106 protein-coding genes, 3 tRNA genes and 1 riboswitch are annotated in these 114,671 nt (G+C 58.8%); of the genes, 51 read left to right on the forward strand and 58 right to left on the reverse strand.

What is annotated here, in order from left to right; genetic code table 11:
• Nucleotides 1–499 precede the first annotated feature (499 nt).
• Nucleotides 500–2,557 (reverse strand): ribonucleoside triphosphate reductase, encoded by a 2,058-nt coding sequence (locus B5D49_RS02280; protein WP_144019062.1) that lies wholly within the window; start codon nt 2,555–2,557, stop codon nt 500–502.
• Complete coding sequence (locus B5D49_RS02285) at nt 2,505–3,182, reverse strand: anaerobic ribonucleoside-triphosphate reductase activating protein (RefSeq protein ID WP_144019063.1); 678 nt, start codon at nt 3,180–3,182, stop codon at nt 2,505–2,507. The genes B5D49_RS02280 and B5D49_RS02285 overlap by 53 nt, the downstream gene beginning before the upstream one ends.
• 693 nt (nt 3,183–3,875) lie before the next feature.
• On the opposite strand from B5D49_RS02285, the gene B5D49_RS02290 reads away from it, so the two are divergent.
• Both B5D49_RS02290 and B5D49_RS02295 read left to right on the forward strand, forming a co-directional pair.
• Complete coding sequence (locus tag B5D49_RS02290; RefSeq protein ID WP_078716399.1) at nt 3,876–4,076, forward strand: DNA-binding protein; 201 nt, start codon at nt 3,876–3,878, stop codon at nt 4,074–4,076.
• Complete coding sequence (locus tag B5D49_RS02295) at nt 4,073–4,654, forward strand: hypothetical protein (protein ID WP_144019064.1); 582 nt, start codon at nt 4,073–4,075, stop codon at nt 4,652–4,654. The genes B5D49_RS02290 and B5D49_RS02295 overlap by 4 nt, the downstream gene beginning before the upstream one ends.
• 83 nt (nt 4,655–4,737) lie before the next feature.
• On the opposite strand, the gene B5D49_RS02300 is transcribed toward B5D49_RS02295, so the two are convergent.
• Nucleotides 4,738–5,064, reverse strand: a complete 327-nt coding sequence (locus B5D49_RS02300; RefSeq protein WP_159447107.1) for a zinc ribbon domain-containing protein — start codon at nt 5,062–5,064, stop codon at nt 4,738–4,740.
• 127 nt (nt 5,065–5,191) lie between these two features.
• Here B5D49_RS02300 and B5D49_RS02305 point away from each other — a divergent pair, with 127 nt between their 5' ends.
• The gene (locus B5D49_RS02305; RefSeq protein ID WP_078716054.1) at nt 5,192–6,976 is read left to right on the forward strand and encodes a hypothetical protein; all 1,785 of its coding nucleotides are present in this window, start codon (nt 5,192–5,194) and stop codon (nt 6,974–6,976) included.
• Nucleotides 6,977–7,041: 65 nt separating this feature from the next.
• Here the strand turns inward: B5D49_RS02305 and purU are convergent, their stop codons facing one another.
• The 4 genes from purU to B5D49_RS02325 all read right to left on the reverse strand — a co-directional run bounded on the left by purU (nt 7,042) and on the right by B5D49_RS02325 (nt 13,205).
• Nucleotides 7,042–7,911 carry a formyltetrahydrofolate deformylase gene (gene purU / locus B5D49_RS02310; protein ID WP_078716400.1) on the reverse strand — a complete coding sequence of 290 codons (870 nt, stop codon included), beginning with the start codon at nt 7,909–7,911 and terminating at the stop codon, nt 7,042–7,044.
• 235 nt (nt 7,912–8,146) lie between these two features.
• Nucleotides 8,147–9,217: an endolytic transglycosylase MltG gene (gene mltG / locus B5D49_RS02315; RefSeq protein WP_234990605.1), complete on the reverse strand. Its 1,071-nt coding sequence runs from the start codon at nt 9,215–9,217 to the stop codon at nt 8,147–8,149.
• The gene (gene ruvX / locus B5D49_RS02320) at nt 9,184–9,606 is read right to left on the reverse strand and encodes a Holliday junction resolvase RuvX (protein WP_078716055.1); all 423 of its coding nucleotides are present in this window, start codon (nt 9,604–9,606) and stop codon (nt 9,184–9,186) included. Before ruvX ends, mltG begins: the two co-directional genes overlap by 34 nt.
• A 50-nt stretch (nt 9,607–9,656) precedes the next feature.
• The gene (locus B5D49_RS02325; RefSeq protein WP_078716056.1) at nt 9,657–13,205 is read right to left on the reverse strand and encodes an FAD-binding and (Fe-S)-binding domain-containing protein; all 3,549 of its coding nucleotides are present in this window, start codon (nt 13,203–13,205) and stop codon (nt 9,657–9,659) included.
• Between the two features lie 326 nt (nt 13,206–13,531).
• Here B5D49_RS02325 and B5D49_RS02330 point away from each other — a divergent pair, with 326 nt between their 5' ends.
• The gene (locus B5D49_RS02330) at nt 13,532–14,668 is read left to right on the forward strand and encodes a pyridoxal-phosphate-dependent aminotransferase family protein (protein WP_078716057.1); all 1,137 of its coding nucleotides are present in this window, start codon (nt 13,532–13,534) and stop codon (nt 14,666–14,668) included.
• 93 nt (nt 14,669–14,761) lie between these two features.
• Here B5D49_RS02330 and B5D49_RS02335 read toward each other — a convergent pair whose 3' ends face one another.
• From B5D49_RS02335 to fdhD, 6 genes are all read right to left on the reverse strand, one after another.
• Nucleotides 14,762–15,157: a hypothetical protein gene (locus B5D49_RS02335; protein WP_078716058.1), complete on the reverse strand. Its 396-nt coding sequence runs from the start codon at nt 15,155–15,157 to the stop codon at nt 14,762–14,764.
• Nucleotides 15,158–15,214: 57 nt separating this feature from the next.
• Nucleotides 15,215–17,686 (reverse strand): carbamoyltransferase HypF, encoded by a 2,472-nt coding sequence (gene hypF, locus B5D49_RS02340; RefSeq protein ID WP_078716402.1) that lies wholly within the window; start codon nt 17,684–17,686, stop codon nt 15,215–15,217.
• A gap of 51 nt (nt 17,687–17,737) precedes the next feature.
• Nucleotides 17,738–18,646: a transposase gene (locus B5D49_RS02345; RefSeq protein ID WP_078716403.1), complete on the reverse strand. Its 909-nt coding sequence runs from the start codon at nt 18,644–18,646 to the stop codon at nt 17,738–17,740.
• Between the two features lie 104 nt (nt 18,647–18,750).
• A complete protein-coding gene (locus B5D49_RS02350) occupies nt 18,751–19,647 on the reverse strand; it encodes a formate dehydrogenase accessory protein FdhE (RefSeq protein ID WP_078716059.1) in 897 nt (298 codons plus the stop codon).
• Nucleotides 19,648–19,884: 237 nt separating this feature from the next.
• On the reverse strand, nt 19,885–21,183 hold the full coding sequence (locus tag B5D49_RS02355; protein WP_078716060.1) for a molybdopterin molybdotransferase MoeA: 1,299 nt from the start codon (nt 21,181–21,183) through the stop codon (nt 19,885–19,887).
• A gap of 5 nt (nt 21,184–21,188) precedes the next feature.
• The gene (gene fdhD / locus B5D49_RS02360) at nt 21,189–21,971 is read right to left on the reverse strand and encodes a formate dehydrogenase accessory sulfurtransferase FdhD (protein WP_078716061.1); all 783 of its coding nucleotides are present in this window, start codon (nt 21,969–21,971) and stop codon (nt 21,189–21,191) included.
• Between the two features lie 119 nt (nt 21,972–22,090).
• On the opposite strand from fdhD, the gene mobB reads away from it, so the two are divergent.
• A complete protein-coding gene (gene mobB / locus B5D49_RS02365) occupies nt 22,091–22,600 on the forward strand; it encodes a molybdopterin-guanine dinucleotide biosynthesis protein B (RefSeq protein WP_078716062.1) in 510 nt (169 codons plus the stop codon).
• Here mobB and mobA read toward each other — a convergent pair.
• Nucleotides 22,575–23,195 (reverse strand): molybdenum cofactor guanylyltransferase, encoded by a 621-nt coding sequence (gene mobA / locus B5D49_RS02370; RefSeq protein WP_078716063.1) that lies wholly within the window; start codon nt 23,193–23,195, stop codon nt 22,575–22,577. The genes mobB and mobA overlap by 26 nt on opposite strands.
• Before the next feature lie 125 nt (nt 23,196–23,320).
• The gene (locus tag B5D49_RS02375) at nt 23,321–24,712 is read right to left on the reverse strand and encodes a sigma-54-dependent transcriptional regulator (RefSeq protein WP_078716064.1); all 1,392 of its coding nucleotides are present in this window, start codon (nt 24,710–24,712) and stop codon (nt 23,321–23,323) included.
• 653 nt (nt 24,713–25,365) lie between these two features.
• On the opposite strand from B5D49_RS02375, the gene B5D49_RS02380 reads away from it, so the two are divergent.
• The 15 genes from B5D49_RS02380 (at nt 25,366) to B5D49_RS14825 (ending at nt 43,091) form a co-directional block, all read left to right on the forward strand.
• On the forward strand, nt 25,366–25,635 hold the full coding sequence (locus B5D49_RS02380) for a transposase (protein ID WP_234990607.1): 270 nt from the start codon (nt 25,366–25,368) through the stop codon (nt 25,633–25,635).
• A 50-nt stretch (nt 25,636–25,685) separates the two neighbouring features.
• A complete protein-coding gene (locus B5D49_RS02385) occupies nt 25,686–27,728 on the forward strand; it encodes a CoB--CoM heterodisulfide reductase iron-sulfur subunit A family protein (RefSeq protein WP_078716065.1) in 2,043 nt (680 codons plus the stop codon).
• 16 nt (nt 27,729–27,744) lie between these two features.
• A complete protein-coding gene (locus tag B5D49_RS02390) occupies nt 27,745–28,227 on the forward strand; it encodes a hydrogenase iron-sulfur subunit (RefSeq protein WP_078716066.1) in 483 nt (160 codons plus the stop codon).
• 16 nt (nt 28,228–28,243) lie between these two features.
• Nucleotides 28,244–29,389, forward strand: a complete 1,146-nt coding sequence (locus tag B5D49_RS02395; protein WP_078716067.1) for a 4Fe-4S dicluster domain-containing protein — start codon at nt 28,244–28,246, stop codon at nt 29,387–29,389.
• Between the two features lie 66 nt (nt 29,390–29,455).
• Nucleotides 29,456–32,944 carry an FAD-dependent oxidoreductase gene (locus tag B5D49_RS02400; protein WP_078716068.1) on the forward strand — a complete coding sequence of 1,163 codons (3,489 nt, stop codon included), beginning with the start codon at nt 29,456–29,458 and terminating at the stop codon, nt 32,942–32,944.
• Nucleotides 32,941–33,480, forward strand: coding sequence for a 4Fe-4S dicluster domain-containing protein (locus B5D49_RS02405; protein ID WP_078716069.1), 540 nt, complete (start codon nt 32,941–32,943; stop codon nt 33,478–33,480). The genes B5D49_RS02400 and B5D49_RS02405 overlap by 4 nt, the downstream gene beginning before the upstream one ends.
• Nucleotides 33,477–34,433, forward strand: coding sequence for a CoB--CoM heterodisulfide reductase iron-sulfur subunit B family protein (locus B5D49_RS02410; protein WP_078716070.1), 957 nt, complete (start codon nt 33,477–33,479; stop codon nt 34,431–34,433). Before B5D49_RS02405 ends, B5D49_RS02410 begins: the two co-directional genes overlap by 4 nt.
• A gap of 4 nt (nt 34,434–34,437) precedes the next feature.
• The gene (locus B5D49_RS02415; protein ID WP_078716071.1) at nt 34,438–35,382 is read left to right on the forward strand and encodes a universal stress protein; all 945 of its coding nucleotides are present in this window, start codon (nt 34,438–34,440) and stop codon (nt 35,380–35,382) included.
• A 91-nt stretch (nt 35,383–35,473) separates the two neighbouring features.
• Nucleotides 35,474–36,811 carry a (Fe-S)-binding protein gene (locus tag B5D49_RS02420; RefSeq protein WP_144019130.1) on the forward strand — a complete coding sequence of 446 codons (1,338 nt, stop codon included), beginning with the start codon at nt 35,474–35,476 and terminating at the stop codon, nt 36,809–36,811.
• 8 nt (nt 36,812–36,819) lie between these two features.
• Entirely contained in the window at nt 36,820–38,124 is a 1,305-nt protein-coding gene (locus B5D49_RS02425; protein WP_078716405.1) for a (Fe-S)-binding protein, read from the forward strand.
• Between the two features lie 290 nt (nt 38,125–38,414).
• Nucleotides 38,415–39,311 carry a substrate-binding periplasmic protein gene (locus B5D49_RS02430; RefSeq protein WP_159447108.1) on the forward strand — a complete coding sequence of 299 codons (897 nt, stop codon included), beginning with the start codon at nt 38,415–38,417 and terminating at the stop codon, nt 39,309–39,311.
• A 330-nt stretch (nt 39,312–39,641) separates the two neighbouring features.
• A riboswitch (cobalamin riboswitch) is annotated at nt 39,642–39,811 on the forward strand.
• Between the two features lie 106 nt (nt 39,812–39,917).
• Nucleotides 39,918–42,188 (forward strand): 5-methyltetrahydropteroyltriglutamate--homocysteine S-methyltransferase, encoded by a 2,271-nt coding sequence (gene metE / locus B5D49_RS02435; RefSeq protein ID WP_078716074.1) that lies wholly within the window; start codon nt 39,918–39,920, stop codon nt 42,186–42,188.
• Between the two features lie 174 nt (nt 42,189–42,362).
• Complete coding sequence (locus tag B5D49_RS02440; RefSeq protein WP_268802023.1) at nt 42,363–42,548, forward strand: type II toxin-antitoxin system HicA family toxin; 186 nt, start codon at nt 42,363–42,365, stop codon at nt 42,546–42,548.
• Entirely contained in the window at nt 42,545–42,883 is a 339-nt protein-coding gene (locus tag B5D49_RS02445) for a type II toxin-antitoxin system HicB family antitoxin (RefSeq protein ID WP_078716076.1), read from the forward strand. Before B5D49_RS02440 ends, B5D49_RS02445 begins: the two co-directional genes overlap by 4 nt.
• A gap of 55 nt (nt 42,884–42,938) precedes the next feature.
• Nucleotides 42,939–43,091 carry a hypothetical protein gene (locus B5D49_RS14825; RefSeq protein WP_159447109.1) on the forward strand — a complete coding sequence of 51 codons (153 nt, stop codon included), beginning with the start codon at nt 42,939–42,941 and terminating at the stop codon, nt 43,089–43,091.
• Here B5D49_RS14825 and B5D49_RS02450 read toward each other — a convergent pair.
• The 4 genes from B5D49_RS02450 to B5D49_RS02465 form a co-directional block, all read right to left on the reverse strand.
• Nucleotides 43,070–43,147: transfer RNA gene (locus tag B5D49_RS02450), tRNA-Glu, on the reverse strand. The genes B5D49_RS14825 and B5D49_RS02450 overlap by 22 nt on opposite strands.
• Nucleotides 43,148–43,159: 12 nt before the next feature.
• Nucleotides 43,160–43,234, reverse strand: a tRNA-Gln gene (locus tag B5D49_RS02455).
• Between the two features lie 76 nt (nt 43,235–43,310).
• Nucleotides 43,311–43,682: a hypothetical protein gene (locus tag B5D49_RS02460; protein ID WP_144019065.1), complete on the reverse strand. Its 372-nt coding sequence runs from the start codon at nt 43,680–43,682 to the stop codon at nt 43,311–43,313.
• Between the two features lie 41 nt (nt 43,683–43,723).
• Entirely contained in the window at nt 43,724–44,194 is a 471-nt protein-coding gene (locus B5D49_RS02465; protein WP_078716077.1) for a DciA family protein, read from the reverse strand.
• Between the two features lie 197 nt (nt 44,195–44,391).
• On the opposite strand from B5D49_RS02465, the gene B5D49_RS02470 reads away from it, so the two are divergent.
• The 3 genes from B5D49_RS02470 (at nt 44,392) to B5D49_RS02480 (ending at nt 48,223) form a co-directional block, all read left to right on the forward strand.
• Nucleotides 44,392–45,303, forward strand: coding sequence for an ArsR/SmtB family transcription factor (locus tag B5D49_RS02470; RefSeq protein WP_078716078.1), 912 nt, complete (start codon nt 44,392–44,394; stop codon nt 45,301–45,303).
• An 82-nt stretch (nt 45,304–45,385) separates the two neighbouring features.
• Entirely contained in the window at nt 45,386–46,804 is a 1,419-nt protein-coding gene (gene ahcY / locus B5D49_RS02475) for an adenosylhomocysteinase (protein ID WP_200806766.1), read from the forward strand.
• A 135-nt stretch (nt 46,805–46,939) separates the two neighbouring features.
• A complete protein-coding gene (locus tag B5D49_RS02480) occupies nt 46,940–48,223 on the forward strand; it encodes an NADase-type glycan-binding domain-containing protein (RefSeq protein WP_144019066.1) in 1,284 nt (427 codons plus the stop codon).
• 143 nt (nt 48,224–48,366) lie between these two features.
• On the opposite strand, the gene B5D49_RS02485 is transcribed toward B5D49_RS02480, so the two are convergent.
• Together B5D49_RS02485 and argB are read right to left on the reverse strand one after the other, a co-directional pair.
• Nucleotides 48,367–49,086: a molybdopterin-guanine dinucleotide biosynthesis protein MobB gene (locus B5D49_RS02485; protein ID WP_078716081.1), complete on the reverse strand. Its 720-nt coding sequence runs from the start codon at nt 49,084–49,086 to the stop codon at nt 48,367–48,369.
• The gene (argB, locus tag B5D49_RS02490) at nt 49,083–50,060 is read right to left on the reverse strand and encodes an acetylglutamate kinase (protein ID WP_078716082.1); all 978 of its coding nucleotides are present in this window, start codon (nt 50,058–50,060) and stop codon (nt 49,083–49,085) included. The genes B5D49_RS02485 and argB overlap by 4 nt, the downstream gene beginning before the upstream one ends.
• A 190-nt stretch (nt 50,061–50,250) precedes the next feature.
• Here argB and B5D49_RS02495 point away from each other — a divergent pair, with 190 nt between their 5' ends.
• Nucleotides 50,251–51,468: a putative sulfate/molybdate transporter gene (locus tag B5D49_RS02495; protein WP_078716407.1), complete on the forward strand. Its 1,218-nt coding sequence runs from the start codon at nt 50,251–50,253 to the stop codon at nt 51,466–51,468.
• Between the two features lie 10 nt (nt 51,469–51,478).
• Here the strand turns inward: B5D49_RS02495 and B5D49_RS02500 are convergent, their stop codons facing one another.
• From B5D49_RS02500 to B5D49_RS02575, 16 genes are all read right to left on the reverse strand, one after another.
• Complete coding sequence (locus tag B5D49_RS02500; RefSeq protein ID WP_078716083.1) at nt 51,479–52,471, reverse strand: Lcl C-terminal domain-containing protein; 993 nt, start codon at nt 52,469–52,471, stop codon at nt 51,479–51,481.
• Nucleotides 52,468–53,631, reverse strand: a complete 1,164-nt coding sequence (locus B5D49_RS02505; RefSeq protein WP_200806759.1) for an MFS transporter — start codon at nt 53,629–53,631, stop codon at nt 52,468–52,470. The genes B5D49_RS02500 and B5D49_RS02505 overlap by 4 nt, the downstream gene beginning before the upstream one ends.
• A 282-nt stretch (nt 53,632–53,913) precedes the next feature.
• Nucleotides 53,914–56,085, reverse strand: coding sequence for an ATP-binding protein (locus B5D49_RS02510; RefSeq protein WP_078716084.1), 2,172 nt, complete (start codon nt 56,083–56,085; stop codon nt 53,914–53,916).
• Nucleotides 56,069–57,238, reverse strand: coding sequence for an alcohol dehydrogenase-like regulatory protein ErcA (gene ercA, locus B5D49_RS02515; RefSeq protein ID WP_078716085.1), 1,170 nt, complete (start codon nt 57,236–57,238; stop codon nt 56,069–56,071). The genes B5D49_RS02510 and ercA overlap by 17 nt, the downstream gene beginning before the upstream one ends.
• 217 nt (nt 57,239–57,455) lie before the next feature.
• Entirely contained in the window at nt 57,456–57,830 is a 375-nt protein-coding gene (locus tag B5D49_RS02520) for a CGGC domain-containing protein (RefSeq protein WP_078716086.1), read from the reverse strand.
• Nucleotides 57,831–57,845: 15 nt separating this feature from the next.
• A complete protein-coding gene (locus tag B5D49_RS02525) occupies nt 57,846–58,142 on the reverse strand; it encodes a DUF5320 domain-containing protein (protein WP_078716087.1) in 297 nt (98 codons plus the stop codon).
• Nucleotides 58,143–58,547: 405 nt separating this feature from the next.
• Nucleotides 58,548–59,495, reverse strand: coding sequence for a cation diffusion facilitator family transporter (locus B5D49_RS02530; RefSeq protein WP_078716088.1), 948 nt, complete (start codon nt 59,493–59,495; stop codon nt 58,548–58,550).
• A gap of 72 nt (nt 59,496–59,567) precedes the next feature.
• Complete coding sequence (gene proB, locus B5D49_RS02535; RefSeq protein WP_078716089.1) at nt 59,568–60,719, reverse strand: glutamate 5-kinase; 1,152 nt, start codon at nt 60,717–60,719, stop codon at nt 59,568–59,570.
• Between the two features lie 10 nt (nt 60,720–60,729).
• Entirely contained in the window at nt 60,730–61,836 is a 1,107-nt protein-coding gene (obgE, locus tag B5D49_RS02540) for a GTPase ObgE (RefSeq protein ID WP_078716090.1), read from the reverse strand.
• Between the two features lie 176 nt (nt 61,837–62,012).
• Nucleotides 62,013–62,282 (reverse strand): 50S ribosomal protein L27, encoded by a 270-nt coding sequence (gene rpmA / locus B5D49_RS02545; protein ID WP_078716091.1) that lies wholly within the window; start codon nt 62,280–62,282, stop codon nt 62,013–62,015.
• A gap of 18 nt (nt 62,283–62,300) precedes the next feature.
• A complete protein-coding gene (gene rplU / locus B5D49_RS02550) occupies nt 62,301–62,612 on the reverse strand; it encodes a 50S ribosomal protein L21 (protein ID WP_078716092.1) in 312 nt (103 codons plus the stop codon).
• A gap of 342 nt (nt 62,613–62,954) precedes the next feature.
• Nucleotides 62,955–63,761 carry a ComF family protein gene (locus B5D49_RS02555; RefSeq protein ID WP_078716093.1) on the reverse strand — a complete coding sequence of 269 codons (807 nt, stop codon included), beginning with the start codon at nt 63,759–63,761 and terminating at the stop codon, nt 62,955–62,957.
• A gap of 6 nt (nt 63,762–63,767) precedes the next feature.
• A complete protein-coding gene (locus B5D49_RS02560) occupies nt 63,768–64,364 on the reverse strand; it encodes a flavodoxin family protein (RefSeq protein ID WP_078716094.1) in 597 nt (198 codons plus the stop codon).
• A gap of 27 nt (nt 64,365–64,391) precedes the next feature.
• Nucleotides 64,392–64,571, reverse strand: a complete 180-nt coding sequence (locus B5D49_RS02565) for a hypothetical protein (RefSeq protein ID WP_078716095.1) — start codon at nt 64,569–64,571, stop codon at nt 64,392–64,394.
• Between the two features lie 60 nt (nt 64,572–64,631).
• Nucleotides 64,632–65,252, reverse strand: coding sequence for an MBL fold metallo-hydrolase (locus B5D49_RS02570; protein ID WP_078716096.1), 621 nt, complete (start codon nt 65,250–65,252; stop codon nt 64,632–64,634).
• Nucleotides 65,249–65,785 carry a nitroreductase family protein gene (locus B5D49_RS02575; RefSeq protein WP_078716097.1) on the reverse strand — a complete coding sequence of 179 codons (537 nt, stop codon included), beginning with the start codon at nt 65,783–65,785 and terminating at the stop codon, nt 65,249–65,251. The genes B5D49_RS02570 and B5D49_RS02575 overlap by 4 nt, the downstream gene beginning before the upstream one ends.
• Nucleotides 65,786–65,911: 126 nt before the next feature.
• Here B5D49_RS02575 and B5D49_RS02580 point away from each other — a divergent pair, with 126 nt between their 5' ends.
• A complete protein-coding gene (locus B5D49_RS02580) occupies nt 65,912–68,767 on the forward strand; it encodes a translocation/assembly module TamB domain-containing protein (protein ID WP_144019069.1) in 2,856 nt (951 codons plus the stop codon).
• Between the two features lie 56 nt (nt 68,768–68,823).
• Entirely contained in the window at nt 68,824–69,390 is a 567-nt protein-coding gene (locus B5D49_RS02585) for a DUF1318 domain-containing protein (protein ID WP_078716099.1), read from the forward strand.
• 177 nt (nt 69,391–69,567) lie between these two features.
• On the opposite strand, the gene B5D49_RS02590 is transcribed toward B5D49_RS02585, so the two are convergent.
• From B5D49_RS02590 to B5D49_RS02605, 4 genes are all read right to left on the reverse strand, one after another.
• Nucleotides 69,568–69,990: a GNAT family N-acetyltransferase gene (locus B5D49_RS02590; protein ID WP_078716100.1), complete on the reverse strand. Its 423-nt coding sequence runs from the start codon at nt 69,988–69,990 to the stop codon at nt 69,568–69,570.
• 19 nt (nt 69,991–70,009) lie between these two features.
• A complete protein-coding gene (locus B5D49_RS02595; protein ID WP_234990609.1) occupies nt 70,010–70,591 on the reverse strand; it encodes a MarC family protein in 582 nt (193 codons plus the stop codon).
• 16 nt (nt 70,592–70,607) lie between these two features.
• Nucleotides 70,608–70,973 (reverse strand): hypothetical protein, encoded by a 366-nt coding sequence (locus B5D49_RS02600; protein WP_078716102.1) that lies wholly within the window; start codon nt 70,971–70,973, stop codon nt 70,608–70,610.
• Between the two features lie 316 nt (nt 70,974–71,289).
• Nucleotides 71,290–72,885, reverse strand: a complete 1,596-nt coding sequence (locus B5D49_RS02605) for a DNA repair protein RecN (protein WP_078716103.1) — start codon at nt 72,883–72,885, stop codon at nt 71,290–71,292.
• A gap of 172 nt (nt 72,886–73,057) precedes the next feature.
• On the opposite strand from B5D49_RS02605, the gene B5D49_RS02610 reads away from it, so the two are divergent.
• The 3 genes from B5D49_RS02610 (at nt 73,058) to B5D49_RS02620 (ending at nt 78,924) form a co-directional block, all read left to right on the forward strand.
• A complete protein-coding gene (locus B5D49_RS02610; protein WP_078716104.1) occupies nt 73,058–75,460 on the forward strand; it encodes a methyl-accepting chemotaxis protein in 2,403 nt (800 codons plus the stop codon).
• A 233-nt stretch (nt 75,461–75,693) separates the two neighbouring features.
• Nucleotides 75,694–78,078 (forward strand): methyl-accepting chemotaxis protein, encoded by a 2,385-nt coding sequence (locus tag B5D49_RS02615; RefSeq protein ID WP_078716105.1) that lies wholly within the window; start codon nt 75,694–75,696, stop codon nt 78,076–78,078.
• Nucleotides 78,079–78,333: 255 nt separating this feature from the next.
• The gene (locus tag B5D49_RS02620; RefSeq protein WP_078716106.1) at nt 78,334–78,924 is read left to right on the forward strand and encodes a YqiA/YcfP family alpha/beta fold hydrolase; all 591 of its coding nucleotides are present in this window, start codon (nt 78,334–78,336) and stop codon (nt 78,922–78,924) included.
• Here the strand turns inward: B5D49_RS02620 and B5D49_RS02625 are convergent, their stop codons facing one another.
• From B5D49_RS02625 to B5D49_RS02645, 5 genes are all read right to left on the reverse strand, one after another.
• Nucleotides 78,925–79,347, reverse strand: coding sequence for a MarR family winged helix-turn-helix transcriptional regulator (locus tag B5D49_RS02625; RefSeq protein ID WP_078716107.1), 423 nt, complete (start codon nt 79,345–79,347; stop codon nt 78,925–78,927).
• A gap of 60 nt (nt 79,348–79,407) precedes the next feature.
• On the reverse strand, nt 79,408–80,130 hold the full coding sequence (locus B5D49_RS02630) for an urease accessory protein UreH domain-containing protein (protein ID WP_078716108.1): 723 nt from the start codon (nt 80,128–80,130) through the stop codon (nt 79,408–79,410).
• 131 nt (nt 80,131–80,261) lie between these two features.
• Entirely contained in the window at nt 80,262–81,101 is an 840-nt protein-coding gene (locus B5D49_RS02635; RefSeq protein WP_078716109.1) for an ABC transporter permease, read from the reverse strand.
• Nucleotides 81,098–82,090: an ABC transporter permease gene (locus B5D49_RS02640; RefSeq protein WP_078716110.1), complete on the reverse strand. Its 993-nt coding sequence runs from the start codon at nt 82,088–82,090 to the stop codon at nt 81,098–81,100. The genes B5D49_RS02635 and B5D49_RS02640 overlap by 4 nt, the downstream gene beginning before the upstream one ends.
• Nucleotides 82,091–82,462: 372 nt before the next feature.
• Complete coding sequence (locus B5D49_RS02645; protein ID WP_078716111.1) at nt 82,463–83,611, reverse strand: iron-containing alcohol dehydrogenase; 1,149 nt, start codon at nt 83,609–83,611, stop codon at nt 82,463–82,465.
• Between the two features lie 180 nt (nt 83,612–83,791).
• On the opposite strand from B5D49_RS02645, the gene B5D49_RS02650 reads away from it, so the two are divergent.
• The 9 genes from B5D49_RS02650 to B5D49_RS02690 all read left to right on the forward strand — a co-directional run bounded on the left by B5D49_RS02650 (nt 83,792) and on the right by B5D49_RS02690 (nt 89,701).
• Nucleotides 83,792–83,867 (forward strand) — tRNA-Ala (locus tag B5D49_RS02650).
• Nucleotides 83,868–84,117: 250 nt separating this feature from the next.
• Nucleotides 84,118–85,032 carry a hypothetical protein gene (locus B5D49_RS02655; RefSeq protein ID WP_144019075.1) on the forward strand — a complete coding sequence of 305 codons (915 nt, stop codon included), beginning with the start codon at nt 84,118–84,120 and terminating at the stop codon, nt 85,030–85,032.
• Between the two features lie 61 nt (nt 85,033–85,093).
• Nucleotides 85,094–85,324: a type II toxin-antitoxin system ParD family antitoxin gene (locus B5D49_RS02660; protein ID WP_078716113.1), complete on the forward strand. Its 231-nt coding sequence runs from the start codon at nt 85,094–85,096 to the stop codon at nt 85,322–85,324.
• Complete coding sequence (locus tag B5D49_RS02665) at nt 85,325–85,612, forward strand: type II toxin-antitoxin system RelE/ParE family toxin (RefSeq protein ID WP_078716114.1); 288 nt, start codon at nt 85,325–85,327, stop codon at nt 85,610–85,612.
• Between the two features lie 454 nt (nt 85,613–86,066).
• A complete protein-coding gene (locus B5D49_RS02670) occupies nt 86,067–86,303 on the forward strand; it encodes a CopG family ribbon-helix-helix protein (RefSeq protein WP_078716115.1) in 237 nt (78 codons plus the stop codon).
• Between the two features lie 3 nt (nt 86,304–86,306).
• Nucleotides 86,307–86,603 carry a type II toxin-antitoxin system RelE/ParE family toxin gene (locus B5D49_RS15130; RefSeq protein WP_078716116.1) on the forward strand — a complete coding sequence of 99 codons (297 nt, stop codon included), beginning with the start codon at nt 86,307–86,309 and terminating at the stop codon, nt 86,601–86,603.
• A gap of 503 nt (nt 86,604–87,106) precedes the next feature.
• Entirely contained in the window at nt 87,107–88,207 is a 1,101-nt protein-coding gene (locus tag B5D49_RS02680) for a radical SAM/SPASM domain-containing protein (RefSeq protein WP_159447110.1), read from the forward strand.
• 135 nt (nt 88,208–88,342) lie between these two features.
• The gene (locus tag B5D49_RS02685) at nt 88,343–88,657 is read left to right on the forward strand and encodes a hypothetical protein (RefSeq protein WP_144019078.1); all 315 of its coding nucleotides are present in this window, start codon (nt 88,343–88,345) and stop codon (nt 88,655–88,657) included.
• Between the two features lie 249 nt (nt 88,658–88,906).
• Nucleotides 88,907–89,701 (forward strand): YkgJ family cysteine cluster protein, encoded by a 795-nt coding sequence (locus B5D49_RS02690; RefSeq protein WP_159447111.1) that lies wholly within the window; start codon nt 88,907–88,909, stop codon nt 89,699–89,701.
• Between the two features lie 139 nt (nt 89,702–89,840).
• Here the strand turns inward: B5D49_RS02690 and B5D49_RS02695 are convergent, their stop codons facing one another.
• From B5D49_RS02695 to B5D49_RS02715, 5 genes are all read right to left on the reverse strand, one after another.
• On the reverse strand, nt 89,841–90,572 hold the full coding sequence (locus B5D49_RS02695; RefSeq protein ID WP_078716120.1) for an amino acid ABC transporter ATP-binding protein: 732 nt from the start codon (nt 90,570–90,572) through the stop codon (nt 89,841–89,843).
• A 32-nt stretch (nt 90,573–90,604) separates the two neighbouring features.
• Nucleotides 90,605–91,273, reverse strand: coding sequence for an amino acid ABC transporter permease (locus B5D49_RS02700; RefSeq protein ID WP_078716121.1), 669 nt, complete (start codon nt 91,271–91,273; stop codon nt 90,605–90,607).
• 81 nt (nt 91,274–91,354) lie between these two features.
• The gene (gene glnH, locus B5D49_RS02705; RefSeq protein WP_078716122.1) at nt 91,355–92,101 is read right to left on the reverse strand and encodes a glutamine ABC transporter substrate-binding protein GlnH; all 747 of its coding nucleotides are present in this window, start codon (nt 92,099–92,101) and stop codon (nt 91,355–91,357) included.
• A 289-nt stretch (nt 92,102–92,390) separates the two neighbouring features.
• Complete coding sequence (locus B5D49_RS02710) at nt 92,391–93,218, reverse strand: nitroreductase family protein (RefSeq protein WP_078716123.1); 828 nt, start codon at nt 93,216–93,218, stop codon at nt 92,391–92,393.
• Nucleotides 93,219–93,281: 63 nt separating this feature from the next.
• Entirely contained in the window at nt 93,282–93,638 is a 357-nt protein-coding gene (locus tag B5D49_RS02715) for a hypothetical protein (RefSeq protein WP_078716124.1), read from the reverse strand.
• Nucleotides 93,639–93,764: 126 nt separating this feature from the next.
• Here B5D49_RS02715 and B5D49_RS02720 point away from each other — a divergent pair, with 126 nt between their 5' ends.
• From B5D49_RS02720 to B5D49_RS02730, 3 genes are all read left to right on the forward strand, one after another.
• Nucleotides 93,765–94,232, forward strand: a complete 468-nt coding sequence (locus B5D49_RS02720) for a DUF3124 domain-containing protein (protein ID WP_078716125.1) — start codon at nt 93,765–93,767, stop codon at nt 94,230–94,232.
• Nucleotides 94,233–94,949: 717 nt separating this feature from the next.
• Entirely contained in the window at nt 94,950–95,690 is a 741-nt protein-coding gene (locus B5D49_RS02725; protein ID WP_078716126.1) for a FadR/GntR family transcriptional regulator, read from the forward strand.
• A gap of 5 nt (nt 95,691–95,695) precedes the next feature.
• Complete coding sequence (locus tag B5D49_RS02730) at nt 95,696–96,502, forward strand: sulfite exporter TauE/SafE family protein (protein ID WP_078716127.1); 807 nt, start codon at nt 95,696–95,698, stop codon at nt 96,500–96,502.
• Between the two features lie 204 nt (nt 96,503–96,706).
• Here the strand turns inward: B5D49_RS02730 and B5D49_RS02735 are convergent, their stop codons facing one another.
• The gene (locus tag B5D49_RS02735; RefSeq protein ID WP_078716128.1) at nt 96,707–97,168 is read right to left on the reverse strand and encodes a hypothetical protein; all 462 of its coding nucleotides are present in this window, start codon (nt 97,166–97,168) and stop codon (nt 96,707–96,709) included.
• Between the two features lie 251 nt (nt 97,169–97,419).
• The gene (locus B5D49_RS02740; RefSeq protein WP_078716129.1) at nt 97,420–97,746 is read right to left on the reverse strand and encodes a DUF5684 domain-containing protein; all 327 of its coding nucleotides are present in this window, start codon (nt 97,744–97,746) and stop codon (nt 97,420–97,422) included.
• A gap of 362 nt (nt 97,747–98,108) precedes the next feature.
• On the opposite strand from B5D49_RS02740, the gene B5D49_RS02745 reads away from it, so the two are divergent.
• Genes B5D49_RS02745 through B5D49_RS02780 form a run of 8 tightly spaced genes read left to right on the forward strand, consistent with a single transcriptional unit; the run spans nt 98,109 to nt 105,817 of the window.
• Nucleotides 98,109–99,188: a Gfo/Idh/MocA family protein gene (locus B5D49_RS02745; RefSeq protein WP_078716130.1), complete on the forward strand. Its 1,080-nt coding sequence runs from the start codon at nt 98,109–98,111 to the stop codon at nt 99,186–99,188.
• Between the two features lie 11 nt (nt 99,189–99,199).
• Nucleotides 99,200–99,994, forward strand: coding sequence for a formyltransferase family protein (locus B5D49_RS02750; RefSeq protein WP_234990618.1), 795 nt, complete (start codon nt 99,200–99,202; stop codon nt 99,992–99,994).
• Nucleotides 99,991–101,094 (forward strand): DegT/DnrJ/EryC1/StrS family aminotransferase, encoded by a 1,104-nt coding sequence (locus B5D49_RS02755; RefSeq protein ID WP_078716132.1) that lies wholly within the window; start codon nt 99,991–99,993, stop codon nt 101,092–101,094. Before B5D49_RS02750 ends, B5D49_RS02755 begins: the two co-directional genes overlap by 4 nt.
• Before the next feature lie 6 nt (nt 101,095–101,100).
• A complete protein-coding gene (locus tag B5D49_RS02760) occupies nt 101,101–102,258 on the forward strand; it encodes a glycosyltransferase (protein ID WP_078716133.1) in 1,158 nt (385 codons plus the stop codon).
• Between the two features lie 2 nt (nt 102,259–102,260).
• Nucleotides 102,261–103,502, forward strand: coding sequence for a glycosyltransferase (locus B5D49_RS02765; protein ID WP_078716134.1), 1,242 nt, complete (start codon nt 102,261–102,263; stop codon nt 103,500–103,502).
• The gene (locus B5D49_RS02770; RefSeq protein WP_078716135.1) at nt 103,495–104,466 is read left to right on the forward strand and encodes a glycosyltransferase family 2 protein; all 972 of its coding nucleotides are present in this window, start codon (nt 103,495–103,497) and stop codon (nt 104,464–104,466) included. The genes B5D49_RS02765 and B5D49_RS02770 overlap by 8 nt, the downstream gene beginning before the upstream one ends.
• The gene (locus B5D49_RS02775; RefSeq protein ID WP_159447113.1) at nt 104,459–105,121 is read left to right on the forward strand and encodes an FkbM family methyltransferase; all 663 of its coding nucleotides are present in this window, start codon (nt 104,459–104,461) and stop codon (nt 105,119–105,121) included. The genes B5D49_RS02770 and B5D49_RS02775 overlap by 8 nt, the downstream gene beginning before the upstream one ends.
• Before the next feature lie 42 nt (nt 105,122–105,163).
• Entirely contained in the window at nt 105,164–105,817 is a 654-nt protein-coding gene (locus tag B5D49_RS02780; RefSeq protein WP_078716137.1) for a class I SAM-dependent methyltransferase, read from the forward strand.
• Between the two features lie 61 nt (nt 105,818–105,878).
• Here B5D49_RS02780 and B5D49_RS02785 read toward each other — a convergent pair whose 3' ends face one another.
• Nucleotides 105,879–107,033 carry a hypothetical protein gene (locus B5D49_RS02785; RefSeq protein ID WP_078716138.1) on the reverse strand — a complete coding sequence of 385 codons (1,155 nt, stop codon included), beginning with the start codon at nt 107,031–107,033 and terminating at the stop codon, nt 105,879–105,881.
• Between the two features lie 260 nt (nt 107,034–107,293).
• Between B5D49_RS02785 and B5D49_RS02790 the strand changes: the two genes are divergently transcribed.
• Nucleotides 107,294–108,478, forward strand: a complete 1,185-nt coding sequence (locus tag B5D49_RS02790) for a class I SAM-dependent methyltransferase (protein ID WP_078716139.1) — start codon at nt 107,294–107,296, stop codon at nt 108,476–108,478.
• A gap of 24 nt (nt 108,479–108,502) precedes the next feature.
• A complete protein-coding gene (locus B5D49_RS02795; RefSeq protein ID WP_078716140.1) occupies nt 108,503–110,275 on the forward strand; it encodes a B12-binding domain-containing radical SAM protein in 1,773 nt (590 codons plus the stop codon).
• A gap of 50 nt (nt 110,276–110,325) precedes the next feature.
• Here B5D49_RS02795 and B5D49_RS14695 read toward each other — a convergent pair whose 3' ends face one another.
• The 4 genes from B5D49_RS14695 to wecB are packed head-to-tail and all read right to left on the reverse strand — an operon-like array spanning nt 110,326 to nt 114,078.
• Entirely contained in the window at nt 110,326–111,129 is an 804-nt protein-coding gene (locus B5D49_RS14695) for a hypothetical protein (RefSeq protein ID WP_144019081.1), read from the reverse strand.
• Nucleotides 111,123–111,887 carry an acylneuraminate cytidylyltransferase family protein gene (locus tag B5D49_RS02805; RefSeq protein ID WP_078716142.1) on the reverse strand — a complete coding sequence of 255 codons (765 nt, stop codon included), beginning with the start codon at nt 111,885–111,887 and terminating at the stop codon, nt 111,123–111,125. The genes B5D49_RS14695 and B5D49_RS02805 overlap by 7 nt, the downstream gene beginning before the upstream one ends.
• A gap of 3 nt (nt 111,888–111,890) precedes the next feature.
• Nucleotides 111,891–112,949: a glycosyltransferase gene (locus B5D49_RS02810; RefSeq protein ID WP_078716143.1), complete on the reverse strand. Its 1,059-nt coding sequence runs from the start codon at nt 112,947–112,949 to the stop codon at nt 111,891–111,893.
• Between the two features lie 22 nt (nt 112,950–112,971).
• Entirely contained in the window at nt 112,972–114,078 is a 1,107-nt protein-coding gene (gene wecB, locus B5D49_RS02815; RefSeq protein ID WP_078716144.1) for a non-hydrolyzing UDP-N-acetylglucosamine 2-epimerase, read from the reverse strand.
• Between the last annotated feature and the right edge of the window lie 593 nt (nt 114,079–114,671).

Below are 114,671 nucleotides of genomic sequence, written 5' to 3' on the forward strand. Positions count from 1 at the left end.
CTGGACCACCTGGCCGCCGTGGTGCGTGAACACCTGGACATGCCCGCAATATACCGTTCCCTTGGATTCGCCGAACAGGCCAGCCTGCTGCGCTGAAGGCGAGGGAAGAGCAATGCCTTCGGCGACCAAGGGGAAAACCTTTCTGAAGAAAGGTTCTTCCCCCTGGACCCCCTTTCCAAAGACTTTCCCTTGCTCCAGGCCTGCGGCCTGTCGCGGGTATCGGTTTTTTGTTTTGTTTCATCCCCCCATTTCCCCCTCCCCAAAAGCAAAGGAACGGCTCCGGCCGTTCCTTTGCTTTTGGGGGCGCACCGTTGCCGCGAGTTTCGGGAGGGCGGAGCCATCCCGGAAATCGCGGCAACATGAGATCGCGCTGCCGCACGACTCCGCCTGCCCACGCCCAGACGTCCTCCCGCCGCCTGCCCCCGGCCGCGCGAAAGCGCGAGACCGGTAAATGGGGGTCCAGGGGGCCGCGGGCCTCCTGGCCGCCGGAGGCATGCTTTTACGCTTGCGGTTCGTAGCCGGAGAACACGACGCGGTCGGTGTACTCGGCCTGTTTTCCTTTGTTCCAGCGTGACACGGGCCGATAGTATCCCACGATGCGGGTATAGACTTCGGCTTCCTTGCCACAGGTGGGGCATTCAAAGTGTTCGCCCTGGATGTATCCATGTTCTTTGCACACCGAGAAGGTGGGCGTGATGGAGAGGTAGGGCAGTTTGGTTTTGGAAAACGCCGTGATGATGAAGCTTTTAAGCGCCTGGGTATCGGCCACGGCCTCGCCCAGGAAGGTGTGGAACACGGAGCCGCCGGTGTAGAGCGGCTGGAGCTGGTCCTGGTGTTCCAGGGCGAAGAGCACATCATCGGAGATGCCCACGGGCAGGGCGGTGGAGTTGGTGTAGTACGGTGTGCCGTTGCCCTGGGTGATGATGTCGGCGTAGAGTTTACGGTCGATTTTTGCGAGCCGGTAGCTGGTGCCTTCGGCCGGGGTGGCTTCCAGGTTGTAGAGGTGGCCGGTTTCTTCCTGAAAGTCCGAGGTGACGCGCTGCAGGTGTTCGAGAACGCGTCGCATGAGGCGCACGCCGGATTCGGTTTCAATACCTTTGCCGATGAGGTTCAGGCAGGCTTCGTTTCCCCCGAGCAGTCCGATGGTGGAGAAATGGCCGTTGTAGCCATTTTTCAGGTAGCGGTGGGACCAGGGGAACATGCCGTTTTTCAGGTTGTCCTCGATGAATTTGCGTTTGTATTCGAGGCTGTCCTTGGCGAGGCTGGCGTATTCGGTGATCAGGTCGAGGAATTCGTCTTCGCTTTGCGAGAGGTAGGCCAGTTTCGGCAGGTTGAGGGTGACCACGCCGATGGAGCCGGTGAGGTCGCCCGCGCCGAAGAGGCCGCCGGTTTTTTTACGCAGCTCGCGGATGTCCATTTTGAGTCGGCAGCACATGGAGCGCACGTCTTCGGGGTTGAGGTCGGAATTGATGAAGTTCTGGAAGTACGGCACGCCGTACTTGGCGGTGAGCTTGAGCAGCAGTTCGCCGATTTCCGATTCCCAGGGGAAGTCGTCCGTGATGTTGTAGGTGGGGATAGGGAAGGAGAAGATGCGCCCGTGGTGGTCGCCGTCGAGCATGACTTCCAGGAAGGCCCGGTTGATCCACTCCATTTCCTCGAGGTAATCGCCATAGGTTGCGTCTTGCAGTTTGCCGCCGATGATCACGGCTTCCTTGGCGATGTGTTTGGGGGGTACCAGGTCGAAGGTCAGGTTGGTAAAGGGGCTTTGTCCTCCCCATCGGGAGGTGGTGTTCAGGTTGAACACGAATTTCTGCATGGCCTGCCGGACTTGTTCGTAGGTCAGTCCGTCCTCGCGGATGAAGGGGGCGAGGTAGGTGTCCACGTTATTGAAGGCCTGTGCGCCGGCCCACTCATTTTGGAGCGTGCCGAGAAAGTTGACCATTTGTCCGAGAACGGAGTCGAAATGCTTGGCGGGTCCGGCCGAGGAGCGGCCTTCGAGGTTGAAGCCTTCCAGGAGCAGGTCACGCAGGCTCCATCCCGCACAATATCCGGCCAATCCAAAGGAAAGGTCATGGATGTGGAAGTAGCCGTGCTCGTGGGCGAGGCGTACTTCCTCGGGGTATTTTTCCAGGGCGTAGCGGGCCTGCACCGTACCGGAGAGGTGGAGCATGAGTCCCTGAAAGGAGTGGGTCATGTTGGCGTTTTCACTCACGCGCCAATCGGCTTTTCCAAGATATTCGTCGATGGTTTCGCGAATATCAAGGTAGGCCTGTTTTTGCTCGCGCAGTTGCCGCCGTTTTTCACGGTAGAGCACGTACCGCCGGGCCACGTCGTATTGGCGCGACTCCATGAGTACGCGTTCGACCATGTCCTGCACATGTTCCTGTTCGGGAATGGTCACGCCGTGAAGCTTGGTCTCGACTTTTCGGGCGAGGCGTTTGGAGAGAATGGGATCCTTGATTCCGCTGGCGCTCAGCGCCTTGAAGATGGCGTGGGCGATGCGGTCAGTTGACCACGTTTCCAACCGTCCGTCTCTCTTCATTATCTGCGACGGCATGCTTCCTCCTGGGGGGCACGAATTCTTGCACTTTGAGTTCGAAGCCGCGCGGCAGGAGCGTGCGGACTTCATCCATGTCCATGTTGTTGAGGGCGGGCACGCGGGTAGTGCGGAAGTAGAAGGCTTCCGGATTTTGCGCGGCCAGTTGGAAGATGGATTCCACGTTGTTCTGGGCCGTCTCCGCGTCCACGGCGTTGCCGGTGAGTTGCGGATATTTGGCGTACGGGCCTTTCACGTCCACGGCGAACACGTCCACCAGGTCTTCGTGGAGCAGGTCGCGGACCACGTCGGGGCGCATGGCGTTGGTATCGAGCTTGACGCGCATGCCGCGTTGCTTGATTTCCAGGAGCAGTTCGGCCAGCCCGGGTACGTGGGTGGGTTCGCCGCCGGTGACGGTGACGCCGTCGAGCCATTTTTTCCGCTGGTCGAGATAGGCGCGTATCGCCCATTGGGGAATGAGGGGGACGCGCTCCATGTTCCAGGCCAGTTCAAAGTTGTGGCAGGTGGGACAGAGCAGGTTGCATCCGCCCAGGAAGATCACGCAACAAGGCACGCCGGGCCAGTCGCATAGGCTGAAGCGTTCCAGGCCGCGAACGTGATTCCAAACTCCGGTAGGTTTTTGCATGTCTCTCATTGGTCTTTGGGTTTGATTCGGTTTGCCGATGGTTGTTCCGCGCCTGGCGCGAAGTCGTTGTGCCGTGTTTCCGGAATGGTTCCGGTCGGTGCCGAATTCGTGTTCGACAGCGGAAAAATCAAGCGCGGCAAACGTGCTGTGCGGCGTGTGCGCCGCTCGGAAGAGTCATAGCGCAACGTCGATTTTCTGTACAGGGGGGCGGGTTGATTTTTTGGAATACTTTGTCGCGTATACCCGTTTTAAGATGATTATACGCTGTTAGAAAAAGTCTAGAAAAGTTTTCCACAATACTGTGATCAATTCGGATGTGAAAATACAGCATCTTTTCTAGAAAGAGTTTAGAAGTTTTTTTTCACATTGAAAAAGGGGCGCCCGGCAGGCTGGGTGGGGAGCGGAAGGAACCGGCGAATGCCGGAATCCCGATGATATCAAAGGTGTTTTTGAAACGCGAGAACTGTTTTCCCATACGTGCTGTTTTTGTTTATAATATATTTATATAGTTAGTTTTTGTTGTTTGGCTGGCTGTGGACATCTGCCTCGGATAGATGTTGAAAAAAAATTCCTACTGAACAGATTGTACATAACCGCGTGTTCCCCCCGATCCCCTTTGCAAATCCGCCAAAAGCAGGTATTTCGGAGCTGGAGCGCGTTTTTGCCGAAAAGACGTGCGCAGGAGGTTTGATTTTGACTGAAGAGGAACTCAAGGAAAAAGGGTACACCCGGTTTCTGGGTACGGTCCACGCCGTGGTGTACGACTATTTTCAATGCGCGACCCCGCGCAAGGCCCGCTGGTATCACAAGGACGGCGTTTATGTGTGCCGTGGGTGCTCCCTGGGCTGTGAAACCGATGACCCCGAAGGCTTTCAGGCCTTTCTCCTTTCATGATTATGAAGCCGATGCCCCTGGTTCCCCCTGCTGTTGTTGCCTGGCCGCTGCTCGGCGTGCTGGTTTTGGTGTTTGCCTTTTTCCAGCCTGCGCCGGCCCTGGCCCAGGATCGTCAGACACGCGACATCTGTCTTTGTCGCCAGGTCATCGCCCGCACCCTGTGCAAGCGGCCCGACGAGGTGGAGTTCATCGACCGGTACATGGATGATGCCACCTACTCCTTTACCGTGTTTTACGCCAAAAAACCGGAACGCTTCATCTGCAACGTGTCCGGTAACGAAGTGCGCATCAAGGGCAAGGCCTGGTCGCCGCTGTTGCGGACCGTGCGGGTCACCCCGTCCACACAGGGGGAAGGGGACTGCATGGATCTTGATTATTTTGTGCCGGAATGCCCCAGAGGACCGGTGCGCTGCTGCGAACCGCGTCGGGCTGAGGATGTGGAGCGCGAAAAGGAACTGGATTTCTGGAATCGGCCCATACCGGATTTGCTGGAGGACGAGTTGAGCGAAGGCATTGCCGCGGAGGAAGACGAAGCCGCACCCCAGGAGGGGGAACCGGAAGCCACGCAACAACCGTGACCCTTTGGGCCGGGGAAAAATGCCGACTTCCGCTTTGGGCAGGGGGGCGGCTTTTTTTTGTGCTGTATCCCGGGCAACGCGGCTCAGCCGCGCCAGCGTAGCCAGGCTGCGCCCAGGGCCAGCGCTCCCACCCCGATCCACCAGGAGGTTTGCCCCGGCTCTGCGGGAAGACCCCAAAAGGACAGCCCCGCCACAAGAGCGGCCACGGTCCAGACCTCGGCGCACCGCGCCAGCAGAGTACGGAATTCTGTTCCTCCGGCCGAGGGCTGCATGGGCCGCAGGCGTTGGGAACGTCGTGTCGGCCCGGCTTCGACCCCGGCCCGACGCAGGGACTGAAGCTTGCGGTTGCAGTGGATGCAGAAAGGAGCATCATCAAGGTTTTCCGTCCCGCAACGGGTACAGATGATCATGTTGTTTCCTTGGCCTTTGCCGGGCGTCATGTCAACGGGCCGGGGATTTTTTCATGTTTTTTCCCTCCAGCTTTGACACCGGGCGTTATTTTTGCATAATGGAACGTCAGGGATCCCCGGAGGAATCATGAGCGAATCCGAAACAACGCCGAAGCTGGATAAAGATCAGCGTCTCAAAGCCTACCTGGACGTTCTGGAGCGGTTGCGACAGGAACGAACCAGCCTGCGCGAGGTGCTGGAGCGGGAGATATTGCTGTCCTTCATTCGCATCAACAGGGCAAATCTCAACGAATTTCCCTTGTTGGAAACCCAGCAGCGTACGGTCATCAACCTGCTCTGCCAGCGGTCCGACCATCCAGCCTATGACTATATCCATAAATTGACCGGCAATTTTCTTGTGTTGCTGAACCGGCTCTCCAAGGCCGGACCGGGCGAAGAGGATGAAAAAGGCCAGTCCACGCGTTCCAGGCTGCTGAACACCGAAACCCTGCTGATCAAGTGCATGCAGGGGATTATCTACGCCAACGGGTTGATAACGGACAACTTTGAGGAACTGGTGCTGCGCAATTTCGGCGAAGCCGCCCTGCCGGAATACAACCAGATGCTCAAGGAACATGAACTGGACCGCAATTTTTGGCAGACGTTCCTGGAACGTTTTGTGGGCGGTCCCGTGGGGCAGGCCCACCAGGAAATTCTTGCCAACAACCGCTTTCATATGAACAAGGAAGGCAATTCGCTGGTGGTGCGTTTTTCCATGGACGACGTGCTCCGGCATCTTTCGCCTTCGGAAAAGGACATCGACAAGACACGCATCCAGACCGCGTTTGAACAGCGCAGTCGGGGGTATGAGGGGCGGCGGACCTTGCGGTTGGTGACCAACTGTCTTGCCCGCGGCCTTTCGTTCATTCCGCGGGAGGCCATCACGAGTTCGGACGTGGAAAGCCTGGCGCGCATCGCCTGTGTGGACGACGTGAGCCAGCAGTTCCGCATCGCCTATCAGGAGCGGATGCAGCGCCGGGAACAAGCGGATCTGGATCCTGATGATGAGACCGAGCATAAGCTGAACTTTAATTTTTTGATGGAACAGGTGGTGGCCACGGGCGTGGGCGCGCTCATCGGTGTGTCCCAGACCCGGTCGGAATTTTCCGCCGCGCTCACCAATTTTATCCATGAACAGGCCGGCACCATGCAGCTGCTGGGCAAGGATCTGAGCCTGACGAATCTACAGCGGGTGCTTTCCGGCGTGTTGGAGGATCACTTTCTGCAACGGGTTCGCCTCCAGGTGGAGAACGAAGGGGGCATCCAGGTACTCAAGTCCAGGGTGCGCCGCTCTTCCCTGACCCAGGTCCGGGCCTTGAAGGACAAGGGACTTACCCGCATCCGAAAAAACAAGCTCTGGCGAAAGGATCCGGCCAATCCGGAGATGCTGCTCTTCCGGGTGCGCAACGCCGCGGAACTGGCCAAGCTCTGCCGCATGTTGCAATTGGAACCCGAGCTGCTCGCCGACGTAACCCGGCTTTGGCAGGCCGAGTCTTTCAAGGTGGGCATCATGTTGGTGGTGGACCTGGCGGCCATGTCCCGGCGGACCACCAATCTGGCTTTGCGGCTCAAGGAATTGCTGACCCGGCTTGGATTGGTCAAGCCGGAACCGGTCCGCAAGGAGGGTGAGGAAACCCCTGAAGCGGACGGGACGGCGGAAAACGAGGATGCGCCGTCTCCAGCGCCGACCACGGAGCAGGACGAAGCTGCCGGGGGCGCAGAAGAAAATTCAAAGAGCGCGCCGCAGGAAGGGAACACGGAATCCGAGGAACCTTCGGATGCCGCTCTGGAGGAAGGCGCGGCCTGGCCCGCATCCCCAGATGCGGACCCCGGGGGCGCGGAAGCTGCCGAACCCGAGAAATCAACGGGTTGATGGGCCAAAAAAAACCGCCTCTGTCGCCAATACGGACAGGGGCGGTTTTTTTGCGTCAGCGCGGATCAGACAAAAACAATGGTTTTATTTCCATCCACGAGCACGCGGTCTTCCAGGTGCCATTTGACGGCGCGGGACAAGACCTGCCGTTCAATATCCTGACCGAGTACCTTGAGTTCCTCAAGGTTTTGGCGGTGGGAAACCCGGATCACGTCCTGTTCGATGATCGGACCCTGGTCCAGTTCTTCCGTAACGTAGTGCGCCGTGGCGCCGATGAGCTTGACGCCGCGTTCCGCGGCCCGGCGGTACGGATCCGCGCCCACGAACGCAGGCAGGAACGAATGGTGGATGTTGATGACGCGGTTGGGGTAGCGCTGCACGAATTCCGGTTGGAGAATTTGCATGTAGCGGGCCAGCACCACCAGGTCGGCGTTGCCGTCCAACAGTTCCAGCATCCGCGCCGTGGCGTCCTCGCGGTGGTCCTTGTCCACGGGGACATGGAAAAACGGCACGCCAAAGGTGCGTACCGCATTGCCCAGGTCCGTGTGGTTGGAGATGACCATGGTCACGTTCATGGGCAGTTCGCCCCGTTGGGCGCGCCAGAGCAGGTCCATGAGACCATGGTCCAGGCGGGAAACCAGCATGGCCACCTGTTTTTTGATCCAGGCGGGTTGCAGGGTCCATTCCATGCCGAACGGTTCGGCCACTTCATGGGCGAATTCCTTGGCCAGTTCGTCCAGTTTTCCTTCCAGTCCCTGCATGTAGAATTCCTGGCGCAGGAAAAAACGGCCCCCTTCCGGGTCCGTGGAGTGCTGGTCCGAGTGGATGATATTGGCGCCGCGGTCGAACAAAAATCTGGAGGTGCGGGCCACGATGCCCGGCTGGTCGTCGCAGGTGGCGAGGAGCCGGGCCGTGCTGCGGGCTATGGCAGGCATGGCTATTTCCAAAATAACAGCGTCCCGCGCGGGGAACGCCGGTTGCAGGTAGGGAACATGGGCGCTGGGCGCCGCCTCAAACCGAGCCGACATACAAGCACAAGCCGTCAACGCCGTCCAGTGTTATGCTGGCCGGCGTTTCGGGCGGATGAGCCTGGCCTTGTGCGGGCAGTGCGATGCGCTCCTATGCTTCGTGTCCGTGGGGCCGCGAAACCGGATATCCCCGAGGATCGGGCTATTCTTCCCGCTTGCGCGAGGTGTAGTCCTTGCGGTTGCGTCCCCATTTTTGGTAGCGACCCACGGCGTCGTTATGCTCGCGCAACGTCTTGGAAAAATGGTGCGTGCCGTCGCCTTTGGCCACGAAGAAGAGATAGTCGTGGTCCTGCGGGTCGGCAGCGGCCTGGAGCGCGGCCTTGCCGGGCGAACAGATGGGACCGGGCGGCAGCCCGTCGTGCTGGTAGGTGTTGTACGGGTTTTCGCCGTCCAATAGATGCTTTTGCCGTAGATTGCCGTTAAAGGACGGTCCCAGCCCGTAGATGATGGTGGGGTCGGCCTGCAGGCGCATGGGGCGGCGCAACCGGTTGGCGTAGACCCCGGCGATGGCGGGGCGTTCCGAGGGATCGCCGGTTTCCTTTTCCACAATGGAAGCCAGGGTGACCAGTTCGTGGAGTTTGTCGGGTTCCGGTAGTTCGCCCAGGGCTTGCTTGGCGTTTTTGAAGAATTCGCGGATCATCATTTCCACAACGCTGCGGGCCGAGCTTTCCCTGGCACGGGTGAGCATGTAGGTTTCGGGAAAGAGATAGCCCTCGGCGGAGTCCGCGGGGATGTGGAACCGGGCCAGCAGCTCGGGATCGTGGACGGCTTCGTCGAATTCCGCATAGGAACCCAGTTCGGCCTGTTCCACCAGCTTGGCCACCTGCCACCAGGGCAGGCCTTCGCGCACGGTGAAGCGGTGCAGGATGCCCGGGGTGGAGGTGATGGTGGTGAGAATTTTTTCCGGGAGCCAGCCGGTATGGAGCAGGAATTCTCCGGCCTTGGCCGATCCTGTGAGTCCGCGATCCTCGGCCAGAGCCAGGAATTGTTTGACGTCGGTGATGAGGTTTTCCTTGCGCAGGTCGCGGGCAATACCCAGGAAGCCGCTGCCCGGTTCGATGACGAAGCGTACTTCCTGTCCCGGATCCTCGGGCGGGATGTTCAGAAAGGTCCACGCCCTGTAGAGAAACCAGGAGCCGACGGCCATCATGCCCAAACAGAGCACGATGCCCGCGAAGCCTATGTAGCGCAGGGCCGGTTTGTTGCCAGCCACGTCTCCAGGATGATCACCGCCGCCTGGCTGTCCAGCCGGGCCTTTCGTTTCTTGCCGCACAGTCCGGCCTCCTTGAGTCGCTCCTCGGCTTCGGCCGAGGTCAGGCGTTCGTCCACGAGTTCAATGGGCAGGGGGGTCCGTCGCCCCAATCGCTGGGCAAAGTTGCGCGCCTGTCGCGTTGTTTCCGTATCCGACCCGTCCAGCGCCAGGGGCAGCCCCACCACGATGTGCTCCACGCCTTCGCCGTCGATGACGTCGAGAAGTTCCTTGAAAAACTTGTCTTTCGTTGTGCGGACAATGGCGGATCGGGGAAAGGCCATGGTTCCTTCCGGGTTGCTTATGGCCAGGCCCACCCGTTTCAGCCCGAAGTCGATGCCCAATGCGCGCATGCTGCTCCTTATTTGGATTTTCCCGTGAAATCGGTCCGTTGTCAAGTCGGTCAGGGACGAACCGTCAGGCTGCGGCCTTTTGTGGAACCTTGTTCCAGCAGGGTTTTGAGTTCTCGCTTCCAGCGAGGACCGCCCGCAAGCAGGGCCAGATATTCCACAGTGTGCAGCACGGGATTGGACCGGCCCATGAGCAGAAGCGAACGCTTGATGCCGCTTCGGCAGGAGGGGCAGCCCACGACCACGGGCCGTTCCCGGTCGCTCTGCATCAGATCCTGTTCCAATCGTTGCGTCTTGCGGTGACGCACGCGGTTGAAGATTTCCGGGCTGGTCACTGCGCCGGTGCCGGACTCGCCGCAACAACCCGGCGAGAGGTCGGGCTTGGTGCCGATCATTTCGGCCAGTGCCGAGCGGTAGACCTCGGGTGCCTTGTTTTTGACCTGTCCCACCCATTCGGCGTGGCAGGCCGCGTGGTAGAGCGGGGATTGGGGCGCGGGCGAAAGATCCTCCATGCCCAGCTCATGCAGATATTGCATGGCATCCAGGTGGCGGAGCGGATCCACCAGTTCTGCGGACAGGTCGTAGCTTTCCAGGGATTCCCGGCAGGTTCCGCAGGCCGTGAGCAGCGTCGTGGCCTTGAGTCCGGCGCGTCCCGTGGTGATCAGCGTGTCGATGAGCGCCTGCCGGGTGCGGTGCCTGTTGGTCTTGAAGGCTTCGGCGGCCCCAGCCGCGAGCAAGGGATAGCCGCAGCACAGATGCTGCTCGGGCAGCACCACGTTGACCTTGGCGCGCAGCAGCAGATACAGGGTCGCCAGACCAATGGAACGGGAAAAAAGACCGCCGCCGCAGCCCGGGAAATAGATCACGGTGCGGTCTGTGGGCGCGTCTTCGCATTTGAACACGTTGCGCCGTTCCAGGGAAAGCTCCTGGGCCAGACTGGTGAAGTCCAGGGCCGGTCCTGGTCCCTGGAGCACCGGAGAAGTCATGCGCCGCCGCCAGATGCCCGGAACCAGGCCGATGGTCCGGTTGGCGAGGGACTGGCCCAGGGAAAAGGTCTTGGCCGCCATGGGCAGCCGTTTGGCCGGATCCTTGGCCAGGTAGTGCAGCACCTTTTCCTTGACCGCGTGACCGCCCATGCCCTTGTAATCCAGGAAGGCGCGCACGCTCAGGGCGGCTCCGGCGGAGTCGATCTTCACCGGGCAGACCGCGGTGCACTTGCCGCAGGCCGTGCAATGTTCCATCAGCTCGCGCAGCTGGGCGAGGAGTTCGGGCGCGGGTTGGCCCAGTTGGAGCTGGGAATAGTAGACCGCCTCAATGAGTGCGCCCAGGGCGATGTTTTTATTGCGCGGATGCGCTTCCAGCCCCTGTTGCGGGTAGTACATGGGGCAGACCTGTTTGCATTTGCCGCAGCGGGTGCAGGTTTGCACGTTTTTCAGCAGTTCCGTGAGGTGCTCGCGGTCCTTGAGTGCGGTCTGGTCCAGATCCTGAATAAGCCTGTTGAAGGAGAAGGTGTAGGGTTTGCCCGGCAGTTCCCGGCGGGTGAGTTTGCCCGGATTGAGCACGCCCTTGGGGTCCACCTGTTCCTTGTAATGGCGCAGGGCATCGATCTTTTCCCGGCTCTGGAAGGCGATCTTGGTGATGCCGATGCCGTGTTCGCCGCTGACTTCCCCGCCGATCTTGAGCACATAGCCAAAGACCTCTTCGGCGGCCTGATGCGCTTCGGCCAGCATGTCCGCGTCGTTGGAGTTCACCGGGATGTTCACATGGCAGTTGCCGTCCCCGGCATGCATGTGGTTGGCGATGACGATGCGCGTTGCCAGCAGGTTTTGAAAGATGTCCTTCAGGGCGCGGTCCTGTTTGGGGTAGGCCTCGCGCAGTGCCTGGAACAGATAACGGGTCTGGGCCTCCTGCTCCACATCGGAGATATCCGCGGCGGTGATGCGTTCGTTGAGAATGCCCTGAACGCGCTGTTTGGCCTCCACAATGCGCGGATCCTCGTATTGTACGCCGTGCAGGGTTGTGGCCTTGGACAGGGCGCGGCGGTAGGCCCGGGCCAGATACTGAAGGTTCAGGTTTTCCAGAAAATCGGAAAAATCCGGGATGGCCTGCAACGGGATGACCACGTCCTCGTTGACTTTGAATCCCGACGTGCGTTTGGCGATGGCCGAGAGTTTGTGCCGGTCTTCCCAAAAGAGTTCGGCTTCGCGGTCGTCCCGGGCCGCAAAGATGTCCACCCCGTCATAGGGCTGGGCCAGGGAGACCACCGTGTCCACGGCCTCGTCCAGGGCTTGCTTGTGATCCGAATCCAGTTGCAGCAGGATCACGCTGATGGGGTCGCCTTCGTATTGCTCGGATTTGTTGGCGTATTCGATGGCCTGCACGTATTTGGAGTCGAAGTGTTCCAGGGCGGAAACCTTGACCAGGTCGCCCTGCTCCCGGATGCGGTTGCGCAGGCCCACCACGTCGTTGATCACCAGCACGGCGTTGCGCATGGACCGGCCGTAGAACTCCAAGCAGAGCGTGCGGGAATAGGCGGGCTTGGGATAGAGCACAAAGCAGGCTTCAGTGATAACGCCGTCCACCCCTTCCTTTTGTACGCCGGGCAGACCGCCCAGGAACTTATTGGAAACGTCCTTGCCCAGTCCGGGTTTGCGCAGTTCGTCCCCGCGCAGGGAAACGGTGTGCAGCAGGGCGCCGGTTGCATCGTGGATTTCAAAAACAGCCCGGCCGTCCTCGAAGATTTTGTGTCGGGGGTGGTCCTTGCGGGAAACCTGGATGATTTCGCCCGTGGGCGTGACCATACGGTAGGAGAACAGGTTGTCGATGGTGGTGCCGTATTCAAAGGCAAAGGGACCGCCCGCGTTTTCCGCCACGTTGCCGCCCAGGCTGGACGCGGCTTTGGAGGCGGGGTCCACGGTGAGGATCAGACCGTGCTCAGCCACGGCGCGGATGGCGTCCAGGGTGATGACCCCGGTCTGGGCGCACAGCAGCCGGTTTTCGGTGTCGATGTCCAGAATGCGTTTCATGCGGGAAAGGGAGAGGATGGCGGTGCGTCCGTGCAGGGGGACGGCCCCGCCCGTGAGTCCTGTACCGCCGCCGCGGGGAATCAGGGAAAAGCCCATTTCCCCGGCCAGCCGCACGATGCCCTGGACTTCCTTTTCCGAGGAAGGGAAGAGCACCAGCATGGGCAGCTCCAGCCGCAGGTCCGTGGCGTCCGTGGCCGAGGCCACCAGCTGATGGGGCGAGGAACCAACGGCCTCCTTGGGCAGCACCGTGTGCAGTTTCTGGATCACGTCCTCGCGGAAGCGCTGGTCCGCCTTGTAGCGGTTCCAGAATTCCTGGACCGCTGCCTCAAGAATTTTGGGGTATTCGCCCGAGAGCATGGGGCGGGACATGTCCAAACGGCGGGACACGCTTTTTTTGACCTGGTCGGAATCCACAAACGGATTGTAGCGCACCAGGAACAGTTCGGCCGCCAGATTGGCGGCCAGTTGACGCACGGCTTCGGGCCAGTGGGCCACCTGTTCCAGGTCGGTGACGCCGAGAATCTTGGTGAGCAGATCCTCGTCGGGAATGGAAATATGGGGTCCAAGTTCGGGCATGGTTCGTTATCCTCCGGGGCGGGAATGCGTCGGCGCAAGGCGGGCCGAAACGGCCGGGAAAGGGTGTTTGAAAAAAGGAGCCGACGGCAAAGGAGGAATATAGGGACCGCGGGGGCGATTGGCAAGGCCGGAAAAAACCATGTTTACGGCGGGGGCTTGGAGCAGGCCGGACGAATCGGGGCATAGCTGTGCTTCTGGACAGCCGGGAACGCAGGCGCTACAAGGAAAGGCTTCACGGCTTCGGAGCGAGCGGAGCCGGTTTGTTCGTCAATCATGGCGTCCCGGGAACAGGGACGCTTCCGTCAACATGGCCGAGGTTTTGACCCATGAGCACCCAGGATTTTGCCGCGCTAAAGTTGTTCATCACCGGTCCCACGTTGCTGCGTCCGGAGGTTCGTCAGGCCGGGACGTTGCCCGAGTTCGGGCATCGGGATTCGGAAAACCTCAAGCGTCTGGAACCGGCCATGCACTGGCTGGCCGAGCTGGCCGACGCCGGGGACCAATATACGCCGGTTCTTTTTTTGGGATCCGGTTCCACGGGGTTGGAAGCGGCGGTGCGTTCCCTGGTGGCCGAGGACGAGACCGTGCTCAATGTCTCCGTGGGCGCGTTCGGTGATTTGTTCCATTCCATGGCCGTCGCCAACGGCAAACGGGCGGTCCAGCTGAAATTCGACATGGGCCGGGCCATTGACCTGGACGAGCTGGACCGCGCCCTGACCGAGCACCGGCCCGGGGTGGTCACCTTCACGCACAATGAAACGTCCACGGGCGTGATCAACGACATCCACGCCGTGACCGAATTGGTGCGGCGACGCGGCGCGTTGTCCGTGGTGGACGGGGTATCCATCTTCGGCGGCACGGAACTGGGGCTGAAGGATTCGGGCATTGCCATGTATTGTTCGGCCACGCAGAAAAGCCTGGCCCTGCCTGCGGGGTTCGGCATCGGTTTGATCCATGCCGAGGCCGCGGAAAAGGCTGCCCGTGTAACCAATAAAGGCCACGGATCCGACATTCTCAAGCATTTGGACAAGGCCCGCAAATTCCAGACGCTCAGCACGCCCAATACCACGCTGGCCAACCAGCTGTATGTACAATTGCGGTACATCATGGAGGAAGAGGGCATGGCCCGGCGGTTTGCCCGGCATCGGGCCATGCGGGAAATGGTGGCCCGATGGGTGGACGGCCTGGAAGGGTTCCGGCTTTTTGCCCAGGAGGGCTTCCGCTCTCCGGCCCTGACCACGGTGCAGGTGCCGGACGGCGTGAGCGTGCAACAGCTCAAACAAGTGAAGGAAACCATGCGTGCTCGGGGCTACCTCTTTGATCCCGGGTACGGCAAGTTGAACACCGAGCTGGAAGCCTCGGGCCGCGCCCCGATTTTTCGCGTGGGACACATGGGCGACATTACTCCTGCCATGCTGGAAGAATACCTTGGGGAACTGGGCGAGGTGCTTGCCGCGCTGTAATCCGGCCGCACGCCGCAGCATGCATGCAAACCCCGGGCAAACGGATGCTCGGGGTTTTTGTTTTGCCGCGTGTCCGTTTTCCGGCTGGGAGCGTTAGTCCGCGTCCAATTCGTCCAAAATGGCGGTGAGCGCTTTCTCCACCCCGGTGGCCTGTTCATAGGCGTGGTCGTACAGCTCGGCGATAACGTCCTTTTGCCGGGCCAGGGGGGAGACCCCGGAGATAACGGCCTTATCCACCATCTCTCCGGTGGATTCAGAGCTGATGACCAGATGGTAGTTGGCCTGAGGTGCTGGAATGGACCCGTCGGCCTCGGGCAGGGGCGGGGTTTCCTGACAGCGGAGCTTGACGACATAGCCCGCCAGGGAAGTGCGCACATCGCTCCGATCCGGTCCGGTCGTCCAGGTCAGACGGTCGGCAAGAGTTCTGCGGTGCAGTTTGCCGATCAATTCCCCCATCATCATGCTGCGACGTTCCAACTTGGTGGACATTCGTTTCCTCCAGGATCAACGGTTCGATATCGATGTAGCCTTGGGCGCGTGTGACCGTCAACCACGCTCAGGCCCGGTGTGGCCTTCGTCGGCTTTGGTCCCAGTGAGTGCGTTGTCGCGGCGTTGCAGCAGCCTTCGGCCCCAGGCCGCCTGTCCCAGTGATATGCAGGCGTCACCGGGCGGCACAAGTCGGTGGGTCAGGGGGGAAAGTCCGCGTTTCTTTAAGGCGTGGGGCAGTTCCCGTGCCAGGGTCAGGTTTTGCATCACCCCGCCGGAAAGGGCCACATGGTCCAGGCCTTCGGTGGTTGCGAAGTGAGAGGCCATGTCCGCCAGGCCCGTGATCAGCCCCAGGTGGAAGCGGCGGGCCACCACGCCGGGGGAGGCTCCGTTGCGCAGGTCGTCCCGGCAGGCGCGGAACAGACGCAGGGTATCCAACACAGTGGGCGCGTCCGGTTTCAGCGCGGGGAGCAGGGGGCAGGCGTACCCCGTGGACTCGCGCATGTCCTGGGCCGCTTCCAGCAGGATGGCTGCCTGTCCTTCGTAGGTGATGGCGTGGGTCAGCCCCAGCAGGGCGGCCACAGCGTCGAACAGCCGTCCACAGCTGGTTGTCTGGGGACAATTCAGGCCGCGTTCCAGCATTTGAGGGAGAAAGCGGCAGGCTTGGGCGTGGTCCGCATACCAGGACCACTGCTCGGGGAGCGGTTCCCGTTCATCCAGGTTCCAAAGCATGGCCTGGGCCACGCGCCAAGGCTCGCGCACGGCAGCCTCGCCCCCGGGCAGGGCGCAGGGCGAAAAATGGGCCAGCCGCCGCGACTCCAGGGTATCGGAATCCACGAACAGGCATTCCCCGCCCCAGATGGTGCCGTCCTCGCCGTAGCCCGTGCCGTCCAGGGCCAGACCGATGACCGGACCCTGGTGGCGGTGTTCGGCCAGTACCGCGTGGATGTGGGCCATGTGGTGTTGCAGGCCGCGGAGCGGCAACGGATCTCGTCCCTGCTCGCGTCCCAGGGATTCAGCCAGTTCCCTGGCTTCCCGGGTGGTCATGTAGTCCGGGTGCAGGTCGTGCACGATGAGTTCGGGATCCACCTGTAACACGCCCCGCAGGTGGACCGCGATTTCCCGGTAAAATTCCAGTACGGAAAGGTGGTTCATGTTGCCGATGTGCTGGGACGGGAAGGCTTGGTCGCCCTTGGTGAGGCAGAGGGTGGCCTTGAGTTCCGGCCCGGTCCCCAACACGCAGGGCGCTGCGTTGCCTCGTGCGGGCGGCAGGAACACCGGGGAGGGGGTGAAGCCCCTGGCCCGGCGCATGAACAGCAGGCCGCGTTCCTCCAACGGACTGTTCTGATCCGGGAGACGTTCTTCCGAGGCAAGCGGCGCGGGTCGCAGCACGGAGTCATCCGTGCGGATGAGGATGTCGCGGTCGTGCAGCAGAAAGCGGTCCGCCACGCCCGCAAGCCGTTTAACGGCCTCGCGGTTGCCCAGGCAGATGGGGTCGCCGCCATGATTGCCCGAGGTCATGACCAGGGCCGGGGTGCCGCCCTGTTCGGCAAAGAGTTCCAGAAGCACGTGATGCAGCGGGGTGTAGGGCAGCATCAGGCCCACATAGGGCGTGTCCGGGGAAATGTTCGGGACCAGGGGGGTGTCTGGGCGTGCGCGCACCAAAGTGATGGGACGTTCCCGGCATTGCAGCAGCGCGGCCGCGTGCTCGTCGATTTCGGCCAGGGCGCGGGCGGTGTTGAGGTCTGGAACCATGACCGCCAGAGGCTTGTGGGGCCGGTTTTTGCGTTCGCGGAGCAGGGCAACGGCTTGGGCGGATGTGGCGTCGCAGACCAGATGAAAGCCACCCAATCCCTTGACCGCTGCGATGATGCCGGATCCGTGGGCCAGTTCTTTGGCCAGGACGTCCAGGGCTGCCGGGCCTTCTTCCAGGGTGTTGCCCTGGGCGTCGGTGAACCAGACCTTGGGTCCGCAGACCGGGCAGGCGTTGGGCTGGGCATGGAAGCGCCGGTCCAGGGGGTCGTCGTATTCGGCCTGGCAGTCCGGACACATGGGAAAACAGGCCATGGAGGTGACGGGCCGGTCGTAGGGGATGGAACGGGTGATGGTCCAGCGGGGACCGCAATTGGTGCAATTGGTGAAGGGATAGCGGTAGCGCCGGTTGGCGGGATCGCGCATTTCCGCGAGGCAGTCGTCGCAGGTCGCCATGTCTGGGCTGATCAGCACGCTGTGGCCTTTGCCGGCGCTGCTGGCGCGGATGCGGAATTCGCTTTCGCCGTTTTCTTCGGGCAGCTCGCGCACGTCCAGGTCCACAATGCGGGCCAGTGGCGGTAGGGTGTGCACCAGATCGTTACCAAAGCCGTCCACGGCCGCGGCCGGTCCTTGCACTTCGATGATCACGCCTTCGGAACCGTTGCGTACCGAGCCGGTGAGCGCGTTGTTCAGGGCGGTGCGGTAGACGAAGGGGCGAAAGCCCACGCCCTGGACCTGGCCGTTGACCACGTAGCGGCGGCGAATGATTGTGTTGGGCATGGACCTGGTCATAAACCCGCGTCAGCGCGGTGACAAGGGGGCGGATGCACCTTAGCCGGAGCCGGGGGCGTCCAGTGCGGGTACCACGGCACAGAGACCGGCCAGCACCGGCTCGAAAATGGAGCGGTGTTGATTGTTGAAGCGGAATTCCAACTCCTTGAGATATAGAGCAAAGCGTTGACAAGAGATGCCTCGGAAGCTGCGCAGGCGGTCCTTGGCCATGAGCCAGAAGTCATCCTTGATCTCGTCGATGTGTGGCGGGGAGTCGGAGCGCCGAATCACGCCATAGGGCAGGGTGTCGTTGCCGCAAAAAATCAAGGCAGCATAGTCCCGGTATTTGTCGGTATACACCAGATTGCCGGAACGCTGGAGCTTGAGGTGGAAGTTCAGATGAAAATGGAACACGGTTTCGGCTTGAAAACCGGGCATGAGGTCCACAAAGGCCAGATCGCCCTGCCGGAGCAGGCCGAATACGGGAATGGTATCCTGGCGCATGCGTTTGGGACCGCCTGTGAGCCGATTGCCCTTGAGATAGTGGCTCAGGCCGGTTTCCGGTCCCAGGAGTTGGGGCGCGTCCGCGGAGTGGGCCAGAATGGCGAAGCGGATGGCCGTGAGTGCTTTGTAGACCGTGTTGTAGGACAGGTTCAGGGCGTCCTTGATGCGGTGGGGGGAATCCTCGCGCACGAACATGGCCGTGAGTTGCAGCCATTGCACGGCGGTGAGGGCACCGTTGTTGATCCAGCGCCCGCTGAAGGGCTGAAAGGTGTACTTGCATCCGGAACAGCGCAGCCGTCCCCCGGAAAGGGTGTAGATGCGGTCTTCCCCGCAGCGGGGGCAGACCGGGTATCCGTCGGGCTGGCAAAAGCGCAGCAGATATTCTCTGGCCGCGTCTTCGTCGTTAAGGAGCCGTTCCAAATCGGACGGTGCATCGGCGGTCGTGTCGCGATCCTGCCGGAGCATGGGAGTCCTCCCGGTGAGGGCGTGGCCCGCAGCCACGCCCGTCATTGTGTTTCCGTACATGGCGGCAAAGGACATGCCGTTTTTGGGGTTGTCGCCATGGAGCACTAAAACCCCCAGGCACAATACGTGGGACGGGAATAGCCCTGCTCCCGGGCCAGGTAGTCCAGCACCAGGGAGCCGAGATCATCGTATTCCGGCACGGGAACACGGTCCAGTTCCCGAAAGTCCAATGTCTTGGTGTAGTGGTTGCAGTCCGTACACACGTCCACGCGCACGCCGGAAACTTCCGGGGCAGTGAAGAACTTGAGCCGTTCCTGTTCGTCGGTTCCGCAGACCGGGCAGGCCAGACGGCGGATGCGGAATTCATGACGGCAGAAGGAGCACAGCGCGTGCCGGAAGCCTTGCTTTTCTCGCAGGACGGAAACCAGGGGCAGGCCGCCGCAGATGGGGCAGGTGCCGTTGGTCCAGGTCTTGACGTCGGGCAGCCGCTGGGCCAGGGCGCGGGAGGCCGCACGAATGCCTGGCAGCAGGGCGTTGTAGGCCACGAAGTAGGCGGTTCGGGGCGATTCGGGCCACTGCTCGGCCCAGTGTTGGAAAAAGGCGTTGTCCTCGAACACGTACCCGAGCAGTTCGGCGGGGGAAGGGGCGTTGTTGTCCAGGCTTTGGCGCAAGGCCCGGGCTGACTCTCCCAGGGGATCCTTGGCGCGGCAGGCCAGATCCAGCACCTTGGGCAGCAGGGCCAGGGCATGGTCCATGTTCAGGGGAAATTGGGAGCGCTCCAGCAGGGGGCGGCCTTTGAGTACTTCCTCTGCGGAGGCGAGTTGTTCCGCCGTGGGCAGGAGGATTTCCGGGCCGTCGTGGGCCTCGGCCTGGAGGGCGTCGACGTTGGTGAGCAGTTCCAGCAGGTCTTCGGGGATGTAGCCCTGTTGCCGGATGCGACGGACCGCGGATTCACGGTGTGGACCGGAAGAAGGCGTGGATTGCGTGGAAATGCCGTTCATGTTGCCTCGCTTGGCCGCCCTGATGGACGGCGCTTGGCTTGGGCGTCCCGGCAGGTCGCGACCGGATCAAAGAGTTTGATCGGGTGCTTTAGGAACGCAAGGATGGTGTAAAACTATGGGGAAGAAAGCTGTCTGCCCATTATTATACCATTGCTCAAGGTTTGACACCAATGGAATCAAAAGAAAAGGATTATGGGCGCTTATTATGTCTAAATGGACATGATTTAGCCGTGGGGGCTAGCCTTGGAATATCTCCACTTCGGTTCCGGCGGGCAGGTGCGCGTCGGGGGGCAGGGCGAGTACCGCATCGGCCCGGGCCAGGGCGAGATAGGAAGGCATCCGCGGACCGAGGAGTGGATGGGCCACGCGTACGGCTCCTTCATGCCTGAGTGTGCAAGGGACCAGCCATTCGGGACCGGGCCGGGTGGTGATTTCCCGGTCCAGGGCGGCGTATCGGCCGGACGGCGCAAGCCCGCAAAGGGCGTGGATCAGGGGCAGGGCCAGGGCGTGCAGCAGGGCGAATACTGCGGGGGGCGGACCGGGCAGTCCCAAAAGGGTCAAGTCGTGTCCGTCCTGACGGGAGAGACGGGCCGCGAACGCGCTTTTGCCCGGCCGGGCGTTCAGCCCGTGGAACAGGAAGGTGAATCCGGCATCCCGGGCAGCCTGCCGGATGTGGTCCCGTTCGCTTTTTCCTGTGCCGCCTGTGGAGACGACCAAGCGAAGTTGGCTGTTCTGATGTGCCAGCATTGCAAGGTGTTTTGTGATGGCTGGAAGGGAGTCTTTGAAAATCCCTTGAGATTCAATAGGCATGCCCCAGGAGCGCAGCAAATGCGGCACCAGCACGGTATTGTCCGCGGGGATGCCGTCCGGTTGGGGCTGGTCGGAGTGTAATCCGTCAAACCGTTCAGGCGGTTGGAGTTCGTCACCCAGGGCAAACATGGCACCAAGGGGCTGGTCATGGATGGATACCTCGGGGACTTTGGCCCGGGTAAGCAGAGCGGCGCAGGCCGGTGTAATCGTTTCTCCGAATCGGCCTGCCCGGGAATCAACGGGCAGGTCCGCGCCCGGAGGCAGGACGTGGAGGCCGGGAACCACGGGATCCGTGATATGAATGGCTTTGCAGGCGTCGTTGCCCGGCGGCAGGTCGACCCGGTGTACGTTTTCTTCGGGAATGACCGCGTCCGCCCCCGGGGGCAGGGGCGCGCCCGTGAGCACGCGTATGGTCCGGTGCTCGCCCAGTGGGGCATGGGCCTGGGCATCTGCGGTGAGCCGTCCCTGGATGGGGAGCGTCACGGGATGATCCGCCGAGGCGGATTGCGTATCCCGGGCAAGCACGGCATAGCCGTCGCGCAGGGAAACCGCGTGTTCGGGCAATGGTGTCCGGGTGACCACCTCGTGGGCCAGAACACCTCCCACGGCCATTCGGGGCAGGCGATCCACAGACCGGGCAGGAGCGAGATCGTGCAGGAGACGACGCACGGCCTCGGCGCGGTCGGGTCGGGAGAGCCGTTGGGACGGACTGGAGGGGTGGGGCATGATGGTCAGGAATCTACAATGCGGCCTGCGTCGTTGTAAACCCAGAATCGGCCGTGCCGCACGTTGCCCACCAGGGTGATGCCGATTTGCCGGGCCAACTGCACGGTGAAGCTGGTGGCCACGGCCGTGGAAATCAGCACCGGCACGCCGATGCGCGCCACCTTGAGCAGGATTTCCGAGGCCACGCGGCCCGTGGTGACGATGAGCTTGTCGTCCACGGACACGTCGTTGAGGAAGCATTCGCCGCAGAGCATGTCGATGGCGTTGTGTCGGCCGATGTCTTCCCGAAAGAGCAGCATTTCCCCGGGGGTGCAGAGCGAGGAGTTGTGGCAGCCGCGTGTGGCGTCGTAGAGGCGGGAACGCTGGTGCAGCTCGTCCACCAAGGTGAGAATCTGGTCCGGGCCGATACGCACCTCGCCGTTGAGCCGCCGCTTGGAGATGGTGCGGACATTGCGGCCGAAGTTGGTCCCCTTACCGCATCCCGAGGTGATGGACCGTTCCATGAGCCGGTTTTCCCAGGGGTCGTGGCAGGTGCGTACGTCCACGACGATGCGTTCCGGGGCGTGGCGTACTTCCAGCTCCACGATTTGCTCCGGGCTGGTGAGGAATGCGTCGGACTTGAGGAATCCCACGGCCAGTTGTTCCGGGTATTTTCCCGTGCAAAGCAGGGTGACCACTTCCCGTTCGTTCAGACGGATGGTCAGGGGCGTTTCACGGATGGATTCCACGGGAGCGTTTTGGAATTTGCCGTGGGCGTATTCCTTGATCCGGTGCTGTTGGGATTCCATGATCGCCTCCTGGGTATGAGGATGGATCAACGATGCTGTTTCCTATATATGGGATTTTTGCGGGGCGTGACAATGCGGACGCATATGCCCCTGGTTTCACACCAACGCGCGGGAGAACCATGCACACCAAGATTGTTTGCATTGTGGGCAAGAAGAAGTCCGGCAAGACCACGTTTCTGGAAAAACTGGTTCCGGCCTTGACCGGAATGGGGTTGTCCGTGGGGACGGTCAAGCACGATGCCCACGAATTCGATATGGATCACGAGGGCAAGGATTCCTGGCGGCATGCCCGGGCCGGAGCCGCGAGTGTGGTGGTTTCCTCCCCCTCCCGGCTGGCGCTGATCAAGCGGGTGGAGCGGGAGACGCCGTTGACCGAGATCGTGTCCCAGTTCATGAAGGATCGGCAGATCATTCTGGCCGAGGGGTACTATCGTTCCGATCTTCCCAAGCTGGAGGTCCACCGTTCCGAAGCCCATGAGCAACCGCTGACCACGCCGGAAAATGCGGCGGATAAGCGGGTGTTGGCCGTGGTCACGGAAGATCCGTTGGATTTGGGGGTGCCGATTTTGGGACTGGACGACGCCGAGGACGCGGCGCGTCTGATCATGACCCGGGTGTTGGGATTGTAGCGGCCCGCTGCCGGGCCAGCTCCAGCTCTTCGGGAGTGTTCAGATTGCGGAAGGAGAGCAGCCCGGGATCGTGCCGTTGCAGCCGCGCCACAGGGACGTCGTGGACGCGGACCTTGGGAAAGAAGCTGATGATTTTATATTCCTTCCGCTCCAGCTGGGCCGCGATGTGCGGCAGGCAGCGCCGGGAATACACCGCACAGAGCGGCTCATGGTAGCCGTCCTGCTTGCGGGGCAGAACCACGTCCGAGTCGGGCCGTACATGGGCCAGCAGCTCGCGCACCAGTCCGGGGTGCAGAAACGGGACGTCGCAGGCCGTGAAAAAGGCATGGTCCGCACGGATCGCCGCAAGCCCGGCGTGGATGCCCGTGAGGGAACTGCGCGCCTCCATTTTGTCGAGTACGACCCGCTCACCGAACGCCGCGTACGGTTCAATCTCGCGGGCCGCGATCACGATTTCCCCAAAGATTTGACGATACACGTCTAGAAGCCGTTCCAGCAGGGATACGCCCCCCACCTGGAGCAGGGCTTTGCGTGTGCCGCCCATGCGTTTTCCCTGGCCTCCGGCAAGGATGACTCCGGCGATGTGTTGCTGCATGGCATTCCAGAATAGTCTGTGGGTTTTGCGAATCTGTCGGTTTGCAGCATAGCCCGGCCAGGCGGGAATGAAAAGGCGTTCTCCCGACCGGACGTGTGCGCAGCGGGTTTTTTCGTGGCGGGTGATTACCGCTGCACGTCCCGCTCCTTGAGCAGGGCGTAGAGCCGTGCGCGGGACAGGCCGGAAACGCGGCAGGCCTGGCGGATGTCCCCGTCGGTTTGCAGCAACAGGGCGCGCAGATAGCCGCGTTCGAAGTCGTAAATGGCTTTGGCCCGGGCATCGCGCAGGGGCGGAAGTTTTTCCTGGCTTATGGCGGTGGGCGGGTCCGTGGTTTTTTGATCCGGTCCCATGTCCTGGCCGGCCATCTGGGCACGGATGTGCATGGGCAGGTGGCGTGGATAGAGCAGCGGTTCGCGTCCGGCCATGGAAACGGAGCGTTCCAGAGCATGGAATAGCTCCCGGATATTGCCGGGCCAGTCGTAGTTCATGAGCGTGTCCAGAAAATCCGCGGAAAAGCCCTTGCGCGAGAGGTCCAGCCGCTTGCACACGCGGCTGACGTGGTGGCAGGACAGTTCGTTGATGTCCTCGGCAATCTGGCGCAGGGGCGGCAGTTCAATGCCCATGCCCTGGAGTCGGAAGAGCAGGTCGCTCCGGAAATCTTCGCTGCGGGCCATGGTTTGCAGGTTGCGGTTGGTGGCGGCCACGAGCCGGAAATCCGAGGATTCTTCGCGGGTGGCACCCACGGGTCGGAAACGGCGGGTTTCCAGAACCCGGAGAAAGACTTTTTGCACGGACAGGGGCAGTTCGCCCACCTCATCCAAAAACAGCGTGCCGCCGTGGGCCTGCTTGACCAGCCCGGGGGCGCGCATGTCCGCACTGGTGAACGCGCCGCGTTCGTGGCCGAACAAAACGGATTCGGCCAGGGTGGAGGGCAGTGCCGCGCAATCCACCACAATGAAGGCCTGGGCAGCTCGGCGGCTGTTTTCATGCACGGCCCGGGCGAACAATTCCTTTCCCGTGCCGGTTTCTCCGGTGATGAGGACGTTTACCTCGCTGGCCGAGGCTTGGGCTACCTGGTCCAGGGCGGAGAGCAGCGGTGGGGCATTGCCGAGAATCTCCCGGCGTTTGAGGGCCATGGCCGTGCCGCGGCGGGACCGGCGAAAGCCTGTGATGCGGTTGGCCACCACGAGCAGGCGTTCCAGGCTGGGCGGTTTGGCAAAGACGTTCCACGCGCCGGAGCGGATGGCTTCCTGGGCGATGTCGTGGTCGCGGTTGCCCGCCAGGATGACCACCTCGGGGGCGTCTTCGCTTCGGCGCAGCAGGGAAAGCGTGGAGAGCACTTCGGCATCGGGCAGATTGTCGGCCAGGAACACGGCGTCATACTCGTTGAGCTGCACCAGGCGGAGTCCCTCGGTGCGGCTGGTGGCGTGGTCCACCCGCATTCCGCCGTGCCGAAGCGACGCGGCAATGCGTTGAACGCAGGCCGTATCCGTGTCCATGATCAAAATATTGGCCAAGGCTGCCTCCCCCCGGCGTGGCAAGCCGACCTGTTGCGCGGGAAATCCGTTGCGGAGCGTCTCTCCCTGGCGGCAAGTCCCGTGCAAAAGGAATAGAGCGTATTATATGCGCACAACGTGCGGAAATGTCAATGTGTCTTTCGAACAAACCGATATGGTGCTTGGGAGGCCCGGTTAGTGAAGCCGTGGTGAGGGTCTTATGGGGCAAGACAGGGGGCGCTCGCTCGCCGGGAGGCTGCGAAGTGATGTTGCCGATGATCCTTGCCTTGCTGGCCGGACCTCTCCCGGTGGCGCATTCTCCTGGTTTTCCCCTGGTGTCTCGTACAACTGGACAAGTCTCCCTCCACAAGATGAATCTACCGTAAAATAGCCCTTTTCCTACCAAGAGAGGTCTGGTTTTTCAACAGCCATACCCCTGTCTCGCCGGTGTTTTTTCCACAAGGCACGCTTCTTGTCTAAGAGAGTTGGAGAGCGACATGGAACCATGGGGTGGTTGGGTAGCTTTCCCCTGGTCTGGACAAAGCGCGGCGTATCGAAGGGATACGCCCGGAATTTCCGAAAACGGAAGGTCCGAGTTGCCGCGGGAGGTCGTTCTCCATGTCACTATCGGGGCTTTCGGCAGGATGGTGACCAGCCAAGGGGGAGGCGGAGCCGTGAAACGCAGGAAATGGGATTCCGAGACCAAGGCCAGGGTGGTGCTGGACGGCTTGCTCAACGGCCAGGTCAGCGACGTGTGTCGTCAGTACGACATTCGGCCCGGGCAGTATTACAAGTGGCGGGATTATTTTCTGAAGCATAGTGCCCGGGTGTTTGAGGGACCGCCGCGCAGCCCGGACATGGCCGCATTGGCGGCGGAAAATGAAAAACTCAAACGGCTGGTGGGGGAGCTGACCCTGGAACTCAATCAAAAGGGCAACACATAGGCCGGAGCCGTTCGCGGTCGATCCGGCAACACGTCAGGAGGATGTGGAACATGTCCAATCGAATCGGGGTGTATGTCTGCCATTGCGGGACGAATATCGCCAAAAAGGTGGATTGCGCGGCCGTTGCCCAATTCGCCGGGGGGCTGCGCGATGTGGTGGTGGCGCGGGATTATCAATTCATGTGTTCGGACCCGGGGCAGGATTTGATCATCAACGACATCCGCAACATGGGGTTGAACCGGGTGGTGGTGGCGTCCTGTTCGCCCAGGCTCCATGAAAAAACATTCCAAAAGGCGTTGGCGCGGGCCGGGCTGAATCCCTACCTTTTGCAGCATACCTGCATCCGTGAGCATTGTTCGTGGGTCACCAAGGATGGAGCCGAGGCCACGGCCAAGGCCAAGATGCTGGTGGCTGCGGCCGTGGACCGGGTGGGGCGGCACGGGGAGCTGTTTTCCCGCGAGGTGGACGTGCTGCCGGACGTCATGGTCGTGGGGGCGGGCATTGCCGGAATCCAGGCCGCCCTGGACATCGCCAAGTCCGGCCACCGGGTGCATCTGGTGGAAAAGGGACCGTCCATCGGCGGACACATGGCCCAGTTCGACAAGACCTTCCCCACCCTGGACTGTGCGGCCTGCATTTCCACGCCAAAAATGGTGGCCGTGGCTCAGGAACCCAACATCAACCTGATGACCTGCGCCGAAGTGACGGAGGTTTCCGGGTTTGTGGGCAACTATCAGGTGCGCGTGCGTTTGAACCCGCGTTACGTGGATACGGACAAGTGCACGGGTTGCGGCACCTGCCTGGAAAAGTGTCCCACCAAGGTGTCCAGCGAATTTGAGGAAGGATTGGGAACGCGCAAGGCCATCTACCGCAATTCGCCCCAGGCCGTGCCCAATACCCCGGTCATCGACCCGCTGCACTGTAAGAAGATCACCAAGGGCAAGTGCGGCGCCTGCGAGAAGTTCTGCCCCACCGGGGCCATCGATTACAACCAGGTGGAGCGGTACGCGGATTTGGAAGTGGGCAGCATCGTGCTGGCCACCGGATACGACACGCTGGATCCGGCTCCGCTCACGGAATACGGATTCGGCAGGTATCCCGAGGTATACACCGCGCTGCAGTTCGAGCGGCTGAACAACGCCACCGGTCCCACCCAGGGAAGTATTGTCATGAAGGACGGGCGCGCTCCCGAATCCGTGGCTGTGATCCATTGCGTGGGATCGCGGGACAAGAATTATCACGAATACTGCTCCCGTACCTGCTGCATGTATGCCCTCAAGTATGACCATTTGCTCAAGGACAAGGTGGGTCACCATGTGCGGGTGACCAATTTCTACATTGACATGCGCTGCTTCGGAAAGGGGTACGAGGAGTTTTACGAGCGCGTGCAAAAGGAAGGCGTGACCTTTATTCGCGGCCGCCCGGCCGAGGTCACGGATCGTGCCGAAACCCCGGAGGAGCAGGGCAAGCTCATCGTTGTGGCCGAGGACACGCTTTCCGGACTGCCCGTGCGCGTACCCGTGGATATGGTCATCCTCTGCACCGCCATGGAGGCGCGCAAGGACGCGCCCGAGGTGGCCCGGGTGTTCGGCATCGCCCAGGGGCAGGACGGCTTTTTCCTGGAAGAGCATCCCAAGCTCGGGCCGGTTTCCACGGCCACGGACGGGGTGTTTCTCGCCGGAACCTGCCAGGGACCAAAAGATATTCCCGACGCCGTGGCCCATGCCTCGGGCGGGGCGGCCCAGGCGTTGGCTCTGGCGGCGCGGGGCCGGGTGTCCATTTCTCCCACCACGAGCTGGATCAATCCGGAAATCTGCGTGGGCTGCCGCGTGTGCGTGGGGCTGTGCGCCTACTCGGCCATCGAGTTCGACGAGCGGCGCAAGGTTGCCGTGGTCAACGAGGCCATGTGCAAGGGGTGCGGCTCCTGCGCGGGCTACTGCCCGTCCGGTGCGGCACAGATCAAGCATTTCAATGAACCACAAGTGTTTGCGGAGCTGGAGGGGCTGCTCTTCGATGTGGCCGATCCGCAGAGGGCGGCGGTGCGCGTGGATGTCGAGGACGGGGACGCGGCCCGGGAGACCATGACCAACTGATCAACGGGAGGAAGATATGGAAGCTCAAGCGGCGCAGGCCGAAACAAAGATCGCCCGGGAGGCGCAGACCGCCCCTTCCGGAGAGTTCGAACCCACCATCGTGGCGTTTGTCTGCAACTGGTGCACCTACACGGCCGCGGACCTGGCCGGAACTTCGCGCATGATCCAAAAGCCCAATCTCCGGCTGGTGCGCATGATGTGTACGGGCATGGTGGATCCCAAGTACGTGATCAAGGCCTTGCTTTCCGGTGCGGACGGCGTGCTCATCAGCGGCTGTCACCCCGGGGACTGCCACTACATCAACGGCAACTACAAGGCCCGGCGGCGGGTCAAGTTGCTCAAGGATATTCTGCCCCTCTTCGGGGTGGATACACGCCGTGTCCGGCTGACCTGGGTGGGCGCCAGCGAAGGCAATGAATTCGCGGCCACAGTGAACGCCCTGGTGGAGGAGATCCGGGAACTCGGTCCCATTGAAACCCGCAACCTCAAGGCCATCTGAGGGGGAGGAAGGCATCATGACCACCACGGCAAAGCTGGATGTACCGGATAAGAATCCCGTGGCCGCGTTGCAGGAGCTGATGCGGCGTATTTTGGAGCGGGGCGATGTGGGCGGCGTGCTCACCCCCTTGCACCTGGGCGGTGGAACGCCCATGCCTACGCTGGTGACCGACCCGGGCGAACTGGGCAGGGCCGATCCGCTGGCTCCGGCATTCCCCATGAACGGAGCCAAGATGCTGGCACGGCTCACCAAGGGACACAGCGGTGAACGCATTGCCGCGGTGATGCGCCCCTGCGAGATCCGGGCTTTTGTGGAATTGGCCAAGCTGAATCAGGGCAGTCTGGACGACGTGTTGCTGGTGTCGGTGGATTGCCTCGGCGCCTATGACAACACCCATTATCTGCGTTTCAAGGGGCAGGATGATCCCATTCAGACCACGCTCGGTTTTTTGGGCAAGACCGGCGGCGCCAAGGACACGGCCCGGGACGGATACGACCTGGCCGGTGCGTGTCTGGCGTGTGAATACCCGGTGGCCGTTGCCGCGGACGTGAGCGTGGGCCTGGTGGGGCTGGACTTGACCAATGCCCTGCCCGTCATGGCCGAGACAGCCAAGGGCGAGGCGCTGCTTGCCTCGTTGGGGCTGGAGGACTGGGAACCGCAGGCCGCACGCGACGAAGCGCTCAAGACATTGGTGGAACGGCGCACCCAGGAGCGGGACGCCATGTTTGAACGCACGGCCCAGGCCACGGGCAGTCTGGAATCGTTGGCCGAATACCTTTCCGGCTGTGTGAACTGTCTGAACTGCCGGGTGGCCTGCCCGGTCTGTTATTGCCGGGAGTGCGTGTTTTCCACGGACGTATTTGACCATAAGCCCTGGCAATATCTGAGCTGGGCGCGGCAAAAGGGCATGCTCAAGATGCCCACGGATACGGTGTTTTACCACCTTACGCGCATGGCCCATATGAGTACGGCCTGCGTGGGGTGCGGCCAGTGTTCCAACGCCTGTCCCAACGACGTGCCCGTGATGGAGCTGTTCCGCACGGTGGCGGCGCGGACCCAGGAGGGCTTTTCCTACGAGCCGGGCCGGAGCATGGACGATCCGCCGCCGCTGTCCGTGTTCAAGGAAAAGGAATTCGAGGACGTGGTCTCGCACATTGCCTAGCAGTCCGCTTCGGGACCGGAACCGGACCGCAGGGTCCGTGGACGGTTTCAGGCAAGGGAGGACAAGATGCGGAAGGAATATGGAGCATTGGTGGTCGGAGCCGGAATCGCCGGCATTCGGGCGGCCCTGGATCTGGCCGTGACCGGCCACAAGGTCGCCCTGGTGGATCGACGGCCCCACCATGGCGGACTGCTGACCCAGCTGGACCATCAGTTCCCGAGCGATAATTGCGGCATGTGCAAGATGCTGCCGCTCATGGCCCGGGATTCGTCCAGCCAGTACTGTCTGCGCAAGGGGCTGTACCATGACAACATCGACATTTGGCTGAACACGGAGCTGACCGGATTGGAAGGCGATCCCGGGCAGTTTCAGGCGTCTTTGACGCGGCGGTCATCCCTGGTGGATCCGTCCAAGTGCATCAGCTGCGGCGAGTGTGCCGCGGTCTGCCCGGTGCGGGTTCCCAATGAATTCAACGCGGGGCTTTCCGAGCGCGGGGCCGTGTACCTGCCCGTGCCGCACGCCATACCGAATCATTATGTCGTGGACCTGGAAAACTGCGCCCGCTGCTGGAAGTGTTTTGAGGCCTGCCCCACCGGAGCCATCGACTTCAAGCTGGATCAGCGTGGGGAGTTCCGGGTGCTCTGCGTGGTGCCGGACGCCACGGAGTCCCAGGAATTGATGGGGCTGTTGGACACGGCTGGATTCCCGGCCATGTTTGCCCAGGATCAGGAAAAGGCCTTGGATCTGCTGGCCGACGGCGAACCTGCCGGGTTGCTGCTGCTGGATATGGCCATGGGCGCGAGCGGGGTGGAGCGGATCGTCAACCGGGCCGGGGAGCTTCGGCCCGAGCTGCCCGTGGTGCTTCTGGCCGGTCCGGACGAGGCGGAAGCCGCGGAAGAATTGGTCGCGCAGCAAGAGGAGCAGACCGGGAGCGGTGCGCCGCGGGGTGTGCGGGAATGGATCGCCAAGCCGTTGCAGGAGACCGCATTTATTCCCTGGCTGGATAAGCTCTATGTGCGGCTGGCATCGGACGAGCATCTCACCTTTGATGTGGGGGCCGTGGTTCTGGCGGGCGGTTTTGACTGCTTTGATCCCGGACCAGTGGACGACGTGCTTGGATACGGACGGTATCCCGGCGTGGTCACGGCCGTGGAATTTGAACGCATGCTCTCCTCCTCCGGGCCGACGGCCGGAAAGCTGACCCGTGCCGACGGCAAGCCTGTACGACGCATCGCCTGGATCCAATGCGTTGGATCCCGCGACCTGCAAAAGGGGGCCAACTATTGCAGCTCCATCTGCTGCATGTTTTCGGTCAAGGAAGCGCTTCTGGCCAAGAAGCAGCTGGGAGACAAGGTGGAAGGCACCATCTTCTTTATGGACATGCGTACCTTTGGCAAGGATTTTCAGCGGTATCGGGATCGGGCCGAAAACGAGGAGGGCGTCCGATTCATCCGCAGCCGTCCCCATTCCGTGATCACGGATTGGAAGGGCGGACTGAACGTGGGCTGGTTCGGCGACGACGGCCGCCAGCACGAAGAGTCCTTTGACATGGTGGTGCTGGCCGTGGGTGCGCGGCCACCCAAGGGGGTGGACAAGCTGGCCCGGGCCGCCGGGGTGGAATTGAACGAACATGGATTCGTGGCCACCCGGCCCCTGGCTCCGGCGCGCACCACTCGGCACGGCGTGTTTGCGGCAGGAGCGTTTGCAGCTCCACGGGACATTGCCGAATCCGTGATCATGGCCGGGGCCGCGGCCCAAGGCGCGGCCAGGCTGATCAAAATTCATGACGTGCTCGCGGGCATGAGCCGGGAGGAGGAGCCGGAATATCCGGATGTATCGCGGGAGGAACCGCGCATCCTGGTGGCGGTGTGCTCCTCATGTCCCACCCTGGAACAGCGCCTGGACCTGGAAGAGGTCTTCGGCAGACTGGAGCAGCTGCATTCCGTGGTCAGCGTGGCCCGCGTGGGGTCGGCCTGCACCTCGGAAGGGTGGGGCGAAGTGGAACGCCTGGCCCAGGAAATGAAGCCCAACCGCATCCTCATCGGGGCATGCATGCCCTATGCCTACGTTCCCCGGCTCAAGGAGCTGGGGCGGGCCGTGGGCCTGAATCCCGCGCTCATGGACGTGGTGGACGTCTACACGCCCACCTTCCCTGGCGGGGAAGAACTGGACAAGGAACAGCTGGAACGGGACGTGTACGCTTCTCTGGCCACGGCTGTGGCGCGTCTGGAAGGGGCGGACCCGGTACCGCCGCCCGTGACCGTGAATGTGGCCAAGGCCGCGTTGGTGGTCGGCGGCGGGGTGGCGGGCATGACCGCGGCTACGGCCATAGCGGATCATGGCTACGAAGTCTGCCTTGTGGAAAAGGAAGAGGAACTGGGCGGCATGTCCATGCGGCTGTACTCCACTCTGGAGGGCGCGGATCCGCGCAAGCACATGGAAGACCTGATCACCCAGGTGGAAAAGCATCCCAACATCACGGTGTTCAAGGATTCGCGGGTGGTGCTTTCCGAGGGTACGGCCGGGCGGTTCCGCACAGCCATGTATACGCCCAAGGGAGCCATCCGCTACGAGCACGGGGTTACGATCCTGGCGTCGGGCGGCAAGGAATCCAAGGTCTACGACTATGGATTCAAGGTGCATAAGTCGGTCATGACCCAGCTGCGGCTGGAAGAAGCCTTGGCCACCGGAACCCTGGACGTCTCGGAGCTGGAGCGCGTGGTCATGATCCAGTGCTGGCGTTCGCGCAACGAGGAACGCAACTATTGCAGCCGGGTCTGCTGCTCCCAGGCGCTGAAGAACATCCTGGCGCTCAAGGCTCGTAATCCCAAGCTGGAGGTCGTGGTCTTTTACCGCGACATCATGGCCTACGGGTTTAAGGAGGCGTTTTATACCGAGGCGCGCAAGGCCGGAGCGCTGTTCGTCCGCTACGAGCCGGAACGCAAGCCCCAGGTAGGGTTTGACGGCGGCAAGCCCGTGGTTACGGGACGGGATCCGGTGCTGGGCCGGGACGTGCAGGTGCGTGCTGATCTGCTGGTGCTCTCCAGCGGAGTGGAACCCGAAGAAACCGACGAACTGGTGGAAATCTTCGGCGTGGAGACCAACCAGGACGGATTCTTCCAGGAGGCGGAATCCAAGTGGCGACCCGTGGATTTCCTCAAGCAGGGCATCTACCTCTGCGGGCTGGCCCATTCTCCCATGGACATGGGCGAGGCTGTCGCCTCGGCACAGGCCGCGGCCCAACGCGCCCTTCGGATTCTCAGCGCCGAAACCATTGCCCGGGAAACCGTGGTGGCCCAGGTGCGCCACTCCCTGTGCTCCCTTTGCCAGAAGTGCGTGGCGGCCTGCCCCTACGGGGCGCGCCAAGTGGATATGGAGCAGGGGCGCATCGTGGTGGATGAGATCCTCTGCCAGGGCTGCGGCTCCTGCGCCGCGGTCTGCCCCAACTCCGCCACCGTGCTCAGCGGATATCACGACGGGCCGGTCATGGCGCTCATCGACGCGGCATTGGAAGAACCCATGCCCCGGCAAACGCCAAAGGAGCGTGAGCAATGAACGGGACACTCAAGGATCCAGCGGCGGAGATCCGCGAGCATATGGCCGCCTGCATGCAGTGCGGCACCTGCTCCGCCTCCTGCCCCAACGCGGCGTTTATGGACATCAGCCCGCGCAAGCTCTGGCGGTTGGCCCAGCTGGACCGCATGGACGACGTGGTGGCCAGCCGGACGTTCTGGATGTGCAGCTCCTGCTACAATTGCATGCTGCGTTGCCCGCGGGGGCTGCCCACCACCAGAATCATGCAGGCGCTCAAGCGGTTGGCTGCGGAGCGGGGCGCTCCCGGTTCGCGGCGGCGGCAGGCCTTTTACCGCGCCTTTACCGAAAATGTGGAACGCTATGGCCGGGTGCAGGAAAGCGCGCTCATGAACACCTATCTGCGTCGCCGGGCCAATCCTGTGTTGGCGCTGAGCTACGCGCCGTTAGGGTGGAAACTGTTGCGGCGGGGCAAGCTGCATCTGCTTCCGGAATCCGGCCATAAGGGACGGCTCGCACCACTCGTGAACAAGGTGCGTGAAATGGAGGGCCGGTCATGAAGTATGCCTATTATCCCGGTTGTTCTCTGACCAGCAGCGCCGTGGAATACGATGTGAGCACCAGGGCCATGCTTTCGGCTCTGGGGGCAAAGGTGCATGAGATACCGGACTGGACCTGTTGCGGCGCCAGCTCCGTGGAGAATGTGGGCGAACTGCTCTCCCTGGCCTTGCCTGCGCGTAACCTGGCCCTGGCCGAGCGCGATTTACCGGGCATGGACGTGCTTGCGCCGTGCAGCGCCTGTTACCTGAACCTGCGCCATGCCAGAGAGGAGGCCCGCGCCGACAGGGACGTGGCCGCCCGTCTGGGCGAAGCGCTGGACGCGGAAGGGTTGACCCTGGCGGCCGAAGCCCCGGTACGGCACCTGCTGGACGTGCTGGTGAACGACATCGGACCCCAGCGGATCCAGGAGGCCTGCGTTCGTGACCTCACGGGACTGGCCATTGCTCCGTATTACGGTTGTCAGGCGCTACGGCCCTATACCGACTTCGACGATCCCAACCGGCCCCGCAGTATGGACGCCCTGATTCGGGCCGTGGGTGCGGAGCCGGTGGACTGGGACATGGGGGCGAGGTGCTGCGGCGCGTCGCTCATGGTGACGCACAAGGAGGCGGCCCTGGACGCGGTGAGCACCATACTTGGTGCGGTGCGCGGCGCCCATGCCGTGGTCACGGTCTGCCCCATGTGCCAGATGAATCTGGAAGCCTATCAAGGCGAGGCCTTGGCCCGGATGGGCGGCGGGGAGCGTGTGAGCGTGCTCTACCTGCCCCAGCTTCTCGGACTGGGCCTGGGTCTCGATCAAAAGGATGTGGGACTGCATCGGAACATGACCGTGACGAACCGGCTGCGCGCCAAATTGCGGCGCATCGACATGCCAATAGCGCGGCCCATGGCGGATGCGGACCAAGGGGAAGGGAACGAGGAAACGACCCAACCACCCGGAACAGGAGGGTGAGAGTATGTTTAAGGACATCGTTGTCGGCGTGACCCCGAGCGGGTTGGATGAGTGCGCGGTGGATGCGGCCATCGGTTTTGCCCAGCGTTTTGAGGCCAAGCTGTACATGGTCCATGTGGCGGGCATGGGACACAGCTGGGGCGACATGCGCCACCTGGAGCCTTCGGGCGAAACGGATCAGATTAAGGAGCAGATCCTTGAGCGCTACGAGGAAAAGGTCAAGGGCGTGGAACAATTGCAGGTGCACGTAGTGCCCGGCATTCCGCATGCCGAGGTGTTGCGCCTGGCACGCAAGGTCAATTCCGACCTGATCATCATGGGACCGCATACCAAGGAGTACGCGGAAAAGCGTTCCTCCATGTGGGGCATGGCGGGCAGCACGTTGGAACGCGTGAGCCAGAAGGCCCGATGCCCGGTCATGATCGTGACCCAGGCCACGCCCTACGGCGAGCACAAGTTTGAGAACATTCTCGTGGCCACGGACTTTTCCGAGCAGGCCGAGTGCGCCGTGAACTACGGCGGTCAGCTTGTGCGGCAATACAAGGCGGCCATGACCCTGCTGCATGTGGTGGATACGGACGGCCTGGCCGGACAGATGAACGACGACGAACTCAAGCGGTTGTTGGCCCAGAATCGTGAGCGCATGGAAGAGGAATACGCGGCCCGACTCAAGGGCGTGGAACCCTGCACCTTTGAATGCGTGGCCGGAAAGCCTGCCATGGATATCCTCAAGACGGCGCGTCTGGTGAATGCCGACCTGATTCTCATGGCGCACCATTCCAAGGAAATTGATCCGGAAAAGGCCTTCCTCGGCTCCACCGTGACCCAGGTGGCCCTGAACGCGAAGTGTCCCACCATGAGCGTGAACCGGCACTTCGATCTGCGCTGCGGCCTGATGTACGACCAGGACGGCTCCGTGACCGAGGAAAAGGCCTCGGCTCCGGTCTAGCCGGGAGTGAAGAGCGTGCGCCGTCGGGGTCGTTGCGACTCCGGCGGACGCACGCAACACGGGCGGACCACGAACGGGGAGAGGAATGATGATGGAAACCGTGACGGAAACCGCGCGGCATGCCGTGCCGCTGCTGCCCGGCGGGACAACGTTTTTGGACCGCGTCCAGGAGGCGTTGCCCGAGGGAGCGAATCTGTCCATGTGTCTGACCTGCGGGCTGTGCTCCTCGGGCTGTCCGGCGTCCGGGCTGCATGACATGGACCCGCGCAAATTCCTACGGCTGTGCGCCTGGGGGCAGGAGGAGGAAGTCACCTCCACGCCCTGGGTCTGGATGTGTACCATGTGTTTTCGCTGCAAGGTCGTTTGTCCGATGGATGTGAATATCCCTATGCTTGTGTACGAGGCCAGGGCTTCCTGGGCCAGGGATGCCAAGCCAAAGGGAATCATTGGATCCTGCGACCAGGGATTGCGGACCATGGGTGCCAGCGCCGTGGGCATTTCCAGTGAGGACTTCCGATTTGTGGTGGAGGATGTCCTGGAGGAAGTGCATGAAACGCAGCCCGGCTGGGAGGAGTTGCGTGCTCCCATCGACAGGAAGGGAGCGACCTTCTGCGTGAACCAGAATTCGCGGGAACCCGTGCAGGAACCTGAGGAGATGGTGCCGCTTTGGAAGATACTGCATCTTGCCGGGGTGGACTGGACGTATGGAAGCCATGGTTGGGGAGCCGAAAATTACTGCATGTTTGCCGCCGAGGACGAGCATTGGCGCGCCGTGCTCCAAAAGCAGGTGGACGGCGTCCGCGAGTTGGATTGCACCTCCTGGGTAAACATCGAATGCGGCCATTCGTTTTATTCCATTTGGGCCGGGCTGCAACGCTTCGGCATCAATCCCGGCGTGGATTTCGATCACATCGTGCGTTGGTACGCCCGTTGGATTCGTTCCGGGCGGCTTGCTCCCTCAAGTGATTGGAATCGTGATCTCGGGGTGAAGTTTACGGTGCAGGATCCCTGCATGGCGGTTCGTAAATCCCAGGGGACGGCCTTTGCCGACGACTTGCGCTACGTAGTGCGCCGGTGCGTGGGAGACGACAACTTTGTGGATATGGTCCCCAACGGGGTGAACAATTATTGCTGTGGCGGAGGAGGTGGGTTCCTGCAATCCGGGTACAAAGATGCCCGCCGGAAATATGGCGAGTTCAAGGCCCGCCAGATACTGGGAACCGGAGCCGACTACGTGATTACGCCCTGCCATAATTGCCATGCCCAGATTGAGGATTTGTCCGCCGAACGGAACCATGCCTGGAACACCGTGCATCTGTGGACCATTCTTTGCCTCAGTCTCGGGGTGCTGGCGGCGTCGGAACGAACCTATCTCGGACCGGATTTGGCAGAGGTCGCTCTGCCGGGAAGCAACGGAGGAGAATCATGACGGAAACCATGACGGAAACCACGCGGGATGCCGCGCCGCTGCTGCCCGGCGGGGGCGCGTTTCTGGATCGTGTGGAGGGGGTGCTGCCCGAGGGGGCGAATCTGTCCATGTGCCTGACCTGCGGGTTGTGCGCTTCGGGTTGCCCGGCATCCGGGCTGCATGACATGGACCCGCGCAAATTCCTGCGGCTGTGCGCCTGGGGGCAGGAGGAGGAAGTCACCTCCACGCCCTGGGTATGGATGTGCACGATGTGTCAGCGCTGTGTGTACGCCTGTCCCATGCATATCGACATCCCGAGGCTGATTTACGAGGTGCGGTCCACATGGCCGCGTGATACCCGGCCCAAGGGGATTCTCGGCTCCTGCGAACAGGCTTTGAGCACGGAGGGTAACTCCGCCATGGGTGCGCGGAGCGAGGATTTCAAGTTCGTGGTGGAGGATATCCTGGAGGAAGTGCATGAAGACCAGCCGGACTGGAAGGATCTGGCGGTGTACTTCAATCGCGAGGGGGCGAAATATTGCCTGAACCAAAACTCCCGCGAACCCGTGACCGAGCCGGACGAAATGGTGCCGCTTTGGAAGATTCTGCACACCGTGGGCGCGGACTGGACCTATTCCACCAAGGGCTGGGCCGCTGAGAACTATTGCATGTTCCTGGCGGACGACGAAGCCTGGGAAACCGTGGTGCGTAACAAGGTGGCCGCTGTGGAGGCGCTGGGCTGCCAATACTGGCTGAACACGGAGTGAGGACACGAAATGTACGCGGTCCGGGCCGGACTGCAAAAATTCGGGATCACTCCCAAGTTCGAGATCGAGAGCATCATTCGGCTGTATGCCCGCTGGATTCGCGAGGGTCGGCTGCCGGTCAGTTCGGATTGGAACAAGGATCTGGGCGTGACCTTCACGGTCCAGGATCCCTGCCAGTTGGTGCGTAAGTCCTTCCTGGACCCCGTGGCCGAGGACTTGCGGTTCGTGGTTCGCTCCGTGGTGGGCGAGGAACATTTCATCGACATGGTGCCGAACCGTTCCAACAATTATTGTTGCGGTGGCGGCGGCGGGTACCTCCAGTCCGGATACACGGACGAGCGGCGCAAGTATGGGGATCGCAAGTTGCGGCAGATTCTGGAAACCGGAGCAGACTACTGCATCGCGCCTTGCCACAACTGTCATTCCCAGATTCATGACCTTTCCGAAACATCTGGCCGCCATTTTCCGGTGGTGCATCTGTGGACCCTGATTTGTTTGTCCATGGGCTGCCTGGGCGAAAATGAGCGAGGATATCTCGGGGAGGATTTGGCGGAACTTGGGTTATAGCTCCGGATTGTCGGGGCATGGAACATCTATCGGGCCGGTCCTGCGGGATCGGCCCGCGTTGTTGTTTGATGCGTGGGGGGATGTGCGTCAATATCGAATCTTGTGTTTTCGTGCCAAGACAGGTGGCACACCGTGCCGAGCTTGCCGCACGCTGCTATCTTGTTTGAATCGGTTGCATTATGCGTAAAAATACAGCAAACTGTTCTTTCTTGTGGATAGTTGTTGTACACCTTCTCGCCGTCTGGTTCGCTTTTTGAAATGGAGTTGGAGCACTCGGTATCGGAGCAGCATTGAAGCGCCTTGTCGTCATACTCTGCGTGTTGTTGTTGCAGTTTGCCCTGGGGGGATCCGGGCAATGCCGCGGCACGTTGCGTGTGGCAGCGAGCGAGTTTCCACCGTCGGTTATTTTTGACGATGACGGCACGGTCCGCGGGTACGATGCTCTGTTTCTTGGGCGGTTGGCCGAGGGGTTGAACCTTCGGTTGAAAATTGAACATTATCCTTTTCAGCGCGCCCTGCGTCTGCTCCAGACCGGGGAGGTGGACGCCATGCTCGGCGTACAATACCGTCCCGAACGCGAACAGTTCGCCTACTATCTCGACCCTCCGTATGTGACCGAAGCGACCACCGCCTTCTATGTGCTCACCGGTAAGGAAAATTTGATCCGAAAATATGAGGATCTGTACGGACTTACCGTGGGAACGAGTATCGGTGTCAAATATTTTCCCCGGTTCGATAATGACCCGCGCCTGCGCAAGGAGCCGGTGCGCGGCGGAAAGATGAACTTCCTGCGGCTGCTGGCCGGGCGTGTGGACGCCGTGGCCATGGACGATGTGGGCGGGGATTACCGGGTCTGGGAGTTCGGGTTGACCGACAAGGTCTGCAAGGCCAAATATATGTCCAGTGAACCGCAGAATGTATATTTGGTGCTTTCGCGCCGGTCCCGGTTCATGCCGCAGAGAGAGGAAATCCAAGAGGTGCTGGCGCAATTGTTGCGAACAGGCGTTCGCGAGCAGTGCATGCTTGAACACATCGACCAGGAAGCCGCCCTGGCGGGGAGAATGCCCCCGAATTTAATCAGGGCGGGCAATCGGCACCTCAAGACCGGCATTGTTCCGCCACCGGATGAGCCGGAAGGCCGCGGCCACAAGGCTCCGCCCCTTTCCCTGCCGCCCGTGTGTCCCTAATCCCGGGCGCAGAGTCTTTGTTTTTTTGCCGCAATAACAAATCCTGAAAATGATTGCGTTCGTTGGCGCACAGCGGAATATCCCGAGCCGATATTTTCTTTTGGCACGCGCACGGGCCAAAATGGTTGGCTTTGGGTGACGATATCGTTTTTCGAAACGGATTGTCGGGCTATTTATGGAACCGGGTGTTCCGATTGTTTCTTCACGTTTGGTATGAACGAGAGAATCCCCTCCTTGAAGGCACGAGGGCGCCAATACCTTTGGCTGTGGAAGAGGGGCAAAGTGCAATGTGTTGGTGATGGTATTCCCCCTTGTCAAAAGACATTCAATTCTATATTCTTAAATCTTGATATACTAATGTTGGCAAGAAACGGAAAGCGGTGAAAAGCCGCTGCGGACGCGCCGCTGTAACCGGCACAACCCGTTGATGACCACCGAAAGGGAAGGGAATCAACATCTTGGGGCCGGGAGCCAGAAGACGTCTTGCCGGAGTGCAAAACCCCCGGGCACTGTTTTGCGGTGGTTGCTTTGGGGCAACGCAGGGTTCTCCTCTGTTGTCTTTGGGGTTTTGCTCTTTGTCGTCAACCCATGAAACATGGAGCAGACATGAACGCGCACGTACTGGGATTCCCGAGGATCGGACTCGGGCGGGAACTCAAATGGACTCTTGAATCCTATTGGCGGGGAGAGGCTTCCCTTGAAGAGCTTTTGTCAACGGCCGAGAGACTCAAGAGGCGGCATTGGCAAGTGCAGATGCAGGCCGGGCTTGACCTTCTCCCGGTGGGAGATTTCTCGCTGTATGACCATGTGTTGGATACCGTTGCCATGGTCGGGGCGGTGCCGGAACGGTTTTGCCGAAACTCCGCCGAGACGGGATGCGCTGCGTATTTCGCCATGGCGCGTGGAGAGGCCCGTTCTTCGATTCCGGCCATGGAGATGACCAAATGGTTCGACACCAATTATCATTATATTGTCCCGGAATTCACCAATGACCTGAGGTTTCGCAAGGACGCATCGAGACTCCTCCAGGACGTGCGGACCGTTAAGGAACTCGGTGGCACGGCAAAGCCCGTGCTGGTTGGTCCGATTACCTTCCTGCTGTTGGGAAAGTCCATGGATGGAAGCAGTCCCTGGATCCATTTGGAACGCTTGGTGGACGTATATTCCGATATCCTGAAGGACATCTCCGGGGAGTGTCCGTGGATTCAAATCGACGAGCCGGTTCTGTGCAGTGATTTGTCTCCAAAGGCGCACCAGGAATTTCGATACGCCTACGAAAGCTTTGCCGGTGCCAAGGGCCATGCCCGTATCCTGCTCACCTCGTATTTCGGTCCGCTGGGGGACAATTTGCCGCTTGCAGCGAGTCTGCCCGTTGACGGGCTGCATCTGGACCTTGTCAGGGGGGCGGAGCAGCTGCCTGCCGCGCTTGAAGCCATGCCTTCCGAACAGGTTGTGTCGCTTGGTCTGGTGGACGGCAGGAACATCTGGCGCGCCGATCTTGATGCGGCCGCTGAATGCATCAATGCCGCTAAGCAGCGGGGCAGTGAATCGAAGATCATGCTAGGGACGAGTTGTTCCCTGCTGCATTGCCCGGTGGATGTGGCTCTGGAAACGGATATGGACCCCTCCATACGCGAGTGGATGGCCTTTGCGGTGCAAAAATGCGACGAGGTGGCGGCATTGGCGCATTTTGCGGAAACGGGCGAACGCAATTCTCTTTTTGCGAAAAATCGTAAGGCATTGCAGGCACGAGCGGCAAATCCATGCGCCGTTGATAAGAGCGTTCGTGCTCGTGTCGATTCACTCACTCCAAAGCACTACGAACGCGGGTCCGTTTTTGCGGAGCGAACGAAAGTGCAATCCGTCCGCCGGCAATTGCCGCTCTTCCCCACAACAACGATCGGGTCGTTCCCCCAAACCCCGGAAATCCGATCCATCAGGCTTGGCCATAAAAAAGGGGAATGGACAACAGAAGAGTATGTCGCGGCCATGAAGAATCAGATTGCCGAAGCCGTGGCCAGGCAGGAGGAACTGGGGCTGGATGTGCTTGTGCATGGCGAACCGGAGCGCAACGATATGGTGGAATACTTCGGACAACAACTGAATGGCTTTTGCTTTACGTCCCAGGGATGGGTGCAAAGCTATGGCAGTCGCTGCGTAAAGCCGCCGGTGATTTTTGGCGACGTGTCCCGCCCTCAGGCCATGACCGTGGATTGGGCGCGGTATGCCCAAAGCCTGACCCCAAAACCCATGAAAGGCATGCTGACAGGGCCGGTGACCATTCTGTGCTGGAGTTTCGTTCGCAACGATATTCCGCGAAGCGAGGTGTGCCGACAGATCGCCCTTGCGATTCGTGATGAGGTGTTGGATCTTGAATCCGCTGGATTGTCCATTATCCAGATCGACGAGGCCGCCTTGCGTGAGGGGCTGCCGTTGCGAGCGGCAGACCATGAGGCGTATCTGCGTTGGGCTGTGGATTGTTTCCGGCTGACGGCGGCCGGTGTTCGGGATGAGACGCAGATTCATTCCCATATGTGCTACAGCGAGTTCAACGCCATTATGGAATGGATCGCCCAAATGGATGCGGACGTGATCAGCATTGAAGCCAGCCGGAGCGGAATGGCCCTCTTGGAGGCGTTTCGGGCGGTTTCGTATCCCGCGGACGTTGGCCCTGGTGTGTACGACATTCACAGCCCACGGGTGCCAAGTGAGGAGGAGATCCACGGGCTGCTGAAAAAGGCGTTGGAGGTTGTGGCTCCCGAGCGGCTTTGGGTCAATCCGGATTGCGGTCTGAAAACGAGAGGGTGGCCGGAAACAATCGCATCATTGAAGAATCTGGTGGCTGCCGCAAAGCGGTTGCGCCGGGAATACACCTAGAAAGACGAAGGGCGGTCCCAATTGGGGACCGCCCGTTGCGTACGACATGTTTTGAGCCGGAGGCTTCCGGAAGGTCCGGGGTGGGCGGGTCGTTTTTTTGAGGAAGGCCCATAGAATCTGGAATCGGTATGGGAAACGATATTCCGAAACCCGGTCAGCCCATCCATTGCTTGGGTGGACATTGAGGCGTTGCTTGTGGCGGTTGGTGCCGTCAGGTCCGAAGGCTGCGGTTCCCGTGTCCGGTTCAAGCTCAACGGGGTGAAGGCCATTTTTTACCGGCCGCATCCGGCACCGACTACGGACAAAGGCGCGGTGAAATCCGTGAGGCGTTTTCTGGAAGAAGCAGGAGTGAAACCATGAACACCATTCAGTACAAGAGCTACCTGGGAACGTTCGAGTATGACCAGGATGCCGACATTTTCCATGGAGAGGTAATAAACCTCAAGGACGTGGTGACGTTCCAGGGTCGGAGCATCGACGAGTTGAAGAAGGCGCTGGCCGACTCCGTGGAGGACTACCTTGATTTTTGCCGGGAGGAAGGCGAGGAACCGGAGAAGCCGTATTCCGGCAAGTTGCACCTGCGCTTGCGGCCGGAGCTTCACAGGGAGGCCGCAGCGGTTGCGGCGCTTTCCGGCAAGAGCCTGAATGCCTGGATTGCCGACACGCTGACCGAGAGAGTGAAAGATGCTCGATAGTGCAACCTCGCCGTAGAGAAGACCACCCATGCAACCTCTTGGAAAGGAGTGAGATATGCCGGAAAAGGCAACCGTCATGGTCTGTTTGGCAAGGCTGCTGGAAGTTGACGTGGGTCTGAAGACACAGAGGGGAGACATGAAGGCACGAAAAAAGCCTTTCGCAAAAGCGAAAGGCTTTGATTTCTTTGGCGTCCCCAAGGGGATTTGAACCCCTGTTACCGGCGTGAAAGGCCGACGTCCTGGACCAGGCTAGACGATGGGGACGCATTATATATTTGGCTGGGCTGCAAGGACTCGAACCTTGATTAACGGAGCCAGAACCCGTCGTCCTGCCAATTGAACGACAGCCCAGCAGCGAGAAGAGGTCTTATTGTTTCGTGAGCTTCCTGTCAACAAAAAAAAGACCTGATCTCCAAAAAAAGTTTATTTACACGGCACGGGCCAGACGACGGGTGCGCTTCTTCAGCTTGTTGATGCGGCGGCGCAGGATGTCGCGCTGCTTGCGATCTTCGGTCTGCTTCTTGGCGATGCGCATTTCGCGGATCTCACGCTTGATGCGCAGGATCTGCTCCTTGTAGGGGGAAACGCCGCCCTCTTCGTCGGAGATGCCGAAGATTTCCTTGATGCGGGCAATCAGGTCTTCCTTGCTCATGCCGGAAGCGCCCACGATGGAGGGAATCTTCTCCACAGCCAGAGCACGCAGCTCCTTGGCGGTCATTTTGTCCAGAGGCTTGGTCAGACCCAGATCCTCAAAGGACATTTCATACGATCTGTCGTTGGTTTTGGTTTCTTCGCTCATCCTGTCCTCCTCGCCGCGCCCAGGCGGCCGTGGTGATATTTTTATCGCGGCCGGAACAGGCCGATGTAGGCGCGGTAGCATCTGCCGACCGGGGAATCCTCGTCCATCTGATCAAGAATCTCACCGAGATTCTTGGGCTTTTTGGGCGAGGACTGGCTCCGGGGCGCGCTATCGGGCCGGTATCCGTCCAAAGGAACCCTGCCGTTTAGCAGCTCGAACCGCACTTTGTCAAAGTATTCTTCACCGAGAAAATCGTTGGCGCGACGGATAATCTGCGGAGCGAAAAATGTCAGCTCCTGGGCCACTGCCGGGTCGTCCGCCGTGAGCAGCAGGGTGGGACCGCGCCGCCCCAGGGGGCGGGCCATGCGGGAAACCTCCCGGCCCATGACATTTTCCCAATTGTTCCAAAGCCGCACCAATTGCATGGACCCTTTGCCGTCCAGGCGGTCCAGAACCGGTTCCAGCGCGTCTCCGGCCCGGGCGATGTTGTATTTGCGGCGGAACAGGGCCATGGTCGCTCCTTTTGGTGTCGGCGGAGTATAAAAAACGTCGGAATAATCCGACTGCGCCGCACCAACCAAAAAAATATGATACCCTGACCGGTAGCGGTCTGCAAGCGAAAGCATGGGACTTGACGTGTCCGGGGTCTTGCCGTAAAACGCGATTCGTATATCAGCATATATTGATACGAACCCTGGGAGTCACACCGATGGAACTCGTCCGTTTTTGCAAGGCTCTGTCCGACGAAACCCGTGTTCGCCTGCTGCATTTGCTCCTGCGCCACGAGCTGAACGTGGGAGAAATCGTCCGCGCCCTGGATATGGGCCAGTCCCGCGTCTCGCGGCATTTGAAGATATTATTGGACGCAGGGTTGCTTACGGTTCGCCGGGACGGACTGTGGGCCTTTTATCGCGCTGTGGAGCAGGGCGACGCCCGGGCGTTCCTGGACGGTGCCTCGCGGTTGTTCACGCGTGAACCGATGCTCCTGGCCGACTTGGAAAAGGCTGAGGGCATTTTGCAGGAGCGTGTGGAGTCCACCCGCGAATTTTTTGATACCGTGGCCCCGGAATGGCAGCGGCTTTCCCGCGATCTGCTGGGGGAGTTGCGCCTGCCCGAAAAACTGTCCGAACGGGTGGGCCGGTGTAGCGTTGCCGTGGACCTGGGCTGTGGTCCGGGCGATCTGCTGCGGCTCCTGGCCGACCATTGCCGGGAGGTCATTGGCGTGGATAACGCCCCGCGTATGCTTGACCTGGCCCATTCCCGTTTTGAGGGGCGGGAGGACGTGAGCCTGCGTATCGGCGAACTGACGCATTTGCCCCTGCGGGACGAAGAGGCCGAGGTCGGCATCTTTTCGCTGGTGCTGCACCATCTCTCGGATCCGGCTTTGGCCATTGCCGAGGCTTACCGGACTTTGCGTCCGGGCGGACGGCTGGTTATCGCGGAGTTTGATCGCCACGGCGTGGAAGCCATGCGCGATGATTACGGCGACCTGCGTCTCGGTATCGACCGGAACGAGTTGTGCCGCTGGCTGGACCGTTCCGGGTTCCAGGCGCCCGTGGTGGCGGAATATGACGTGAACAACGGCCTTCGGGTCTTGATATATGAAAGCGTGAAGAAGTGACGCGGCAGTGCCGCGCCCTGGTTGCACCGGCGTTCCAGCGCCGAAGATCCCCCGAATTGGAGGAAAAATGAGTAACGATACCGTGAAATCCGTGGATTCGACCCTGCCGTACCTGGTCAAGGACATCAGCCTGGCCGAGTGGGGACGCCGCGAATTGCAGCTTCAGGAAAATGAAATGCCGGGCCTCATGGCCCTGCGGGAGAAATACGGCGAGGAAAAGCCCCTCAAGGGGTTGAAGATCATGGGCAGCCTGCACATGACCATCCAGACCGCCATGCTGATCGAGACCCTGCATGCCCTGGGTGCGGACCTGCGCTGGGCCTCCTGCAACATCTTTTCCACCCAGGACCATGCCGCCGCTGCCATTGCCGAAGCCGGCACCGCGGCCGTGTTCGCCTGGAAGGGCGAGACCCTGGAGGACTATTGGTGGTGCACGGAGCAGGCCTTGACCTGGCCCGACGGCTCGGGACCGGATCTCATCGTGGACGACGGCGGCGACGCCACCTTGCTGGTGCACCAGGGCGTGAAAGTGGAAGAAGATCCCTCCCTGGGCGAAAAGGCGTATGACGTCAAAGAATTCCAAATCGTCATGAACCGCCTGGCCGCCAGCCAGAAGGCCAATCCCTCCAAATGGACCAATATTGCCAAGCACATTCGCGGGGTGTCCGAGGAGACCACCACGGGCGTGCATCGTCTCTACCAGATGCAGGAAAAAGGCGAACTGCTCTTCCCGGCCATCAACGTGAACGATTCCGTGACCAAGTCCAAGTTCGACAACCTCTACGGCTGCCGGGAATCCCTGGCTGACGGCATCAAGCGCGCCACGGACATCATGATCGCGGGCAAGGTCGTGGTGGTCATCGGATACGGCGATGTGGGCAAGGGCTGCGCCCAGTCCATGCGCGGTTTTGGCGCGCGGGTCATCGTCACCGAGGTGGACCCCATCTGCGCGTTGCAGGCTTCCATGGAAGGCTTCGAGGTCATGTCCATGAATCGGGCCGCCTCCCAGGGGGACATTTTCGTGACCTGCACCGGCAACTACCATGTGATCACCGGCAAGCACATGCTGGAGATGAAGAACGAAGCCATTGTCTGCAATATCGGCCACTTTGATTCCGAGATTGAAATGAGTTTCCTCGAGGATTCCGGAAAGTGCGAGAAGCAGGAGATCAAGCCCCAGCTGGACAAGTGGACCCTGCCCAATGGCCGGAGCATCCTGGTGCTGGCCGAAGGCCGTCTGGTGAACCTGGGTTGCGCCACAGGCCACCCCAGCTTCGTCATGTCCAACTCGTTCACCAACCAGGTGCTGGCCCAGATGGATCTGGCCGCCAACGACTATGAGCCGAAGGTCATGATCCTGCCCAAGAAGCTGGACGAGGAAGTGGCCCGCCTCCATTTGGCCCGCCTCGGCGTGGAACTGGACGAACTGAGCGAGGAGCAGGCCGACTACATCGGTGTGCCCAAGCAGGGTCCGTATAAGCCGGATCATTACCGCTACTAAACTCTTGTTCCGCGCGTTCGCCGCGGGATGATTTCTTCAAGGCCGCCTTTCCTGGAAGGGCGGCCTTGTTGTTTTTATGGAACGAATCAGGATTTGCCGTTGCTCCCAATGGAAAACATCAGTATACGATGGGGCATGAAACGCTATGCCCTGTCCGCCGTATTGTTGTTGGGAGTCTTTTCCATGGGCCTTTGGAGTGCCCCAACGGTTCACGCCCTGGAAATGACGGTTTCCTCTTCTTCCACGGCCCTGAATCTGCTTGAGGATTTCGGGCCGGAAAATCTTGTGGACAATGATCCGGCCACGGCCTGGGCCGAAGGCGTGACCGGGGACGGCCGGGGCGAATGGGTGCTGTTCGAGTTCGGGCGCGCTGTGCGTCTGGAGCGCCTGGGCATTCGCAATGGCTGGCAGGACGAAGGCGAATACGGAGACAATTCCCGGCCCGGGGAATTGGAGCTGGAATTTTCCGATGGCTCCACCATGCGGATGCCTCTGGCGGACGAGTCCGGCTGGCAGTACCTGGAAATGGATCGGCCTACACGCTGGGTCCGGCTTACCCTGGCGTCCGTGGTCGCCGGCAGAACCCGGCCCGATCGGACCTGCCTTTCGGATGTTTCTTTTGAATTGACCCTGCTGGATGACGAAGCCGTCCCCGATGGTTCGGCCGTGGCTCCGGCATCCGGGCCGGATACCGGGCAACAGGCTGACGAAGCGCCGACATCCGATGACGAAGCAGTGGCCGGAAGCGATGAAGCTGTTTCCAGTACCGGGAATCCTTCTGGAGCGTCCGTTCATGATGCGGCAAAGGCTGGTTCCGGGGCGGCGCAGGATGCGGCTGGTTCGGCTGAAGGTGCGCAGGCAGCATCGGAGGATGCGGCTGTCCTTGCCGAAGAGCCTTCCGGCAGCGAAGAGACCGTCCAGGCCCAACTGCCTCCTGATCAAGAAGCCTGGGAGGAATTGCCCGAGGTCGATGTGCAGGCCATGGCCGGAGAACGCGAGGCCAAGGGCGGCAAGGTGGCTGGCCCTGAAGACCAGCAAGCCGTGCGCGAGGCCATTCGCGCCTACTATACCAAGCTCGTGACCTTGGATGACGAGTATCTGGAGTTGTATTCCGAGAAGGTCCGCGAAGAAGAGGCCTTCATGTTCGAATATTTCAAGGAGTTGCAGCGTCAGCGCCGCGTCTATCATCTTTTCCGCAAGGCATTGGTGGATACCGAGGAGTTGCGGTTCGGCCCCGCGTTGCTGGACGGCACGCGCCTGCGGCTGGAGGTGCAGGGCCGTTGTACGCTGTACGTCGCCGACACCTACGAGGACATGTCCGTCCATACCCGGTTCACCTTTGTCAAGGAACAGGATCGCTGGCGGATTCTGGAAGCGGAGGAACTGGAAACCCCGGAGGAGGAAGCCGCGGGTTCCTAGGTTGGAAATGCCGCTTGTCCGGGTGCCATGATCGATGAAGGGAAAAGCCTCGAGACAAGCAAGGACGGCATTTTTCAGTATGCAAAACGCCCCGACCTGGTCGAAGTCGGGGCGTTTTGTGTGGCGTACTGCCGACGCAGGGTTCAGCCGTCGAATTCTATTTTGACCTTGCCGGCGGAATAGCCTTTCAACTCAGCCAGCATGCCCTTAAGCCCGGCGCCGAGCATCCGGGCCACGAACGGATTCAAGGGCAGGGGCGCGCCGTTGACGGTGATGTCCACTTCCCCGCCCGTGGCCACGCATTCTTCCACCGTGGCCCGGCCTGCCACGATGTCCCGGGCCAGCCCGCGACACCCTTTGCGGCCGCAGCCGCCACAGCTCAGGCCGGGCAGCAGGAAGCCTTTGTCCAGCACCAGATCGGCCAAGGCTTCTGCGTCCTGCAAATGGGGCGTGCCTGGCAGCTGGGCGTCTCCAAAGGTGGCCAGGGCCAGGGAGGGATCCAGCGCCTTGTCGTCCACAGGTTCGGGATTTACGCCTGCGCGGGAGAGGATCACCCGGGGCAGGTAGCCCAGGGTCTTGCCGCCTTCCACCACGAGCACATCCGTTTCCAGCAGGGGCAGCAGCCGGAGCAGGTCACGCTGTTCGGGCCAGGAAATAAAGCTTTCGGATTCGGAAAGGCCCAAAACGGTCTGGGCAACGTCCTTGTACCGCCGGGTATCCGTGTCCTCGGTTTCGCTGAAGCCGTGGCTGGAACATTTGGCCACGGCCACGCTGTGGCCGCGTTGCCGCAGGATGCGGACGAGTTCGAGACCCAGGCTGGTTTTGCCGGAATTCTTGTATCCTACCAGAGAGATGGCCTTCATACGCGAGTGCCTCCGGGAAGCGGTGAGACCCCGGTGCAAGCGGGACCGTTGCAGGGTGATTCGTCCGCGTGATCGTTCAGGATGGCCGTGCCGATACCTTCATCCGTGAACAATTCGAGCAAAACAGCGTTTTCGAGCCGACCATCCAGAATATGCGCCTTGTCCACACCGGCGGTGACGGCTTCCAGGCAGGCGTGGAGTTTGGGGATCATGCCGCCCGTGGCCACACCGGTTTCAATGGCTTCAAAGGCTTCCGGCACGGTCAGGGATTGGAGCAGCCGGCCTTCCTTGTCCAGCAGGCCTTCCACGTCCGTGAGCAGGTGCAGGCGCTTGGCGCCCACGGCCGCGGCAACGGCAGAGGCCACGGAATCCGCATTGATGTTGTAGGTTTCGCCGTTGGTGTCCACGCCCACGGGCGCGATGACCGGAATGATGTCCTGGCGCAGCAGGGAGTTGAGCAGGTCCACGTTCACGGCTGAGACCTGACCCACCTTGCCCAGGTCAATAAGCTCGGGAGTGGCGTGTTCCTTGGAGACCGCCAGCTCCTTTTTTTCGGCTCGGATCAGCCAGCCGTCCTTGCCGGACAGACCCAGCGCCTTGCCGCCGTTGAGGTTGATCAAGTTCACGATCTGCTTGTTCACCTTGCCCACAAGGACCATTTCCACCACGTCCATGGTGGCCTGGTCCGTGACGCGGTGTCCTTCCCGGAACGTGCTGGGGATGTGCAGCGCGCTGAGCATTTTACCGATCTGGGGACCGCCGCCGTGCACGATCACGGGGTTGATGCCGATGTATTTGAGCAGGATCACATTCAGGGCGAAGCTTTTTTTGAGCTGTTCATCCACCATGGCGTGGCCGCCGTATTTGATCACGATGGTTTTTTTGTAGAATTTCCGGATGTAAGGCAGAGCCTCCATGATCAGGCGGGCCTGCACGGAATCGCGTTTCTTGTCTCGGGGGGTGCGTCGTTTCATTGCTGCTCCTTGCTGAAGATGGCGGGATATTCCCTTTTCAATCCCCGGCTGTCAATGGCGGGGCAGCAAGGAAATCGGGTGCATGATACTGGATAGGGCGTTCCGTGGGGTGGCGGCACTGGCACGCACCGCTGATTTTTTGTCCGCTTCTCATTGACCGAAAGGGTGTGAATACGGAACTATGCAGGTCATGAAAAAGGAAAAATGGCGGTTTGGACGGCAGGAGGTAGCCGGAAGTCTGGGGGATCTGGGAACCTTGCTGCCCCTGGCTGTGGGCATGGTCGTGATTAACGGCCTGGATCCGGTGGGGTTGTTTTTCAGCGTGGGCCTGCTCTACGTCCTGGGCGGTATTTACTACGACGCGCCCATTGCTGTGCAGCCCATGAAGGTGGTGGGAGCCTATGCAGTGGCCACGGCCGCCACGGCCGGGCAGATCACGGCCACCGGGTGGATCATGGCGGTTTTGCTGTTGTTCTTAGGCGTCACGGGGTTGGTCAACGCGGTGGCGCGCATGGTGCCTCGTCCCGTGGTGCGCGGGGTGCAGCTTTCCACGGGGCTGTTGCTCATGTCCAAGGCTGTATCGTTTTTGGCCGGTTCCTCACCGTTCCAGGTCGGGGAAGGCCTGAACGAGCCTTGGCTTACCGTGCAGAGCATTCCGGTACCCGGCCTGGGCGACGTACCCATCGGACTGATTATCGGCCCGTTGCTGCTGCTGTTGACGCTGTTTTTTTTGGACAGCAAACGTTTTCCCGCGGGCATTCTGGTGGTGGCCGGTGGATTGGTCCTGGGTCTGGCCTTGGGAGGCTGGCACGGCCTTGGGAGCATTACGGCCGGACTCCATCTGCCGGAATTCCTGCCCTTTGGCCCGCCGAAGGTCACGGATCTGCTGTGGGCGTTGCCTGCCCTGGCCCTGCCGCAACTGCCCATGACCGTGGGCAATGCCGTCATTGCCAACCGCGATTTGTCCCATGAATTGTTTCCCCACACACGCACCCGGGTCACGGACCGGGCCTTGTGCATCAGCATGGGGCTGGCCAATGCCGTGGCCGCAGTGCTCGGGGGCATGCCCTTGTGTCACGGAGCGGGCGGATTGGCCGCGCATTACCGGTTTGGGGCGCGCACCAACGGCTCCAATCTGATGATCGGATCGCTTTTTGTGCTGCTTGCCGTGCTGTTTGGGGCGGGCATGCTCTCGCTGGTGCGGCTGTTGCCCTTTTTTGCGCTGGGCGTGCTGCTGTTTTTTGCCGGAGGACAACTGGCCCTCACTGTGGCGGATGTGGAGCGGAGCGAGGATTTGTTCACGGTCCTGACCGTGGCGGCCGTGGCGTTGGGGTCGAATCTGGCTTGGGGATTCGCCGTCGGCGTGCTTGTGGGCTGGCTGGTGCGGCGGTGGAACATCCGCATGTGAGCGCCGTGAATCAGTCGGCCGGATCCGCGCACGGCCAGACGGCAAACGGTTCCGGGCCGGGTTTGTAGCCCACGCCCACCGCGCCTTTGTGCAGATAAAGGCACATGGCCCAATCCGTTTCAAAGGCCGAGGTGGTGGAGGACCAATAGGCCTCCTGCCATTGCTCAAAGGGATGGTCCGGCGGCAGGGCCGGGTCATGATGTCCGGCATGGGTCAGGGACTCCAGTTCCCGGATGCTGGGCAGGCGCCAGCGGTCCACTCCCAGGTGGCGATCGTGGTTCAGTGTTTCGATTCGTTGCAAGGCCTCGCTCCAGAGGCAGGGGGATCCCAGGTTCGCACGCGGCGTCCAGAGCAGGCCGGTACCTAGATCCTGCACCGGGCCGTTTTCCGCTACTGCAAAGCGCGGCTCAGGCCACTGAACGCCGGTGAGCGGCGCTTCCGCAGCCCCCGTGACAGGGAGAACCCCGCTGTTGCCGCGAACCGGCCAGACCATGGCAAAACTGTCCCGGCGGTGGAAAAACATGCGTCCGCCCGAGAGCTGCACATACCAGAAATAGTCCGGATCGCGCGCCCAGGGGGTGGAGGTCCAGAAGGCCAGGGACGCAACGTTTTCAAAGGGGTGGTCCGGTGCAAGCGCGGGATTGGCGGTGTCGAAGTGGAGCAGGCTGAACAGTTCGTGCCGGTTGGGCAGTCTCCAGGCGCGTTCCGGGGCCGTGCCGGGCGGATTCAAACCGGCGCACACTTCACGGGCTTCATCCAGATTCAGCGGGAAGGTGAACGGCGCGGCGTTGCGCGTCCACTCCAGCCCTGTGAGCTGATCCAAGACACCGGGAAATTTTTGGTCGTTGTCCGGCGAGGAAAGGATAAACCGGGGGTCGGGTCGGCTTTGCCCGGTGACGAACTCCGCATCCTGGCCCGACCCGGCGCAGGGCAGGGGATCACCGTGAACATCGTAGCAATGTTGTTGGCCCGTGGCCAATGGTTTGATGCGGGAAGCTGTCACGCGTCCTCCTTGAGAAAGGGCAGCAGCAGGAACATGGCTAGCCCGCAAAGCGCACCGGTCCAGAAGACGGCCTTGATGCCGAATCCCGCATACACCGCGCCCATGAGTATGGGAGCCAGGGTCTGACTGAGCCGCAGAACCATGCCGTTGGCGGCCATGTAGGCGGCGCGTTGGTTGTCCGGGGCCAGTCCGCTGAGGGTGGCCATGAGTGTGGGCACGTTCAATCCCTGGGCCAGGCCGAAACCCAGCACCGGCAGAATCATCCACCATTCCCCGGGCATGAACGGTACGCCGAGCATGGACAGGATATAAAAGCCAAAAGCCGTACCCATGAGGGTGCGTGGCTGGAATCGCGCGGCCAGATGTCCCAGCTTCCAGGAGGCCGTGGCCGTAACCAGGGAGGCGAAGGATACGATAATGCCGATGCGCGGGGCCGGGGTCTGAAACCAATGGTCCAGCAACAGCGGCAGATAGGTGATGATGGGACCATAGAGCACGATGAAGGTGAGCAATGTCACGGCAAACAGGGCCAAGACCCTGGTGCGGCGCATGCCGTGGGCGGCCTGACGAAGGTACTCCCCGAATCCCTGGGAGGATTTGGGTTCCGGGGTGCGGAGTCGGAGAACCACCAGAACGCCCAGGGGCAGGGCCAGGGCCGGGAGCAAAAAAGGCCAGTTCCAGCCCAGCAGAGCGAGCATGCCGCCAACGGCGGGAAATGCGGCCGTTCCGGAGGCCAGCACACTGCCGTTGTACCCCATGGCCGCGAGGCGTTCGCGGTCGGCGTAGAGATCGCCGATAATGGTCAGGTTGATCATGCCGAGCGGTCCGGCCCCCAGTCCCTGCAGGAACCGCAGCAGCAGCAGGGTGGAGAGATCGCGGGCGAAAAAACAGGCCATGCCGAAAATTCCAAAGACAAATAGAGACGGCACGAGCACGGCCTTACGGCCCAGACGGTCGCCGAGAATCCCCGTTACCGGCGCCATGAGCACGCCCGGCAGGGTAAAGGCCGTGATTACCAGCCCCACATTGGCCGGACCGAGTCCATGGATGTGTCGGACCATGTCCGGCAGCACGGGAACAATGCTGGAAACGCTGACAATGGCCATGAGCGTGACGCCGAAAACGATTTGTAGATTGGTATCCAGATAGAGCTTGCGCACGTTGCCGCCTTACAATGCGATAGGGTTGGAACCGGGGTGGGGGGAATGAGTCACCACGTGAGACTAGCTGAATGCCAATGAATTGCAAACGGGAAACAGGGGCGTCTTGTCCGGCGGAGTCAAAAAAGGAAATGTTGTTTTGAAAGGCCGCTTGCGTGGCATGGCGTGGCGAAACAGCTGGCTTTTCGCGGAGGGAGCGTGCGCTTTGGATCAGACGTGTTGCCGCGTTCGGCATGATGCGACGTTGGAGCGGGTTACGGTTTCGACTGTTCCAGCAGTCCGCTATGAGCCTTTGCCGGTGAGCCGCAGAAGCGTTTGCAGCAGAAGGTGCATGTTCAGGGGCTTGGCCAGGTGTTCGTTCATGCCGGCACGGAGGAAGCGTTCCCGGTCGCCGCTGAGGGCGTGCGCGGTAAGCGCCACGATGGGTACGTCGGGATCCGGGGCGGTCCGGGACGAACGAATGGTCCGGGTGGCTTCCACACCATCCATTTCCGGCATTTGAATATCCATGAGTATGGCGTCGTATCGCTGGGCGCACGCAGCGGCCACGGCTTGTTTGCCGTTGATGGCGATGTCCACGATATGCCCGTGGCGCTCGAGAAAATGTTGCACTGTAAGCCGGTTGACCCGCTCATCCTCGGCCAGCAACAGGTGCAGCTGTCTGGACTCGTGCCTTTGGTGTGGCATACCGAGCACATCGCCGGAAAATTCCTGGGCTGGAGCAAAACGCAAACAGACGTGCGCCCTGGTGCCTTGTTCGAGTACGCTTTCCACGCAGGCGGATCCGCCCATGGCCAACACCAAGCGGCGGACCAGATGCAACCCCAGTCCGGTCCCTTCATGCCGTCGGGTGCTGGAGCCATCCACCTGGGTGAAGACATCCCAAATTTTGTCAAGGTGGTCTTCCGGGATGCCCAGCCCCGTATCCTCCACCACGAAAAGGATTTGTTGGCGGCCCAGGACGTCCGGTTTGCCCACGGGGTCCACATTGATGCGGACGTGTCCCGAGGTCGTGAATTTTACGGCATTGCCCACGAGATTGAAAAGAATCTGCCGCAACCGTCCCGGATCGCCCAACAGCGCCGGAGGGTGTTTGGCGTTGTTCGTCAACTCAAGGCTGATGCCCTTGGCCTGGGCCTGGGGGCGGAACATCTGCACCATGGCGTCGAGCAGGTCCGGCAGGCTGAAGGGTTGCTCGCGGATGGTCAGGCGTCCGGCTTCGATGGCCGAAAGGCTGAGCAGGTCGTCCAGCAGAGCCAGAAGTCCGTTTCCCGAGCGCAAGGCTATGTTCACATAGCCCATGTTCTCCTCGTCCAGCTCGTTGTCCTTAAGAATTTGGAGCATGCCGAGCACGCCATTGAGCGGGGTGCGGATTTCATGGCTCATGTTGGCGAGAAATTCACTTTTAGCCCGGCTGGCGGTTTCCGCGGCTTCCTTGGCGGTCAGCAGATCCTGTTCGGATTGGCGGCGGTGAACGGCCAGGGCAAAGAGGACGGCGAGCCGTTCAACAGCCTTGCGGTCCTGCTCGGTGTAGTCCCTTTCGGCATTGGCCAGGCCGATCATGCCGATGACCTGCTGGTCGGAAAGCGCGGGTACGGCCAGGAATCGACGAATGGGCAGGTGCCATTCCGGAACGCCGCTGCTCCGTGCATCCCGGGCCACATCGTTGCTCAAAAGGGGGGTGCCTTGTTTGATGACCCATCCCCAGAGGCCACTGAATTGGTCAAAAGCCACAGGGTTAGCTGTCTCGGGCCACATCTCCCGGGTGCCGGTGATGGCCTTCATCTCCAGCCTGGCGCCTCCCTGGGTGAGCGTTCCCACAAAGCCCATGGGACTATCCGTGACGCGGGTGGCCGCATCCAGCACGTAGCCGGCAATGGCGTTGAGGCTGATGGGGTGCAGGAGCCGTTCGGAGAGTTCCGCCAGGGTGGCGTCCAGTTCGCGTTGGCGCTGGAGTTCCCGTTCGGCCTTACGCCGTTCCGTGATGTCGCGGGCCACGACCACGGCGTATTTCACGCCGCCGAAACGTACGCCCCGGGCGGAAATTTCCACAGGGGTAACGGTTCCGCGGGTAGAATGCACCTCGGTTTCCGTGATGCGGGCCTGGTCATCATCCTGTCCGGTCAGTCCCTTGATCAGGGATTTGATTTTTGGGTCGGGAAAGATCTCAAAGAATGGCTTGTCCGGAACGTGGTCTTCATCACACCCGGCCAGATCGCAAACCATCCGGTTGAAATCCACGATGAAGCCTTCGGCAAGATCCAGGAGAAAAATTGCGTCATTGCTTTGGTCCAGAATGGCTCGAAAGCGTTGCAGCTGCTGAACACGTGCCTGAAGTTCCGGATAGTAGCTCTTGCGGACCGAGCTTTCGCCCAGGCCGATGAGCTTTTCCCGTAGGGAGGAGGATTTTTTTCGGCTCTTCCTGTCCGGGGGCGTGTCAGAGCGCCTGCGCATAAATCTCCGTGACCTCTTGTTCGGTCAAAGATTTGGGGTTGGTGGCCATGCAGGGGTCGTCCAGGGCAAATCGTGCCAGACCGGGCAGGTCGTCCCTGGCAACGCCCAGGCTGGAGAGGGTTTGGTCCACGCCCACGCGGTGTTTGAGTTGGCGAATTGTTTCGGTGATGGTTTCGCATTGTTCGTCCTGCCCCATCTCGGAATCGAGCGAAGCGCCTAGCGCTGCGCCGATTCGGGCATAGCGCTCCGGTGCGGCCGAAAAGTTATGGGCGATGACGTGTTCTAGGAGAATGGCGTTGCATTGGCCGTGGGGCAGGTCCATCAGCCCGCCCAGGCTGTGCGCCAGGGCATGGACGGCACCGAGGATGGCGTTGGAAAACGCGAGTCCGGCGTAGAGGCTGCCGAGCTGCATTCCGGCCCGGGCTTCCAGGTCTGCAGGGTGCTCCATGCACCGGGGAAGATAGCTGCGGATGGCGCGGACCGCTTCCAGGGCGAAGATGTCCGTGATCGGCGAGGAAGCGTTGGACACATAGGCTTCGATGGCATGGGTGAGCGCGTCCAGCCCGGTGTGGGCGGTGAGGTCCGGGGGCATGGTGCTGGTGAGCTGTGGGTCCAGCAGCGAGGCGTCCGGCACAACGGCCTTGCTCACAATGGCGATTTTGACTTTGCGCACGGAGTCCAGAATGATGGCGAATTGGGAAACGTCCGCGGAACTGCCCGAGGTGGTGGGCAGGCAGATCAGGGGCGGGCCGGGCCGCGGCACATTGTCCACTCCTTCGAATTCAAGCACGTGGCGGTCGTTCGTGACCACAATGCCGATCCCCTTGGCCGCGTCCATGGGGCTGCCGCCGCCCACGGCGACAATGGCGTTGCAGTCATTTTGCCTATAAATGTCGGCACCTTGCATACACTCTGTGTCGCGTGGATTGGGAGAGATGTCCGAAAAGAGGGTGACCTTGTGACCGTACTCACGCAAAGAAGCGGCCGTAGCATCGGCCCAGCCGGATTCGATGACCCCTGCATCCGTGACCAGGAGTACCCGTTCGCCGCCGAGGTTGCGGGCGTAGCGGCCTGCGAGGGTAGCCGAATCCTTTCCCGTGATAAATTCCGGTGCGACGAATTTTCGTAAATCCAACGGGTTGGTAAAGTTCATGGTCCCCCCTCCCCCCTGTTTCGAATGTAAGGCTTATCGCGACATAATAACTACCATAGGCAACGGATGATGTCTAACGAGTCGTTGAACATTCGGTGATATCGGAAGGTTCGGAGATACGGGGGATGTGGTGAGCGTGTTGAACGGCGGGGCGGAGTTTTCCCCGAACCGCGCCGCAGCCGTTGGAATGGGGCGAGGCTGCGGCGGGCGGGGAGGGTCAGAGTGCCTCGGGGGTGTAGCCCTCGGGCAGATGCGCCGTGCCCTTGACGCAGGGCAGGCCCGTGCTTTGGCCTGCTTGCTCCATGAGGCGCTGCATGTCCGGACAAAAGCCGTCGCCCAGTTCCCAACCGTCTTTGCGCTTGTGCGCAAAGGTGCAGGTCGGGAAGTGAATGGCTTCGGCTCCCTTGGCCTTGAGGATGCGGGCCAGTTCGGCCACGTTGTCCCCGGGGCAGCGGCAGGTGAAGACCCCTGCCAATTCGCAGTCTTCGTACCCTGCAAAGCCTTGTTTGGTCCCGGTCAGGCACTTGAAGCAGTTGGTGAGCGGGCAGGCGTGTTCGTTCTTTTCGCAGCGGATGATGCCGATTTTGGTCACGGTGCCTCCCCTTGGTCAGTCGGCCTGTTCGTTCAGGCGGGTGCGGATGACCTCGGCCTCGCGTTCCAGCATGTCCAGACGCTGCCGCAGGATGTTCTGCTCGTCTTCAGGGGACAGGGGGGCGTTCCAGCCTGCGTTGCCCACCTGGGCATAGCGTCCGCCGAATCCGCGGCCGCGCCAGCCGCCGCCCATGCCGCGTCCCATGCCGCGTCCCATGCCGACATTACCATAGCCACCTGCGCCGCAGCGACCAAAGCCGCCGCCCGTCATTGGACCTTGTCCTTGCGGTCCGGTTCCGTCGAATCCAGGCATATTGCTTCTCCTTTGCTGTTGCGGTTTGTTTTCAGGGAAGCACGGTCCGACCAATGGAGGAAAGGGGTCGCCCCCCGGCGGTGCAAACGACAAGGGCGGACCGTGCTTCCGGCCTCTGTATTCGAAGATAGCAGGAAGCGTGCCTGGCATGTTGCTGCAATGGGCTGGCCGCGGGGAAAAGCTGTTGATGGCGGTTTGCGGGATGCGTTTCGTATTTGATTTTCGTATTATTTGGGAAAGATATCGATATCCCGTGATTCCCGAAACAACGCGGAAGAAGCGGGATTGTTGAGGTGGCGGCAGGTTTGCACGCTGAATATGTTGGTTTTGGGCGTGAAAAAAGCCCGATCAAGGCATGAGAATCCGCCCGATCTTGTGTTGTAGGGCTTATTTTGCGTCTATTGGTTACTGGTCCGGCGTGGAAGAGGGTGCTAGAGATGAAACAGGAGCATCGGGGCTTTGGGCCTCAATAAAAACGCGGCGAACCCGTGGAAATGCGGTTTTAATGTCGCGGTCCAGTTCCGAGGTGACCTGCTCCACGCCGTTGGAGCGCACATGGTCCGCAAAGTCCACGGAAAGCGTTACCAAAATGTAGTCCGGTCCCATGTGCAGGGTGGCCAGTTCATTGATCTGTTCAATACCCGGTTTGGCAAGGGTCATGTTGCGGATGGCCTCCTCCACTTCCGGGTGCGCGCTTTCGCCCAGCAGGAGACCGTGGGTCTCCCAGGCGAGCCATGCGGCGGTTCCGGCCAGTACCAGGCCAATGACGATGGAGGCGGCGCCGTCATAGCGGGGATCGCCCGTGACCTGGCTGAGTAGGACGCCTGCAAAGGCAGCCAACAGTCCGAGCATGGCGGCCGTGTCTTCAAAAAGTACCACGAACAAGGGGGGATTTTTGCTGCGGGACACGGCACGGAACCAGCCCCGTTCTCCCTTGGTACGTCGAAATTCTCGTAGGGCCATGCTCCAGGCCGCACCTTCAAACAGCAGGGAAGCCGCGAGCACTGCGTAGTTCAGCCAGGGGGTGTGGGCCGGTTCCGGGTGGCGCAGGTGCAGGATGCCTTCATAAATAGAAATGCCTGCGCCGAGGCCGAAGATCAGGATGGCCACCACAAAGCTGTAAAAGTAGATTTCCTTGCCGCGTCCAAAGGGAAAGCGGGAGCAGGCCGGACGTCCGGCCTGGCGCAGCCCGTGCAGCAAGAGGAGCTGGTTGCCCGTGTCCACTGTGGAGTGGACGCCTTCGGAAAGCATGGCGGAACTGCCCGTAAAGGCCGCAGCCGTGAACTTGGTGGCGGCAATGGCCATGTTACCGAGCATGGCTGCAATGATGACGCGTTTTGAGCCGGATGCCATGGGGTTCCTCTACTGTACTGAGCTGTCGGCCCGTTACTGTTGTATCAACAAATGGCGGGCGGTTTAGCGGCTTCAGATAGCCGGATCCAGGAGCATGTTGTCCCGGTGGATGGCCTCTTCGTAGGCGTGTTCGCCGTATTGCTCTTGGATGTCCGAACTGCGCAGCCCTTTGATATTCTGCAATTGCTCCGAGCTGTAATTGCACATACCCACGCCCAGCACGCGATCGGTTTTGGAGCGAATGGCGGTAAGGGCGCCCTGGCCGAATTCGCCGCGCACCTCCACGATGCCCGCCGGGAGCAGGCTTTTGCCCAACTCCGTCAGGGCACGGGCCGCGCCGTCGTCCACCACGATGGTTCCGGCGGGTTGGTCATGATAGGCCAACCAGAATTTTTTACTGGAAACGCATTGTTCGCAGGGCAATACCAGGGTGCCGCCGGGAGCGCCGTCCAGCACCGCCCCGAGAGAAAAGCCCTTGCGTCCGGACAGGATCAGGGTGGGCGCGCCGAGTTGGGCCACGCGCCGGGCCGCACGCATTTTGGAATACATGCCGCCTGAGCCGACAGCCGTCTTGCCGTCGCACATGGCCGGAATGTCCAGGGAGCCGATGTCCTCAATGACATCCAGCCGCTTGGCCTCGGGATGTTGGTCCGGGTTTTTGTCGTACACGCCGTCTGCCGAGGTCAGGTTGATGAACAGGTCGGCTTCCACCAGCCCCACGGCGAGGCTGGCCAGGGTGTCATTGTCCCCAAACTGCAGTTCTTTGACCGACACGGTGTCGTTTTCATTGATGATCGGCACCGCACCCCAATCAAGAAGCCGGTTCAGGGTGTTGCGGGCATTGAGGAAGCGTTCGCGAATGCGCAGTCCCTCACGGGTGAGCAGCACCTGTGCAGCCACCACGCCCAGTTCGGCCAGGGCGCGGTCGTATTCGTGCATGAGCCGCCCCTGTCCGATGGCCGAGGCCGCCTGTCGTCCTGGAAGGTCCGAAAGGTGGGCCGCGTCCGGGCGCATGAACTGGATGCGGCGGCGACCTGCGGCAACGGCGCCGGAGGAGACCAGCAATACGTCCAGCCCGCGTTCGCGCAGGGCATTGATTTCCCGGGCCAGGTGGCGGAGCATGTTCAGATCCAGTCCGTCTTCCATGGTCAGCACGGCGGATCCCACTTTGATGACCACCCGGCGGGCCGAGGCCAGCAATTCGCGGCGTTGATCGCTATTCATGGCTTTTGGGCTACTCGTTTTCCTGTTGTGCGTCCAGGGGTTCGGGGCAGGGCGTCGAACCATCTTCGGCTTGGGTGTTCATGGCGTGCAGCCGTTGCCACAAGAGGTCCACAAACGCCTCCAGCCCGTCCCCCCGCAGAGCGGAAAGCAGGTGGATGGTTTGCCCTGTTTCCCGTTCGTACTCTTGGGCGCGTGCTTGCAACCGGTCCAGCGCCTCTTCGGCCAGCAAGTCGATTTTGTTGATGACGCGGATTTGCTTTTTTTCCGCCAAACGGGAGTCGAAGCGGGCCAGTTCTTCGTCCAGCAGACCGAACCCGGCAAAGGGATCGGCTTCTTGGTCGTGCACCAGATCCTCGCAACTGAGGATGTGAACCAGGAACCGGGTCCGCTCCACATGTTTCAGGAAGGTGTGTCCCAGTCCCAGGCCTTGGCTCGCGCCTTCGATGAGTCCGGGGATGTCCGCAATGATCATGCGGTGGCCTACGTCGTCCTGAATCACGCCCAGGTTGGGGACCAGGGTGGTGAAGGGATAGGCCGCTATTTTGGGCCGCGCCGCGGACACGGCGGAGATAAACGTGGATTTGCCTGCGTTGGGCAGCCCGAGCAGGCCCACGTCCGCCAGCATTTTGAGTTCCAGGCGGAGTTTTTTATCCTCGCCGGGCCAGCCTTCCTCGCAGCGTCGGGGAGCGCGATTGGTGGGGGATTTGAAATGGATGTTTCCGCGTCCGCCGTCTCCGCCTTTGCAGATGATCACTTCCTGACCGTCCTCCACCAGGTCGGCCAGAAGGCGTTCACAGGGAGCGCCCTGCTCGTCTTCGGTCACCTCGAACACGAGGGTGCCCACGGGCAGTTCCAGCACCAGAGGATCGGCGGCGCGGCCGTATTTGTCGCTGCCCATGCCGGGCTGGCCGTTTTTGGCCTCGTAGTGCCGCTTGAGCCGGAAGTCATACAGGGTCACGAGTTTGGTGCTGGCGCGGAAAATAACGTCTCCGCCGCGTCCGCCGTCCCCGCCGTCGGGTCCGCCCTTGGGAATGAAACGCTCGCGCCGGAAAGAGGCGCAACCGTTGCCGCCTTTTCCCGAGCGGGCGGTGATGATGGCTTCGTCCACGAATCGCATGGCATATCCTCCGGCGTGTGTGCCGAGATGATGGTGGCTTGGTGCTCCGACGCGTCGAACGTACACCAAAAAAAAGGGCAGGAGAAGCTCCTGCCCTGAAAACACGTATCTTGTGACGACTAGTTCATCGCGAGATGCGGTGGTCAGCCGTGCTGCTTCAAGGTTTTCGACTCCGGCTAGGCTTCGGAGGCGACGATGTGGACCCGGGTCTTGGTCCGGCGGTTGCGGACGTACTTTTCGTACTTGACCGTACCATCCGTAAGGGCAAACAGGGTGTAGTCCCTGCCCATGCCGACATTTTCACCGGGATGAATCTTGGTACCGAGCTGGCGCACGAGGATGTTGCCCGCGAGCACTTCCTGGCCGCCGAAGCGCTTTACGCCCCGCCGCTGGCCTTGGGAGTCGCGACCGTTCCTGGAGCTGCCGCCTGCTTTTTTATGAGCCATGACGTTCTCCTTGCGGCACTAGGCCGTGATGCTTTTGACCTTCAGGCGCGTGAAGTCCTGACGGTGGCCCTGCTTTTTGCGGGCGTCCTTTTTGGGGAGCTTGTGGAAGACCACGACTTTCTTACCGCGGCCGTGCTTGACGACTTCGCAATCCACCTTGGCGCCGTCCACATAGGGAGCGCCGATTTGGGTGGCGTCGCCGTTGCCCACCAGCAATACCTTATCGATGGAAACAGTGGAACCGGCTTCCGCCTTGAGCAGCTCCACGTCCAGTTCGAGGCCTTCTTCCACGCGGAACTGTTTTCCGCCGGTCTCGATGATTGCAAACATACTAATGATACCTCCGTCTCACAAGGAGGGCAACCTATCCGCAAGAACCGATAAAAGTCAAGCCTTGAACGTGACCTTTTTCCCGGTGCGCGAGGTATGCGCGACCCTGGGAATCGGTTTTGTGCGGGGATGCCGCCCGGGTTTGCGAAGCCGTGCCGAAATATCGGCATATGCTTCGTCCAGCTATGATTCTGACGATATGCAGCTTATGGCTCCGGGTTGATCAGAGGATTTTTGTTTTCATAACGGTGCCCGGGCGCTGCGTCGAACCAGTGTCCATATCTTTCCTTGGGGGGAAAGGCAAGTGTTTTTCTGCGGCGCTGTGGGGACGTACGACGAGCTTCAGGCCCGGGCCACGACCAGCACATCCACGCGGTCGGCTCCGGCGTCCTGCAGGGAGCGGGCGCATTCCCGCAGTGTCGCACCGGTGGTGCAGACATCGTCCACCAGCAGGATGCGGCGGCCCTGCACCAGGGGAGAAGCGGTAAAGGCGTGGCGCAGGTTGGTGCGGCGTTCCGTGGCTTTGAGCGTGGATTGGGGGGGCGTGTTTCGAATGCGCTGCAGGGCCGAATCCGCCAGAGGAACCTTGCAGATGCGGGCAATGGGCCGGGCCAGGATGCGGCTTTGGTTGAAGCCGCGACCACGCAGTCGGCGCGGATGCAGGGGGACGGGGACCACTAGTTCCGGGAGCAGCAGTTCGGGAGCGTAGGGCAGGAAACCTGCAAAAGCGCGTTGCCAGGCCGATGCCGCCAGCCGACCGAGCAAATTCGATGTCTGGATGCCGCCGTGAAATTTGAAATTAACGATCAAATCCCGCAGTGGGCCTTGGTATCGTCCATGCAGGAGAAAGCGGTTCCAGGGGGGCGGATCGGCGCGGCAGGAGCCGCAGAGCATGGGGGTATCGTGCTCAGAACTGAAAAAAACGCCGCATTGCGGGCAATGGCCCGCGCTACGGGGAGCCAGGGCCGCGTTGCAGTCCGGGCAGAGACCAAGGGCCGACACCGAGTCGGTTGGGCGGCCGCACACAGGGCAACGGACCTGCGCAAGGCCGGTCCATTGCCCCATGGCGCGCCAAAGGGAAAAGCCGGAACGCAGTCCCGGCAGGGCAGTCCCCTGTGGTGCGGCAGGCGGCTTGCCGGGGAGGTGCATGCCGGACTATCCGGCGTGGGTCTGCCAGGCTTGCTTGCCCAGGGCGCGGATGCGTTCCGCGGCCTCGGGGTGGCGTTCCATGTCCGCGATTTTTTCAAAGCCTCGGAATTCCATGGGATCCTGAAGCTCCAGATTGAAGCTTTGCAGGAAGTATTTCATGGTCAGGCGCGCCCCCTCAAAGAGCTTGTCACCTTCGGAGCGTCCCGCGAACAAGGTCATGTAGGCGGGTCGTACCGGGCGCTCCGCCACTTCGGGGTCATTTTTCATCTTGCGGGCGTAGACCCATTGGCTGCGGTCGATGAAGGTCTTGAGCCGCGAGGGAAGGTGATAGAAGTAGATGGGCGCGGCAAAGAACACGAAGGGCGCGTTCAGCATGTTTTCGAAGAGGTCCAGGGCATAGTCCTTGCCTTGCAGCGCGCAGGGGCTGGCCGGGTCTTTTTCGCAGACGCGGCAGGCCCGGCAAGGCTTGATTTCCACTTTACGCAGTAACACGGTGTCGGCTTCACCGCCGGCCTCGCGCACGCCTTCGAGAAAAAGGTTCATGGCGTTGTTGCTGTTGCCCTGTGCCCGGTGACTACATTGAAAGACGATGGGGTTGCTCATGAAAACGCTGCTCCTTGCTGATGAAATTCAGGTCGCCTTGCGGGTCAGGAGGATCCGCAGGTGGTCGCTTTCGGGAAATCGTTCATACGTCCATTCCGGCAGGATGTGCAGGGCGTTGTCGATCTGGCCGAGCTGGGCCTCGTCGATGCGCGCCTCAATGGCGCCATCCCGGGTGAAGCGGAGATACCAACCTATCTCCAGTCCCACGCCTCAACATTTGCCACGCAGGTCGAGTCGGTGCTTCACGTCCATGGTCGGATATCCTGTCTACAGTCCCGTGAAAAAGGGGTTGTGGTTTTCTTCCTCGCCCACCGTGGTCTGCTCCATATGCCCCGGATAGAGGATCGTGGCGTCGGGCAGGGTGAAGATGTTCTCGCGCACGGATTGGGCCAGGGTATCGGCGTTGCCGCCCGGAAAATCGGTACGGCCCACGGCGCGCCGGAAGATCAGGTCGCCCACGAAGGCGAGTCCGGCATCCGGGAAATAAAAGGTCAGGCTGCCCGGAGTGTGTCCGGGGGTGTGCAGTGCCTGGCATTCCTGCCCCAAAAAGGTGTGTCGTCCTGGTTCCAGCGCCTGGAAATCAAAAAGCTCCACTTTGGGGAGTCCCATGATGCCGCCCTGTCCCACTTCGGTTTGCAGCAGGTGTTCATCCGCTTGCGGAGCCAGCACGGGCGCGCCCGTTGCCTCGGCCAGCGCCTTGCAACCGTAGATGTGGTCGAAGTGCAGGTGTGTCACCAGGATGTGGGTGAGGGTGAGGTTTTTTTTTCGCAGTTTGTCCAGGATGGGCGCGGGATCACCGCCCGGATCAATGACCACGGCCTCGCCGTTGTGGCTGCAGAGGTACGTGTTGGTGCCAAGAGGTCCGAGCACCAGCGTGATTACGTTCATGAGGTGAAGTCCTCCAATACGAAGTCGGAAAGAGGTTCGCGTTGGGAGCTGCCCGTCTGGGCGGGGTGTCCCATGGCAATAATGGCCTGGAGTTCGAACGTTTCGGGCTGGAGTCCCAGGATGGGAAGTACGGCTTTTTCCTGGTTGATGATTTCTCCCAGCCAGACCGCACCCAGGCCCAGGGCGTGGGCCGCCAGCAGCATATTCTGTGCTGCGGCTCCGGCGGACTGGTGGTCCTTGCGTGCATTATACAACCGATCCTTTTGCAGGAGCAGCACGACCATGACGTCGCATTCGCGGACTACATGTGCGTATTTGGTCTGCCCGGCCAGGTCTTCGCGCCGGGGGTCGTCCGGGCCGATGACCAGAAAACGGCAGGGCTGGTTGTTCAATCCGCTGGGCGCCCAGCGGCCCGCTTCGAGCACGGCAAGCACGTCCTCGCGGGATACGGGGGTACCCGTGAACCGTCGGATGGAGCGTCGCTCGCGTATGGCGGTCAGTACCGGAGCCGCGTTCGATGTGGTTTGGGACATGTCTTCTCCTTATTTCGAAGGGGTACGTTAGCTCATGGCGGGTTTCGCGGCAAGGGGGCGTGCGGCCTCCCCGGTGGGAGAAAGGATTAAAATGCCGATGGCCAGGGGCTTTGAAAGCATGGCGGCTTGGCGTATGCTGCATCCATGCGTGGAGTCTTTTACAACGCGTGCCGGGCGCACCAAGGGGAGCTGCTCCTGTGGGGAGCGCTGATTCTGGCGTGTGTTCTGCTGGTGTGGTCGCCTGTGGGGGCATGGGCCGGGACATCCGGACCGCTGGTGGTCGTGCGTGATGCCCGCGGCGAGCCTTGGTTGCGGTTTCGGCCCGTGGGCGCGCTGCAATGGGACGGCACGGCCTTGCGCGGCACGTTGCGGCTGGACTCCACGGAGATAGAGACCCCCTGGATTCGAGGCTCTCTGCGGGGCAATGCACTGGCGCGGCTGGACGGATCGCGTGTGCTGCTGGAGGAGTTTGATTTTTATTTGAACAATGCGGCCATGCCCGTGCAGGAGGCCGGGGAAACGACGGACAAAGCGCCTCTGGTGGATCTCGGCGATCTGCGTTTGCGTGGAAGCGGCGTCTGGCATTCCGGATCAGGGCGGCTGGAGTTGAGCGCATTGCAATTGGAGGCTCCGGATGGGGCGAGGTTGACCGGGGAGCTGGATTGGGATCCGAGGCAGGGCTTGCGTACGGATCTGAGCCTGGCTGCGGAGCAGGGGGACGCCCTGGTGCGACGCTTGGCCCGCGTGTTCCCAGCAAGTCTGGAACAGGTGGCGGTTTCCGGGCCGTTGCAATTGGGAATGCGGCTGGAGATGTTGTTTTCCCCGGCTGAAGCCGCTTCGTCCGGGCAGCGGGACAGGGAAGCGGGGCAGGTGGGGCAATGGAATTTCGGGCTGGATGTGCGGCAATCCGTTCGTCTGGCCGTGGCCGATGCCTTGGTGCGCGTGCCGCGCCTGAATGCGGAGGTGCAGCTTTTGCCCGGATCGAGCGGAGCGTGGGACGCTTCGGGTCGGGTGGCTGTTCGTGGACGGCTGCACCCGGGCGGTGTGGAGCTGGTGTCGCCCAAACTATCTTTTGATGCAGGAGTATCCGGCAAGGAATATCATTTCCGGCGGTTGCGTCTGGAAAGCGCCGAGGGGCTGGTCCTGGCCGGACGCAAGCTCCCGGTGCGCGCGGTTACCCTGCGCGGCAGGCTCACGCCGCGTGCGGATCAGGGCTGGCACGCCCATGATCTGCGGGTATCCCTGCCTGGTGCCACCCTTGCCGGAGAGGCGCATATCGAGCCGGACGGGACGGTACGCACTGTCTTGCAGGCTGGGGGCATGGATTTGGAACGGATCGGGCCGGTGCTTGGTACCTTGGCCGGATTGGACGGACTCACGGCGCAGGGGCGTGCCGGGTTGTCCGTTTCCGTGGAGATGGGAGCTGAAACCATTACCGGAGATGTGCGTCTGCACTGGCGCGAAGCGGCTTATATGTCCGGGGACGCGCAATATATGGCCCAGGGGCTGGAAGGTTCGCTGCGGCTGCGCTCCCGGCTGAGCATGAAAACGCTGCGGCGTTGGGTCAACGCGGACCTGCGTCTGGACGGGGGGGAGCTGCTTTTTGGTCCCACGTACCTGGATCTTGCCGGGCATCCGTTGCGTTTTACGGGCAATGCCAACCAGATCGGGGCGGATCGGTTTAAAGACTTGCAGGCTCGATTGGACTGGCAGGGCTATGGTACGGTGGAAGCTGAGGGCGACCTCTGGGCGCACGGGCCGCTGTCGGAATGGCGGTGCCGGGCCGGGCTGGATGTGGAGGATTTGAATCTGGGACCGGTGTTTGCCTCGTTCGTGTCCACCCCCATGGGGCTGACGCGCTGGCAGGGCGAGAATGCCGGACTCGGCGGCACGGGGCATTTGACCCTTTCCCTCTATTCCGACGGAACCCGGGCCGATCTGGAGGGACGAATGCGGCTTGTGGACGCGTCCCTTCGTAGCGCCGAGGGCGGAGTGGACGTGCGCGGCGCGAATTTGGATCTGCCCGTGCGGTATCGGCTCAAAGGTGAGGCGTCCATGCCCGGTGTGTCGGAACTGGACCCGGAGGAGACCGGGGCGCTGCGTGTAGGCCATCTGCATACGCCATGGTCCGAGCGGGAGAATCTGGCGTTTCGTCTGGCATTGGTTCCCAACCGGCTCTATTGGCTGGATCCTGTGGCCATCCCTCTGTTTGGCGGCCGCATCCGGCTGGAGGATTTACAATGGGACCGACCGCTTTCGCGCTCCTTCAAGTTCGGCGTGAACGCATCGTTCCGGGGCATTGATCTTGCCCAATGGTCGCGGGAGGGGGTGCCGCTTCGCGGCGTGCTTGAAGGCGACCTGGGACGCATCACGGCCACCCGGCATCGGATCAGCATTCCCGGGGCGATCCGGGGAACATTCTTTCAGGGGCGGCTTCGGGCGGATCGGCTGTTCATGGATTGGCCTTTTGAGGCGCGGCGACAGTTCGGGGGCGAGGTCTCGGTGCGTGGCATGGATCTGGAGTCCCTTTCCGGCGCGTTGGGCGTTGGGCGGGTCACCGGGTTGCTGGATCTGGATTTACAGGATTTCCTGTTCGCCTTTGGCCAGCCCGCCCAATTTACGCTCACGGCGCAGACCTCCGGGGAAGGGGATTTTGAAAAAAGTGTGAGCCTCAAGGCCGTGAACTCCCTGTCCGTGATCGGTACGGGGTCGGGTCTCGGCGACGTGGGCGTGGGGCTGTTTGCCTCATTTTTTGAGGAGTTTTCCTATGCGCGCATCGGCTTTCAATGCATTCTGAATAATGATAGATTCCAGGTACGCGGCCTGATCCGGGAGGGCGGCGTGGAATATTTGATCAAAAAACCGTTCTTAACCGGCATCAACGTGGTCAATGGCAACCCGGAGAATTTCATCAGTTTCGCGGATATGCTGGAACGGATGCAACGGGTGGTCAAAGGTTCGGCCCAAGCAGCTCCCCAGTGACGCGCAAGGCCGGTCCGTGGCCGGTGGAGTATTGTGGAGCCAAGAGGAGGAATTCCATGCGACGTTTGTTTCAAATTCAGGGTGTGTTCATCCTGCTGCTGGTCACGGCCTGTGTGACCGTGAATATTTATTTTCCGGCGGCCGAACTGAAACGTGACGCGGAAAAGGTGGTCAAGCGGGTGTACGGCATCGAAGGCCAGGAGGAGCAGGAATCGCAGGAATCCGCGCCCGGCCAGTCCTGGCTGGAACTGCTCGGGCCGTCCGTGGCCCATGCCCAGGATTACCAGTCCTTTTCCAACTCCGTGACCCGCGGCATTGAGCAGCAGCTCGGCCAAGTCTACAAGCAGCTTAAGCCGTTTTACGCCTCGGGCAACGTGGGGCTGGATCAAAACGGGTTCGCCACCCTGCGCGACAAGAGCGGCCTGAACATGCAACAGATTGGGTCCATCAACCGGCTTATCTCCCAGGACCGCAGCCTGAAGCAGCAGCTGTATCAGGAAAAGGCCAAGGCAGCTCAGACCCCGGGCAAGGCGGGCAAGGTGCAGGCCATTTATGCTGATATCTGGAAGGGGTATGCCGCGTCTGGCACTTGGATTCAGGACGGCGGCTGGCGTCAGAAGTAGAAGTTTGAAGTCGCCGGGACCGTGCGCCGGGGGAGCTTCCGGCGTTGTTCCGCAGCGGGTGACGAATTGAACCAGGGGCCGGGGAACGGATCATTCTTGTAGGGAAAGATTCGCCTCCCGGCTCCTGCTTATTTTAGCCCATGAGCTACTCCCGCCGGGGGCGGACAGCGTTGGGCATCAAGGACGCAGGTAGCCGAGGCGCTCCATGCGGACCGGGTCTGCGAAGCGTGCCATGGCTGTTTGCATGACGCGGAAGCCGAAACGTTCGTAAAATCCTTCCTTTCCCGGCACCGCATAGAGCAGCACGGTCTGTCCCTGAATTCGTTCCAGCAGGGCGTTGAGCAGGCTCGTACCCAGGCCTTTTCCCTGGTATTCCGGCAGGAGACAGAGATCGTAGATCGCGGCCTGGAACACGCCGTCGTCCAGCGCCCGGCCCATGCCCGCCAGTTTGGAACCGTCCAGGGCAAAGACCGTTACCTGCGAGGCCTGAAACGCCCGCCGCAAGGGGGCAGGGTCTCGCGGGGCCAGGGTCGCGGTGATGAGCTTCGCGGCTTCCTGCCAGTCGATCTCATTGGTATTGGAGTGAATCCGCAGGTGCATGGAATGGGGATGGATTCTATCAGACCAGAAAATTTCGTATGCCCGTGAACACGAGCTGGGCGGCCAGGGCCGCCAAAATCAAGCCCGTGAGCTTCATCAGGATGGCCAGACCCATGGACCCGAGCAGGCGTTCCAGGTGGCGTGAGGCCAAAAGCAGCAAGCCCATCCCCACGGAAGCCGTGATCAGAGCCGCCACTCCGGTGTAGAGGCGGGGTCCGGCCAGCTCCGATCCCAGGATCATCAGCGTACCGATGGTGGCCGGTCCCACGATGATGGGTACGGCGAGGGGGACCACGGCGATGTCGTCACCGGGTTCCGGCTTTTCCGGGGCGGCTTTACCTTTGACCAGGGATACGGCCGAGAGAAAGAGCAAGGCGCCCGCGCCGATGCGGAATGCGTCCAGGGTAATGCCCAGGGTCTTGAAGATGGCCGGGCCGAAGAAAAAGATCACCAGCCCCACCACCGTGACCGAGGCCGTGGTGCGCAGGGCTGTATTGCGGCGTGTGGACGGCTCTTCGCCTTTGGTCATGGCCATGAAGGCGGAAAGACCGAAAAAGGGGGTCAGCAAAAAGAAGATTTTGATGACCAGCGAAAAAAACAAGGAAGCATCCACGACGTTACCCCAACAGTTCGTCGAGTTCCATGGCTTTGTAGAATTCCAGCTCCGCATCGTTGCGGTACCGGATGGGCAGGGTGCCTTCCACGTTGCGGGCCAGGTAGTCGTGCATGGTGTGGCCGAGGCCGAAGCCCTTGTAGGATTCCACGATACAGAGGTCGTGCAGGGCCGGACCGTTGTCGGAAGCGTCCACGCGGCCCATGCCGATGAGCCGGTTCGTGTCAAAGGCGAAGCAGACCGCGTCCGAGCTGGTGAATGCGGATTGCAGGGATGCGGCATCGCGTCCGGTAAAGCCTGCGGCCTCGTAAATGGCCGCAACCTGATTCCAGTCCATTTCGTCCGTGTCGAATTTGAGGGTCAGGTGCATGGGAGAGCCTCCTGGTGCGGGTGAAAGGGGAACAGCCCTTGGAAAGCCTTGGACGGGGACCGGCGAGGAACTCGGTGAACGTCGGCACGCCCCGACCGGGTGGTGTTGTCCCACAAAGTGGAACAAAAATCGAGCCTCTTTGCCAGGCAGCCGCAAGAAGGTCAGCCGGGTCGCTGCATGGAACCGAGCAAGCCCCTCCGTCACGCGGCGAGGTATTGTCCGGAAGGGATTGCGTCTTCAGTGCGTCACGGGTGTTGACCAGTGTCCGGCACTGTTTTTCCGGTCGATTGCGTCCGGCACGGACATGCTCCTGGGATCAGATGAGCCGGCCCGCCAAGGCCTGTCCCTTGTCGCCTCCGCCCGCCATGCGCGAAAGTTCGCGGCGGACCCCGTCGGCATCCAGGCGGCGGCACCGTGTGAAGGTCTGCCCGTCCTGCACCTCCTTGGCGATGAGGAAGTGCCGCTTGGCCAGGGCCGCGAGTTGGGGCCAGTGGGTGATGAGCAGCACCTGCTGACGCCTGGCCAGAGCCTGGAGCTTGTCTCCCAGGCTGTTCAGGGTCAGTCCGCCCACGCCCGCGTCCACCTCGTCGAAGAGCAGGGACGGCAGGGATTCGCTTCGATCCGTGCGGATGCTCACCAAAGCGAGCAGAAAGCGGGAAAGTTCGCCACCCGAGGCGATGCGGTCCAGGGGTTGGGGAGCCTGTCCGGGGTTGGGGATCCAGAGCAGCCGCCCGCGGAGTTCTTCCAGACCGGGATAGGGTTCGTGGGCTTCGAAGTGCATGTCCACCCGGGCATGTTCGGAAAAGCCGAGACCATGCAGCTCCTGCTCCACGCGGCGGCAGAACTCTTGGGCCGCTTTTTGACGTGCTGCGTTGAGTTGCTGCAAAATTTCGCCGAGCCGGCCGGCAGCTTCCTGTTCCTGCTTGGCCAGCCGTTTGCGGTCCAGCTCGCAGGCATCCAGAAAGGACAGGTTCTCGGCTATTTCATCCTTCAGCCGCAGGATTTCGTTCATGGAACGGTTCAGTTTGCGGCACAGGCGGGAAAATTCAAAGAGCCGGGCCTCCACCGCATCCAGGTCGCCTTCCTCCTCCTCCCCGGCAGGGTTGCGCCGTAAGCGGGCGTCCAGGTCGTCGAGCTGGTGTCGAAAGGTGTCCACGGCGTCGCGGTCTTCGGCAAAATCCGGATACATACGGGCGATTTCGTCCATCTGGCGGGAAAGCGCGGAGAGACGATCCGCCAGGGAAATGTCGCCGTGCAGCAGGTCCAGTGCATTGCCCAGGGATTGCGTGGCCAGCTCCTGATCCTTGAGCCGCTGTTTGAGCGCTTCCAGTTCCTCTTCTTCTCCGGGTTGCGGATCGACCTTTTCTATTTCCTCGCGTTGAAATTCCAGCAGTTCCCGTTGGTTGACCAACCCCTGGGCGCGTTCTTCCAGCTCCTTGCGCTGCGTGATGAGGCCTTCCAATTCTTCCATGGCGGCATGGCGCTGGGTGAGCAGGGCTGGATCGGGCAGAAATTCGTCCACTACCCGCATTTGAAAGGCCGGGGAGAGCAGCTTTTGCTGTCCGTGCTGGCTGGTGTGGACGATGAGGCTCGGGCGCAGCTCCCGAATGGCTTCCTGAGAGCTGAGCCGGTCGTTGATGTAGATACGGCTGCGTCCGGTTTCCGCGGAAAGTTCGCGGCGGATGAGCAGGTCGCCGTCCGGCTGGACAAAGAGGGCTTCCACCACGGCCTTTTCCTTGCCCGGGCGGATCATGTCGCGCCGCATGCGTTCTCCGGTGAGGAAATCCAGGGCGCGGAGAATGAAGGATTTGCCCGCGCCGGTCTCGCCGGTGAGCACGGTCAGTCCCGCCGAGAATTCCAGTTCGGCGTCCTCGATGAGGGCGAGGTCGTGTATTCGCAAAAGTTCCAGCATGCTCGGGCTTCTCCGGGGTGGTTGATTGCATGGTTGTATCCCAAGAGCCGGGTTCTGCCAAGCCGCCGCTTCCAGCTCTGATGCAAAAGGCGCGCAAAATGGAGCCTTTCAGGTGGCAGTACTGGCGAATTCTTGGTAAAAGAAGGAAATAAAAGCACACGAGGGGATAGGAATGTTCAAGAAATTAAGCATTCGAAACAAGATACTGCTGTCGACATGTTCCTTGGTGGCCCTGGCCATGTTCGGGACCAGTTCGTTGCTGGCTTCGTGGATGGGGGACGCGGCCGAGAGCGAGGCTCGGGAGCTGGCGCGTCAGACCGCGGAACGGCACGCCATGGAAGTGTTGGATTTCATCAGTCCCATTATGGAACAGGCCCGGGGGCTGGCCGCCTTTACCGAGGGCGCGCTCAGCGATGATGTTGGGCTGACCCGCGATCAGTTCAACGCCATGATCCGGGGCATGGTGGCTGCGGAGCCTACGTTTCTCGGCGTATGGGTGGCTTTTGAACCGAATGCCTTTGACGGCGAGGATGCCGAATGGGCCGGGGTTGGTGAGGTGCAGGACGAAAACGGGCGGTACATGCCCTATTATTTCCGCGATGGTTCCGAAATAGGCGCCCAGTATTGCAGTACGCCGGAGGAGGGCGGCTGGTACACGGTTCCCCGGGATACCCGAAAGGACCATCTTACCAGACCGTATGCCTTCGAAGCCGGGGGGAAAATGGTCCTGGGCATTGATTCCGCCATTCCTATTTTGGTCAACGGCGAGTTTCGTGGCGCCGTGGGCATCGACTACAACGCGACCCAATTCATGGAAATGGCCCGTTCCATCACGCCGTTCGGTTCGGGAAGAGCCTACATCGTGGCGCATGACGGCGCTTTTGTAGGGCATCCGGATCAAGATATGATGAACAAGCCCATGCAGGAAGGCTTTGGCCCGGAGCTGGCAGGGGAGGTCCGGCGGGCGCTGGAGGCCGGAGAGGAGATTCATTTTACGCTGCAGGGAGACGATGGCGAAATCTACCGGATATTCGTTCCGCTGGATGTGACCGGAAACGGCCTGTACTGGGGGCTTGGCGTGGATATCCCCATGCAGGTGGTGCTGGCCGATGCCCGGGCCATGCTGCAGCGGGGGCTGATTATCAGTGTGGCGGTCGTGGTGCTGCTTTGTGTGCTGATCTGGTTCTTGGCCCGCTCCATCGCGAATCCCATTCGCCGGGCTTCGCTCCTGGCCGACAAGGTGCGGCAGGGCGATCTCTCGGACCGTCTGGAGGTTTCCTCGCAGGATGAAGTGGGGCAACTTGCGGATTCGTTGAACCAAATGGCCGACGGCCTTGGGGAGAAGGCAAATCTTGCCCAGGCCATTGCTGAGAACGATTTGAGCCGGAACGTGGATGTGGCTTCGGAAAAGGATGTGTTGGGCCATGCCCTGCGCAAGATGTCCGGCAACCTGAACATGGCGCTGGCCGATGTGATGCGTTGCGCCATGGAGGTGGATTCCGGAGCCAAGCAGGTGTCCGAGGCCAGTGACAACCTTTCGCAGGGGGCCACGGAGCAGGCCGCTTCCCTTGAGGAAATGACCAGTTCCCTGACCCAGGTTTCCTCCCAGACCAAGGAGAACGCGGAAAACGCCAGCCACGCCAACCAGAATGCCGCGGCCGTGCGCCAGCGCGCCGAGCAGGGCAACGAGGATTTGCAACGCATGGTCGTGGCCATGCGGGAGGTAAACGATTCATCCGAAGCCATCGCCAAGATCATCAAAGTCATTGATGAAATCGCTTTCCAGACCAACTTGCTGGCCCTGAACGCGGCTGTGGAGGCGGCCCGGGCCGGAAAGCACGGCAAGGGTTTCGCCGTGGTTGCCGAGGAAGTGCGCAATCTTGCGTCGCGCAGTGCCAGGGCCGCTCAGGAGACCGCCCAGCTTATTGAGGAATCGTCGCAAAAAGTAGGACGTACCAACGAGCTGGTGTCCGAAACCGCGGAAAGCCTCCAGGCGGTGGTGGCGGAGGTGGGCGAGGTGGCCACGTTGGTGGACGCCATTGCCACGGCATCGTCGGAGCAGTCCCAGGCGCTCATGGAAGTGACCCAGGGGTTGCAGCAGATCGACACCGTGACGCAGCGCAACACCGCCAGTGCTGAGGAAACGTCTTCTGCGGCTCAGCAGCTTTCCAATTTGGCGCATACGCTTCGATCCATCCTTGCCAAGTTCCGGTTGCGGAAGGGAACGGGCAAGTCTTCCACTTCGGCCACCCGGGAACAGGCCGCCACGTCGCGCTACACGGTACGGCGTGACCCGACGCCGTCCTTGCCGCGCGGAAACGGACAGCCCTCTGATCCCTCGCGCAGCAGCAGCCGTGGGCCGTCTCGGTCGGCTTCCGCGGATCAGCAAGCGGCCCGGCAATCCAGCGCATCCACCAAGGACGCCTGGGGGCAGACCCCGCAATCGGAACCGCCCCGCCCTGGTGCCGGTTCTGGAGGAAACAGCGGCACGGGCGCGCCCCAGGATGCCTGGAGCGGAAAAGTGGATCCCGAGATCGAAATCCGCTTGGATGACGACGAGTTCGGGAGGTATTGATCGGTTCGGTTTCCCTCGGTGACGCTATGACGCGGCCCGCTGTAAAAACAGCGGGCCGTTTTTTTGTGGGTGGGAAAAGGTTTCGGGCTGCGGGTGGGGTGTGAGATAAATTGTGTTCAAACGGACCGAAAAAATAGCAAAACACAAAACGACATACCACATACTAAAATGATTGGCATGACGCATGAAGTCGTGGTAGGAGACAGCACAGCAAAGGAGCAGGGAGATATACGATGTTCAAGAAGCTGTCTATCCGCGATAAGATACTGATACCAATAGGTGTCGTTGTGGCCCTTGCCATGGTCGGAACCACCTTTATGCTGGCCTCCTGGATGGGCGATGCTGCTGAAGCAGAAGCTCAAAAAATGGCACGGCAAACCGCAAATCGGCATGCAGAAGAAGTGCTGGATTTCATCAACCCCATCATGGAGCAGGCCCGGGCCGTGGCCGGATGCTATCGGGGGGCGCTGGAGGAGAATAGCGGCGTAACCCGTGATCAATTCCGGGCCATGCTGATCGGGGTCTTAAAAAAGAATCCCGATTTTCTAGGGATATGGGTGGCGTTTTCGCCCAATGGCTTTGACGGGCAGGATGCCCAATGGGCCAACGCGACCCCGGAATATGAAGCGACCGGGCGGTATATGCCCTACTATTATCGTGACGGCGGTTCCTTTGAATCGCATCCGTGCCGGACGCCGGAAGGCTTCAAGTGGTATACCGTGCCGCGCGACACGGGCAAAGGGTATCTCACGGAGCCTTATACCTTTGAATCCGGGGGCCAGACCATTCTGGGTATCGACTCCGCCATCCCCGTGATCGTGAACGGCCGGTTCCGCGGGTCCGTAGGCATTGACTACAATGTGACCCAGTTTATGGAAATGGCGCAGGCCATTACCCCGTTCGGTACGGGCCGTGCGTATATCGTTTCCAACTCCGGAACATTTGTGGGCCACCCGGACGAAGTCATGATGGGCAAACCCCTGGAGGAGGCTTTTGGATCGGATCTGGCCGTCTCCCTGAAGCAATCCTTGCGCGAGGGCCGCGAGGCCGAATTCCGCATTGACCAGGACGGAACAGAAATCCTGCGGATTTTTGTACCCATCGATGTGACGGGACATGGGCAATACTGGGGATTCGGCGTGGATGTACCCATGAGCGTTGTCCTGGCCGGTTCCACAACCATGCTGCAAAACGGGCTGATCATCACTGCCGTTGTCGTGGTGTTGCTCTGCGCCTTGATCTGGTTCCTGGCCCGCGCCCTGACCGCTCCCATCCGCCGGGCCTCCGCCCTGGCGGACAAGGTGCGGCACGGCGACCTCTCCGATCGACTGGATGTCGCATCGTTTGACGAGGTGGGACAGCTCTCCGATTCCTTGAACCAGATGGCCGACGGTTTGGCGGACAAGGCTCGGCTGGCCCAGGCCATTGCGGGCAACGACCTGAGCCGCGAAGTGGACGTCAGTTCGGAAAATGACGTGCTGGGCAATGCCTTGCGGCAGATGTCCGATAATCTGAACCGGGCGCTGGGCATGGTCATGCGTTGCGCCATGGAAGTGGACTCCGGTGCCGGACAGGTCTCCGAAGCCAGCGACAGCCTTTCCCAGGGGGCCACGGAACAGGCCGCTTCCCTGGAGCAGATGACCAGTTCGTTGACCCAGGTTTCCTCTCAGACCAAGAAAAATGCGGAAAACGCCGGACATGCCAACAGAAATGCCGCGGCCGTGCGCAAGCGGGCCGAGCAGGGCAATGAGGATCTGCAACGCATGGTCGTGGCCATGCGGGAAGTGAATGATTCGTCCGAGGCCATTGCAAAGATCATCAAGGTTATTGACGAAATTGCCTTTCAGACCAATTTGCTGGCGCTCAACGCAGCCGTGGAAGCGGCCCGGGCCGGAAAGCACGGCAAGGGATTTGCCGTGGTGGCCGAGGAAGTGCGCAATCTGGCCTCGCGCAGTGCCAAAGCCGCTCAGGAAACCGCGCAACTTATCGAAGAATCCTCCGAAAAAGTGGGCCGAACCAATGCATTGGTTTCGGATACGGCCGCGAGTCTGCAGGCCGTGGTAGCGGAGGTGGGCGAGGTGGCCACGTTGGTGGACGCCATTGCCACGGCTTCGTCGGAGCAGTCCCAGGCGCTCATGGAAGTGACCCAGGGATTGCAGCAGATCGACACCGTGACCCAGCGCAACACCGCCAGTGCCGAGGAAACCTCGTCCGCAGCGCAACAACTCTCCGGACAGGCGCGGACCCTGCGTTCCATCTTGTCCAAGTTCCATCTGCGAGAGGGAGCCGCTGACCACGCGCAGCAGGGTATGCGGCGCGGAGGGGATGCACCGCGCTATACAGTGCGCCGTGATCAACAGGCGTCGTTGCCGCGGGGTGATGCTGCTGGTTCCAATGGTCCCCGAAGCGCGAGACCAGAGCGTGGCAATGGAAACGGGCAACCGGAAGATCGACTGGAAACAGATGCCTGGGGTCGGCGTCCCGGGGGCAACGGTTCTTCATCCGGCAACGGATCACGGCCGGAAACCAAACGCGCCGAGGCCGAAGGCGACTGGAACGGCACCATACATCCGGGCGCGGAAATTCGGTTGGAGGATGATGAATTCGGGCGGTATTGAGTCCGATCTTGTCAATGGATACGGTATAATGCGGCCCGCAGTTTGTTCTGCGGGCCGTTTTTGTCGTGGTGCGCAGGCAGGCATTGTCCAATGCAGGGAACTTTGTCATTCTGGTCCGGCTGCCGGGAATCCGGCAACCTTTCCCGCTGTGCGGGGTGGGGCGTTGACCATTCATGAACAACAGGCTGTTTCCATGCGGTGGGCTGCAATGCAGCAAGCGCCGGTTGGATCGGGCCTTTCCAAGGAGTGCCGCGCATGAGCGCTACCGTGATCTGGTCCCATGGCAAGGATGCAAGCCCGTGGGGTGCCAAGAGCCGACGCATGGCCGAGATGTGCCGTCAGTTGGAAGTGGAATTCGACTTTGTGGATTACCAGGATCTCAATGACATGCCGGATGCTCCCGAACGACGGGTGGACCGGCTTCTGGAGCGGTGCGGCAAGGTACCCGGGCCATTGGTGCTGGCCGGGTCGAGCATGGGCGGGTATGTGAGCTTGTGCGCGGCCATGCAGGTGCGGCCTTTGGGAGTGTTTGCGCTGGCTCCGGCCGTGTATTTGCCCGGGTATGTGCGCCAGGAGTTTGCGGACGTGCCGTGTCCCGTAGAAATCGTGCACGGCTGGCGGGATGAGGTTGTGCCTGCCGCCAACGCGCTGCGGCTGGCGGAAATCTTGCGTTGCTCCCTGCATCTGGTGCCGGACGGTCACCGCCTTTCCGCCAGCGTGGAGCGCCTGGCCTTTTGGTTTATGATGTTTGTGGAAGACGTTGTGCGCCGGGGTGGGCCGTGCGATCCTCCGCAGGGGCTGGAAGCGTTCGCCCCTTCCTCGGGTGGGCCGTGCTCCTGCGGATGATCAGAAGTTGCGGTTGATCTTGCGCAGGCATTCCGCAAACAGGGCCGATTCTTCGGATGAGAGGTCGGCCACGATGTCCCGGGTCAGGTCCATGTGCAGCTTGTCATGCTCGGCAAAACGCTGCTTTCCGTTTTCCGTAAGCTCCACCAAAATGGAGCGGCGGTCCGTGTCGTTGGGGCGGCGTCGCAACAGGCCGCGCTGCTCCAGCTTGTCCGCCACCACGGTGAGGCTGCCCGTGGTCACGCCCATGCGTTGGGCCAGTTCCTTCATGCGCAGGGCGTTATTTGCGCCCAGGATTTCAATGACATGCATCTGGGTGGGCGTCAGTCCCGTGCCGCGGACCACACCGTGCTCCCAGGACGAGAGCTTTTCATAGAATTCCACGATCAGCTGGGCCAGATCGTTTTTTTGTTCCGGCGACATGTCTTCTCCTGTTCGGCCAGATTGGCCGAAGCGGTCGGCGTTGGCTGAAGTGCTGTTCGGCTACAGCTCCACGTACAGGGAATAGAGACCAAACGCCATGGTCATCAGGCCGATTCCCCGCAAAATCCATTCTTCAATGTGCGGATTGTTGAGCCGTCCGGCCCAGGAAACAGCCCGAAAAAGTCCCCAGATTACCGCGCCAACGGCCAGGGCCGTTGTTGCCGCGTACGCCCCGAATACAGCCGTGCTCTTCCACACGCTGCCTGAGTTGATGGCGTAGGAATACATGATGGCCACGGTAGGACAGGGAACGATCATATTCAGAAAACCGAAGGCGAACAACCCCGGTGCCGCGGCCTTGTGCAGCCGGTCGGCATGGTGCGGCCCATGGTCGTGCTGATGGGCATGCTCGTGATGGTGCGTGTGGTGGTGGTCGTGATGGTGCGCCTCTTCGTGGCCATGGCTGTGCAGCAGGTGCGGCCGGATCAGCAGAACCAACCCCAAGGCCACGATGATGCCCGCGGCGAGACGGTCCATCCAACCGGCAAACGCGGGCGGAAACAGAGTGGACACTGCGCCCAGGGTCAAGCCAATAACCAGGCAGGCCAGAGCCGTGCCGCCCACAAAGGCCAGCGTCAATTTGAGCACGCGGCGTCCGTCTCGTTCGCCGGAGACAAAGGGTGCCAGAGCCAGCCAGGAGTGACCGCAAGGATTGATGCCGTGAACCAGGCCCAGCATGAGCGAGGATTGTAGCGCCACAAGGAAGATGTGTTCGTGTGTCATGAAGACTCCGTCATTTTGTTTGACATCAAAGATTTTCTAAAAATAGATATTTTGAATGTCAAGCAAATGATCCAGAGAAAAGCCACAACAGCACACGCCGTGAGGAAAGGACAGGTCGGATGGAAAAAAGGCTATTGCCGCAACCGGGGATCCAGCAGGTCGCGCAGGCCTTCGCCCAGCAGGTTGTAGCCCAGCACGGTGAATAGGATGGCCAGTCCCGGGAAAATGGAAAGCCAGGGGGCCACGCCGAGCACTTCCTTGCCTTCGGTAAGCATGTTGCCCCAGGAAGGATCCGGAGGTTGTACGCCCAGGCCCAGGAAGGAAAGGGACGATTCCACCAGGATGGCCCCGGCCACGCCCAGAGTGGCGGATACGAGCACCGGTGCCAGGGCATTGGGCAGAATGTGCAGAAAGATGATCCGCAGTGGTCCGGCACCGGCGACTCGGGCCGCTAGAACAAAGTCCCGGTTCCGCAGCGTGAGGGTTTCGGCCCGCACCAATCGGGCCACGCCCATCCAGGATGTCAGGCCGATCACGATCATGATGTTCAGCAGGCTGGGTTGCAAAAACGCGATGACCGCCAGAATCAGGAAAAAGCTGGGGAAGCAGAGCATTACGTCCACCAGCCGCATGATGGCCTCGTCCGTGATTTTACCGAAGTATCCGGCGGCCAGCCCCAGCACCAGGCCGATGGCCGTGGAAAGACCGACCGCCACGAACCCTACCCAGAGCGAGACCCGACCGCCATACAGCATTCGGGAAAGCACGTCCCGGCCCAGGGCGTCCGTACCGAGCCAGTGGTCGGGACAGGGCGGCAATAGCAGGGCTTCCACGTTGATGGCATCGGGCGGATAGGGGGCCAACCAGGGGGCCAGCATCGCGGCCAGGGAAATCAGCCCCACGAGCACAAGCCCGGTCAGAAGCAGGCTGTTGCGGGAGAGAAAGCTTCGGCGGCGCAGTTCGCGGCTCATGATTCGCCTCCCACACGGCGTGCGCGTGGATCGGCCAGACCATAGCCTACGTCCGCCAACAGGTTGCCAGCCAGGGTCAGCACCGCGCCCAGAACCAGCGATCCCATGATCAGGGGGTAATCTCGGGCCATGACCGCTTGGTAGAAGAGCTGTCCCAGTCCTGGCAGGGCAAAGATGGACTCAATGATAACGCTCCCCCCGATGAGTCCGGGAACGGACAGGCCCAGGATGGTGATGACGGGCATGAGCGCATTGCGCAGGGCATGGCGAAAGATCACGGCGCGTGTGGGCAGCCCTTTGGCCCGGGCAGTCATGATGTAGTCCTGGCGCAGCACTTCCAGCATGCTTGTGCGCATGAAACGGGACAGCCCCGCCAGGGAGCCGAAGGTGTAGATGAAGATGGGCAGGGCCAAATGTGCGGCCAGGTCGCCGATTTTTCCGAAAAAACCCAGTTGCGGATAGTCCAGGCTGGTGAGGCCGGAGATGGGCAGGATGTTCCACCAGATACCGAAGGCCTGCATGAGCAGCAGAGCCAGCCAGAATCCAGGCATGGCAAAGCCCACGAAAACCAGTATGGTCATGCTTTTGTCGAACGCGCCCCCACGCCTCCAGGCCGAAAGCACGCCGATGGGTACGGCAATGAACAGCGTGAGCACCAGGGAGGCCACGTTCATGCCGAAGGTCAGGGGCAGTCGTTCCTTGATCTTGTCCCACACGGGCCGGTGATCGCCGGAAAGGGACTGACCAAAGTCAAAGGTGACCATACGGCCCAGCCAGGAAAAATATTGCTCGTGAATGGGGCGGTCCAGACCGTAGAGGGCTTGCAGGCGTTGTTGGGCCTCGGGCGTGACCGCGGGATTGAGCTGGGTTTCCAGGTCCGTGGGCGAACCTGGAGCCAAATGAATGACCCAGAAGCTGATCACCGTGATGCCGAAAAACACCACCGCGACCCAGAGGAATTTGAGAAGCAGGCGTTTGATGATGCCCATGAGCCTCGCTGTCCAGGTTACTGATAAACGCGATGTTGCGATGCCGCTGCAAAACGTTCCAGCGGACAGCGGCGGGAATCGCGTATAGATTGTTGCACGTTTTGTGGTCAGCCCCTCGTCATTTGTGAGCAACCCGCGGTGTTGATTTTACAACAGTCGGTGTTGCTTGCTCCGAGGTCACCCGGTGTTGCCTTTTCCCAGAGGGGAGGTCTCGACCGCCCGCTCCGTTGTTGCTGCTTGCCGATTCCTGCAAACCGTCCGCATTACGAGCCTGTTCAGCGTTGCGTTATACGCCAAGCCCGATCCCCTGGCAACGTGTCCGAGGAATCGGGCTGGCGTCAATTGATTGCGGCGATCAAAATTCCCGACGTGTTACAGCAGGGAATGATAGATGGCGGCCACAGACTCCAGATCGGCCTTGCGCGGGTTGAACGCGGTGCTGGCGCTTTCCATGGCGTCCTTGGCAAGTCGTGCAATGTCCTTTTCCTGCACGCCGTAGGCGGAGAGATGTTGCTCTAACCCGGTTTCCTCGAACAGTTCCTCCACCGAGAGTACGGTGGTCTTGGCGGCATCGCGAGCGCTCAGCTCCTGAACATTTTCGCCCAGCGCCTCGGCGATATGCCGATAACGGTCCGCCGCTGCCGAGCGGTTGAAGTCCATGACCACGGGAAGCAGCATGGCGTTGGCCTGTCCATGGGCAATGCCGAACAGTGCACCCAACGGGCGGGACATGGAGTGGACCAGGGCCACCGAAGCATTGCTGAAGGCCAGACCCGCGTGCATCTGGCCCCGGAGCATGGCCTCGCGCGCGGCCATGTTGTCGGGGCTGTCCACAGCCTTGATCAGGTTGGCACCGATGAGCCGGATGGCTTCCAGAGCATGCAGGTCGCTCATGGGCGTGGCCAGTTTGGAAATGTAAGCCTCAATGGCGTGGGTCAGGGCGTCCATGCCGGTGGCCGCGGTGACGTGTTGGGGCATGGTCACGGTCAATTGCGGGTCCAGCAGAGCCACGCTGGGGATCAGAGCCGTCCCCTGGAGAGACATCTTGATCTTTTGTTCCGTGTCCGTGATGACGGTGAATCGGGTGATCTCCGAAGCGGTTCCGGCCGTGGTGGGAATGGAAATCAGGGGCATTCCGGGACCATCCGCGGGTTGGGAGGTATAATCGCGGATGTCGCCGGGATGGGTCAGCAGCAGAACAATGCCCTTGGCCGCGTCCAGGGGGCTGCCCCCGCCCAGTCCGACAATGACGTCGCATTGGTTTTCGCGGGCCAGAGCCGCGCCCGCTTCCACGGTCTGGATGCTCGGATCGCTTTCCACTTCGGCAAAGAGCACGGGATGTACCCCGGCTTCGTTCAAGGAAGCGGTAACCGCCTCCAGACTGCCGGTGCGGGTGGAAGAGCTTTTGCCCGTGACGATCAGGGCGCGGCTGCCGAGTCGTGCGGTCTCGCGGCCCACCTGGGCCACGGCACCATTGCCGAAAATAATGCGGGGAGGTGTTTGAAATATGTACGTGCTCATGAATGATCTCCTTTTGGTCGGAGATTTGAACAGAATTATGCGCTTGTCAATCGGACCGCCCCTGTCCGGAATGCACCGCCTTTTCCTGTCGCCATGATCCGGTCCGGGAAAATAGAAAAAAATGATCCGGAACGGTTGACATCCCGACGGAAAAGAGTTGAAAAGACCTCCCAACACAGTGGGGCTGTAGCTCAGTTGGGAGAGCGCTTGAATGGCATTCAAGAGGTCGTGGGTTCAATTCCCTCCAGCTCCACCATATATTTTTCTTAAGTAAAAGGACCGTTTAGCTTGATAGGCTATGCGGTCCTTTTTCTTGTTATGGTGAACCATTTGGTCAACCGGCTGTAGGGTGAAATGTTTGAGATAACAGATTAAAGGCGTGTATGAGCTGTGGTTGAGGTGAGAGAGCGGAACGCCATATTCTAGAGAGTTTTGACAATGAAGTTTTGAGCTTGAATTGGCAACATGGTATAGAATTGAGAATGTTCTAAAAGTATGAGGTAAATATGGAACCAAAATTTTTGCGCGCTTTGGTGCGGCATTGGGATTGTCTCGAAAAGCGCATAGACCAATGTAGGGAAGTGTACCCGGAGGTCCTACTGCCTTATGTGTTCGCAGTGTTTGAAACTGCAGTCGTAGATACTCTTGTTGAGCTTGTCTCTTTTGATTTCGGGAATATTTGCCAACAAAAACTATTTAGAAAAAAAGTCCTTCCTTCATATCTACGAGGTACTGAGTTTAATGATTTTTTCGTAACAAAGTTTTTGAAATATACTTATATAGAAGAGTTGAAAAACAAGCCGTTGGATGAGAAAATTAAAGCCCTTTTGCGACCTCTTGAGATAGATTGCAAAGGTGAAATTAAAAGTATGCTTGAAAGGATTAATGACTACAGAAAATTGAGAAACAGTTTAGTGCATCATGATTTATGCAGGTATGAAACGCTCGGGAATGTAAAAGTAGAATATGTCGATGGCCGATATGTTTTTAACAGAGACGATGCAATAAAATTGATTGAACTACTTGCTACTTTCTCAACTCAAATCAAGGAAAGACTGAGAATAGAGTTTGGAAAATATACAGACTTGCATATTATCCAAAGGTATTGGGAAAATATTTTTGATAATAATGTGTTAGCCTTTTCGAAATGCTGGAACACAAGTGGAGCTATATTCTATACTGGCCCAAGCCCTGAGGAATATGCTCAAAAGTATGGTAGTACTAGGGTCGCTTGCCTCTTATCTCTTTTTCTCGCTGCATTTAATGGACATGAGAAAATAGTCTATTATTCTGATTTGTTAACTCTTCCGATCAAAGAGAGGAAGAAATATCAATCAAAATTTAATAAAATTATGGAACTGCACGACATTATTGATTTGCAAAATATGCAGATTGAACTCTCTTACAAGCTGAACATCTAATCCTCTTGCCTCTGGTACCAATAAATATTATAATCCTCTTAAGTCGCAACGGGAGGACCAAATGCAAAAAAATACCAGCGTCACGCTCGGACCGCATTTCGACAATTTCATTAGCAACCAAGTGAAGGAAGGGCGTTTCAACTCTGCCAGCGAAGCGATCCGCGCAGGGTTGCGTCTCCTTGAGGAGCGCGAAGCAAAAGTTAAAGCACTTCAACTCGCACTCATTGAAGGTGAGAAGAGCGGCATTGCTAGTTACTCTTTGGAGAAGTTGTCTGCCGAGTTGGGCGACTAGATGCAATTTCAGCTTACCAACAAGGCGTATGCCGACCTCAAAAGTATTGCCAAGTACACGCAAACGACTTGGGGTGTTGCCCAACGCAAAGAGTATCTGTCTCGGCTGGACCAGTCATTTCACTTAATCGCGGAAAATGTCGGTATCGGCAGAAATTGTGACCATATCAGAGAAGGGTATTTCAGCCACCCTGTGGGCAAGCATCTGGTCTTCTATCGTGTTGAAGACGAGACAGTGACTATCGTCAGAATCCTGCATCAGAGCATGAATGTGGAACGCCAGTTGTAACTTAGATTTCGGTCAACCATCCGGTCAACCAAACGCATTCAACACACCTCCAACACCACTGATTTTTTGTTGACTTCAAAATAAAAAGTCTAAGTATTTCAAAGTTTATATGCCCGTCTTCCTGCATGGCATTCAAGAGGTCGTGGGTTCGATTCCCTCCAGCTCCACCAGATTTTCAAATAAAATCAACCGTTTAGGACTATCTCCTGAGCGGTTGTTTCCTTTTTGGGGAATCAGCTACCCTTTTGGCTACCTTTTTTGGGTCTCCATGATTTAACGATATATGCTTTAGATATCTGGTTTTTCTGTGGGTATAGGCATTTTCTCTGCCGAGATCCCATCCTGTAGCTATTGAGTTCCACAGAGTCAGCGGAAAGTGTTGCTAATCAACGAAATCAGGGTTATTTGACTAAAAATGACTACAAACAGTATCAATTTGAATGGGAGTGGTATTATGTCAGTGCAAAGCACAAGTTTCCGCACCGATCCCGAAACGTTGTCGACCTTGGACCAGATTGCCAAGGATATGGGTAGAAGCCGCAATTGGATCATGAACAAAGCGATCCAGGACTTCATCGAATACCAGTCGTGGTTCAAGCGACAGGTCGAGGAGGGGATCAGAGCCGCAGATAACGGCGAGTTTGCCTCTGACGAAGAGGTTGAAGCAGTTTTTAAGCGATTCGGTGCCTAGGGTATGCCTAGATGGACAAAGCCCGCTCAACGGGATTTACAAGCACAGTTGGAATATATCGAACGAGAGAACCCGAATGTGGTGAGCAGGATCGCGGTTCAGATCAAGAAAGCAACGGAGTCTTTGGACTCGTTCCCGCAGATAGGTCGAGATGGAGTCGTAGACGGGACACAGGAACTTGTCATTCCTCGTCTGCCGTTCGATTGCGTATACCGGGAACAGGGTGGGCAGGTTGAGATTCTTCGATTGCTCCATGAGCGGATGCAATGGCCCATCCTATCGAATCGAGAAGGTCGGTGACTCAATGGAAGGCCGTGGGAGATAAATATCCAGGGCGATACCATTGCCTTGCGTGCATCAGGCGATAATGCCTTTCCTGACGATAACGATCCTGAGTATGCCGACTATGAAGAACGATATGGCTATCTTCGTCCGCTCAGGCGATTTTTTTTTAGCTGTGCGGAGGCTGATCGGCTGGTTGCCGTTTGAATAATTTTCGGGTCGTCGGAGTATATGCGCCGTATGTGGACAAAAAAATCTTTGGGGCGAGTTCCCCTTTTGCTAAGGTTTGACGAGTTAAGAGAATCTCCAGGCAGTAGAAGGAGGCGCCATGAACGATGATATGAAACCGCTTGGAGTCTACACCAAAAACGGGGCAGTCACGAAAGCGAACTGTTCCGAGCAGGTCCACCTTCATTTTGAGGTGGACCCACCTCTGTAGGAATCACTACAGAATCGGCACGTATTTTGATATTGTAAAGCGGATGTCTGTAGAGAACAATTCTTTCCCAGAGGCAAAAAACATGGATGATGTCAAAAGACGGCTGGTGACGGATCCCCGCTACAGAGCCGGTATTGAAGCGTGTCTGGAGCACCCGACGGTGTTGATCGCTCCGACGAATTTCTGCAATTTTGCATGTGACTATTGTTCTACGAAAGATGTTTCGAACAAAAAGGTCAATATGGATTTGGCCCTCGTCGAAAGCATTGTTGACCAATGTGTGCAGCATGGTTGGAATTTCAGTTTCGGGCAGACCTATGAACCGTTTTTGCATCCACGGATCAATGCAATAATCGCCTATGTGCATGGCAAGGGCAGGCGCTTCAACTCTCCCACGAATGCCTTGGCGATACATGGCGATGCTTATGATCTTCCAATGAATCTGACCATAAGCTACAGCGCTACGGAAAGCGATTACCGCTACAGAAACAGCAAGATTTCATATGTTGATTATCGGGACAAGGTTCTTGGATTCATTCGGTATCGTATCGATCATGGCGTACCGGGCGTGATTGCGTTGCAGATTGCCGATTACAGCATCTTCAACGGCGATTTGACCTACAGCAGAAGCATTCATGAAATCGGGCCGATATTTGAAAAAACCGTGCAAACGATGCGGCACCTCGGTCTAGCCACGGATGTTGACGAGGACGCGTGGCGGCAAAGGATTGCAGCAAGAGCGCCGCTTGTATTGCACGAGGCGGGGGACACGAAGATTCAGGTTGCCCCGACGAAAATACTGCCCAACACCTACGAGGCGTTTACCGAGATGCCTGAGGTTTCCGAGAGAAAAGGATACTGCGATTCCTGCTATACGATGATGTCGATCCAGGCCGACGGGACCGTGGCCTTTTGCTGTTGTGATCCTTCCGCGAAAGTGGTTGCCGGGTCCATTACCGCGGAAACGGATCTCCAGGAATTCTGGCTCGGGGAAGCAATGTCGGAGATTCGTCGATCCTTTTTGGGATATACGCCGAAGCATGATTTTTGTGTGCAGTGCCTGCACAACGTCACGGAAAACACAAAGCCGCTGTTGACGGTCAGGAATCCTGCTTTGGTGGCGGAAATCCTGACGGATTACGGCATTTCGGGGAATCTACCCTGGTTCACGTTTCCCAAGTAGTCGGCGTCGTGAAGTGTTTTTTTGGGAAGGAATTGTTGCGGCTTGATGCATGTCAATGCGCGGGCCGGCGTGTCGTGTCATCTTCAGAGCCACACGTTGGAACGACAATCGGAAACGCAACATCGGAGGTACGACATGCGCGTGGCTGGTATGCGGCGGCAGGAAGAAAAGATTGAATCCCTGGCGAATATTGTTGTGGAACTGCGGCCCGAAATGGAAAAGCTGTCCGTAAAGGGTGCTTTTCGGCTCGGATTAAATGATGCGCTTAAGGAATGCGACTATTCCGCGTGGAAGGATTTGGCGGAGCGGCCGCGAAGTGAGCGGGAACATTTTTCCGGGCGGTTGTTGGAAAACGCCCTGCACCACTTGCAAAAGATGGGCTTGCCGGACGAGTTGGTGAACCCGGCCCGGGAGCGGTTGCAACAGGCCAACGCCGTTTTTTTGAACTAACCGGGACGCGGCGTTGCTTGACGGGGCGGAATGGTCTCTCTGATTTGCCTCGGCCCTGCCAACGCTGCTTCCGTGCACCGATTACGATCCCAGACAAAGTAGCAGCGCCCCCAACGGGGCATAAGCCCGGACGGTTTTTCTGTCCGGGCATTATTTATCTTGCGCAACCCTTCGCATTACCATATGAAAAGATGACGCTGATTCCCAGCGATTATCCGTACTCTGCTTTCCTGGTCGGAGGGTATGTCCATGAAACGTGAAAATGCTTCGTCTTCTGGTCGTGTTTGCGAAAAAACGACGGGTTCCGGCGGTCATGTTCCCCGTGAAGCCGTGCTTGCGACCGATGCCGAAGACATGCGCGAGGCCTTGGCTCGCAGGGTGACCGAGGAATGCGGCCAGACGTTTGTTGCCGCGCTTTGCTCCGGGCCGGACGTGGCAACGCTGCACCGGGTTATGGACGAGATGTACGCGGACCTGGAAAGGATTCTGACCAAAGAGCCGTTCGATCCTCCCCTGGCTTGCGCTCGAGGCTGCAGCTATTGCTGTTATAATCAAATTTCCCTGACGCCGCCGGAAGCGCTTCATCTGGGGTTGTATGTTCTGGAACGGTATCGGGGGGAGGAAGCCGAGGCGCTGACGCGTCGTGTGGATGACGTGTTGCGGCGCATCCGGGGAAAAAGCCGTGCCGAACTGGGGACCATGCGCCATGAACTGCCGTGTCCGTTTTTGGAAGACGGTGCCTGCGCCGTTCACCCGGCCCGGCCCCTGGTGTGCAGGGGCTGGAATTCCGTGAACGCGGAGCAGTGTCGACAGGCCAATGTGAATGCCGACCCTATGACCATGATCGAAAATCACGCCTTGCCGCGGGAGCTGGCCGAGGCCATGCAGCTTGGGCTTTTGCGGGGATCCCAGGCTTGCGGCAAGGAGGCCGGTTTTCTGGTCATCACCCGGGCCGTAAAGCTGATGCAGGAGGTTGGGCTGGCGGAATGTGCACGAGCCTGGCTTGCCGGGGAGCCGTTTTTCGCCCGGCAGCATCCTTGGTAGGGGCGTGTCCACGGACGGGGATGTTGGTGCCGAGAGATGAAGTGGCTGTCCGGTACCGGCAGGGCATTTTCTGAAACGACAAAGCCGGTCTCCCAGAGCGGGGGGACCGGCTTTTGCGTTCCAGGGGAGCGTGTGGAAATCAACAGGTTAGCTGTACCTTGCCCAGGAAGTCCCGCAGGCGGGGATTTTGCGGATTGGCAAAGAACGCCTCCGGCTCGTTTTCTTCCTGAATCACGCCTTGGTCGATGAAAATGACCCGATCCGCCACTTCGCGGGCAAAGTGCATCTCATGCGTGACCACGACCATGGTCATGCCTTCCTCGGCCAGCTGCTTCATGACCTCCAGCACCTCGCCCACAAGCTCGGGGTCCAGGGCGCTGGTCGGCTCGTCAAAGAGCATCACGCGCGGTTGCAATGCCAGGGAGCGCGCAATGGCCACTCGCTGTTTTTGTCCGCCGGAAAGCTGTTCCGGGTAATTTCGCGCTTTGTCGGCCAGTCCCACTTTTTCCAGCAATTCCAAGCCGAGCTTGTCGGCCTCGGCCCGGCGCATGCCCCGGACCTTGATGGGACCGAGGGTCACGTTGGCGAGAACATTCATGTGCGGAAAGAGGTTGAATTGCTGAAAAACCATGCCCGCTTCGGTACGCACATAGTTGATGTTGGTCTTGGGGGCCATGATGTCGTGGCCGTCCACCACCACCGTGCCGGAGGTGGGTTCCTCCAGCTTATTGATACACCGCAGCACCGTGGACTTGCCGGACCCGGACGGGCCGATGATGCAGACCACTTCGCCCTTGTTCACGGTCAGGTCGATGCCTTTGAGCACTTCCAGGTCGCCGAAGCTTTTGTGCAGGTCTTGTATTTTGATCATGGAGGTTCTCCTTGCGCGGTCCACGAAGCGAGCTAGCGGGTCTGGATTTGCAGGCGGCGCTCCAGTCGGCGCAGCGCCCAGGAAATGGACATGGTCATGGCCAGATACATGATGGCCACGGCGAGATAGACTTCAAAGGCGCGGAAGTTCACAGCCACGATTTCCTGGCCGGTCCGCAGCAGCTCGCCCACGCCGATGACCATGAGCAGGGAGGTGTCCTTGAGGCTGATGATGAACTGGTTGCCCAGGGGCGGAATCATGCGTTTAAAGGCCTGGGGCCAGACCACATAGAGCATGGCCTGCCCGCGGCGCAACCCAATGGAGCGGGCCGCTTCCATTTGCCCCGGGTTGATGGACTGCACAGCGCCGCGGACGATTTCCGCGATGTATGCCCCGGAGTTCACCGCAATGACGATGATGCCTGCCACAAGGGGCGGGATGCGCATGCCCAGGGCCATGGGAACGCCGAAATAGAGGAACATGGCCTGTACCAGCATGGGGGTGCCGCGTATGGTTTCCACATAAAATCCGGCAAGCTTTCGGATCAGAATATTGCGCGAAAGTTTCATGAGTCCGAACAGGGCGCCGAGCAGGAAGCCGAAGGCCAATCCGCCGATGGTGATGTAGATGGTCAGTTCGAGCCCGCGCGTAAGCATGGGCAGGGTGTCCACCACGACGCGGGGTTCAAATTGAAATGCCATGGGATCCTCGATGGTTGAAACGGAACAGCAAGGGGGTCCGCGCAGTGCGGACCCCCGTCAACAGGGTGCTATTGTTATGTTCTATTTGGGTTCGGTGTGGAACCACTTGAGGTACAGTTCGCGGTAGGAGCCGTTTTCACGCAGTTCCGCCAGGGCCGCATTGACTTTCTGGACGAGTTCGGTGCTGCCCTTGGGGAAGGCGATGCCGTAGGACTGTCCCTGGTACAGCGGACCAACGACCTTGACCTGGCCCTGACCGGCCTTGTTCATGAAGTCGGCGATGACCGGGGAGTCGAAGACCACGGCATCGGCGCCGCCGGTGAGCAGTTCCATGAACATGGCGTCGTTGTTGGGGAAGAGCTTGACTTCCTTGGCCTGGGCGTGGGCCTTGACGTAGTCCTCGGAGGTGGTGCCGGTCTTGGTGGACACGACCCTGCCGTTGAGGTCTTCAATGCCGTTGATGTCGGTGTTGTCGGACTTGACGAGCACGAGCAGGCCGGCATTGTAGTAAGGATCAGAGAAGTCCACGACCTTGGCGCGCTCGGGCTTGATGGTCATGCCCGCGATGCCCACGTCCAGCTGGCCGGACTGCAGGCCGGGGATGATGCCGTTGAAGTCCATGGGCTGCAGGGAGTATTCCAGGCCCATTTCCTTGGCGATGGCGTCCCACAGTTCCACGTCGAATCCGGTATGATCGCCGGTGGTGGGATCTTTGAATTCAAACGGGGGGAAGTTGGTGTCGGTGGCCACGACGAGCGGGCCGGCAAAGGCGGTGGCGGCGCTGATCAACAGCGCGGCGGAGAGCAGCAGGGTGACGATGCGTTTCATGAATCCTCCTGAAATATGGATAGAAATACCATTCCCTGAGACCTTGTACGCCCGGCCTTCGGGCGCGGACTCCCGAGGCGACGGCCCTTGAGGGGGAGTGTCGCAAAAGCGTCACATTTTCGCTGAAAACCGGGGATTTTTCAAGACCTGGAGCGCAGGGAATTTCCATTCCCGTACAAAAAGTGGCTTGGCGCGGATGGGTACGGTGAATTGTATTGGCTTTTTTGTGTGCGCACCAGGGTAAGCTGTTCATTGGCCAAGTCTTCCAGTGCATGCGTTTGGTCCGGGGTCAGCGTCCGGTCAGGCGCAGGCGGCGGATAGGAAAGGACTCGCGCTGCACGGTGCGGTGATAACGCACGGCCGGATAGCCGAAAAGCATGACGTACATGGGCCGGTATCCGTCCGGCAGTTGCAGAGCCATGGGCAGTTCCGGGACCACCCGCATGGCCATATGCGCAAAACCGCACCACAGGGTACCCAATCCGGCCGTGGGTGCCAGCAGGTCGAACTGGCTCAGAAGAATGAAGCAGTCCGCTTCGGGTGTGGGGCCATCCTCCAGGGCCGAGACCACGAGCATGTGCGGAGCGTTGCGATAGATGAGATCCCGGCCTTGGCTCCATTGCTCGGGAAATTTAGCCAAAAAGGCGAGGTGTTCTGGAATGCGGTCGCCGTTGGCGGCCAGTTCCAGGCCATGGTAGGTGAGTTTGCGGTATTGTTGCATCACGTCCGGGTCGTCCACCAGGGTCAGGACCATGTCCCGGTTGTTGCGGCCCGTGGGACTGGCGGCCAGGGGAGCGAGAACCCGGTCAATGTCGGCCGGGTGAACCCGGTCCGGCTTAAAGCGGCGGACGCTGCGCCGTCCGAGCAGGAGCCGCTCCATCTGGCTCTGTTCGGGCAGGCCTTCCGGGAGGGGCAGGCTCTTGTCCGGGTCCACGCCGAATATGGACAGGGCGGCCGTAGGGCAGACCGCCAGGCAGTGCTGGCAGGCGATGCAGTGTTCTTTCCGTTCCGGAATCACCTCAGGCCGTCCGGATTCCAGCGTCAGAATTCCTACAGGACAGTCCTGGACACATTCGCCGCAACCGATGCAGCGTTGTGCGTCAATGAGCAAATCCATTGGAAATGCCTCCATTTTCAGAGTGATGTGTTGCCGTACGTTGCTCTGGACCGACGGCCCTGTTCAGGGCAGTTCGAGCAGTTCGCCCATACGCGGGTGGGCTTTTTTGATCCGCAGGATGAGCCGGTCTTGATGGCGGATGCGCAGGATGGCACGGAGCATGAGAAAGATGCCGAAGAGGATCAGCGCCCCGCAAAGCAGCAGCAGGGGACCGATGAGATAGAGCACGTCAAAGGGGTTGTAGAGCTTGGAGGTGGCCACCAGAACGCTGACGATGGACATGGGCAGGGCCACGATGGCGATGCCCGTGCGCATGGAGGAAAGGGATGTGCGTTTTTCCGCCAACAGCAGTTGGGCTTCGTTGATGAGCGTCTTTTCCGACGAAGGGGTGCTCGGTTCCAGATCAGGCGAATGTTGCATGATGCCTTTTTAGCGCCGAGTTTTTCAAAGCGCAAGAGGACAGGGGGGCTTTCCGCCGGAAAGCATTGCGCGAGGGCGGGCTGTGGCGTACGTAGAAAGTGGAACATTTTGAAAAAGGAGAGGTTTATGTCGGCCCTTCGTAGTATGATTTTGTGCGCGGCCCTTGTGTTCGTGGCGGTGCGTCCGGTTCCGGCCCAGGAGCTTTCCGTGGGGCAGACCGTGTATGTCCCCGCTTATGCTCATATCTACCACGGAGCCAAGGCCCGGCCCTTTGATCTTGCCGTGACGCTGAGCATCAGAAATACAGACTTGAAGCAGAGCATTACGCTCACCAGCGTGGATTTTTACGATACGGACGGAAAATTGGTAAAGGTCCATCTGATCAAGCCGGAGAAGCTCCCCCCCCTGGCCACGCGGGAAATTCTCGTGGATGAGCGGGATTCCCTGGGCGGTTCCGGCGCGAATTTCATCGTGCGCTGGCACGCGGATCAGGAGGTGAACGCTCCCATCATTGAGAGCGTGATGATCGGCACCCAATCCCAGCAGGGCATCTCCTTCCGGTGCGTGGGCTGGCCCGTGCTGGAAAATCACTGACCGCTGCTGAACAATCACGGACCGCATCCAGTGGGTGATACCGACGGGTGCATTCAATACTTGCCAACCAGCCAAAGCGTTGTTACCTGATGAACGCCGACCCCGAAAATGGGGCGGTAGACGGCGCGCCGAGAGGACGGCGCCGCGCGCGGGAAAGGGTCACGCCGCCCGTCTCGCGCCACGGAGACCATTGCTTTTGTGAAGTTGGCCCCGGAATGCTCCGGGCGGACGCGGTCACCGGACCCCAAGGTCTCACCGGGACGCGTCACGGCGGATCGTATCGTCAGGAAACCAAACCGGGAGCGGATGGGCGCGAAAAACGCGAACCGCTTCCAGCGCGTCGGCGGCGTCGCGGCTCTGAGCTGCGGCAGATGTCCGCCTTACGCGGGCAACGCCGTCTCAGGTCTGTGGCGTCCTGGTCCAAGAATCGCGGACCCGACGTTTTAGGAGACCGACATGGCCAAGCGTATTTTGAATTCTCTGCGGGGAACCATCCATGGTGTCCGTTTCTCCCTGATGCACTCCGCGTGCTGCAGGCTGGAGCGGGCGGGTATGAACCCCAAAGAACCGTTCTAGGCATACACCACGACGCACCCAGGGGATAGTGTCCCCGATTTGAAAAAGGCCCGGACCATTGGTCCCGGGCCTTTTTTTCGTGCGAGGACCATGCTCCGGGGTTGACTGCGGTAGGGGGAAGAGAGTATCGGTCCAACCAATATGACAAAAAAAGAAATTGGTCTGACCAATTCCGCGGGCGATCTCGCTACCGGGCCGCGCTACAGGGAAATAACCGCCCGCATCCGGGAGATGCTGGCCAATGGTACGTTGTGCGCTGGGGACAAGATCCCGTCGGAACGGAGTTTGGCCGAACGGTTTCGCGTTTCCCGCAACAGCGTGCGCGAGGCCATCCGGACCTTGGCGGAGCAGGGTATCCTTGAGACCCGGCGGGGGGACGGCACCTATGTGCGTGAGTCCGACGGCGAACGATTGGCTGCCGCGTTTGTGGCCGGGCTGGAGGCCCAGCGCCATCGTATTGGGGACATCTTTCAGTTTCGCCGCATGATCGAGCCGCCCATCGCGGCTTTGGCCGCACGGAATGTGAATAAGGAGCAGCTGGACCGGCTCAAGGTGCTGGTGTGCGATCAGCATCAATGTGTGCTGGCCGATAGGGACGACACGGATTTTGACGTGGCTTTTCATCGGGAGCTGGCCAGAGCCTCGGGCAACCGGGTGGTGGAGGAGGCCTTGAACGCGCTGCATGAGCTGCTGGCCGAAACCCGTTCCGGTTTTTTACGCCCCCTGGAGCGGCGGGAGAGCGCCCTGCGGGGACATATGCGAATTTTAATGGCTCTGGAAAACGGGGACGGTGAAGCCGCCTCCCAGGCCATGCGGGAACATTTGCAACGCGCAGAGGCCGCAGCCCTGAGCCGAAAATCATCTTCAACCGACAAAGGATGAACCGAATGCTGGAGCAGCTTTTCACCTACGCAGCCCTTGGGGGCGTGGCCGGCGTACTGGCCGGTCTTTTCGGCATCGGCGGCGGGCTGGTCATTGTACCCATGCTCGTGCTGGCGTTTGAATGGCAGGGCATGGACCCGAACCTGATCATGAAGGTGGCTCTGGGAACCTCCCTGGGGACCATCATTTTTACGTCCATATCCAGCAGCCTGGCCCACCACAAACGCGGCGCCGTGTTGTGGAAGGTGGTCCTGGCCATTGCGCCGGGCATCATGGTGGGAACGTTTTTGGGCGCTTATTCCGCCCATTGGCTGCCCACGAATTTTCTCCGCGTATTTTTCGTGGTGTTTTTGTATTATGTGGCCTGGCAGATGTTGACCGGGAAAAAGCCCCCGGCGTCCCGGACCCTGCCCGGCACCGCAGGCATGTTCGGCGCGGGCGGGATCATCGGCGTGATCTCCAGCTGGGTTGGCATCGGCGGGGGAACGCTTTCCGTCCCCTTTCTGCATTGGTGCAACACCCGCATCCATGCGGCCATTGGCACGGCTTCGGCCATCGGCTTTTTTATCGCGGTTTCCGGCACGCTCGGGTACATCCTGGGCGGCTGGGGCGTGGAAGGAGTGCCGGGACCGGCGTTTGGGTATGTTTCCATCCCGGTACTGCTGGGCATCGTCTGCGTGAGCGTGTTCACCGCACCCCTGGGCGCAAAGCTCGCCCACAGTCTGGACACGGTAAAGCTCAAGCGCATTTTTGCCTGCCTCTTGCTGATCGTCTCCAGTCGGATGTTGCTCAAGGTGTTGGACATTCTGTAACAGGCTGGCGCAAAGCGACAGCCCCTGGCGTTGGCGTCGACGACCGTGCCGGGCATGGATCGATTGTACCGAGCGGCGCGCCGATTCGGTGGCCTTGAAGCCCCGCATCCTGCTAGAATAAAACGGGCCGAACCCGGATGGGGCGGCCCGTTTTTGCGCCTCGTTGTTTCGGACCGTGGTGATCCGATCATCCCGGCGTGATCATCAGGTCAGGCTGTTTTGAAAAACCTGGGCCGGGGTGCCGCCCGCCGGAATGTTGGACCCTGACTTTTCTTTCTGCAGTTTTGCCAGCTGCTGCATGTATTGGGTCAGTTCCTGCTGAAGCTGGGCGACTTTTTGCTGTTTTTCCTTTTCAGGCAGGTTGCTTCTCTGCGCTTCCTGAATCTCTTCTTTGATTTGTTCAATGCGTTCCTTTAGTCGCTCAATGGCCATCTCTTCCGGGCTGGATGGTTCGCTTTCCTTTTGTTTTTGTGCGGCCGAGGCCATGCTTCGACCTTTGGCGGAAAGGGTCACCTTGTCGCCTTGGGTTTCGCTCAGTTTTTTAGCTTCCTGAAGCGCGTCCTGCAATTGGAGACCGCGGTCTGGCTCGGCCTCGCTGCCCAAGTGGAGTTTGGGTGATTGGGAGCGTTCGGGAACAAGCCCGCTGGTCATGGTGAGGGAATTCATCACGGCTCCTTTATTATTGTTTCGTACACCCGGACACTCCTGTTGAGTGCCGCAATCGGTGCCGTTGTGTCTTCATGTTCTTCTTATCGGTCATCAGGTCGATATTGTTTAGTCTGTTTTGATGAAAAAAATAAAAAATCCCGCCGGGACATGCGTCACGGCGGGGTGGAATCGGCGTCAGGTCCAGACCGGCAAAAGGGGCGCCTTGCGCCTTGTGTCTGGGGATATCCGGCCGGTGGATGAAGGAAAAACTATTCGACAGGGCGGTACTGGGCGCTGCCGAAACCGAGGATAGGCACGAAGATGAAACTCAGGAACAGGAGTCCCAGACCGAAAGGTACGCCGTAGCCGAAGTTTTTGGCCAGGCGAATGCTGATGACCACACCGATGATGATGTTCAGAATCGGTACGAGCAGCAACAGGAGCCACCACCAGGGCTTGCCCACGATGCGCAGGAGCACGATGATGTTGTAGAAGGGAACCAAGATTGCCCAGCCGGGTTCCCCTGCTTTTTCATACGTCTTCCAGTAGCCCGCCAAAATGATAATGGTGATGGCGATCCAGATGATGAATTCCATTTCCCCTCCATCTGTTTGCGTCTTGCGTGCCGTGCACGGGACAGTGTTAACGTGTATCGGACTAGTAGTGCCTTGCATGGTAGAATGTCAAACACTGTTCTGGGCATGCCGGGGGCTTGTGTCATGGTGGCCACTTTCACCGCCGCACCTACTGCTGCCCTGCCGGGTTGTTGCGCGGCCTCGGGGATCCGGCAACGACGAGGCGGATGTTTTGGGGCAACCCCTTGCGGATGTGGTGAGAATTCATTACCCCAAGACCATGCGTGCGCTCTGATCCTATAGTTATCCGGCCGCCCGCCGATATGTTGACTACGGTTGTTGCCCGCTCCGTTTCATTCAATTCCTTCTTTAGGATATGCGTAATGGTTCGATTCGCTCTTGTTGGTTGTGGCCGGATAGCCCAAAAATACGGCACGTTGTTTTCGAACGGTCGTGTCAGGCATTCCAGCCTGGTTGCGGCGTGCGAGGTCAAGGAAGAGCGGCGGCTCAAGTTCGGGGAAACATTTCGCGTCCCTGTTTTTGAGGATATTTCGTCCATGATGGCAGCCCATGGGGATGCCATCGACGTCGTGGTCATCCTCACGGAAAGCGGCAAGCACGCCCAGGTCGCGTTTGAGGTATTGGAATATGGAAAGCATCTTGTGGTGGAAAAGCCCATGGCCCTGCGTCTGCGGGACGCCGATGAGATGGTCCGGCGTTGCGATGCCGCCGGAGTGAAGCTGTTCGTGGTCAAGCAGAACAGGTTCAACCTGCCTGTGGTGAAGTTGAAGCAAGCCCTGGACGCCGGGCGTTTCGGCAGGATCACCATGGGAACGGTGCGGGTGCGGTGGTGCCGCAAGCAGGAATATTACGACCAGGATGCCTGGCGGGGAACCTGGGCCATGGACGGCGGGGTGTTTGCTAATCAGGCCAGCCACCACATTGACCTGCTGGAATGGATGCTTGGCGAACCCGTGTCGGTTTTTGCCAAGAGCCGGACGGCCCTGGTGGATGTTGAGGTGGAGGACACCGGTGTTGCGGTGATAACGTTTGCGGGCGGAGCCATCGGCATTGTTGAAGCCACCAACGCCACCCGTCCGACAGATTTGGAAGGCTCCATTTCCATTCTGGGGGAAAAGGGAACCGCCGAGATAGGCGGATTTGCCGTGAACGAAATGAAGGTCTGGCAATTCGAGGAGCCGGAACCCGACGACGAGACCGTGTTGCGCGAATGCCGTACAAATCCGCCGGATGTCTACGGCTTTGGACACATTGAGTATCTCAACAACGTTGTGGCCTGCCTTGAAAAGGGCAGCCCTTCCCTTGTCGACGGCATTGAGGGGAGAAAGTCGCTGGAATTGATCAACGCGATGTACGAATCCATTGAAACCGGAAAGGAAGTGCGGCTCAAGTTCCGGCCCGTTCACTGCAAGTTGGGACATTGTCGGGAAGATTGGGTGTAGCTTTGAGAAAAGTGGCTTTTTTGGGAAGAAAAACCGTTGCAACGCAGTGCTTTAAGCATGTTCTAGAACTGCGGCGCAAGGGGATTGTGGATATTGTGGGCGCTCTTTCCACGCGGCATGTGCTCGACGAGGAGGAAAGTGTGGTCTCCCTCTGTGAACGGGAAGGCGTTCCCCTTTTGGCCTCACTTGAGGACTATCTGGCGTTGCCCGAAGTGGATGTGTTGTTTTCCGTGCAGTATGAGCGGATATTGACCTCTTTTGAGCTGTCCAAGGCCTCGGAACTCAACGTGAATCTGCATATGGCCCCGTTGCCGGAGTATCGAGGCTGCAATCAGTTTTCCTGGGCGTTGCTGGACGGAGCCGAAGAATTCGGAACCACGCTTCATGTTATGAATGAACGCATCGACAATGGGGACATTCTGTTTGAAAAACGGTTTCCGATACCTGCGGCCTGCTGGGTGGAGGATCTTTATGCCCTGACCGTGGCGGCATCTGTCCAATTGTTTGCGGAGCATGCCGAACAGATTGTTACCGGCGACTACACCCGGACGAAACAATCGGATATTTCCGCAAGAACCTCCTCGCTGCATTTCCGTGACGAGATTTCGGAGATGAAGCGGGTGGATCTTTCCTGGGAAGCGGACAAGATCCACGCACATGTCAGGGCGACGAGCATGCCCGGGTTTCCACCTCCGTATTACATTGCCGACGGCCAGCAGCAACATATTGTTGCAAGCCGATACGCGCTGCGCAACGGGCGGTTGGAACGCGGATCGCAACACCCGGTACAGCAGGATGGCAGATGAATATCCCATTGGTTGATTTGGGCGCCCAATACGAGCGCATTCAGCACGAAATGGAACCTGCCCTTGCAGCCGTTCTCCAGCGGTCCCAATTTATCGGCGGCGAGCCGGTCGCCTGTTTTGAGAAGCAGTTTGCAGCGTATTGCAGCGCCGCGTACTGCGTGGGCGTCGGCAACGGCACGGACGCCTTGTTCCTGACGCTCAAGGCCTTGGGCATTGGCGCTGGCCACGAGGTTGTGGTTCCGGCCACGAGTTTCGTAGCCACGGCCGAGGCCGTGTCCATGGCCGGAGCACGGCCGGTTTTTGCGGATGTTCATCCCGAGACCTACACGCTTGATCCGCGGGCCGTGGAACCCTGCATCACCCCGAGGACCAGGGCGCTGCTGCCGGTGCACCTCTATGGCTGTCCGGCCGACATGGACGCCCTGGCGGAAATCGCCCGGCGCCATGGACTCCACCTGATTCAGGACGCGGCCCAGGCGCATGGGGCCGCTGTAAACGGTAACCCCATCGCGAACTACGGAACCTGTTGCTATAGTTTTTATCCGGGAAAGAACTTGGGAGCGTATGGCGACGCAGGCGCGGTCGTCACCAACGACGAAGCCTTGGCCGTGATGGTGCGGAAGTGGGCCAATCACGGGCGGATCGCCAAATATGATCATGAATTTCCGGCCGTCAATTCCAGGTTGGACGGCCTTCAGGCCGCTGTTCTTTCGGTAAAGTTGCGGCATCTGGAATCATGGACCAGGGCGCGGGAGCAGGCGGCGCAGCACTACGATCATCTGCTCGCAAACATACCGGCCATTCGCCGCCCCTTGGTGCCTTCGGGGAGGCGGCATGTGTTTCACCTCTACGCCCTCCAGTGCGAAAAGCGCGATGGCCTGCGTCAATTTTTGTCCGACCGGGGCGTGCGGACCGGCATTCACTACCCCACAGCCTTGCCTTTTCTCCCGGCCTATGCGGATTCGGGCCATGCACCTGGGGATTTTCCCGTGGCGTTTCAGTTGCAGAATACGACGTTGTCGCTCCCGATGTTTCCTGAACTGACGCAAGCGCAACAACAGTACATTGCGGAAAGCATAACCCTTTGGCCGGACCAATAAGATACTATGAAAGTTCTTTCCATAACTCCCGACATCGACAGCGGCGGGGCCGCGAAAAGTCTTTTTCTTCTGGCGCGCCAGGTCGTGGCGGAAGGGCACGAAATGCACATCATCAGCATTGCCAAGCCCTCAAGAACGAAACGCAAGGTCGAGGAACTCGCGGCCATGGGCGTTACCGTGGACTATTTCGACATTCCCTATTTTCCCCTGAAGCTTTACGTCTGCCCCATCCCCTTTGTTCGCAACGCCAAACGGACCGTGCGGTCCCTTCCCGTCTACCGGCAGCTTGCGGCAAGGGTGCGCGAACTGGGTCCGGATATCATTCATTACAACAGTTATACCACGCTGTTGATCGCCCAATGGCTGAAGGGGTATCCCGCCGTGCTGCACGCCCGGGAGGTTATGGTGGAGCCGACTCGGTCCATGCCGCTGGTGCGGCATATGGTACGGCGCAGGATTGACGAGATCGTCGCCATTGCCCCGGAAGAGGGGGAACAGGCGGAACGCGTTTTTGGCATCCCCGTCACCACGGTGTTCAACTGGCCGGAGAAGCCGCAGCAGCTGCTGCCCATGCCCGAAGACGGGCCGTTGGTGTATGCTGTTTTTTCTCATGTCACGCCCGTCAAAGGACATCTGGAATGCGTCAAGGCCTGCGCCCTGGTTGCGGACGAGCTTCGGCAGGCAAATGTTCGGATCCGTCTTTTCGGCGGTCGGGTGCCGATTCACGAGGGCTATTATCAGTCCTGCGTGCGCTTCATTCATGAGCACGGCCTGGATGACATTGTCAGCTTTCCCGGGTTCGTGGACAATCCGGAAGAGGAGATGCGCCGGATTCATCTGCTTATCCGTCCGGACACCACGGGCCACTCCTGGGGGCGCGACATCATCGAATGCATGAGCCTGGGGCGTCCGGTCCTGGCCATGGGAGCACGGGACGTTATGGTCAAGAATGGACTGACCGGAACCCTGGTTCCCATTGGGGACGTTGCGGCGTTGGCAAAGGGCATGGTCGAGCTGGCCGATTTGAACACGTTGCAGAAACTGGGGCGCAATGCCTACCGGTTTGCGACCGAGCATTTCGACCGTGTGGACAATCCGCAACGGATCATCCGGCGAATGGAATCCTTGGTCGAACGGCGTGCGCAAGGAAAAGGCAGAGGATAAACATGTCTCCGGTATTGGTCATCGCCTTTAAATTTCCTCCGTTTGCGGGAGTTGGCGGGTTTCGTTGGACTAAGATGGTGAAGTACTTGGCCAGACTCGGCAGAGAGGTCCACGTGGTTACGGTGGACTGGGACGCCTCCGGGCCGGGTATTCTCCCCGAAAAGTATTATTCCCCCCTCGTTCACGTCCACCGGATCGCCTCTGGTTTTCCACACAAACAGTTGCATTACAGGGGGAATGATCCTTCCTGCATCGCCCTGCGTGAGGAAGCTCGTACCCAGATGATGGATTCGGGTTTTTTTGATGAGGCGGGTGCCTGGGGCGAAACCCTGATACCCGCCTGCCGGGAGCTTATAGCCCGCCATGGAATACGGCTTGCTATCGCTACCGGGCATCCTTTTCACGCCAATGAATGGGCCGCTGCGTTAAAAGCGCAAACCCCCGGGTTGAAGCTCATTCAGGATTTTAGGGATCTCATTTCCTCACTCATGGTCAACACCGCTGCCACGCAAGACGATTGTCTGGCAATGCAACGCCGCTGCGTTGAACAAGCTGATGCCGTTGTTGCTATATCCGCAGGCATGGTCCGGATTCTCCAACAGGAAACGCCTTCGGATATATATCACGTCATCCGCAACGGTTTTGACCCGGAACGGCTTGAAGCGTTTCGCAAGTCCCCAGAAGACCGCCGTCCGACAGCTCCCCTTTCATTTTGCTATCTCGGCAGTCTGGGATTCGGCCGGCATTTGGTGATGGATTCGTTTTTGCAAGCCGTTGCGAGAGTGGCTGCTCGGGGCAGACGCATCTTGGTGACCATGTGTGGCGACAATCACGGGTATATCGCCAAGAAATTCAGGAACCTTGTAGATGCGCGGATATTGCGGTTGCACCCCAGCATGCCATGGGACCGAGCCATGCGCCTTGCCATGGAAAGCGATTTCGGTCTGAATTTACTGTCTCCTCCTATGGGGCATTACCTCCCTACCAAGATTTATGACTACGTGGGAGGAAGGCTTCCATGCCTGTCCATCGGTCCGGAGGGAGACACATCGGAGCTTTTGCGGGAGCGGGATTGCGGCGTGGCTTTGCCTCAGGATCAAACCGTGATTGCACGGGCGATGGATACCTGGTGCGACACGCTTCCCCGGTTTTCCTTCAAGGATGTAGATCAACTCGGCGTGGACCGTCTCGCCGCGGAATACAATACGCTCATCAACCGTATTGTCGGAGAACCTCATGGATAAACGTTCAACTTCAGAGCGGGCACACGGCATTTCCTTGCTCATCCCCACACAAAATGCGGAGTTGACTGTGGAGCTTTGCATTCGCTCCTTTGTTCACTATCCAGATGAAATAATAGTGGTTGATAACGGATCCACAGACGGCACCAAGGAAATTGTCAAGGAACTGGAAAAGGAATTCGATCATCTTTCCTTTTATGATTGCCCGGAGCTGCCGGACTTGCATCACAATCGGCAGTTTGCACTCGAAAAATCGAGGTTTAATTGGATAGCCAGGCTAGACAGCGATTATGTCGCCTACACCTCGGGCGACAATGACATCCGAGATCTTAGGAAATTGGTGCTTGCCGCACCCAGAACCGAACCGCCTTCAACGTTTCGCATCAAGCAGTTTTCTTTGACTCGTGATTGCAACACCGTTGGGATCGAAAGATCCGAGAAGCCGGAAGGGCGAGGGAAATATGTGCAAGGTGGATGGAGTGAGTTGGGGGCAAGGATTATTCAATATTTTTCAGGTATGAGCTTTGCAAGAGTCAATAAACGCTGGGAGGGAGTGCCGGGTCAGGAGACGTTCTTAAGTCGGACCCTGGACCGTGCCTACTGGATGCATTGCGATTTCAAACGGCCTGTCGATTATTTGCTGCGGTCGGAAAGGACCAACTGGCGTGAGCATGGGGATTTTGATCGATATCCGACATTGCGGGAGTACTTACGGGCCGTGTTGCCGGAAAAATATGGCACCGAATGTCTTAAAAAGGCTGCTTTGATGTATATGAAGCAGGAATTTGATCCGTGGGTCCGCCCCTACGACCCGGCGACAATGCCGCCTTATCCCGAAACAGTGGAACTGGCTGCCAAAGGACAATTGCAACTTTTTTCCGGAAGTATTGTCTCAAGAATATTGCCTAACCAGCCACGGTCGACAGCACACCAGCCAACAGCAATTCGGGAAAAGAATGATGTGTGATCAACCGGAAATGGCAACGGTACATGGCATTCGGCTGTTGTTGAACGATGAGTACCTTTCGCCCAAGATGCGTTCTGTTCTGGAGAAAGGCGCTTATGAAGATAATGAGGTCCGGATTCTGAAGGAAACGCTTGTTTCCGATGATTCATATCTTGAGCTGGGTGCAGGCATAGGAGTGACCGCCATCATTGCGGCGCAACGCCTGGACAAGGCTCCCGTACTGTATGAAGCAAATCCGGTTTTGTGTAAATATTTGGAGAGGAACAGCCGCATCAATGGGGTAGAGTTGGAGATCAACAACGGAGTTGTTGCACACGGCAAAAGCAAGGATTTTTATATCCACGAAAACTTTTGGTCTTCTTCCTTGTTATACAAGGAAGGCACAGTGCAGACTGTAAGTGTCGCGGCACATACCATGCAGTCCTTGCTCATGCAGTACCAGCCTAGCTACTTACTTTGCGACATTGAAGGCGGCGAGGTCGAGGCTTTTGCCGATGCGGACTTGACTTGTCTGCGGACGATCTGCTTGGAAATTCATAACCATTATGTCGGTGACTACCAGACCACACAAACCATCGCCAAGATCGTGGAACAAGGTTTTGCAATCGATTTCCAACGTTCAGCAGGCAAGGTTTTTCTGTTTTATAGACCGTGACGTTGGAGAAGGGGTATTTGGCCGACGAGGAGGAGAAGCAATATGCGCTTTGATGATGAAGATTGGCGTGTAACCAAAAATATGACAGTTCCGACTCGTGAAGTTGATCTCCAACATGTTGAATTTTGGAAGGATGATCGAGTCCTCAGCGAGTTTCACCACAACAACTACGGGCGCCCCTGGGTGCTGGGTAAATATCAGTTTGACTACTTGCTGGAGCGTGGTCTTGCTCCAGAAGATAAGGTCTTGGATTTTGGTTGCGGGGCGGGACGGCTTGCCATTCATCTGGTACGGTATCTGCATTCGTCCTGCTATTTCGGAATTGACTCCAATAGGAAATCTGCTGAATCGTTCGCCTATGAGATGTTTTTGCATGGTTTGGTGGAAAAAAGGCCGAGGTTTGTTCTGGACTCAAGCTTGTCCTGCGGGGTGTTTGGTGCATCCTTCGATTGGATAATCGATTTTTACTCCATGAAGCACATGGATGAAAAAAAACAATATCAAGCATTTGAGTCTTTCTCAAAAGTTTTGGCACCCAAGGGGAGAGTGTTGGTCGTTCCGCAGCCGAGGGTGGACAGTGACCGATTGGGAAAACTGGGGTTCCACCTGTCGTATACACGGATCCAGGAGTGCCAAGCCCTTGCCTTGTCAAAAAAGAGTGTGAACCACTGGCACGAATACGAATATGGAGAATGATAAGGGCGAATCCATGATGCGGGAGAAAAGTTTTCCCCCTTTTTAAGAGCTTGAAAAACGGTTAGTTTTCTTTGAGCTTGGCTTCCAGCGACCGGATTTGTTCCTTGAGTTTCACAATTTCCGCGCGGTGATCCGCGAGTGCGTTACCGTAGGCGATGATAAGATCAGTCAGGTCGACGCTGCACTCGTCAACGCGTTCCCCTTTGGGGAGAGCATTGGAGAATAGTTCCGGGCGTCCAAGGTAACTGCGGGCGATACGGTTGTTGGAGTCGCGGTAGGTGTCCAGATAGCGTTCACGTTCGTTGTTTGTAAACAATAACGGTTTTGTTTGACATGGGAAGGAAGCCTTTTGCAACACGTGCCGTATATCCAGGCGTCTGGGAATCTCCGGGTCCACTCCCCGTGCAAGCGCCTGGTGAACACGTCTGTAATCCGCTTTCGTCTTGCGGTTTTCGGGTGAAAGCGTCCTGGCAAACGCGTCCAGCCGTGTTTTGCGTTCCTTGTCAGTCAAGAAGAATTGTTGGTTGAACACCCTGTGTACTTTCAGTGCGTGCCCGTTGTAGGAGGTGTTTTGTTGCTCTGCGGACATTGATCCCGTGGATAGCATTGAAAGCAATGCATCAGGCAACCCAACGGTATCCACGAAGTCGGCGACAATGTCACCGTCTTTTAATTCGGAACGTTCGTATGCTTTGACAATGATGTTTTCAACACCAAAGTGGGCTGCGTAGGCGTCTACTAAGTGACCCCAGTCGTTATGGTTGCCCGCGTGAAGCCCCAGGTAGTCAGCAAAGGAAAGATCCAGTCCATTTTTGACGGATTGAGTGTAGCGGGATTCCATGAATAAATCCTGTCTTCGGAGATATACTATAATTTTGACTTCATTGTCTTCAAATAGTCGGGCGAGATGCCCTGCGTACATATCCGCAATGGAGTTGGGATGGATATATGATACGCCTGCGAATGCTTCATGTGACATGAGTAGGATGTCTTCTTTGCATTTCAGTTCACTTTGAATTATTTTTTTAATTGCAGGTAGATTATCGACTCCGGAATCCATGTTGTCCTGCAACATAAGCTGCACTTCATTTAAGGTAGCTCGCGGAGTTACATGCACACCATGCTTCCGCAGCAATTCAGCATGGTTCATGACGGTATTTTGCAAGGTGGTCGTACCTGTTTTGGGAGTGCCTATGTGGAATAGTATTTTTTTCATAGAGATGTCCTTGGGAGGCCGCGGAGGATTGCTTCACTCACTTTTATGCTACTTTGCTTACTGATATTTTAACTATCTTGTGCAGAGATAGGTCGTCAACCATTTTGCATTGCGTTGGTCCGCAACGTTTTTATATCGTTGAAGGATAAAGGTGTAATTCGTATTTCAAAAGACTGCCGCTGGTCAGTAGGAGCAGTAAGGCTTTACTGCGGCTGTGTTAACTTCTATTTTGGATTGCGGTCAAATTTCGGGAGGCACTGATGGACAGAGCAGAGATTGAAAGAGAAATCGAGCGGTTAAGCCCATGGCCCCGGTTAGTCCAGCTTGCCGACAAGTTATATACCATCCCCCAACAGGAATGGAACAAACACAGCAATGCGATAAGTCATCAGCATTTTGTCACCCAGCTGTTGCGAGATGTATTTGATGATTTCGATATCACGCCGGACGAGAAGACTCTCCTTGATTATGGCTGCAATTGTGGATGGCTTTCGATGAGCCTGCGACGGTTTGGATTTGAGCATGTTACCGGGGTTGACGTTTCTGAGCGTTGGATTGAGCAGGCAAACTTTCTTGCCTCTGCCTGTAAATTGGATAGATTACACTTTATTCACGGTGGTGAGGAGGTTCTCGATACAGTACCTCAGGTTGATATTACCTGTTGCCTAGGGGTGTTGAATCATACTTGCTCTCCAGTGTTATTGCTTGAAAAATTACGGGAAAAAACAAAAACAAAGTTGATTTTGGATTGTAACTGTCTTGTAAAGGAGAATTCTGTCGAAGTGGAAGAAGGTGCCAACGATGCGGGGACCATCGCAGCACATTTTCGCAAAGGCAGGGGGCTTGTTTTTGACTACTCCAAGCAGGCTGTACGCAATTTGCTTTTGTCGGCCGGGTTTGAAACAGTCTATGAAAGGGTGTTACCGGTGTCACTGCCCAGAAAAGGTTATTATATCAGAAGAGTGTTCTTTGTCGCAAACTGTGACACGAAAACAAATAGCAGCGACGCTCTACAGCTTGATATTTTGTATAACGATATCGGACCCGGCTCTTATGTGCAGGATGCGACATTCCCGATAGAAAAATGCATCCCACGAAAAAACACGATGGTTGATACGCGAAATGTCCAACTGTCGACTCAGCCTGAACATTTAAGAAAGGCATATCTTGATTTTATGAAAAGAAATCCGGACAAGCGATTTTATATTTGGGGAACAGGCTCCTTGTACACGTCTTTGCAGGAGATTTTTCCACGAGACAGGATTTTGGCCTTTATTGAGAACGACACCAGCAAGGTCGGTCATAAAATCGAAGGAATACCAGTTGTTACCCCCATAGAAGCAAGTCGGATGGGTGGCGAAGCTATTCTGGTTGCCTCTCATGCAAAGAAAAAAATCTTGAAGCAGATACCTTATGTGTTTCAGGGTAAAGTCCAAATTCCATAACCTTGTGCTTTAGTGGAGATTGTCATGGCAAAAGTTTCACTCGTTACATTCTACGACACTACAGCAATTGGAATGAGGTGTATTGCTTCTTATTTGGAACGCTACAATCATGATGTTCAATTAATTTTTGTCAAGAGATTGATTCAAAGGCAAATTACTTCTTCAGCTCAGTCGCCGGAGCAATACCAGATAGTGCGAAATGGAACACTGTATGGTCATGGCCTGGACGTGGACAAAGTTTCTTCCATTGAATGGGGATTACTCGATGCAACGTTGCAGGACTACAATCCCGACGTGATCGGCATCAGTACGAGATCGTTTTTTGATGACTATGCGATTGATTTCGCGAAAAGGATAAAAAAACAAATACCGGAAGCGCTCCTTATCGCGGGGGGGTTCGGTCCGACTTTATCTCCTGTGAGGTATCTTGATGCATATGACATCGTTGTTTTGGGGGAAGGGGAGGAATCATGTCTTGAAATAGCGAGCAGGGTTGATCGCGGAGATAAACTCACTGGAATTGAAAATACAGCCTACCGAGATGAAAACGGGTATCAGCAAAACAGGCTTTCTGCTCCAGCAATCGACCTTTCAAAATATCCTCATCCGATGTTCTTTGGCGATAATTGTACGTTTGTCCAGAATAACTCGATCTATGATGCTGACCCTGCAACTTTTGAAGAGAATTATAGCATATTGGCTGGTCGTGGTTGCGTCGGGAAATGTACCTATTGCTCTGGAGGTAATTGGAGAAAGATTTATAAGGATAATGGAAGGAATATGCCTCCCCGTAGGAATCGTCCTGTACATCAGATAATGGACGAATTACAACGTGCCAAAAAACGCGGAGCGAAAAGAGTCTCCTTTAAGGATGAGTTTCTTGTCGGGTCATATGACTTTTTGATGGAGCTTTTTACGCGATATAGAGATGAAATAAATCTTCCTTTTTTTGCCTATGTTCATCCGTCCATCCCTGAAAAACACCAGGATATTCTGGATGTCATGCTCGAAGGCGGACTTGACTGTACTTCCATAGGCATTCAAACTGGTGCTGAGAAATTTGCACAGTCTGTATATAAACGATTTCAGAAAAATGCACATATTGTTTCATTTGCAAAACATATGGCAAAGTATGATGTGCAGATCAATTATCATTTCATTGGTGCGAATCCGCTTGAGTCTAATGAGCACTTTGAAGAGACTTTGGAGCTTGTCTCAAAACTTCCCTTTGATCCAGTCCTCTCCACTGTCTATTGGTTTTATTTCACTATTTTTCCAGGTGCTCCCATAAGTGAACATATTAGCGACGATAAGATGTCAAAAAGAGACTCAGAGGATTGGCATAAAAAGGGACAAATTCTATATTTGAAGTTTCTCAATCCTGCTGGTTCGTATCCGATTGAGAAATATAGTGTAGATGAATTAAAAAATGAGATTCTCGCAGCTAAAATGAAGCTTATTTTGCAAGGGAAATATTCTGTTCTTTCCTCTGGAAAAGAACAGGAATACGTTTACGCAGAGATTGCAAAGCAGTTTGTGGGCAAGGATGTTTATGTTTGGGGGTACGGAGAGGCGTTTCGCCAGAGACATCATCTTTTGGATGGATGCACAATCAAGCGTGTTATCGACAGCAATCCCAAGCTGCATGGCACGAGTACTCCGGAAGGTGTGCCTGTTGTTTTGCCAGACGCATTGTATGACTTAGAAAAGGCACCAATATTCATTTTTTCTTCCTACAAAAGAGACATCGTTAAACAACTACAGAAGATGTCGCTAGGAAATCGCATTGTGCCATAGCGCTATAAAATGATATCAGCGCTGGCGTTGCGAGGAAATTCCTTTTTGTGTTATTTTGTTTTGTGTATCCAATACGAACACAGTTTTTCCAATGTAGTACAGTCTGGAAATTCATTTTGACTCAAACTAAAGAGTGGCAGTCTGTAGAATAAGGATTGAGTGTCGCTGCTTTTAGGGTTGTATTGGATTTGAATTGATGTTGCGGGGTTTATTTTGTTATTGCCTTCTTTTTTTGTGCGAATAGAGTAGATCACCTCATCATCATAGTATATTGTTTTTGCATCCTGGCTCCGTTGTGAACCTAAGCTTTTGGTAGCTTCGTAAACTTCATGGCAGGTATCCTTTGGTTGGTCCTGCACCATGCCTTTTATCTTTGGAAGACGAATTTCGTTTCCGGATCGAAAGCGTTTTGGAACGGCACGGAGGTTCCATGCTGGATTGGAATACTGCGAGTAAGGTACAACCGAATGTACTATGGGGGAACTTTCCGTGTCGTGTGTTATTTTCTGCTGCATAAGCCCCGAACGAAATTCAAGCAGGCGATGGGAAGTAAAAAGGCCGAGGAATGGCCTGATAATGACAACCCAGTGTTCGTTAGCTGTCTGTTTTTGTGCAGCATCCCAGCTTTGTATGGCGTTTATCTCCGCTTCATATCGTTTCCTAGCTGGCAGGAGTATGGTCTCTTTTCCAAGCTTAAAAGGCACGGGATGGCTGACCAGTACCCCTGATGCCTTTTCTCCAGCGTTGGCGATAGATTGCAACGTGCAATTATAGATGTATTCGCCAATTGCCGGATGCGACAGCAGTTGTTGCTCAATTCCTGTGTGGTAAGTCAAAGAGATAAATATCAACATAAATCAATTCCGAAGTCGTAACATCCAGACAGTATTATTTCTTCAGCTAACAGAAAGTCTTCATACGTATCAATGTCCAGCAGTTCAACGGGATTGTTTACTAAGACATACTCTTGCCACCTGGATTCCAAGTTATTCAACTTGTTCCCGACAAATCCGCTGAATACTTTATAGAAGCAATAGCTATCGCTAAGTGCTGCTGCGTTTGGGATGCGTATGGTTTGACCATCGTGTCGCATTTCATGCTGTGGAGGTGTTGGGCAGAATGCTGTGGAAATATTGCCTGCACGCTCTAGGAGCGTAAGGTATTTTTTCAGAGTCCAATAGTTGCGAAACGGTGTGGTCGGAAGTAGCTCCACCCAGGTTCCCACGGGATAGCCCTCAAGCAAAAGCCGTTTTACCATATAGTAGGTAACGAAACCTGGAGGAGTTGAACCAGTACTCAATTTTTTGGGGCGGAGAAATGGTACTTCCGCCCCAAAATTTTTGGCGATTTCAGCAAATTCTTCTGAATCAGTGCTGACGATGACCCGATCGACCCCGATGGATTTGGCCATGATGATGCTGTAGGCCATCAGGGGTTTCCCGCAAAGTGGCTTGATGTTTTTTTTAGGGATCCTGCTAGACCCGGCGCGGGCCGCGATGTTGACCACAACTTTGTCATGTTGCAATGGACTTTGTAACAAAATGTTTCTGATGATCGGGTCTGTACCTGGAAAAAACGTATCGGTCAGGCGTCGCTTTGTCTTGAGATCCATTATCTATTCCTGCAGCAGTTTGAAATAGAACTCTTCTACAGCACGAATATGTTTCTCCATGCTGATTAAAGAGAGGTCGTCAACCGGTGCGATGGGAGGGCTGTTGAGCAGAACATCAAGCATTTCATCCAATGAATGCACATGGTATCCTACACCGTGTTTCTCACACCACTTTCCAGCTGTTGCATTATTCATAACTATCGGGCAAGCCCCGGAAAAAATGTAGTCGAATAATTTGTTTGGCAAAATGCTGTTGAGAAAAAGAAGTTTGTCTTTTTCATGAATATCTTCGATATTAAAGGCAGCTAGACCCCATTGGTATTGACCCAGTTCGTCCAGTAATTGTTCATATGGAACCTGTTGGTGGAAATGGAAGAATGTTGTGGATTGATCAAGGTGGATATATGAGGATAATACTTTTGGATTAAAGATAGAGCAGTAAACGTGTACATGGATGCCCTTCTCCACCATGGCTTTGAAAAATGGATAGTAATTCCTATATTCTAATGGATGTATACCGCTATCCAAGATCATACCTTGATATACAAGGTGATTTCCCGGCAACTTTTTACGTTGTACACGTGGAACATTTTCCACAAGGCAATAGCATGGCAATGCAATAATGTTGTCAACATTATAACGCTTGCTAATCACGTCCACCAACGTATTCGTAACCATGATCACGCCGTCGCTTTCCTCAAAGCAGCGTCGTTCGTTCTCGCGCCTTTCTGGGTCAAGCTGCTGGCGTAATCCGGTCACATCGTGGCAGTCATAGACGACAGGGCAGTTGCTGGCGTTTTGTGTTGCCACCACGGTCGGCATGTTCGGCTCGTTGTGGCAGTGAACGATGTCCCAGCAGTCTTTGCGTATAATTTCGGCGAGTTGATCATAATCCGCATATTTATATATTGTATCTATATACTGGGTGATGTCAGGATGCTGATCATTTTTTTCGCAAGCAATATCTATGCTGTGCCCCAATCCAGTCAGGGCCACGGCTTCCTTGTAGGCTCGGGCGCAAGGATTTTTGTGGACGAATAGAATCCTGAGGTTCTTACTCATTGGTTGTGTGCTCCCGTGAGGGTCAGATTGCTATGCCGGAATCTAAACGGTTCTGTAAGTCTTGAGCAATTCTTATGCCGGCATTTCCGTCCCATAAGGGGATTTTGGGGGGGGCGCTTCGTGTTGTTGCGATTGTCTGTGCATATATTTCAGGTAATTGGTTTGGCTCGACAAGCTGGTTTGTTCCCATTGTGCAGGTGATTGGCCGCTCAGTGTTCGGCCGCAAGGTCAGACACGGTATGCCAAGGTATGAGGTTTCTTCCTGAATTCCGCCAGAGTCGGTGATTATCGTGGCGGCAGACTCCACCAAGGAAAGAAAATCAAGATACCCCAAGGGGGCGATCAAAACGATTGAGGGATGGCTACTTAAGAGTTTGTGATAATTGAGTCGTTTCAGGCTCTCTACGGTTCTTGGGTGAACAGGAAAGATGATTTGTGTTTCGTCGGCAAGGGAGCAGAGTCCTTTTATGATATTGTAGAGTCTTTGCGGAGAGTCCACATTGGCAGGCCGATGCAGAGTGACCACGCTGTAGGACTGAGGTCGTGCGGCATACGATTTCCATGCGGCTCTTTTTCGGATGCTGGGGAGCAGGTGAACCAGCGAGTCGATCATGCAGTTCCCCACGCGGGAAATTTTCTCCGGGGGTATCCCTTCAGAACGGAGATTCGCGTCGGCATCTGCAGAAGGGGACCAAAGAATGGATGCTAGTTGGTCTGTCAGAATGCGGTTAATTTCTTCCGGCATTGTTCTGTCCCTGCTGCGCAGTCCTGACTCGATGTGAGCGACAGGGATGTGGAGCTTTACAGCGGCTAGGGCACAGGCCAATGTTGAATTGACATCACCTGCGACAATGCAGATGTCGGGTTTGGTTTCTTGGAGAAAGTCTTCGTAGGCCGTCAATACACCGGCCGTTTGATGGGCATGGCTGCCTGAGCCGACGGCAAAGTTGTGTTGTGGGGCTGGCAGAGACAACTCCGCGAGCAGCTGATCAGAAAGGCACGGGTCATAGTGCTGCCCTGTATGGAGCAGGGTGACGGAAAAATTTTCTTTGCAGCTCAGGGCATGGTAAACAGGTGCAACCTTCATGATGTTTGGTCGTGCTGCGATGACAAGGTGTACAGTATACATTGCGTTTAGTTCTTCTCATCTTTTTTGATATGTAAAGACTAATTTTTATACGGTTGCCGTTTTGTTTTTTTGGGGAGTGCCTTTATTTGTTGTTATCTTGCTGGAAAGTGTAATCCAATCTCTTCCGATCGCCATTCTCTGTATGCAGCAGATGGAAAACGCGAGGCATAGGAAAGCATATTCAACTCTAGCTTAGCAAGCTGTTGAAAGCCGCACAATTGCCGCGTGCTTCAAAAACTTCAGATCTCGCGTACCGGAGGTACACGTTGACCTTGACGTTTATTTGTGCCTTGCACTCATACATTCTTACGCAGCCTGCAGTATTGGTTTTCAAAGGCCAATTGGCGCTGTTGGCCAAAAAACTGGCAAAACAGGAGTTTCAAAATGTATTATAGCAACTGCCAATCATCGACTCAAGCCCCTGGGGCTTTGACTTCTATACTCCTTCCAGGCGAATTTCCCTTCGGGACTTGGCGGAAATAGGGGAATGTGGCATGCTATAGATGGTTCCCTGCTTAGGTGGAGTCCAGTGGATCGGCGGGGTGAAATGTTGTTGTTTTCTTTTTGGAATCATTGCAAAAGGAGGGCAGCCC

Origin of the sequence: Paucidesulfovibrio gracilis DSM 16080, assembly GCF_900167125.1 — a bacterium.
GTDB classification, from domain to species: Bacteria; Desulfobacterota; Desulfovibrionia; order Desulfovibrionales; family Desulfovibrionaceae; genus Paucidesulfovibrio; species Paucidesulfovibrio gracilis.

Coding starts and splice junctions, on each gene's coding strand:
- B5D49_RS02280 (WP_144019062.1), bottom strand. CDS start 2,557: ATGCCGTCGCAGATAATGAAGAGAGACGGACGGTTGGAAACGTGGTCA.
- B5D49_RS02285 (WP_144019063.1), bottom strand. CDS start 3,182: ATGCAAAAACCTACCGGAGTTTGGAATCACGTTCGCGGCCTGGAACGC.
- B5D49_RS02295 (WP_144019064.1), top strand. CDS start 4,073: ATGATTATGAAGCCGATGCCCCTGGTTCCCCCTGCTGTTGTTGCCTGG.
- B5D49_RS02300 (WP_159447107.1), bottom strand. CDS start 5,064: ATGATCATCTGTACCCGTTGCGGGACGGAAAACCTTGATGATGCTCCT.
- B5D49_RS02305 (WP_078716054.1), top strand. CDS start 5,192: ATGAGCGAATCCGAAACAACGCCGAAGCTGGATAAAGATCAGCGTCTC.
- purU (WP_078716400.1), bottom strand. CDS start 7,911: ATGCCTGCCATAGCCCGCAGCACGGCCCGGCTCCTCGCCACCTGCGAC.
- ruvX (WP_078716055.1), bottom strand. CDS start 9,606: ATGCGCGCATTGGGCATCGACTTCGGGCTGAAACGGGTGGGCCTGGCC.
- B5D49_RS02325 (WP_078716056.1), bottom strand. CDS start 13,205: ATGCCCGAACTTGGACCCCATATTTCCATTCCCGACGAGGATCTGCTC.
- B5D49_RS02330 (WP_078716057.1), top strand. CDS start 13,532: ATGAGCACCCAGGATTTTGCCGCGCTAAAGTTGTTCATCACCGGTCCC.
- B5D49_RS02335 (WP_078716058.1), bottom strand. CDS start 15,157: ATGTCCACCAAGTTGGAACGTCGCAGCATGATGATGGGGGAATTGATC.
- hypF (WP_078716402.1), bottom strand. CDS start 17,686: ATGCCCAACACAATCATTCGCCGCCGCTACGTGGTCAACGGCCAGGTC.
- B5D49_RS02345 (WP_078716403.1), bottom strand. CDS start 18,646: ATGCTCCGGCAGGATCGCGACACGACCGCCGATGCACCGTCCGATTTG.
- B5D49_RS02350 (WP_078716059.1), bottom strand. CDS start 19,647: ATGAACGGCATTTCCACGCAATCCACGCCTTCTTCCGGTCCACACCGT.
- B5D49_RS02355 (WP_078716060.1), bottom strand. CDS start 21,183: ATGCCCCACCCCTCCAGTCCGTCCCAACGGCTCTCCCGACCCGACCGC.
- fdhD (WP_078716061.1), bottom strand. CDS start 21,971: ATGGAATCCCAACAGCACCGGATCAAGGAATACGCCCACGGCAAATTC.
- mobB (WP_078716062.1), top strand. CDS start 22,091: ATGCACACCAAGATTGTTTGCATTGTGGGCAAGAAGAAGTCCGGCAAG.
- mobA (WP_078716063.1), bottom strand. CDS start 23,195: ATGCAGCAACACATCGCCGGAGTCATCCTTGCCGGAGGCCAGGGAAAA.
- B5D49_RS02385 (WP_078716065.1), top strand. CDS start 25,686: ATGTCCAATCGAATCGGGGTGTATGTCTGCCATTGCGGGACGAATATC.
- B5D49_RS02390 (WP_078716066.1), top strand. CDS start 27,745: ATGGAAGCTCAAGCGGCGCAGGCCGAAACAAAGATCGCCCGGGAGGCG.
- B5D49_RS02395 (WP_078716067.1), top strand. CDS start 28,244: ATGACCACCACGGCAAAGCTGGATGTACCGGATAAGAATCCCGTGGCC.
- B5D49_RS02400 (WP_078716068.1), top strand. CDS start 29,456: ATGCGGAAGGAATATGGAGCATTGGTGGTCGGAGCCGGAATCGCCGGC.
- B5D49_RS02405 (WP_078716069.1), top strand. CDS start 32,941: ATGAACGGGACACTCAAGGATCCAGCGGCGGAGATCCGCGAGCATATG.
- B5D49_RS02410 (WP_078716070.1), top strand. CDS start 33,477: ATGAAGTATGCCTATTATCCCGGTTGTTCTCTGACCAGCAGCGCCGTG.
- B5D49_RS02415 (WP_078716071.1), top strand. CDS start 34,438: ATGTTTAAGGACATCGTTGTCGGCGTGACCCCGAGCGGGTTGGATGAG.
- B5D49_RS02420 (WP_144019130.1), top strand. CDS start 35,474: ATGGAAACCGTGACGGAAACCGCGCGGCATGCCGTGCCGCTGCTGCCC.
- metE (WP_078716074.1), top strand. CDS start 39,918: ATGAACGCGCACGTACTGGGATTCCCGAGGATCGGACTCGGGCGGGAA.
- B5D49_RS02445 (WP_078716076.1), top strand. CDS start 42,545: ATGAACACCATTCAGTACAAGAGCTACCTGGGAACGTTCGAGTATGAC.
- B5D49_RS14825 (WP_159447109.1), top strand. CDS start 42,939: ATGCCGGAAAAGGCAACCGTCATGGTCTGTTTGGCAAGGCTGCTGGAA.
- B5D49_RS02460 (WP_144019065.1), bottom strand. CDS start 43,682: ATGAGCGAAGAAACCAAAACCAACGACAGATCGTATGAAATGTCCTTT.
- B5D49_RS02465 (WP_078716077.1), bottom strand. CDS start 44,194: ATGGCCCTGTTCCGCCGCAAATACAACATCGCCCGGGCCGGAGACGCG.
- B5D49_RS02470 (WP_078716078.1), top strand. CDS start 44,392: ATGGAACTCGTCCGTTTTTGCAAGGCTCTGTCCGACGAAACCCGTGTT.
- B5D49_RS02480 (WP_144019066.1), top strand. CDS start 46,940: ATGAAACGCTATGCCCTGTCCGCCGTATTGTTGTTGGGAGTCTTTTCC.
- B5D49_RS02485 (WP_078716081.1), bottom strand. CDS start 49,086: ATGAAGGCCATCTCTCTGGTAGGATACAAGAATTCCGGCAAAACCAGC.
- argB (WP_078716082.1), bottom strand. CDS start 50,060: ATGAAACGACGCACCCCCCGAGACAAGAAACGCGATTCCGTGCAGGCC.
- B5D49_RS02495 (WP_078716407.1), top strand. CDS start 50,251: ATGAAAAAGGAAAAATGGCGGTTTGGACGGCAGGAGGTAGCCGGAAGT.
- B5D49_RS02510 (WP_078716084.1), bottom strand. CDS start 56,085: ATGCGCAGGCGCTCTGACACGCCCCCGGACAGGAAGAGCCGAAAAAAA.
- ercA (WP_078716085.1), bottom strand. CDS start 57,238: ATGAACTTTACCAACCCGTTGGATTTACGAAAATTCGTCGCACCGGAA.
- B5D49_RS02525 (WP_078716087.1), bottom strand. CDS start 58,142: ATGCCTGGATTCGACGGAACCGGACCGCAAGGACAAGGTCCAATGACG.
- B5D49_RS02530 (WP_078716088.1), bottom strand. CDS start 59,495: ATGGCATCCGGCTCAAAACGCGTCATCATTGCAGCCATGCTCGGTAAC.
- proB (WP_078716089.1), bottom strand. CDS start 60,719: ATGAATAGCGATCAACGCCGCGAATTGCTGGCCTCGGCCCGCCGGGTG.
- obgE (WP_078716090.1), bottom strand. CDS start 61,836: ATGCGATTCGTGGACGAAGCCATCATCACCGCCCGCTCGGGAAAAGGC.
- rpmA (WP_078716091.1), bottom strand. CDS start 62,282: ATGGCTCATAAAAAAGCAGGCGGCAGCTCCAGGAACGGTCGCGACTCC.
- rplU (WP_078716092.1), bottom strand. CDS start 62,612: ATGTTTGCAATCATCGAGACCGGCGGAAAACAGTTCCGCGTGGAAGAA.
- B5D49_RS02555 (WP_078716093.1), bottom strand. CDS start 63,761: ATGCACCTCCCCGGCAAGCCGCCTGCCGCACCACAGGGGACTGCCCTG.
- B5D49_RS02560 (WP_078716094.1), bottom strand. CDS start 64,364: ATGAGCAACCCCATCGTCTTTCAATGTAGTCACCGGGCACAGGGCAAC.
- B5D49_RS02570 (WP_078716096.1), bottom strand. CDS start 65,252: ATGAACGTAATCACGCTGGTGCTCGGACCTCTTGGCACCAACACGTAC.
- B5D49_RS02575 (WP_078716097.1), bottom strand. CDS start 65,785: ATGTCCCAAACCACATCGAACGCGGCTCCGGTACTGACCGCCATACGC.
- B5D49_RS02585 (WP_078716099.1), top strand. CDS start 68,824: ATGCGACGTTTGTTTCAAATTCAGGGTGTGTTCATCCTGCTGCTGGTC.
- B5D49_RS02590 (WP_078716100.1), bottom strand. CDS start 69,990: ATGCACCTGCGGATTCACTCCAATACCAATGAGATCGACTGGCAGGAA.
- B5D49_RS02600 (WP_078716102.1), bottom strand. CDS start 70,973: ATGCACCTGACCCTCAAATTCGACACGGACGAAATGGACTGGAATCAG.
- B5D49_RS02605 (WP_078716103.1), bottom strand. CDS start 72,885: ATGCTGGAACTTTTGCGAATACACGACCTCGCCCTCATCGAGGACGCC.
- B5D49_RS02610 (WP_078716104.1), top strand. CDS start 73,058: ATGTTCAAGAAATTAAGCATTCGAAACAAGATACTGCTGTCGACATGT.
- B5D49_RS02615 (WP_078716105.1), top strand. CDS start 75,694: ATGTTCAAGAAGCTGTCTATCCGCGATAAGATACTGATACCAATAGGT.
- B5D49_RS02620 (WP_078716106.1), top strand. CDS start 78,334: ATGAGCGCTACCGTGATCTGGTCCCATGGCAAGGATGCAAGCCCGTGG.
- B5D49_RS02625 (WP_078716107.1), bottom strand. CDS start 79,347: ATGTCGCCGGAACAAAAAAACGATCTGGCCCAGCTGATCGTGGAATTC.
- B5D49_RS02630 (WP_078716108.1), bottom strand. CDS start 80,130: ATGACACACGAACACATCTTCCTTGTGGCGCTACAATCCTCGCTCATG.
- B5D49_RS02635 (WP_078716109.1), bottom strand. CDS start 81,101: ATGAGCCGCGAACTGCGCCGCCGAAGCTTTCTCTCCCGCAACAGCCTG.
- B5D49_RS02640 (WP_078716110.1), bottom strand. CDS start 82,090: ATGGGCATCATCAAACGCCTGCTTCTCAAATTCCTCTGGGTCGCGGTG.
- B5D49_RS02645 (WP_078716111.1), bottom strand. CDS start 83,611: ATGAGCACGTACATATTTCAAACACCTCCCCGCATTATTTTCGGCAAT.
- B5D49_RS02655 (WP_144019075.1), top strand. CDS start 84,118: ATGGAACCAAAATTTTTGCGCGCTTTGGTGCGGCATTGGGATTGTCTC.
- B5D49_RS02660 (WP_078716113.1), top strand. CDS start 85,094: ATGCAAAAAAATACCAGCGTCACGCTCGGACCGCATTTCGACAATTTC.
- B5D49_RS02665 (WP_078716114.1), top strand. CDS start 85,325: ATGCAATTTCAGCTTACCAACAAGGCGTATGCCGACCTCAAAAGTATT.
- B5D49_RS02670 (WP_078716115.1), top strand. CDS start 86,067: ATGTCAGTGCAAAGCACAAGTTTCCGCACCGATCCCGAAACGTTGTCG.
- B5D49_RS15130 (WP_078716116.1), top strand. CDS start 86,307: ATGCCTAGATGGACAAAGCCCGCTCAACGGGATTTACAAGCACAGTTG.
- B5D49_RS02680 (WP_159447110.1), top strand. CDS start 87,107: ATGGATGATGTCAAAAGACGGCTGGTGACGGATCCCCGCTACAGAGCC.
- B5D49_RS02685 (WP_144019078.1), top strand. CDS start 88,343: ATGCGCGTGGCTGGTATGCGGCGGCAGGAAGAAAAGATTGAATCCCTG.
- B5D49_RS02690 (WP_159447111.1), top strand. CDS start 88,907: ATGAAACGTGAAAATGCTTCGTCTTCTGGTCGTGTTTGCGAAAAAACG.
- B5D49_RS02695 (WP_078716120.1), bottom strand. CDS start 90,572: ATGATCAAAATACAAGACCTGCACAAAAGCTTCGGCGACCTGGAAGTG.
- B5D49_RS02700 (WP_078716121.1), bottom strand. CDS start 91,273: ATGGCATTTCAATTTGAACCCCGCGTCGTGGTGGACACCCTGCCCATG.
- glnH (WP_078716122.1), bottom strand. CDS start 92,101: ATGAAACGCATCGTCACCCTGCTGCTCTCCGCCGCGCTGTTGATCAGC.
- B5D49_RS02710 (WP_078716123.1), bottom strand. CDS start 93,218: ATGGATTTGCTCATTGACGCACAACGCTGCATCGGTTGCGGCGAATGT.
- B5D49_RS02715 (WP_078716124.1), bottom strand. CDS start 93,638: ATGCAACATTCGCCTGATCTGGAACCGAGCACCCCTTCGTCGGAAAAG.
- B5D49_RS02720 (WP_078716125.1), top strand. CDS start 93,765: ATGTCGGCCCTTCGTAGTATGATTTTGTGCGCGGCCCTTGTGTTCGTG.
- B5D49_RS02725 (WP_078716126.1), top strand. CDS start 94,950: ATGACAAAAAAAGAAATTGGTCTGACCAATTCCGCGGGCGATCTCGCT.
- B5D49_RS02730 (WP_078716127.1), top strand. CDS start 95,696: ATGCTGGAGCAGCTTTTCACCTACGCAGCCCTTGGGGGCGTGGCCGGC.
- B5D49_RS02735 (WP_078716128.1), bottom strand. CDS start 97,168: ATGAATTCCCTCACCATGACCAGCGGGCTTGTTCCCGAACGCTCCCAA.
- B5D49_RS02740 (WP_078716129.1), bottom strand. CDS start 97,746: ATGGAATTCATCATCTGGATCGCCATCACCATTATCATTTTGGCGGGC.
- B5D49_RS02745 (WP_078716130.1), top strand. CDS start 98,109: ATGGTTCGATTCGCTCTTGTTGGTTGTGGCCGGATAGCCCAAAAATAC.
- B5D49_RS02755 (WP_078716132.1), top strand. CDS start 99,991: ATGAATATCCCATTGGTTGATTTGGGCGCCCAATACGAGCGCATTCAG.
- B5D49_RS02760 (WP_078716133.1), top strand. CDS start 101,101: ATGAAAGTTCTTTCCATAACTCCCGACATCGACAGCGGCGGGGCCGCG.
- B5D49_RS02765 (WP_078716134.1), top strand. CDS start 102,261: ATGTCTCCGGTATTGGTCATCGCCTTTAAATTTCCTCCGTTTGCGGGA.
- B5D49_RS02770 (WP_078716135.1), top strand. CDS start 103,495: ATGGATAAACGTTCAACTTCAGAGCGGGCACACGGCATTTCCTTGCTC.
- B5D49_RS02775 (WP_159447113.1), top strand. CDS start 104,459: ATGTGTGATCAACCGGAAATGGCAACGGTACATGGCATTCGGCTGTTG.
- B5D49_RS02780 (WP_078716137.1), top strand. CDS start 105,164: ATGCGCTTTGATGATGAAGATTGGCGTGTAACCAAAAATATGACAGTT.
- B5D49_RS02785 (WP_078716138.1), bottom strand. CDS start 107,033: ATGAAAAAAATACTATTCCACATAGGCACTCCCAAAACAGGTACGACC.
- B5D49_RS02790 (WP_078716139.1), top strand. CDS start 107,294: ATGGACAGAGCAGAGATTGAAAGAGAAATCGAGCGGTTAAGCCCATGG.
- B5D49_RS02795 (WP_078716140.1), top strand. CDS start 108,503: ATGGCAAAAGTTTCACTCGTTACATTCTACGACACTACAGCAATTGGA.
- B5D49_RS14695 (WP_144019081.1), bottom strand. CDS start 111,129: ATGTTGATATTTATCTCTTTGACTTACCACACAGGAATTGAGCAACAA.
- B5D49_RS02805 (WP_078716142.1), bottom strand. CDS start 111,887: ATGGATCTCAAGACAAAGCGACGCCTGACCGATACGTTTTTTCCAGGT.
- B5D49_RS02810 (WP_078716143.1), bottom strand. CDS start 112,949: ATGAGTAAGAACCTCAGGATTCTATTCGTCCACAAAAATCCTTGCGCC.
- wecB (WP_078716144.1), bottom strand. CDS start 114,078: ATGTATACTGTACACCTTGTCATCGCAGCACGACCAAACATCATGAAG.